Origin of the sequence: Pseudomonas sp. MYb541 (assembly GCF_037479595.1) — a bacterium.
Classification (GTDB): Bacteria; Pseudomonadota; Gammaproteobacteria; order Pseudomonadales; family Pseudomonadaceae; genus Aquipseudomonas; species Aquipseudomonas canadensis.
This window is the reverse complement of the sequence record NZ_JBBGYS010000019.1, coordinates 1-114,642: the sequence shown is the minus strand read 5'-3', so window position 1 is coordinate 114,642 and position 114,642 is coordinate 1. Positions and strand designations below refer to the sequence as shown.

Sequence of the window (114,642 nt, the reverse complement as noted above, 5' to 3'; positions counted from 1 at the left end):
CACAATCGCCAACACCCCGGCCGGTTGCTGGTTGTCGCCGGCGACCGGGCTGTAATACAGGTCCAGCCACACGGTTTCCGGCCTGCCATTGCGCAAAAGCACCAGGTCCTTGTTGTTGAACGACAGGGTGCCGCCGGCCAGGCAGGTATCCATCACATGGCGGTTGAACTCGGCGACTTCCGGCCAACCCAACTCTACCGGCGTGCCCAACAGGTACGGGTGGCGGCCACCGGCAAAGGCCGAGTAGCTGTCGTTGTAGATCATGTACCCCCATTGGCCCCACAGCATCACCATGGGCACCGGTGACGCCAGCATCATCTGCACAGTGCAGGTCAGGCTGGTGGACCATTGGTCGATAGGGCCCAGGTCGGTGGTCGCCCAATCGAAGTCGCGGATACGCTGGGCCATTTCTCCGGCCCAACCTTCACAGCCGTGGGGGTTGGATAAAAATTGCATCATTGAACTCTGCGCAAAGAAAGGACAGCCGCAAAATTTGGAGCGCACCAGGGCCGGATGGTTTCATCTTGTATAACTTAGGGGGTAATGGCCGCAGAAGCCACTGCCCCTAATGAAAATCCCGGCTGCGCACATGGATGCCTTCCAGCAATGGCGTCAGGTCGGTAAGGCGCCCGGCAATCAGGTGCCGCACTTCGCCCACCGCTTCCCAGCGACCGTCTACTTTCAACAACCGCGAGCCCACCAATGCCTGGCGTTGACGCTCAGCCAGGTCACGCCAGACCACCACATTGAGGTTGCCGAATTCATCTTCCAGGGTGACAAAGGTCACCCCACTGGCCGTGCCGGGACGTTGTCGACCAGTAACCAGCCCGGCGACGCTGACATTGCGCCCATGCTCCACCGCCATCAGCTCCTGGGAACTGCGACAGCGCCGCTTGCGCAGTTCCGCACGCAACAACGCCAACGGATGCGGGCCTAGGGTGGTGCCAACCGTGGCGTAGTCGGCGTGCAGGTCCTCACCCACGGTGGGCGTCGGCAATTCCACCACGGCTTCGTCCGGGCTCGGCAGGCCGGCAAACAGCCCGAGTTGCTTGTGTACGCCGGCCACTTCCCAACGCGCCTTGTGTCGGTTGCCAGCCAGGGCGCGCAAGGCGCCGGCATCCGCCAGCAGTGCCTGGGCGCGTGCATCCAGCCCGGCACGCTCGTCCAGGTCGGCAATATCGCTGAACGCCCGGCGCTGGCGTGCGCTTTCGATACGCCGCGCATCCTCTTCGCGAAACCCCGCGATCATGCGCAAACCCATGCGAATCGCCGGCTGTTCGCCGTCAATCGGCTCCAGGCTGCAATCCCAGTCGCTGGCCTGCACGTCCACCGGGCGGATCTGCAAGCGATGGCGCCGCGCGTCCTGCAGGATCTGGTCCGGGCTGTAGAAACCCATGGGCCAGCTGTTGATCAGCGCACAGGCAAACGCCGCCGGCTCATGGCACTTGAGCCAGCAGCTGGCGTAGGTCAGCAAGGCGAAACTGGCCGCGTGGGACTCGGGGAAACCGTAGCTGCCAAAACCCTTGATCTGCTCGAAAATCTGCGCGGCAAAGGCCTCGCTGTAGCCGTTTTTCAGCATGCCGGTGCGCAGGCGCGCCTGGTGCGGTTCCAGGCCACCGTGGCGTTTCCAGGCGGCCATGGAGCGGCGCAACTGGTCAGCCTCGCCGGGGCCATAATCGGCGGCGACCATGGCGATCTGCATCACCTGTTCCTGGAACAGCGGAATGCCCAGGGTGCGCTCCAGCACCACTTTCAGTTCGGGTGACGGATACGTGGTTGCCTCCTCCTTGTTCCGCCGTCGCAAGTACGGGTGCACCATGCCACCCTGGATCGGCCCCGGCCGCACGATAGCGACCTCGATCACCAAGTCATAGAACGTTTGCGGCTTGAGCCTGGGCAGCATCGACATCTGCGCCCGCGACTCGATCTGGAACACGCCGATGGTGTCGGCCTTGCTGATCATCGCGTAGGTGGCCGGGTCTTCCTTGGGTACCGACGCCAGGCTCATGTCACGGTTGCGATGGCGGCGCAGCAGGTCGAAACAGCGGCGGATCGCGCTGAGCATGCCCAAGGCCAGGATGTCCACCTTAAGCAGGCCGACGGCGTCGAGGTCGTCTTTGTCCCACTGGATGATGGTGCGCTCGGCCATGGCGGCATTTTCCACCGGCACCAGGGTGTCCAGCGGGTATTCGGAAATCACGAAGCCACCAGGGTGCTGGGACAGGTGCCGGGGGAAGCCGATCAATTGCTGGGTGAGCGTGAGCACGCGGCGCAGGATCGGGCTGTCGGGGTCGAAGCCACCTTCGCGCAGGCGCTCCAGCGGAGGCGCGTCGTCACTCCAGCGCCCGCAGCAGTCGGCCAGGGCATTGATCTGATCCGGCGGCAACCCCAGGGCCTTGGCCACATCGCGCACCGCGCCGGACGCGTGGTAACTGCTGACCACTGCCGTCAACGCCGCGCGGGTACGGCCGTAGCGCTGGAACACGTATTGCAGCACTTCTTCGCGGCGTTCGTGCTCGAAGTCCACGTCGATATCCGGCGGCTCATTGCGCTCCCTGGAAAGAAAACGCTCGAACAGCATGCTGGTCAGGCTCGGGTCGATCTCGGTGATGCCCAAGGCAAAACACACTGCCGAGTTGGCCGCCGAGCCGCGCCCCTGGCACAGGATCGAGCGGCTGCGGGCGAACTGCACAATGTCGTGCACCGTGAGGAAGTAGCTTTCGTAACCCAACTCGCTGATCAACTCCAGCTCGCTGTTGATCTGCTGCAAGGTCTTGGCGTCGACACCCTGCGGCCAACGTTTGGCGATGCCTTCTTCGGTCACGGCGCGCAGCCAGGATTCGGCGTCGTGACCTTCAGGCACCAGTTCGCGTGGGTAGTGATAGCGCAATTGGCTGAGGTCGAAGGTGCAGCGGCGGGCAATGGCCTGGGTTTCGTCGAGCAACGACGCGGGGTACAGCGCGCTTAACGCCTCCAGGCTGCGCAGGTGCCGCTCGCCATTGGGGTGCAGCCGCGTGCCGGCTTCGGCCACCGGGACGTGATGGCGGATGGCGGTCATGGTGTCTTGCAGGGCGCGGCGGCCACGCGCATGCATGTGCACATCGCCGCAGGCCACAGCTGGGATATGCAGGCTGGCGGCCAATTGCAGGCGTTGTTCCAGATGGCGAGCATCGTCCTGGCCGCAGTGCAGGTGCACCGCCAGCCACAGGCGTTGCGCGAAGATTCGGCACAGCCATTGGACGTCGGCCTGGGTGTCGCTGTCTTCGGCCACCCACAGCGCCAGCAGGCCGGGCAGCGGTTGCTCGAAGTCCTCGCGCAGCAGGCGATAGCGGCCTTTTTCGGCACGCCGCCGGGCCAGGGTGATCAAGCGGCACAGGTGCTGGTAGCCGCTGAGGTCTTCCACCAGCAGCACCAGTTTCGGGCCGTTGTCGATACGCATCTCGCTGCCAATGATCAGCGGCAGCTCCACCGCCTTCGCCGCCTGCCAGGCGCGCACAATACCCGACAAGGTGCATTCGTCGGTGATCGCCAGGGCGCTGTAGCCTTGGCGCTTGGCGCGTTCGAACAGTTCCAGCGCACTGGAGGCGCCGCGCTGGAAGCTGAAGTTGGACAGGCAGTGCAGCTCGGCGTAGCTCATGCAAACCAGCCCTGCAGCCACAGGCCATCGCCCTGCCCCACGGTGCGAAAGGCCCAGCCTTGCTGGCCGGCGCGGGTCTGGATCAGGTAGTAGTCGCGACGAACATCGGCACCGTCCCACCAGCCGGACTCGATGCGTTCCGGCCCCACGAGGATCTGCACGCCCTGCTCGCCCAGCAAGGTCGGTTCGTTCAGCAGCCAGCCGGGGCGCTGCACTGTGTTCAAGGTTGGGCACGGGGTTTTATCCGCTGCCGCTTGCCAGGCGCATTCGGGGCGGTGGTCGGCGTGAAAGCGCAAGCCCTGCACCGCCTCATCGCCCAAGCGGGCACGCAGGCGTTCGCGCAGTTGCTCCCACGGCAGGGTTTGTTGCGGGCGGTCGTCGAACAGGTCCTGGCGCTGGGGCACAAACACCGGCAGGTCCTGGGCCACCAGGCGAAAGCCGCGTACCGGTGAGGTAACTTGCACCTGCTCCAGACGGCCACGGGCCAATTCAAACAGCATCGCCGATTCGCGTTCGGCACTGAGCAGGCCGACCTTGATCACGCTGTCGGGCGCCTGGGCGTGTTCAAGATGCAGGTCGAAACGCTGCACGCCACTGTCGCGGCCACACAGGAACGCGGACAGATCGCCAGTCAAACGCCTTAACGGAAACAGCAGCGCCTGATGGGATTGCACGTCGAAATTCAGCTCGATACGCACATCGAACCGGTCCGGCGGCTGATAGAACGCCAAGGCCAGCGGCCGCTGCCCAGCCAGTGCATCCAGATGCTTGAGCAGGCCGGCCTCAAAGCGCCGTGCCAGGGTATGCCGAGGCAGCGCCTGCACTTGGGCCAATGTGCGCAGGCCCATGCGCGACAAAGCCGTGGCGGCCTGCGGGTCGAGGCCGGCGCGGTCGATGGGCAGCGGCGCCAGGGCCTGCATCAAGCCGTCATCCTGCACCGCCAGGCCATCGTAGATATTTGCCAGCACTCGCGCCGCCGCCGGGTTGGGCGCAGCGACGATTCGGTGACGAAAACCCAGTTCGGTCAATTCCTTGCGCAAGCGCGCTTCGAAGCGCGACCAAGGTCCGAACAGCCCCAGACTCGACTCGATCTCGAACAACAAGGCACGCGGATAGTACAGGCTGACCTGGGAGCTGAACTGATAGGCCCAGGCAGCGAGGAACTGCTGGTAGCGTTCGATCTCGGCGGGATCATATTCGGCGCTGGCAAAGGTCTTGACCAGGGCATGCGCCGCCGTCAGGGATTGACCAGGACGCAAGCCCAGGGCACGGGCGGCATCATTGACGGTTTGCAGCAGACGGCGTTGCGGCGTGCCGGCCAGCAAGACCAGGGGTTGCTCCGGCTCGGGGTGCACACGCTGCACCCCGTCCAGCGCCAATTGCGGGAAGACAATACACACCCAACGCATGGCAACCTCAATGCCCCGCCAGTGCAATCGGCGCCGGATGGGCCAGGCCGCCCCGGCACTTGAGCACCCGCACCTGCGCAGGTTTGGCCTCCACGGCCAGGCGCAAGGCGGCCGGTGATGAATTGACCGCCTCACTCAAGGCACGCCAGGCAAAGGCCAGGGTCTGCCCGGTTTCCGCCGCCACTTGCAAGCGCCGCAGAGCGCGGTCATCAGCCTTGCGCGGCCAGCACAACACCGCACCGCAACTGCCGGAACGCAGGCATTGCTCCACCGCCCATAAGGCGTCGCGCTCCTCGGCCTGGATCACCGAAAGCAGGCGCAGATCCACCCCGGCGTTCTGCCAGGCATGGGGATACGGCGTGTAGGGCGGCGCCACCAACACAATGCGCTCGCCCGCCTTTGATAAACGGGCCAGGGTTGGCAGCACCAGTTGCAGTTCGCCCACCCCCTCCTTGGCCATGAGGATTTCACTCAAGGCCGCCTCCGGCCAGCCGCCCGTGGGCAATACCGCATCCAGCGCTGCCAGCCCGGTGGGATACACACTGGCTGGCGGCGCGGCGGGCCGGCCTTTCCAGACACGCCCGCCATTGAACAGCGTGTCCAGTGCAACCACGGCGCCCATCAGCCTTGCCTCACCAAGCCGCAGAACACCCCTTCGATCGCCAGGTCCTGATCGGGCCCGACCACAATAGGTTGATACGCGGGGTTGCGCGGCAGCAAACGCACACTGTCGCCATGGCGTTCGAAACGCTTGATAGTCACTTCACCGTCCAGGCGCGCCACCACAATCTGCCCGTTCAAGGCCTCGGCACTGCGGCGCACGCCCACCAGGTCGCCATCGAGAATACCGTCCTCGATCATCGAATCACCCTGCACGCGCAGCAGGTAATCCGGGGTTTTCGCGAAGGTCGATGGGTCGAGTTGCAGGCGGTTGTGCACTTCGGCATCGGCACCGATGGGCAAACCAGCAGCCACACGGCCTAGCACCGGTACATCCAGCCATTCCGGACGCTTCGGTTGATTGAGCAGGCGAATACCGCGCGCCTGGTTCGGGTTGACCTCGATAAACCCGGCTTCCGTCAGCGCCAGCACGTGCTTGCGCGCCACGCTGCGCGAGGCAAAGCCGAACGCCTCGGCGATCTCGGCGAGGCTGGGAGGCTGGCCTTGCTGCGCGATGCGGTCGCGGATAAAGGTCAGGATGGCGGTACGGCGGGGGGTTAGAGTCGTCATGGAGTACATTTGTACTCCTGTGGGAAATCTCTGACAATAGCCGCTAGTCGTGTGGGGGACGACAAGGTTTGTCGAAACATCCCACGTATCGGCCGGATTAGCTCTACTCCCCTCCCCTTAGAACCTCAGCAAAGTCCCTCGCCTGAATACACAGTGCGAGGGATTGCGGATGGATTTTCTTGTTGGAGCTGTTTCTTGAACCCGGCCATTGGCAGGCTGGCCCTGACCCCAATGCAGGTGAAAACGGTCGATGTCGAGGCTGTCTTTCGCGACTTCCGGGAATGCCTGAATACCTTTGACGACTGGGCATCGAGCTTTTGGAGCTTTTCGGCGTTGGATGTCGAGCAGGTCTTCAAGGTCGGGGACGAAGTGGCGCTGGTCGCGCCGATCAACCGCTCTCTTTACCCGAGCAGCACCGTCGCTACCTGCCAGGCCAACGGCACGTTGACCCTGGTGCACATGTTCCAGAGCACGCGATTCGTGCCCATCGGCAACACACCGGTGATGCTGCAACGCATCGACCCCAACGGCGGCCCACTCGGCGAGCCGATCCACAAGACCATCGGCCCGAGCGGCATTCTCGAAATCGACGAGTGTGAGCGCAACCAGCACTACCGGGTCAGCTTCTATCCCAATGTTTCCAAGGATCACGTCAAGGCGCTGTATGCGTCTTATCAGACAGTGATTGATGAACTGGAAATCCGTCTGCGCAACGAGTGGACCGGCACCTTCCAGGCGCTGTGGAAGGACTACACCGATGCGAGCCCGCTTGATCAACGCAGGATGCTGGAGGCGGCGTTTCTGCGCGGCATGGGCAAGGCGCTCTACAAACTCTGGGACAACCTCACCCAACTGTGCGACCTGCTGGCCGACCTCAAGCCCAACAGCGAAAAGCTCCTGCACTACCTGTCCCAAACCGAACTGGATGAACTGCTGAAACTGGGCAGCGAGTCCATCGCAAAAGGCTTGTTGGTGCTCAGCGATGAGCCGCTGCTGTTCATTTATGTGTCGGCAATTTGCAGCTGGATTCGGATGTTGCCGCCGCAGGAGATGAACGAGGTGATGGGTGAGATCACCGGAGAGATCCTGATCAACCTGGTGCTGATCTGGGCGACGGCGGGCATGGGCGTGGCGGTGCGCCTCGGCGCCCAGGTGATGGGGCATATCAAATCCGGTCGGGTGCGCAAATGGCTGGGGATGTTGGCTGAGCAACTGGCAGGGCCTCGGTTGGACGCGCATGTCGAAGCGGCCAAGCCCATGTTGTTGGGCAGCTCGGCGACGCCGATTCGGACGATTCCGGATGTGCCGTTGAAGGCTGGGGATCAGGTGGTTGCCAACGCGGTGCCGTTGGTGCGGGACAAGTCCCAGCGGACGGTGTTGGTGCGCCAGGAACATGTGGATGATGCGCCTGCTGTTGGGAAGAATCCGGCTGGGGATGCGGCGGCGTCTTCGGACAAGACGGCCACCAACGGCTGCCCGGTGTCGATGGTCACGGGTGAGGAACTGCTGACCCTGACCGATAGCACGTTGGATGGAATCTTGCCGTTTGAGTGGGCGCGGTTGTATCGCACCAGCGCGGTGGAAGTGGATTGCGGGTTGGGGTTTGGCTGGAGTCATTCGCTGGCGCATCGACTGGTGGTTGAGGGTGACACAGTCGTTTGGACCGATCATGAAAACCGGTCGACTACCCTGCCCCTGCCCACGGTTTCCCGGCCCGCGATCACCAATAGCCTGGCTGAAGCGGCGATCTACCTGGGGTCGCTGCCCGATGAGTTGGTGTTGGCTCAGTCGTCACGTTTCTACCACTTCCGCGACGGTGTGCTGACGGCGATCAGCGATGCGTATGACAACCGGCTGCGCATTTCCCGGAATTATCTGGGGCAGATTGAGCGGCTGGATAACGGCGTCGGGCGTTCGCTGTTTTTGCGCTATGCGTCGGGTCGCATTGTGGCGGTGGATTACCAGGTTGAGCGGGACGTGGATGACGGGCCGTTTGTTTGGGTGACGGAGCAGTGCCTTGTTTCCTACGCCTATGACGCGACGGGTCGGTTGGTTTCTGCGACCAATGCGGTAGGCGAAAGCGAGGTTTATCGGTACGACGAGCAACACGTCATTCTTGAGCGTGGCTTGGCCGGTGGCGCGAGTTTTTTCTGGGAGTGGGAAAGAGCTGGCAAGGCCGCGCGATGTGTCCGCCATTGGGCCAGTTTCTCGCAGATGGACACGCGGTATGCCTGGGACGATAACGGCCAGGTCACAGTGTTAAACGCCGATGGCAGCCAGGAAGTCTATGTGCATGACCAGCGGGCGCGGCTGGTGCAGCGGGTGGATCCTGACGGCGCTGAGCACTTCAAATCCTACGATGACAAGGGAAGGCTGACGGTTGAGCAGGATCCGTTGGGGGCGATCACGGCCTACCAGTACGACGAAGCTGGACGTTTGGTGGCGGTGTTTCTTGGGGATGATGAGCCAACATCCTACGAGCATGACAATGGATTCGTACGGGTTGTGAGGCGGGGTCAGGCGGTCTGGAAATATGAGCGTAATGAACAGGGCGATGTTACGCGTAAGACCGATCCTGACGGCCATTCGACTGACTACAGCTACAACAAACGCGGGCAACTGACCCAGGTTTGGTATCCAGATCACAGCTGTCATCGGCTGGTCTGGAATGAGCGTGGTCAGTTGCTTGAAGAGCAGTTGCCGAATGGCGGCGTTAAGCGCTATCGCTATGACGGCCTTGGACGGCAGGCTGCGCGCGAGGATGAACATGGCGTGCTGACCCAGTATCAATGGGACGCCGCAGGCCGCTTGCTTAAACTGACTCAGCCCGGCGGTGCCACACGGGAATACAGCTACAACGCTTACGGAAAAATCACCTCCGAGCGCGATGAGCTCGGCCACGTCACCCGCTACGAATACGCCGACGGCCTGCACCTGATCAGCCGTCGCATCAACGCTGATGGCACTCAGGTCAAATACCGTTACGACAACACTCGTTTGCTGCTGACCGAAATCGAAAACGAGGTAGGCGAAACCTACCGACTCCAGTATCACGCCAACGGCCTGATCCAGCAGGAAACCGGGTTTGACGGCCAGCGCACTGCTTACCTCTACGACCTCAACGGCAACCTGCAGGAAAAGACCGAGCATGGCGATGACGGTAGTCAGCTGGTTACCCACTACGAGCGCGATTATGGCGGACGGCTCGTAAGAAAAGCCCTGCCTGATGGCAACCGGGTCGATTACGCCTACGACCGTCAGGGCAATCTCCTAAGCGTCGAGGATGGCCACTGGGCGTTGGCCTACGAGTACGACAGCCAAAACCGTCTCACCGCCGAACACCAAGGCTGGGGCACGCTGCGCTATGGCTACGACGCCTGCGGCCAACTGCAAAACCTACGCCTGCCCGACAGCAATCGGGTGGCGTTCAACCACGGCAAAGGCGGCCACCTAGTCACCGTCGAACTGAACGGTGAAACCCTTACCTCCCACCTGTTCAAGGCCGGCCAGGAACACCAACGCCAACAAGGCCAACTGATCAGCCACTACCACTACGACGATCAACAACGCCTGCACGCCCACGCCGTCACCCAACAGCAACACACCCTCTACCAACGCCATTACGACTACGACAAATCCGGCAACCTAACCCGCCTGCTCGACACCCACAAAGGCGACCACCACTACCACTACGATCCGCTAAACCGCCTCACCCGGGCCAACCACTCGCAAGGCGAGCAAGAACGCTTCGGCCACGACCCCGCCGGCAACCTGCTCATGCAAAACCGCCCCGGCCCCGACATCGTGGCCGGCAACCGCATGATGATCCAAGGCGACAACCATTACGACTACGACGCCTTCGGCAACCTCATCCGCGAACGACGCGGCAAAGGCCATCAACTCGTCACCGAATACCGCTACGACTGCCAGCACCGCCTGATCGGCATCACCCAACCCAACGGCCAGACCGCCAGCTATCGCTACGACCCGTTTGGGCGGCGCATCAGCAAGACCGTTGATAGCACAACTACCGAGTTTTTCTGGCAAGGCGACAGACTCATCGCCGAACACCAGACGGATCGCCACCGCAGTTACCTCTACGAGCCCGACAGCTTCCGGCCATTGGCGCTGCTGGAAGGCTTTGGTCCAAAGGAAACCAAGGCCTACCACTACCAACTCGACCACCTCGGCACCCCGCAGGAACTCACCGATACCAACGGCGAAATCGTCTGGTCCGCGCACTACCGCGCCTACGGCGAAATCAGCCGTCTCGACATAGGAAAAGTGGACAATCCGCTTCGTTTCCAAGGCCAATACTTCGACCAAGAAAGTGGGCTGCACTACAACCGTCATCGCTACTACAATCCGGATGTCGGTCGCTACCTGACGCCTGATCCGGTGAAACTGGCAGGAGGCATCAACGCGTATCAGTACGCGCAGAATCCAATCGGATGGATAGATCCTCTAGGCCTAAACTGTAAGAACGCGAACTGTCCTGAAGGGCCCTATAGCGTAATAGTTCCGGGAGGAGGTTTAGATGCACATGAGAAGGCAGGAGGACATTTAATGGAAAAGCACATAGGTAGAAGCGACAAACAATTGTTGGACCGTTTGAAACAAGAACCACACATCCCAGCCGCCTCTACTTTCCATGACAGAGCCAGCGCAGAGCATGAAGTATCGACTGTACTGGATCAAAACAAAGCAAAAATCGATAAATTTTTAAAGGGAACAAAGAATCAAACCGTCATCACTCAAAAAACCAACTACCCCGTAGGCACGAGCTTTAAAAAGAACAGCACAACAGCGCTTCCGGGAAAGGAAATTCAACTGATAATCCGTAGAGATCATAAAATGCATACTGGCTACCGAATTCATACTGGATTTCCAAACCCATGAATCAAGACTATCCTGAGCTACAGCAATTTCTTGCGGGTTACTTCAATCAAGACTGGGTTGATGACCACAAAAAAGCGGACGACGTTATTAAATATTTTATCTCCGAATCATCTGAAGATACGCTATTAGAAGTGCAAGAAGAACTAGATAAGCTAATGCGAAGTGGAACGACAGAGCAAGAGCTCGAAAATTACTTATTCAGTGATATCGGTTGCTATTATTATTATCGCAGCGAATGGCCCGACGGAATCACTTGGCTGAGACATGTCGTATCAATACTGAAAAATGGAATCCTCCAAATGAAAAATGAAAAAAACTAAACGACGCTTAATAAAGCGAGACCCACTCCTGTGGCAAGCGAGCTTGCTCGCGTTGGGCCGCGCAGCGGCCCCAATCCAGGCAATGGTTTTTTTAGTTAATTCGGCACCGCCTGCTCACCACAATGATCGTATTCACCCGCTAATCAGCGAACTCACCACCCTTCTTTGAGCATCCGCAACTCCAAATGCTGCAACAGCATTATGGTCTTCCCATCCACAATCTCCCCGCTCTGCACCATCCCCAGCGCCTGTTCAAACCCCAGCTCCAGCACCTCGATATCCTCACCCTCCTCTTCCAGCCCACCACCGCTCCCCACCCGATCCCCCGGCTGATACTCACCCATGAAAAAGTGGATCCGCTCCGTCACCGACCCCGGGCTCATGAACGCCGCATAGATCTTCTCCACATGCCCCACGCGATACCCGGTTTCCTCTTCCGCTTCCAGGCGAATACGTTCTTCGGGACTGGCGTTGTCGAGTAAACCGGCCGCCGCCTCGATCAGGTAGCCGGGGTAGTCATTGACGAACGTCGGCATGCGAAATTGGCGGATCAGCAACACCGTGCGCTGCTCGCGGTTGTACAGCAGGATGGTCGCGCCATTGCCGCGGTCGTATACCTCGCGGGTCTGGGTTTGCCAGCTGCCGTCGCGGCGGCGCAGGTCGAAGCTGTATTTTTTCAGCAGGTACCAGTTTTCCGAGAGGGTCTCTTCGGCGGTGATGCGAACGGGGCTGTTGTCCATGCTCGGGTTTCTCAAGAAAAGGGTTGTGTTTGTTTGATGCTGTTCCAGGCAGCAGCGACTGCTTCGGCGCTACTCGCCTTGATCCGTGCGAGGTTGCGCGGGTAGTCCACCCCTGGGTTTTCGGTGAAGCGCGTGGCCGTGAATTGGCCGTTGCTGGCGCGCAGGATATAACCCGTGTCCTCGCACTGCGAGGAGGCGAGAAACAGCACGCCCGGCGTCACCCAGTCGGGCTTGAGTTCATCCGGTTCTTCGGTCACGCCCCACATGCGCGTCTTGGCGACCGGTGAGATTGCATTGACCTTGATCCCGGCCTCAGCACCTTCGTGGCTCAACGCGTTCATGATCCCCAGTTGCGCCATCTTGCCCGCGCTGTAGGCCACCAGGCCGGTCTGCTCATACTGTGCGTACATGGCGCGGTCGGAGGTGGTGAGGATGATGCGCGGCGCAGATGAGCGCAGCAGGTGTGGCCAGGCGTGCTTGCACAACCACAGCGGTGTGTAGAGATTGATGTCCATGGCGCGTTGCAGGAACGCGGCGTCAAGGTCGGCGATGGTCTGGTAACCGACCCAGCCGGCGTTGTGGATCAGGATGTCGAGTTGGCCGAAGGCCTCGATGGCGTAGGCGATCAGTTGCTCGCAGCCCGCGTTCGTGGACAGGTCACCGCCGTGGCCGACCACTTTCAAGCCTTCGGCCTGCAAGGCTTCTGCCGCGGCCTGGACCACCGAGGCATCACTGCCCGCGCCGGCATTGTCGGCACCGATATCGCTGATCACCACCCGTGCGCCGCCCTGGGCCAAAGCCCGTGCGTAACTGAGACCCAACCCGCGTGCACCGCCGGTGATGACTGCAGTTTTGCCTGTGAAATCCATGTGCTTGCTCTCCTGTTCGGGCCGCCCACCCTAACAACCTCGGCGCGCCTTGTTCAATGCTGTAATACTTTGCAAGCAATCCCCGTTGACGGCTGTCGAATTAATTCCTGCCTGGTTGGGCCATCTGGTAAAACCCCTGCTTCACCTTTTTCCTGGAACCTTCATGTCCTCTCGTTTTCTCTCGCGCCTGAGCCTGCGCTGGTTTCCCATGGTGTGCATGGCGTTGTTGATCGTTGGCCTGCCGGTGGGCTGCGCGGTGCTGCAACACAAGGAGCGCGAACTGGTGTTTCGCATCGAGCCGGGTACCGCCAGCTGGTACAGCGGCTTGCCCAAGGCGGTGCAAGAGTTCGAACTCAAGCCGGCCAGTTTCAAAGCCGGACAGAATATCCATGGCTGGTGGTACCCGGCGGACAAGAAAGACGCGCCCGCGGTCCTCTATCTGCACGGCGTGCGCTGGAACCTCACCGGGCAACTGTTTCGCATCGAGCAACTGCACGCCCTGGGTTATTCGGTACTGGCCATCGACTATCGCGGCTTCGGCCAGAGCCACGGCGAGCTGCCTTCGGAAACCACGGTTTACGAAGACGCGCGCGTCGCCTGGGAACGTTTCCAGGTGCTGCAACCGGACCCGAATAAACGCCTGATCTACGGACATTCCCTGGGGGGCGCGGTGGCCATCGACCTGGCTGCCGAGCTGGGCAAACAGACTCCACTGCCGGTGCGCGGGCTGGTGATCGAATCCACCTTCACGTCGCTGGCAGATGTGGCCACGGCCGTGGCGAATACCTCGTTGCCGGTGCGCTGGTTGCTGTCGCAGAAATTCGATTCCATCGACAAGATTGCCGACATCCATATGCCGCTGCTGGTGGTGCATGGCCTTGATGATCGCTACGTGCCGCCGCGTTTCAGCCAGCAATTGTTTGAAGCTGCCCAGGAGCCCAAGCGGCTGTTATTGGTGCCCGGTGCCAGCCATAACAACAGCATGAGCCTGGCCGGTCGCAGCTATGGCCAGGCGCTGGAAAAACTGATGCACGCGAAGATGCCGGACGAGGTTGCCACACACTCCACAGGTCGAAGCGCAGACTCGTAAAAGCGTATTTCGGCACTGGGTTCGCGCTTGCGTGTCAAGCGCAAACCCTGCCCATACTGGGCCAAAACAGAAGTTGATCAAATAATAACCTCTGCCGAAATCGCCAACCCTGCCGGGGCTTCGCAAAGTTATCCACAGAGATACCCACGGTTTTCGTGGACAACTCTTTTTATATTTTTACGTTTTTTTTGCTCAGTAAACGCTTTCAGGAAATGTACCGGGCAACAAAATCTCGCGATTCACATCGCGTATATCGTTATACCCACACAATGCCATCGACACGTCCAACTCACGAGCGATGATCTCAAGCGCCTTGGTCACACCCGCCTCGCCCATCGCACCCAAACCATACAAATGCGGGCGGCCGATCATGGTGCCTTGGGCGCCCAATGCCATCGCTTTGAGCACGTCCTGGCCGGAGCGAATACCACCGTCGAGCCATACCTCAATGCGCTCACCCACCGCTTCGACAATCGCCGGCAACTGGCTGATGCTCGAAGGCGCACCGTCCAGTTGACGACCACCGTGGTTGCTCACCACCAGTGCGTCGGCACCGGCGTTCGCTGCCAGGCGAGCGTCTTCTACATCAAGGATGCCCTTGATGATCAACTTGCCGCCCCAGCACTTCTTGATCCACTCCACATCGTCCCAGCTCAGGCGCGGATCGAACTGCTGGGCGGTCCAGGAAGACAGCGAACTCATGTCTGCCACGCCTTTCACGTGCCCGACGATGTTGCCGAAACCCCGGCGTTTAGTGCCGAGCATGCCCATCACCCAACGCGGCTTGGTGGCCATGTTGAGGATATTCGGCAAAGTCAGTTTCGGCGGCGCCGACAGGCCATTGATCAAATCCTTGTGACGCTGGCCAAGGATCTGCAGGTCGAGAGTCAGCACCAGCGCATCCACACCGGCAGCCTTGGCCCGCTCGATCAGTTGTTCGATAAAGCCGCGGTCGCGCATCACATAGAGTTGGAACCAGAACGGCTGGCCGACGTGCTCGGCGATGTCTTCCAGGGAGCAGATGCTCATGGTCGACAAGGTGTAGCGCAGGCCAAATGCGGCGGCGGCGCGCGCGGTCAGAATCTCGCCATCGGCGTGCTGCATACCGGCCAATCCGGTGGGTGCCAGTGCCACCGGCATGGCCATCTCCTGGCCGATCATCGTGGCGCGGATCGAGCGCTCATCAATGTTGCGCGCCACTCGCTGGCGGAACTTGATGCTGGCAAAATCACTTTCATTTGCCCGGTAAGTGCTCTCAGTCCAGGAGCCGGAGTCAGCGTAGTCGTAGAACATCCGTGGGACACGTTTTTGCGCGAGCTTGCGTAAATCTTCGATGGTTGTAATCAACGACATCTAGGTCACCTCTCCCTGAACTGAATGCTGAGAGTAACCGCCCATCGGCTGCGCAACCAGCCATTGCGTTTATATAGCCGCACGGCTAATCTCGCATAAACCCGCAAAAAAGCGCACAAACATGCACGGCACTCATCAAGACATCGACCTGCCCTCTTTGCGCAAACAGAAAATCCTGTTGCTGCTGGAGCGCGACGGCAAAGTCACCGCCTCGGAGCTGGTGGAACACTTTGCCGTGTCCCCGGACACCATCCGCCGCGACCTCGGCGAACTCGCGGCCGCCGGCCTGTTGCAACGCGTTCACGGTGGCGCCCTGCCCCGGCCCAAAGACACCGGCAAAGACTTCTTCACCCGTGTCGGCGAGACCAACGAAGCCAAGCGTCACCTTGCGCGGCTGGCCGCCGACCGTGTGGAAGATGGGCAGATCGTACTGTTCGATTCCGGCTCTACCACGCTGCAGATTGCCCAGTCATTGCCGCGCTCGATTCGCCTCACTGTGGTCACGACATCCCCCATGATCGCCATCGCCTTGGCCGACCATCCCGATGTGAAAGTGATCCTCACGGGCGGCCAGCTCAACCCGGCGACCCTGTCCACCAGCGGCCATGAAACCGTGCGCATGATCCAGGGCATCAAGGCCGATTTGCTGTTCACCGGCGTGTGCGCGCTGCATCCGCAAGTGGGCATCAGCTCGCTGCATTTTGATGAAGTGGCGGTCAAACAAGCTCTGCTCGACAGTGCCTCCCATGTGGTAGCGGTGACCATGGCGGACAAACTCGGTGCCGTGGAGCCTTTTGTGGTGGCACCGTGCAGCCGTATTCACACGTTGATTACCGAGTGGCATGTACCGAGTGTGGAGGCGTATGAGCAGCTAGGGTTGGAAGTGCTACGCGTGGAGGTCGAGTAGGGACAGCGCGTCGGGCGTGGCCAAACCGCTGGCGGTATTGTCGAAGATGCACCAGGTGGGAATGCCAGCAGCAACAGACGCGCTCAATAAACGCGCATACGCCTGAATGCGTTCAGGCCCATAACCACTGTGATAGATACGCGGTGCTCCGTGCAGGCGCCAATAGTGCACGCCCTGCCAACCGGCCGGAGCATTTCCCGACTCGATGACCGGCGGGTCGGCAGCCACTCGCCCGATCTGCAGATCCTGCAGCATCTCTTCAGCCGTTAACCAACTCGCGTGCCGTGGTTCCAGTACGACAGCGCCTGTAAAACGTCGGCGCAACGCCGTGAAGAATGCGTTGGCAACAACCGGTTCGTAATTCAACGAAGGCGGCAATTGCACCAGCAGGCAACCTAATTTTTCACCCAGTTGCAGGCATTGCCCGAGAAACGCATCCAGTGCGGCATCGCAGCCCTGCAAGCGCAATTCATGCGTGATGCGCTTGGGCACCTTGACCGAAAAACCAAAGCCCGACGGCACCGAATGCGCCCAACGCGCGTACGTCTTCGCCAGGTGCGGACGATAGAACGAACTGTTGATTTCCACCGCATTGAAACGCGAAGCATAACGCTCCAAATGCGTGCCCTCGTCGGCAAAGGCTGCCCAGTACTCACGCGGCAAACTCCAGCCGGCACAGCCCACAAACAGGGTTGCCGTCAAAACAGCACCTTGGCGGCATCGCGCATGAAAATCTCGATGGTCTTGGGCCCCACACCATCGAATTCCCCAAGGCGCTTTTCGAAGGACGCTCGGCTCTCGCTGGCCCTGCGCATATGCGTGATCTTTCCCGCGTACTCAGCATTCAACTTGGCGCTGAGGTCGAGCAAACGTTGCGCGGTGGTTTCGTCATAGCGCACATAATGCGCCCGCCCGAGCATGGCGACCAACTCACGCGATGTGCAGTGCTGCAGCTTGCGCGCCGTGTCGCGGCCCTGCTCTTCAACGATCACCTTGTAGGCCTGTGCGGCAATCGGTGCCTGGATGCGCTTGCCCATCAGGAAGCTGGCGATAAACCACTTGAAGAGGCCGTCATCATCGTCGGGTTTGAGTTCGATGCCCAACTCCAACGCGGTGATAGAACGGGCCATGTTTAATGGCCCAGCTTGCGCTCGGCCTTGGCGGCCTGCTCGTTGATGGCATTGGTCTGGCGCTCAGTGTCCTTGATCGAGGTGGGCGTCAGCACTTTATCGACGGTTTCGGTGTTGGGATTTGGGCGCTCCAGGGTCTGGCCTTTTGTGGCTTTATCAGTGCCCTGCTGAGCTTCTTCAGAGCTGATGGGGGCTGGGGTCTTATCGGCAGTCATGGTGTTTCTCCAATCAATGAATGCCCGCAGAAATATCGGGCACCTATGCAGCAGAAGCCTCCAGCCTTGGATAGTTCAAGGAAATTGACCGCGCCAACCATCCAAGAAATAAGCGCAAATTAATTTAAACCTTTGCCGCCCGGGCCGGATCAACTCTCCCATACCCCATCCTTCGCACCCCCATCAGGAGACACTCGATCATGAGTTCAAACCTTAACGGCAAGAAGATTCTGGTCATCACGTCCAACACCGGCATCGAGCGCGATGAACTGCTCAAGCCCCTGGAAACACTACGCGGCTATGGCGCGACAGTGACCCATGGTTCCAGCAAAGGCGGCACGACCCAGACCTTCGTCGGCGATACCGAGAAAGACAAGTCGGTGGAATCCGATGCGGCGCTGTCCGAGCTATCGGGCAGTGAGTTCGATGCACTGGTGATCCCCGGCGGCACTGTTAACGCAGATACCTTGCGCCAGGATGCAGCGGCGCTGACGTTAATCAATGAGTTCGTCAAAGCGGGTAAAACCGTGGCGGCAATCTGTCACGGGCCATGGGCCTTGATCGATGCCGGTGTGATCAAGGGCAAGACCCTGACCTCCTATAAAAGTGTACGTATCGACTTGGAAAACGCCGGCGCCGCAGGCTGGGTCGATGCCGAGGTCAAGGAATGCCAGGCCAATGGTTGGACGTTGATCACGTCGCGTACACCGGACGACTTGTCAGCGTTCAGCGAGGCAATCGCCAAAGCTGTAGCTGGCTGACTCTGAGCAGAACGAAAACAGGCGCCGCAATGGCGCCTGTTGTCTATTCAGGTCTGACTCAACTTTTACGCTGCTCGGGCATCTCGCGTTTTGGCCCGAACATCGCCCAGGCGATAAGCCCAAACAACGGCACAAAAATCAGAATGACCAGCCACAATCCTTTCGACTCCCAGCCCCCCGTGCTGCGCAGTACGATGTTGATGGCCCATAGTTCCAAGAGCAGCAGAATCACCGCCAACCCGATCCAGATGTATTGAATTTCCATGCTTCACCTCCTAGGTCGTATGCATTAGGTCAAGCGATGGCTGCGAGGGTTCATTAAAATTTGCGTCAACTGACCCGGGTTGTGGAATGCAACGTGTCACAGGCAACACCATGCAACCTGCACGACACGCTTCACCTTCAGCTTATCGTAGGCCATTGAATTACTTGATGAATTAAAAACAGCTCAAGTTGGTACAACTGATGCACCTGAATACGGGACGAGGCATGCATTTCGACATGCCCTGATTATTCCCGTGAGGTGTCACCCATGAATGCCATTGACCTGCTCAAAGCCGACCACGAACGCGTGAAGGCCCTGTTGACCCAATTGAGTGAATCCACCGAACGCGGCGTTAAAAAACGCACTGAGCTGTTGGCCAAGCTGGAAGCGGAAATAAGCCTGCACACCAAGCTCGAAGAGGAAATTCTTTACCCGGCGTTCAGGAAGGCCGGTGGCAAGGAGCAGGACATCATGTATCACGAAGCCAAAGAGGAGCACCGAACTGTCGATTCCTTGGTACTGCCGGATCTGAAGCAGACCGAACCTTCGACTACGGAGTTTTCCGGTCGCGTAAAAGTGGTCAAGGAGCTGCTGGAACACCACATCGAGGAAGAAGAAACCGAGATGTTCCCGCAGGCGAAAAAACTGCTGGGCAAAGCGTTGCTTGAAGAGTTGGGCGCTGAAATGGAAGCGATGAAAGCGGCGCATAAAAAATTGCAGTCGACCAAGCCAATGGCGGCCTGATCGAGGCATGACCCGAGCCTGGAGGAAACTCAGGCTCTTGATGCATCACGATAGGGGATTGCATCATGAAGACCAGATTGCCCCAAAGGATTTTACTTATAGTCGGCCTGTCAGCTCTGCTCGCCGGCCCCGCCTACGCCGCTTTTGGCGATAACCCCGAACCGGCTGCTAGCGCCTTGAGTGGCGACAGCGCTACCGGTTCAGCACTGCCGCCGGGAACCTACCCCAGCAGCCCCTCCGACAGCGACAAGAAAACCAAAGAAACTGCAAAGCAGCCGAGCAAGCCGGCTAAACCTGCCGACCGCCAGCCAAAAGAAACTCAGCAAAAACCTCGCTCAGGCAGTTGACGGCTCATCCGTTCCCGGCGGCGCGGGCGTCAGCCCCCAGTCGCCGTGTTCATACCAGTCATCACCGAGCATTTCCGCCGGGTGCATGGGGATCATGCTTGAGGGTCAGCACCGTGCCAAAGGAAGAGTCGAAAGGCTCGGCCAGTACCGGCAAGTAGCGCAGCTAGACCAGCCCAATCCGGCGCCGGGCAATGGATTCAACAGCCTCTCAAGGCACCGACAGCCACCCACTGAAACCGTCCGGCGCCTTTAACGGGCACCAGGCGAAATCCCAGGGCGGCGGCGGTAACGCCTGCTGTTCGGCCCCTGCAGACCGGGCGTCTTTCCAATCGACAACCCGTGACGACTGCCACGCCAGGGCCACACCCTGGGCCTGACTTTCATCCGTATTGACCCAACGCGCCGCAGCCGCAGCCATGAACGCCTCGATCGGCTCGTCGTCGATCTGCGACCGATACGGCGAGCCCAGCAGCCAACGGCAAACATTCAGGTGATAGGTCCAATCCAGCGGCGGCCGGTTGCGATAGGCCCAGGTCATGAAGCTGCGAAACAGGTTCAATCCTTCAGGCGGATCCAGCTTGAGCAGCGCCGGGCAGATATCGAACAGGGTGTGCCAATACGGCAACAACCGCGCATCCAGGTGCACGAAGCTGCGGGAATTACTCGGGTATTCAGGCGGCGCCGGTTCCGCGTGCAGGCGGCGGGACGCCTTGCTGACCAGGCGGCTGGCGCCTGCGGGCAACAGGTGGTTCATGAAACGCACTCACAGTCATGACGATGGAATGCCACCCGATCACGGGAGGCCCAAGGCATACGTCAGAAAGCGGGGGAAGCGCGAGGGTTGGCCGAAGGCCAGGAATAACGCGGTGGCGCCTTGTTGCGCCGTTCGTAAGCGGATCGAGGGGCTTGCCGCAGGCCCAACAGCCAGGCGAGCCCCACCAGAAACACCAGCGCAACCGTCAAGGCGTTGCAGACCGGGCAAGCAAAGTAGTTCGAGATGTTGCTGGAAGACGGGCTGCCCAACCCTTTGTCGGAAAGTGGTGCCGGCTTGCCGTCCACCGAACAGAACGCCCCGCCGATGCCATTCAGTTCCTGGCCCATCATCTGCCCATGCCCCAAACCGCAGACGAACAGGTTCATCAGCACGCAGAAGTACAGGGCCCAGGCAATCAGGGAACGGTCGGGGTGGCTCCATTTCATGGCGGCGACTCTACCACCAGAGCCGCCAAAGGATGAAGTGTCGCAGGCCCCTGTGGCAGAACGTCGCAGATTACGTGCACTTCCCAGGGTTGGTAGACTGGGCGCCCTCAAAGCCTGATGTATTGATCCAGAGCAATGCAGGCGTTTCACAGGATGCACGTTGATGAGTACCTTATTCACCCGCCGCAAAGTGCTGACCGGAATGGGCCTGCTGGGCCTGGGCAGCCTGCTGGGCGGCTGTGACTACAGCCCCAAGCTGAACTTCAAGTACGGCAAGGACCTGAGCGACAAGATCATGGGCCGTACCTTCAAGCTCAAGAACACCGACGGCGAAACCGTCACCTTGAGTTCGTTCCGTGGCCTGATGCCGGTGGTGTTCTTCGGTTTCACCCAATGCCCGGCCGTGTGCCCGACCACCCTGGCGCGCGCCGCGCAGGCCAAGAAGCTGATGGGCCGCGACGGCGAAATCATGCAGGTGGTGTTCATCACCCTGGACCCGGAACGCGACACCCCCGAGATTCTCGACAAGTACGTCAAAGCCTTCGATCCGAGCTTCGAGGCGCTGTACGGCACCCCGGAAGAAATCGCCGTGGCCGCCAAGGAATTCGGGATCTTTTATGAAAAGATCCCCGCCGGCGACACCTACACACTGTCCCACACCGCCACCAGCTTCGTGTTCGACACCCGTGGCAACCTGCGCCTGGGCCTGCAGGCATCCCTTACCGCTAAAGAGTGCGCAGAAGACCTGCTCACCGTCATGGAGGTCTGCTAATGACTGCCGTTCAACACCTCAAACGCACCCTCATCGGCCTGACCCTGCTGGGCCTTGCCGCCCACGCCAGCGCCCAGGTGCAAGTAACCGACGCCTGGGTACGCGCCACCGTGCCGGGCCAGCCGTCCAGCGGCGCGTTCATGACCGTCACCGCCGACAGCGACAGCCAACTGCTGAGCGTGGCCTCGCCGGTGGCCAAGGACGTGCAGATCCATGAAATGAGCATGAAGGACGACGTGATGCGCATGGGCCCGGTGAATTCGGTAGCCCTGCCCGCCGGCAAGGCCGTGTCCCTCGACCCTAACGGATACCACGTGATGCTGATGGGCCTGACCGGCCAGATCAAGGAAGGCGACCAGGTGCCGCTGACCCTGACAGTGCAGAACGCCAAGGGCGAGCAGCAGGCGATTGAAGTGAAGGCACCGGCCCGTGGCGTGGACGGGATGGATCACAGCAAGATGCATTGATGGGGACTGTGGCTGACGGGTTCGGAAGGTTTGTCAGTTCTGTTGTGGTGAGCGGGCTTACTGTGGTGAGCGGGCTTGCCCCGCGCTGGGGCGCGAAGCGGCCCCAACCAAGAGCACTCAATTCCCTCTGACAGAACGCAGTGGATGGTTTTAGGGCTGCTTCGCAGCCCAGCGCGGGGCAAGCCCGCTCACCACACCAAACGAGCGCTTTATCGGCTTGGCGCGGGCGTCGGGTGGGGTGTATCGCTACGGATCAGGCCACCTGCCCTTGGCTGCGTCATCAGGTGAAAACTCTCGCTGAGCAACTCGACCGTGGCGCGAATGCTGTCGGTCTGACGCGGTACCGCGAACAACCCATAATTGACGCTTAACGCCGGGCTGCCGTTGGGCCCCAGTGCGATCACGCGCATGGTGTCCGGGCGGATATTTTCGGCAGGCAACAACGCGACGCCCAAGCCGCTTTCCACGGCAGCCATGATCACGCCGATATTCGGGCTGGTGACGGTGACACGGAAATCGCGGCCGGCAGTCAATAACGCGTCGAACATCAGGCGCCGCCACGCGCAAGGTTCGGCGTACACGATGACATCCAACGCCAACGCCGGGTCGATCTCGTCATCGATCCCGCACACCCAATACAACGGCATATTCCAGGTATGCACGGGGTCGGCGGCAAATACCGAGCTCACGCCAATGGCAACGTCGAGCAAACCATCGTGCCAGCGTTCAGCAAGTGCATCGCCGTGGTCCACGGTGATGTCCATGTGCACGTGGGGGCTGGCACGGCGTAAGCGGCCCAGGGCGGCTGGCAATGCTGAGACGGCGACGTCTTCCGACAGGCCGACGCGCACCGTGCCCATTACCGTACGCTCCTTCAAGCGTGTCGCCACTGTTTCGCCCAACGCCAGGATGCGTGTGGCATAGCTGAGCAACAGTTCGCCCTCAGTGGTCGGCACCACGCCACGCCCGGTGCGACGCAACAGGCGTTGCCCGAGCAATTCTTCCAGCCGGCGAATCTGCGCGCTCAGCGCCGATTGCGCCCTGCCCGCCTGTTGCGCGGCGCCACTGAGGCTGCCGTGATGACACACCGCGACAAAGGTGCGCAGCAAATAAGGTTCGAACGCGTCGGATATCATGTTTGGCATAACTCTGAATCAACCGCTATCAGCCTACCTTGATACCCATCGTATGACTACGCTGTTCAGCCTGTTCAATCAGTGAGTAGAAACATCATGGATAACCTCCAGAACCCCCGCGTCGTATTGGCCGCTCGCCCCGAAGGTCGCCCGAAAACCAGCGATTTCCGCCTTGAGTACGCACCGATCCCCGAGCCGAACGATGGACAGGTGCTGCTGGAAAACCTTTACCTGTCTCTCGACCCTTACATGCGCTGGCGCATGAGTGCAGCCAAATCGTATGCCGAGCCGGTGGGCATCGGTGAGGTGATGGTCGGCGGCACCGTGGCGCGTATCAAGCACTCACGTCACGCCGATTGGCACGCAGGCGATATCGTATTGGCCTACGCCGGCTGGCAGCGCTTCGCGCTGTCTGACGGACAAGACCTGCGCCGCCTGGACCCAGGCGTCGCACCGCTGACCACCGCCCTCGGCGTGCTGGGCATGCCGGGCTTCACGGCCTACGCCGGCCTGCTCAATATCGGCAAACCCAAACCCGGCGACACCGTAGTCGTCGCAGCCGCCAGCGGTGCAGTTGGTTCAGTGGTCGGCCAGATCGCCCGCCTGCACGGTGCTCGTGCCGTGGGCATTGCCGGGGGAGCGGATAAGTGCGCATTCGTGAAAGACGAACTCGGCTTTGATGCGGTCATTGACCATCACGCAGCGGACTTTGCCGAACAGCTGGCCAAGGCGTGCCCCCATGGTATCGACGTGTACTTTGAGAACGTCGCCGGACCTGTCTGGGATGCCGTGCGACCGCTGCTCAATGATTTTGCGCGTATACCCGTGTGCGGGCTGATCGCTCATTACAACGATGGCGCCCTTCAAGAAGCAACGACGGACCGATTGCCTGCAACGATGCATGACATTCTCGCCAAGAGCCTGACCGTGCGTGGGTTTATCCAGACCGAGTTTGTCGATCAGCAGCAGGACAAATTCCTGCACGATGCCGCGCAGTGGATCGCCGAAGGCAAACTCAAATGGCGCGAGGACATTGTCGACGGACTGGCGCGGGCACCCGAAGCGTTCATCGGGCTGCTGGAAGGTCGCAATTTCGGCAAGTTGATCGTGCGCCTCAATCCACAATAAACAGCTTCGCCCCACTAGTCGTCGATGAGCGATGGCCTTCCATGTCATTGCCCACCTGGTAACTCATTCCGGCCGTCAGGGTGAACTGACGGCCGTCTTCCAATTCGGTGTGCAACTCGCCTTCAAGGCACAACAGAATGTGCCCTCTCCAGCACCAGTGATCCGCAAGGTAGCCGGGGGTATATTCGACCATGCGCACGCGGGTTGTGCCGAAGTGGCAGGTGCGCCATAACGCATTGCCGGTAATGCCTGGGTGAATGGCAGGTTCGACAGTAGACCAGTCGGTGGTGCCAAAAGGGACGGCAGTGAGTTCCATGGTGGGCTCGATGGTTATTTAGCGAGGCTTGAGGCTAATCATCTGGAGCAACGGGCGATAGGCACAGATCAAACGCTTTTCTGGGATACAGGTATCCTGCTCGCACCGCTCCCCTGGATTCGCTTATGCACATCGACCCCGCGTACATCCTTCACGAAACCGAACACTGGCTGCTCAACCACCACCTGGCCTCGGCGTTGCCCGGCTACCTGATGTTGGGCGCCAAGACACCGATCCATTCCCTGGCCGACATGCCGGAAGCAGCGCTGGCCGAGTTGGGTGGGCTGCTGGCGAAAACCCAGCGAGTGGTAGAAGCGCAGCTCAAGCCGAAATGGCTGTACATCAGCCGCTATGGACACATGCCGGGATTCCCGCTGCATTTTCATTTCATACCGGTGTACGACTGGGTGGAGGAAGCATTCTGGCGGGATGATCGGTATCGCTTGCTGCAGGATTTTGGCTCGCAGCCCCCGACGCAAACGTTGACCGATGGCGCGGAGTTAACGCTGTTTGTGTGGCGTGAGTTTGGCGAGAGCCTCACACCACCGGTAATCCACGGAGCCTCGGTGGCGCAGGTCATCGAACGCCTACAGGCACGTTTTGATGATTGAAACAGTTCCACTGTAGGCGCTGGCTTGCCAGCGAAAATCGTCAACGATGACACTGGTGTTCTGGATGAGTGCGGCGTCCGTGATTTTTTCGCCGGCAAGCCGGCTCCTACAGGGGCAGGGTGTCAGTTCGTAAGGTGTTTAGTCATCGGGATACAGGCCAACTGCAACCCTGATGGTGAGTGATAGACGGCCTGCTCATCTCCCGCATACCCGTGCGCGCGGTAGAAACCCACCGCATTCAGCGTCGAATCCAGCACCAAGGTGGGGATGCCCCGCTTATGCGCCTGGTCCTCTAGAAAATCCAGCATCGCCTTGCCATAGCCGCACCCGGTGTAATCCGGCAGGACGAACAGCGCGCCGACTTCATTGTTGTCCGGATCAAGCATTCCAGTGACGACCGCCTGACCGTCCACCCACCCCAGGTAAAACGGTTTATCCATCAGCGCGCTGTAACCATCTTCGGCCTTACCCCGCGTCCACAGCAGCATTTGCTCGCGCGTGTACGCGCCGATGCATTGACCGCGAATGGCCTGCAAGCGGATGTCGAACGCCACCTGGGCGTGTTCTGGGACAGCCCGTTTTATCTCCAGCATTTCACGCTCCTTCCATGAAATCATCGTGCCATTAGCACACTTGTGCTAATCGACCCCTCCCCCCTGCGGCGCTATATTCCCCGACACTTCCAGCGCTACTCCGGCACCGTGCATCTCTTGCGCGTGGGCGCGTTGTGCGCTGGAAAAACCATAACAACCCCAAGGAAGAAGCACCATGAAACTGCAATCCTCTGTTACCCGTCTTACCCTGTTGGGTGCCCTGATCATCGGCGTGGCCGGCTGCAGCAACATCAAGCCTACCGAAGACCACCTCAAGACGCTGTCGGAAACCAACCTGGGTGAGCCGGTCAAGCGTATCTCCAATGTGCGCAGCGACTCGATGACCACCTACTACGTCGCCAGCGCGGCATCCGGCGAGTACAACTGCTCGGTGCCCAGCGGTGCCAGCGGTGGTGCGTTCGCGGTGGCGAGCTTTGGGCTGATGAAGCCTGCCGCCTACTGCCAGCCCAAAGGTGCACGCGGCAACCCCCTTCAGGGCTTCACCCAGTAACCGCCTCCTGGCTCAGGTCCCGCAGAACACCGCGCAGTTCAGCGGGGCGCACAGGCTTGGAGAGAATGGCGATCTGACGGTCGTGCAACGCGGCCTGGATTTTCTCCACATCGTGCCCGGTGAGGATCAGCGCCGGGACCGCCCAACCACGTTGTTCGCGCAGGGCATCAATGCATTCGATACCGGTGGCGTGGTTACCCAGATCGTAGTCGGCGACGATGATGTCGCAATCACTGACCAGATCACGCCCCGAGGACGCCGCCTGCACCTCGCACCCCCAGCGCTCCAGCAGCGCCTGGGTGGCGAGCAACACGTTGTGGTCATCTTCCACCAGGCACACCTTCAACCCGGTGAGCAACCCGGCCTGGCGCGTGTCATCACGCGGAGCCGTTGCTCGCGGCGCGGTGGCCAGGGTGAGGCCATACAGGCTTACGGAAGTGCCATGACCCACTCGTGAACGCAGGCTCACTTGAACCCCCATCAACTGCCCCAAACGCTTGACGATGGACAGCCCGAGGCCCACGCCTTCGACGTCTTTGTCACGCAGGTGGCGTACCCGATAAAACTCCTCGAAGACCTTTGACAGATGCTCCTCGGCAATCCCTCGCCCCCGGTCATGAATCTCCACCGCCAAGCCGCCGTCGCGAATGCGCACGCCGATCAGCACCGGACGATGCGCGCCATATTTGAAACAATTGGACAGCACGTTCTGCACCATGGTCGCCAACAGCGCCGGGTCGACCAGCACCCAGTGCGCGCACGGCCGCAGGCGCAATTCCACCCCCGCCCAGCGCGCGGCCTCGGCGTTCTGGCGCACCAGGTCGGCAAGAAACTCGCCCAGGTGTACCGCCTGGTATTTAGGCAGCAGGCGGCCGTTGTCGAGGGTGTAGAGGTCGAGAATCGAGCGAAACAATTGCGACACGTTCAGCAGCGAACGGTCGATGTTATCCACCAGGCGCCGCTCTTCATCGCCCAGCCGGGCTTCGCGCAGGCACGCGGTGAACAGGCCGATGGAGTGGATGGGTTGGCGCAAATCATGGCTGGCCTGGGCGAGGAAACGGGATTTTTCCAGGTTGGCGGCGATGGCCTGCTCAGATGCCTTGCGCGTGCGCTCCAGCAGGATATGCGCGTACACCGGGATCACCGTGCTGGTGATCATCAGCATCAGCACCATGAAAGGTTGCGCCTGCCACACCGGCGTGAGGCGATACACGATCAGCAGCGCCAGCAACGCCAACGCCGTGGCAATCGCCAGGTATCGCGAGCCGTAGCGCATGCCATTGCCGAGGTTGACCCACACCATCACCGCATACAATGGCAAGGCCGCCTCGCCGCCGACCACCATACCGAACGAGGTGCCGGTGTAGTCGTGAAGCATGCCGAAGATCCGCCGCGCCGGATAATGCCCGGGCCAGCGCACAATCACCTGGCGCAAGACTATGGAGGCCAGCAGGAACAGGAAGATATACAGGATCACCGGCAGGTAGGTGTCCACCGACTGTCCGGGCAGGAAGCCCAGCGCGCCGATATACACAATGGCAATGCTGGCCACCACAATGCGCAGGTTGGCTTGATCGAGTTCGGAGTTGGTCTCAAGGCTCATGGGGTTACGTCCTTGTGCGGCAGTCATCAATTCCTTCACACACCCCAGGCAGGCCCAGGGCGCGGTGGTAAGGTAGCATGCAACTGCACAGCCTTGCCCCAGGAAGGAGCACTCCTATGACCGGTCGCATCATCATCGCCGACGATCACCCGATGTTTCGCGAGGCCATGTTGCGCACCGTACAGCGCATACTGCCGGACGCTTTGATGCAGGAAGCTGGCGACCTGGAAACGGTGCTCGCGCTGATCCGAGAAGGCGGCGAGGTCGATACCCTGATCCTCGACCTGCGCTTCCCCGGCCTGACCTGCATGAGCCAACTGGTCGACCTGCGCCAGCAACTGCGGCGCACCACGTTGATCGTGGTGTCGATGGTGGATGACCCGGCATTGATCGATCAGGTCATGGCCCTGGGCGCAGATGGCTTCATTGGCAAGAACATCGCCCCCGATGAGATCGGCCAGGCCCTGCTGGCCATCCGCGAAGGCGAAGTGCTGGTCAAGTTCGCCCCCTCCGGCCTGCTGCCGCTGGACACCCACACCCTCACCGCCCGCCAGCAGGACGTGCTGCGCCTGATCGCCCAAGGCAAGACCAACAAGGAAATCGCCAAGGCCCTGGATATCTCGCCGTTTACCGTGCGCATCCATGTGTCGTCGTTGTTGCGCACGCTGGATGTGCCGTCGCGGGCGGCGGCAGCGGTGAAGTATTCCGGGGAGTTTTAGTGGTAAGCGGGTTCACCAAAGACGCTGCTTGCCAGTCGCTTGGTCAGCCCTGCATCCGATATTTATGCTCACTTCCCAGCTTAATAATATTTTATTTATAACCCCCCTCCCCCTAGCCTTGAAGTCATGCCAACGCTGAATCCAACTGCATTACGCAAGGACAGAGACATGACTCAAGCAATAACAAAAACAGACACGCTGGTGGTAGGCGCCGGCCAAGCTGGCGTGGCCATGAGCGAGCATCTGAGCAAGCAAGGGGTGCCCCACTTGGTGCTGGAGCGCAGCCGTATCGCCGAGCGCTGGCGCACCGGGCGTTGGGATTCGCTGGTGGCCAATGGGCCGGCCTGGCATGACCGCTTTCCGGGGCTGGAATTCGACACGGTCGCTCCGGATGGGTTTGCGCCGAAAGAGCGTGTGGCGGATTACTTTGAAGCCTATGCCCGCAAGTTCAATGCGCCGATCCGTACCGGCGTGGATGTGCTGTCCGTGGTGCGTAATGTCGGCCGCCCAGGCTTTACCGTGCACACCAGCGAAGGCGTAATCGAGGCCAACCGTGTGGTCGCCGCCACTGGGCCGTTCCAAAAACCAGTGATTCCGGCCATCGCGCCGAAAGACACCGCGCTGCACCAGATCCACTCCGCTGACTACCGCAACCCCGCGCAACTGCCGGCCGGCGCGGTGCTGGTGGTGGGCGCGGGTTCCTCCGGCGTGCAGATCGCCGATGAATTGCAGCGCTCCGGACGCCAGGTGTACCTCTCGGTCGGCGCCCACGACCGCCCGCCCCGCGCCTATCGCAACCGCGACTTCTGCTGGTGGCTGGGGGTGCTGGGCGAGTGGGACCAGGCGGCCATGAAACCCGGCCGCGAGCACGTGACCATCGCGGTCAGCGGCGCACACGGCGGCAAGACCATCGACTTCCGTGAGCTGGCCCAGCAAGGCATGACCCTGGTCGGCCTCACGCAAGCCTTCAACGGCAGTGTCGCCAGCTTCCAGCCGAACCTGGTGGAAAACCTGGCACGCGGCGATGAAAACTACCTGGCCCTGTTGGACGCAGCCGACGCCTATATCGAGCGTAACGGCGTCGACCTGCCGCTGGAACCCGAAGCCCGTCGCGTATTCCCCGATGCCGACTGCATCAAGAGTCCGATCCTGGAACTGGACCTGACCAAGGCCGGTGTCACCTCGATCATCTGGGCCACCGGGTTTGCCGTGGACTACAGCTGGCTGAAGGTCGCCGCCTTCGACGAAGCCGGCAAGCCTCAGCACCAGCGTGGCGTGTCCAGCGAGGCCGGGATCTACTTCCTCGGCTTGCCATGGCAATCGCGTCGGGGTTCATCGTTTATCTGGGGCGTCTGGCATGACGCCAAATACGTGGCCGACCACATCGCCATCCAGCGTCAATACCTTGAATACCGCGAAGCCGCCCCGGTGGTTCGTCCCTCCCCTGTCAGCGCCTGACCCCTTTATTGCCGGAGTTTTTTTGATGCCTACTCACACTCGCATCCGCATGTTCAACACCAAGGAAACCTACCCTAACCAGAGCCTGGAAAACGACCTGTGCCAGGCCGTGCGTGCCGGCAATACCGTGTATGTGCGCGGCCAGGTGGGCACGGATTTCGAAGGTAACCTGATCGGCCTTGGCGACCCGCGCGCACAGGCTGAGCAAGCGATGAAAAACGTCAAGCAACTGCTGGAAGAGGCCGGTTCCGACCTGTCGCATATCGTCAAGACCACCACCTACCTGATCGACCCGCGCTACCGCGAACCGGTGTATCAGGAAGTCGGCAAATGGCTCAAGGGCGTGTTTCCGATCTCCACCGGGCTGGTGGTATCGGCGCTTGGCCAGCCGCAGTGGTTGATGGAAATCGATGTGATCGCCGTTATTCCAGAGTAAGGAGCCGCACATGACCTTTTCAATCGTCGGCCGTTGTGCCGAAACCGGCCAGTTGGGCATTGCCATCAGCTCATCGAGCATTGCCGTAGGTGCCCGTTGCCCGTGGCTGCGGCCCGGTGTGGGCGCGGTGTCGACCCAGAACATCACCCTCCCGGCCCTGGGCCCGGACGTGCTGGACCTGTTGGAGCAGGGCCTCGCCCCCGCCGATGCGATCGACAAGGCGCTGACGCGCAACGGTTACAGCCAGTACCGGCAACTGACGGCGATTGATCACCTGGGCCGCAGCGTGCATTTCAGCGGCAGCGAAACCCTCGGCACCCATAACGCCGCGTCGGGCGAACAATGTGTGGCGGCGGGCAACATGCTCGCCGACCGCACGGTGATCGAGGCGATGGTCACGGCCTTCGAGCAAGGTGAAGGCCAGTTGGCGGACCGGCTGCTAGCGGCGATGCATGCCGCCATCGCCGCCGGTGGCGAAGCCGGCCCGGTGCACTCCGCCGCGCTGGTGGTGGTGGGCGAACTGACCTGGCCGATCATCAACCTGCGCGTGGATTGGGCCGATGAACAACCGATCCTTGAATTGCAAAAGCTGTGGGATGCCTATCGCCCGCAAGTGCAGGACTACATCGACCGCGCCCTTGCCCCGGACCGCTCCCCTGGCTACGGCGTGGCCGGAGATGACCGATGAGCACCAGCCGCGAACTGCTGCAGGCGCTGGTGGGGTTTGACACCACCAGCCGCGAATCCAACCTGCAACTGATCGAGTTTGTACGCGATTACCTGGCCGGTTTCGGGGTATCCAGCGAGTTGGTCTACAACGAAGATCGCAGCAAGGCCAATTTGTTTGCCAGCGTGGGCCCGGTTGAGTTGCCGGGGATCGTGCTGTCGGGGCACACCGATGTGGTACCGGTGGATGGCCAGCCCTGGACCGTACCGCCGTTCGAGCTGACCGAACGCGACGGCAAGCTGTTCGGCCGCGGCACCGCCGACATGAAGGGTTATATCGCCTGCTTGTTGGCACTGGTGCCGGCGTTGGTCGCGGCGCCGTTGCGGATGCCGGTGCACATCGCACTGTCCTATGACGAAGAAGTCGGTTGCCTGGGCGTGCGTTCGTTACTCAAGGTGCTTGAAGAACGGCCAGTGAAACCCATGCTGTGCATCATCGGCGAACCGACCGAACTCAAGCCGGTGCTTGGCCACAAGGGCAAGTTGGCGATGCGCTGCGACGTGCACGGCGAGGCATGCCATTCGGCCTATGCACCTTATGGGGTGAATGCGATTGAGCATGCTGCCGAGCTGATTGGGGAGCTGGGACGGATTGGCCAGTGGCTGCGGGAGATCCAGGATGCGCGGTTTGATCCGCCGTTCAGCACGGTGCAAACCGGTGTGATCAGCGGTGGCAAGGCCCTGAATATCGTACCCGCGGATTGCCGGTTCGATTTTGAAGTGCGTGCGTTGCCGTCGCAGGACCCCGCCGAAGTGGCTGAAGAACTGAAGGCCTATGCCGAGCAGCAGGTGTTGCCGCGCATGCAGGCGGTGAGTGCGCAGAGTGCGATTCGCTTTACCGAGCTGTCGGCCTACCCAGGATTGGTCACCGATGAGCGCAGCCAGGCGGCGGAGTTGATCGCAGCGTTTTCCGGCTCGCGGGAGTTTGGAACGGTGGCGTTTGGCACTGAAGGTGGGTTGTTTGATGCGGTGGGCATTCCCACGGTGGTGTGCGGACCGGGGAGCATGGACCAGGGGCATAAGCCGGATGAGTTTGTCAGCCTGGAGCAACTGGCGGGGTGTGACGCGATGCTGGGGCGGATGCTGGACTCGATTCGCGCCTGAACACTTCATGCAAATCCCTGTGGCCTTGTTTTTGTGGTGAGCGGGCTTGCCCCGCGCGAGGCAAGCTCGCTCACTACAAAAGCTCGGTTCCTACGGCCGGAGCCCTAGGCGAGGAGGCGGACGAGTTCTTCGCGGCAGTAGTCGACAAAGAGCTGCACCGGCTTGGTCAACGGCGCGCGGCGCAACCATACCGCCGACAAGCCTGAGCCGGTCACCGTTTCTGCCAACGGCACACACACCACTTTCTGCCCATCATAGGTGTACTCGGTAAACGGCTTGGTCACCAGGATGGAAAACCCGAACCCCCGCCCCACCATCCCCCGCACCATCTCGATGGACGGCGAGCTGAACACGATATTCGGCGTCAGCCCGCGCTCTTCAAAGATGCTCACGAAGTAGGTGCGGCTCGGCAGCACATCCAGCAAGATCATCGGTTCCAGCACCAGGTCCGCCAGTGAAACCTTGGCCTGCTGCGCGAAACGATGATCCGCCGGCAACAGCGCATATGGCTGCTGCGGCGGCATCAATGGCGTGGTTTCGATGGTCGCGCCCAGGTCATGTTCGAACAGCATCGCCACGTCGATACTGCCTGCCGTCAACGCCTGCACCAGTTCCTGCTGCTCGCCATCACGAATGCGGATCTCCACCCCCGGCCAACGCGCCTTGAAGCCGGCGATCAAGCGGGGCAGGTACAACGGCGCCACGGTTTCAAAGCAGCCGATATCGATTTGCCCCGCCACCACGTCATTGTCCGCGAGGGCGTTCTGCTCGAACTCATGGGCTACGCGCAGCAACTCCAGGGCCTTGCGATAGAAGCGTGCGCCGCTGGGCGTCAGCGACACCCCCTGGGCGTGATGACGGATAAACAGCTGCACGCCAAAGCTGTCTTCCAACTGCTTGATCGCCGTGGACACCGACGGCTGCGCGATGTACAGCTTGCGCGAGGCCTCGGCGACGCTGCCGCATTCGGCCGTGGTGACGAAATATCTGAGTTGGCGCAGGTTGTACGCAGCCATCGGGACCTCCAGAAACGTGGGACTTCGCCCGCTAAACAGGTGTAGGCAACATACCGGAGCGCGGCAAAGCTGCGAGCTATATTTTTTAAGGTCTATAGCAACAAACTTACTAATTTACCTCCCCGTGTCCATTGCAGATCATCACTCCAACAACAAAGCGCCGCGCACGTGGCGCACAGCGAAGTACGTCAACGTACTCACCTTGCCTTGGAGTTCGTCATGGTCACCACTGCAACATCCTCCGCCCCGCTTATCGAAAAACACACGATTGGATACGTGCCCCCGGAAGATCGCCATGGAAAGGTAAGAGACCTGTTCACCCTGTGGTTCGGCGGCAATATTGCGCCGCTGCCGATCGTCACGGGTGCGCTGGGTGTGCAACTGTTCCACCTCAACCTCCTCTGGGGCATCGTCGCCATCCTCATCGGCCACCTGGTCGGCGGCGTGCTGATGGCGCTGCACTCAGCCCAGGGCCCGCAAATGGGCATCCCGCAAATGATCCAGAGCCGCGCCCAGTTCGGCTCCCTCGGCGCCTTGCTGGTGGTGGTGATCGCCGGCGTGATGTACATCGGTTTCTTCGCCTCCAACATCGTACTTGCGGGTAAATCCCTGCACGGCGTGGTCGACGCGGTGCCCGTGCCGGTGGGCATCGTCATCGGCGCCATTGGTTCCGGGATCATCGGCATCATCGGCTACCGCTTCATCCACGTGCTCAACCGCATCGGCACCTGGGTGCTGGGCGCCGGGATCGTGCTGGGCTTCGGCTACATATTTACCCATGTACAGACCACGGACTTCCTGACACGCGGCGAATTCAACATCGCAGGCGTGCTGGCGACCGTGTCCCTGGCGGCCCTGTGGCAAATCGCATTTGCCCCCTACGTGTCGGACTACTCGCGCTACCTGCCGGCCGACGTACCGGTAGCCTCCACTTTTTGGACCACCTACCTCGGCTCGGCCCTCGGTTCAAGCCTGTCCTTCATCTTCGGTGCCGTCGCCGTGCTGGCGACGCCGGTGGGCATGGACACCATGGACGCCGTCAAACTCGCCACTGGGGCGATTGGGCCCCTGATGCTGGTGCTGTTCCTCCTCAGCGTGATCAGCCATAACGCGCTCAACCTGTACGGTGCCGTACTGTCGATCATCACCCTGGTGCAGACCTTTGCCTACCGCTGGATTCCAACGGCCAAAAGCCGCGCGGTGATCTCGATCCTGGTGCTGGCAGCCTGTGCGATTGCCGCGGTGTTTGCCTCCAAGGACTTCATTGGCCACTTCGTCGACATGGTGCTGGTGCTACTGGTGGTACTGGTGCCGTGGACGGCGATCAACCTGATCGACTTCTATGCGATCCATAAGGGCAAGTACGACATTGCCTCGATCTTCCGCGTGGATGGCGGGATTTACGGGCGCTACAACCCACAGGCGCTGTTGGCGTATGCCGTGGGAATTGTGGTGCAGATTCCGTTCATGAACACACCGCTGTATGTCGGGCCGATTTCGGAACACATCAACGGGGCGGACTTGTCCTGGGTGGTGGGGTTGGTGGTGACATCGCCGTTGTATTTCTGGTTGGCGAGCCGGGACAGTGCGTATAAGCGCCGGATGGAGGGGGGGAAGTTGGTAGGGGAGATTTAATCCGGCTGTTTTGGATTGAGCTGTGAAGGAAACCCGCTTTGGCGGGTTTTCTGGTTGCGATGAGTGTGCATTGGCTCCTACCGGCGATAGCGTTTCAGTGCCAGCCACGTGATGTTTCTCTATGATAGAACCTTTCGCTTAGTGCCTCAGGAAAGACCATGCCCGCCCTCACCTTCCGCAATGCCCTCCCCGCCGATGCCGCCCGATGCTTTGAAATCGAAACAAGCGCCTACGAAGGTGACGAAGCCGCGACACTGGAAAAGATCGCCACGCGCATTGCGCAGTACCCGCAAGGCTTTTTGATCTTGGAGGCCGAGGGCCAAACCGTGGGTTTCATCAACTGCGGTTGCGCCTATGACGTGGTGATGTCGGACGAGGCGTTCAAGGAGTTGGTGGGCCATTCGGCCGAGGCGCCGAATGTGGTGATCATGTCGGTGGTGGTCGACCCGGCGCAGCAGGGCAAGGGCTATTCCAAGGCGTTGATGACCGAATTCGTGCAGCGCATGCGCGACATGGGCAAGCAGACGATCCACTTGATGTGCAAAGAACAACACGTGCCGTTGTACAAGCGCATGGGCTACCACTACACCACCCCCTCACCTTCCGACCATGGCGGAATGGCGTGGCATGAGATGATGATGGCGCTCTAGAGCACCGCAGGTGGGTTCCGATTGTGTGTCGAGACATCTAAGGCGTAGCGACAGCTCAAAAGATCAATGTATTTCAATCCGCAAAAAGCTGGGGCGCGGCTCCAATCTCTGACGCCAGACTTGAGACCACACACGATAAACAAGACATGGCCTACAGTCTCACAACCGACTGCGTGTACGGACCCGAGGCTGGTTTCAGCCCGTTACATCCCCGTGAAAACACCTCATTGAATGACTTGCCGGCGCTCGATAGCCTGCGATGCGCCCATCAGGGTATTTTTATTTTCATCACAGAGGTGTACTCATGTCTTCAATTGGTGGATTGAACCCTTTCGCTTCGATGTATCAGGCATTCGAAATCGGCAGGATCGATAGCGACAAACCCAGGCATAACCCCCTTGATCAGTCGGCGGGAGATGATGCCGAATACTTCGATCACAACACCCAAAGCTGGCAACCGACGCAGTCTGCCGGCAACGGGCACTATGCGCCCCTTGGTGATCCTTACCGCGAGCCTATAGATTTCGAGATCAAGGCTGATGGCGAGGGAGGCTGGCAGCGGGCGTAAGACCATTGGCGGCCCGAGGCAGTGCGCACCTGCCTGGGCCGTTCAACAAGCACCTGGTGAGATGCAACGATGACTGCACCTTCAATTGAGATCAGCGACCAACCCAACCCCGAAGCCGAGCGCATCCTCGGCAGCGGGCTGGCGGCATTTAACGAAAGCATCACCGGCTACAACGATCGCAGGCCACTGATGGTGCTGATCAAAGACACCGAAACGGATCAGATCCTCGGCGGCATCACCGGTAAAACCACGCTGGGCATGGCCTTTCTCGACCTCTTCCACCTGCCTGAACACCTGCGGGGTTCGGGCTTGGGCAGTCAATTGCTGCAAGCCTTCGAAGACGAAGCCCGGCGTCGGGGTTCTCGCAACGCGGTGCTCTATACCCTGAGCTTCCAGGCGCCAGGGTTCTACGAGAAGCACGGTTGGGTGAAATTCGGTGAAGTGCCCTGCGAGCCGGAGGGCAGCAGCCGGGTGTTTTTGTCTAAACTGCTGTGAGAACCGCTTACAACAGCGATAGCGGTGCGGATTGGTTTCCAGGAGTGAACTTGCTCACGAAAAACCAAGAGGCGACACGGGCAGCCTGACAGCACTGCGTCATCATTCACGTTCATCGCGAGCAAGCGCGCTCCTACAGTGAAGCTTCGTTCGTTTGGCGGAGCGGTTTTTGACCCTTATCTCTAGCCCGATAGCAAACCAATATCATTTGCGTGCAGCCCCATGCTTTGCTTTAATCGCGACCAATTCTTATTTACACGCTTTTTGAGCTGGACGGGCAGTGTGTCGACCTCTTTCACCCACCTCTACGGCACCCACCACAGCTGGCTGCTCGGCCTGCTGCGCCGACGCCTGAACGACCGCTGCGATGCCGCCGACCTGGCCCACGACACGTTTGTCCGGATTCTCAGCCGCCCACCCGCCGAAACCGACCCCGTACGCCAGCGCTCCTACCTGGCCACCATCGCCCGCGGGTTGTGCATCGACCATTGGCGCCGGCGCCAGCTCGAACGTGCGTGGCTGCAAACCCTGGCCGAACAACCTCAAGCGCTGCAACCGTCGCCGGAACAGCGGGCGATCATCGTCGAGACGCTGGTGGAGGTAGACGCCATGCTCGCGCGCCTGCCGAAGAAAGTCAGCGAAGCCTTCCTGCTCGCCCAACTGCATGGCCTGCCCTACAAGCAGATCGCCGAGCAGCTTGGCGTGGGCGAGCGCATGGTCAAGAAGTACATGGCCCAGGCCCTGTTGCATTGCGCGATCCTGGAAGCCGAGCTCGACGGGATGCTGGTGCTATGACGCCCCCCGGCAAACTCAGTCACGTCAGCCTGGAGCAGGCGGCACAGTGGTATGTGCGCCTGCAGGATCAGGGCAGCGCCCTGGAGCAACTGCGCTGGCAAGCTTGGGTCGCGCAAAACCCCGAACACCTGGCGGCCTGGCAGTATGTGCAGCGGGTAAGTCAGCGTTTTGCCCCGCTGCAGGAACAAGCCCAGAGTGCCAGCCGGGCCTTGCGCAGTTCGCGGCGTCAGACGCTCAAGACCCTGTTGGTGCTGTGCGGCGGCTCGGCGCTGGCCTGGGGAAGCTGGCGCAACACCGCCCTGCCGCGGCTGGTGGGTGGCTGGAGCGCGGACTATGCAACCACCAGCGGCGAGACACGCGATGCGCTGCTGGCCGATGGTAGCCATGTGTGGCTGAACGCATTGAGCGCGCTGGATGTGCGATTTGATACGAGGCAACGGTTGCTGCATCTGCGCTTTGGCGAGGTATTGATCGACACAGCCAAGGACGCCAGTCGGCCGTTCCTGGTCGACACTGAATACGGGCGTATGCAGGCGCTGGGTACCCGTTTCAGTGTGCTGCAAGGCGACGATCACACCCAGCTCAATGTCTTCGAAGGCCGCGTGCAGGTCACCACCCAAGACCGGCAGCTGCGCATCATCGAAACGGGCCAGCAAGCATCCTTCACCCGCGACGGCTTCAAGCCCATCACAACGGCCTCCCCGGCGCGGGAAGCGTGGAGCCGTGGCGTGCTGTTGGCGGACAACATGCCGCTTGGGCAGTTGATCGCCGAACTCAACCGTTATCGCCCAGGCCATCTGGGGTGCGACCCCGCGGTGGCGCAGTTGCCGGTGATGGGTTCCTTCCCGCTCAAAGACAGCGATCATGCCCTGCACCTGTTGCAGGCGGCGCTACCGATTCGGGTCGACCGGCCGTTACCGTGGTGGGTATCGGTCGGGCCGCAGTAAAAAATCTTCAACCGCCAGTTCCCTTTTTCAACACTCGTTCGGTTAACCCTGCAGACGCTTTGAATTCGCCGATCGATTTGATCCAAAGGGAAACATCCATGTCGCAACCTGCTCGCTTCGCGCTGCGCCCATTAGCGCTGGCCACTTCGCTGTTCTGCCTCGGCGCGCCGATGGTACACGCCGCCGACTCGCCTTCGACCCAGGAAGCCGCCCGCCCATACCGCATCGCCGCCGGGTCCCTAGTCAGTGTGTTGAACAGCTTCGCCGAGCAGTCAGGCATTTTCATCGCCGGCCACAACAGCCTCGCCGCGGACAAGACCAGTCCCGGCCTGAACGGCAACTACACCCCGGCGGCCGGCTTGCAGCGCCTGTTGCAGGGCAGCGGTTTGCAGGCCCTACCTCAGGGCAACAACGGCTACGTGCTGGAGCTGATCCCCGACAACACCGGCGCGCTGGAGCTGGGCGCTACCACGATTTCCGGCCAAGACCTGGGCGCCACCACCGAAGAAACCCATTCCTACACCACCGGCTCCATGGCCTCGGCCACTGGCCTGCCGCTGTCGATGCGTGAAACCCCGCAGTCGGTGACGGTGATCACCCGTCAGCAGATGGACGACCAGGGCACCAACAGCATCGCCGATACCCTGCGCCGCGCCCCCGGCGTCAGCGTGCAAAACTACGACAGCGAGCGCTGGGAGTTCTCCAGCCGTGGCCTGCCGATCACCAATTTCCAGTACGACGGCGTCAACTCTACCTACGACGGGGTGTATGACTACGGCACCACCAGCACCGACATGGCGGTGTACGACCACCTGGAAATCATCAAGGGTTCTGCCGGCCTGCTGAGCGGCTCCGGCGATCCTTCGGCCACGGTCAACCTGATTCGTAAAAAGCCCACGGCAGCGTTCAAAGCCTCGGTGACCCAGACCTTCGGTTCCTGGGACAATTACCGCACCGAAGGCGACATTTCCGGCCCGCTGACCGAGTCCGGTAACGTGCGCGGCCGTTTTGTCGGTGTGTACCAGGATCGCCAGTCGTACCTGGACCACTACCAGCACACCAAGGACATCGCCTACGGCATTCTCGAGGCCGACCTCACACCCGATACCCTGCTGACCTTCGGTATCGACCAGCAGGACACCCGCTCCCGCGGCGCCAGTTGGACCGGTTTCCCGATGTACTTCAGCGACGGCTCGCGCACGAATTTCTCGCGCTCATTCAACCCGGCCGCCGACTGGAGCCGTCGCGACTTCAACAACCAGACTATCTTCGCCTCGGTGCAACAGAAGCTGGCGAATGATTGGTCGCTCAAAGTCAGCCTCGACCGCAAGCGCAGCCAGCACGACACCCTGCTCGCCTCCGCCAGCGGCGGCAACCCAGACCCGGTCAGCGGCGAGAACATGTACATGTTCATGGGCAAATACAAGGGTGACCAAGTGCAGAACACCCTGGACGTGAACCTCAGCGGGCCGTTCAACTTGTTCGGCCGAGAACACGAGTTGATCATGGGCTTCATGACCACTCGCTCCAAACAGGATGTGCCGGTGTACGGTTCGGTGTACCCGCCCGTGGGCGGCAGCATCTTCGACTGGCACGGCGAATACGCCAAACCCGACATACCGCGCAGCGGCCAGAACGATATCGTGCAGCGCCAGACCGGCGCCTACCTGGCCACACGCCTGAAACCCACCGATGATCTATCGGTCATCCTCGGCACCCGCGTGAGCAATTTCAGCGGCACCGACAACACCGATTTCTACGACCCGACCAAACCCGACAACCGCACCAGCTATCACCAGAGCGGCGTGGTCACGCCGTATGCCGGGATCGTCTACGACCTCAACGACACCTGGTCGGTGTACACCAGCTACACCCAGATCTACCGCCCGCAGAACAGCAAGGACGCCGACCGCAAGCTGCTTGATCCCATCGAAGGCGACACCTACGAGGCGGGGATCAAGGCCGCGTTCTACGAGGGCCGCCTGAACGCCAGCTTTGCGGCGTTCCGCATCGAGCAGGACAATGTGGCCGAATACGTCTCAGGCTTCGAGACCGACTCGGTGTATCGCCCGATTGCCGGTGCGACTACCAAAGGTTTCGAGGCGGAACTGTCGGGTGAGGTGCTGGACGGTTGGAATGTCTCCGCCGGCTACACCTACCAGCACACCCGCGATGCCAACAACGGCTACGTGTACAGCTCGGTGCTGCAAACCACCACGCCACAGCAAGTGGTGCGCCTGTTCAGCACCTACCGCCTGCCCGGCGCGCTGGAGAACGTCACCGTGGGCGGCGGTGTGAACTGGCAAAGCGAGTTCTTTGGCAATGTATTCCAGCCCGATCCAAACGATACGGTCAACTTCGGCAATAACTCGCGCATCACCCAAGACAGCTACTACCTGGTTGACTTGATGGCACGCTACCGCTTCAACGAGCACTTGAGCACCACGCTGAATGTGAAGAACCTGTTCGATAAAAAGTACTACACCGGCCTGGGCAACTTCGGCACCGGTTTCTACGGCGAACCCCGCAGCCTGCAACTGGCGACCAAGTGGGATTTCTGAGATGACGACGGTGGAGGTCTGTGCAATGATCCCTTCACTTGCTCAAGGGAGGGACCCGCCGCCATGTCGCCGAACAGCCTCGCTCACCCCTCACGCTCGCCGCGCTTCTGGCGCGACGAGCGCCTGCCCTTCATCGAAGCGCGCACCATCGCCGATGGGCGCAAGGTGACCTATAGCCGTCACGCGCATGAGCATTTCTCCATCGGTGTAGTCACCACCGGACGCAGCTATTACCACTACGGCGCCGAAACGTTTGAGATCAGCGCCGGCACGGTGGTGTTGATGAACCCTGGCGACGTACACGCCTGCAACCCCATCGCCAATGAGCCGTGGTCCTACCAGATGCTGTACATCGACACGCCCTGGCTGACAGACTTGCAACACCAGTTGGGGTTCGGCACGGACCAGGGTTACCGCCCATTCAGCACACCCTACACCCGGGACACGGTGCTCTACGACGGCCTGTTGGAGTTGTACGGGATACTGGCGGATGAACAGGCCGAACACCTGCAAAAACAGAGCGCACTGGTGAGTTACTTCACTGAAGTTCAACAGCGCCTCAACCCCTCCGACACGCCGGTGCGTGAGGTCAACCACAAGCTGGAACGCGCCGCCGACTACATCCGCGAACACTGCACCGACGCCCTCAAACTGGAAGATATCTGTGTAGCAGCCGAGCTTTCACCGTCCTACCTGATCCGTGCGTTCAAGCAGTATTACGGCCTGACGCCCCATGCATTCCTGGTCAACCAGCGTATCCAGTTTGCCCGCGCGCAATTGCGCCAGGGTGAACTGATCGCCGACGTCGCGCTGGCCGCAGGCTTTGCCGACCAGGCGCACTTCCAGCGCACCTTCAAGCAGCATTTCGCTGCCACGCCGGGGCAGTACCGCGACCGACTCAAGCCATCAATAAATAACCCACACTGGCCACCAGCAACGCGGCCATTGAGCGGTTGAACACGCGAACGCCCTGAGGGTTGCCGAGGTAGCGGCGCAGGAATGTGCCGGCGTAGGCCCAGCACGCCACCGACAGGTAGCAGATAACCAGATAGAGCGCCGCAAACAGCCAGACCTGTGCGGCATCGCCATCCGCCACAAACAAGCCCATCCCCGCCACGCAGGCCAGCCACGCCTTGGGGTTGAGCCATTGCATGATCGCCCCATAGACCATCGACGGCGCCGTTGCGGCGCCCTCGGCATCCAGCCGGCCATCGTCCGCGGCCAGTTTCCAGGCCATGTACAGCAGGAAGGCCACCCCGCCCCACTGGATCAACTGGGTCAAAATCGGCCAGCGTACCAGCACCTCATGCAAGCCCAGCCCAATCAACACCAGCAACAGCGTGAAGCCGACGGCCGCACCGAACACATGCTTCTGGCTGGCGACAAAACCGAAGCGAGCCCCCGAACTCAGCGCCACCACATTCACCGGACCCGGCGTGATGGACGTGGCCAGGGCGAAGGCAGCCATGGAAATAATCAAGCTCATTGCAACTCCTTTTGTTCGAAACCGTGATGGTGTGGCCACGGTAAACGGCGAGTCAGATCGCGGTATTGAACAAAATGACCCTCGTCGGATTAGCCTCTCGACGAAAAAGCCCGCCTGCAGTTGGACTGGCAACCACGCTCGACCAGCAACACGCTGATCGATTGTGCCAATGGCCTGATCGCCCACAAGGTCGTTTAGATGCTTTTATTCCACTGATATAACTGCATTTTTTTCTTTCGAAAGGCCGGTTTTGATAGGCAAAAATGCGTATTTCCCGTGCAGGAGCCGGTGCTAGAGTTCAGCCCCTACTCATCGCAAAGAAGGAACCGCTATGTCACGTCGCCTGTTGGCTGCTGCCTGCCTGATGCTGTCTTTTTCTGCGGCTCAAGCCGCTGAACGCTGGGAAACCCTGCCGCCGACTCCCGCCGCCGTGACGGGCGCGAAAACCGGCTACGCTGCCGTCAACGGCATCAAGGTCTACTACACCCGCACCGGTCATGGCTCACCCGTGGTGCTGCTGCATGGCGGTTTGTCCAACTCCGATTACTGGGGCAACCAGGTCAAGGCGCTGGCGGCTAAGCACACGGTGATCAGTATCGACAGCCGTGGCCACGGGCGCAGTTCGCGGGATGACAAACCCTACGGTTATGACCTGATGGCCGACGATGTGGTGGCCGTACTCGACCACCTGAAGATCCCCCGCGCCGATATCGTCGGCTGGAGCGACGGCGCCATCATCGGCATCGACCTGGCCCTGCGTCACCCGGACCGTATCGGCAAAGTTTTCGCCTTCGCCGCCAACACCCAGACCTCGGGTGTGAAGGACGCCGTGGAAAAAAATCCGACCTTCGCCGCCTTTATCGAACGCGCTGGCAAGGAGTACGCCAAACTGTCGCCGACGCCTAAAGAGTACGACGCGTTTGTCGAGCAGATCAGCCATATGTGGGCCAGCCAGCCGAACTGGACCGACGCCCAACTGCAGAGCATCAAGACGCCGATTCTGATTGCCGACGGCGACCATGACGAAGCAATCAAGCGCGAACACACCGAGTACATGGCAACGACCATTCCAGGTGCTGGCCTGTTGATCCTGCCGAACACCAGCCACTTTGCGTTCCTGCAGGACCCGGCGTTGTTCAATGCGGCCGTACTGGGCTTCCTTGACAGCAAATAGACGCTGTACCCGCCGGCGCGCAGTGTTGATCACCGATCATGAACCTGGCGGTAAAGGCTTCGTTGTCCACGGACAGCCCGGTGTACCTCAACCGTTGATCAACGAAAAATGCGCGCCGACTCCGGCGCGCACGCCCTCCGCCACGGCCAGCGCTACGGATCCGGCGGCGAGGGACGCATCGCCACAGGCAAACACGCCAGGCGTGGATGTCTGGCGCATGTCATTGGTGTGCAGGTAAGCACCGGTGGGGCCGTCGTCAAGCTCACAGCCCAGTTGCGCGGCCAAAGGGCTGATTTGGGTGCGAGACATCGTAAAGATGCCGTCGAGGCTGAACACTCGGCCATCGTCCAACTCCAGGTCGGCTCGCTCGCCGAAGATGCGCCGTACCGCGCCGCTTTCCACGCTGACCCCACGCCGATCCAACTGCGCCTGTTGTTCGGCATCCGGGGTGAACACGCCCTGGGTGAACAACGTGGTGGTGCCCCAGTCCGGCAGCATCAGTGCGTGGTGCATGGCCAGGGGTGAAGTTGCCAACACACCGATGCGGCCTTTGTCCAGCTCGTAGCCGTGGCAGTAAGGGCAATGGAAAACGTGCTTGCCCCACCGCTGTTCGAGGCCTTCGATGGCGGGCAACGTGTCCACCACCCCAGTGGCCAGGATCAGGCGCTTGGCGTGAAAGGTACCGTTGCATTCGCTGCGAACGGCAAACCCTTGTGATTCTGCACTCGCCTCAATCACGCTGTCTTGCACCCAAGTGACCGTCGGGTACTGCATCAATTGGCTGCGGCCTTGAGCAACGATGGCCTCCGGAGCCTGGCCATCCTGGCCGAGGAAACCGTGAGACGTTGCCGCAAAACGGTTGCGCCGTTGCCCCGCATCAACCACCAGCACCTGGCGTCGGGCCCGTGCCAGTTGCAAGCCTGCTGACAGACCGGCATAGCTGCCGCCCACGATAATGACGTCGTATATCATGATGGTGATCCCTGCTTTACGCATTCGGTTGTCCGAATGCTTTCACGACACACCATATGTTACGTAAAAATACTGCGTCAAGACTCTCGCAACTTTTTAGGTTACGAACGATACTTTGGTCCGAATCACCCTGAGGTTTATTGATGAGAAATGACACCCGACTGTCGCGCATGCTCCACGTACTTATCCACATGGGTCGCCATGAAGAGCGCGCAACCTCGGAGACTATCGCGCAAATGCTCGGCACCAACCCGGTTGTGGTGCGGCGCACACTCGGGCTGCTCAAGGAAAAAGGGTATGTACGCTCGGAGAAAGGTCACCAGGGCGGCTGGAGCCTGGGTAAGCCCCTGAGTGAGATCACCTTGTTGGAGATTCACAACGCCCTGGGCACGCCGTCGATATTCGCCATCGGCCTGTCGACCGACCACCCGCAATGCCTGGTGGAACAGGCGGTGAACGCAGCGCTGACCGATGCCTTTGACCAGGCTCAGTCGTTGTTGCTGGCGCGGCTGGGGGATGTGACGCTGGAACAATTGGCGAATGACTTTGACCAGCGCTATCGCATCGCCATGGCGCGTTGACCGGCTACAACCCGCGATTGCGCAACCATTGCAGGAAACCCTTCTTGACGGGTACCACCGGCGCGTCCTGAGTCAAGGCCTGCGCAGCGTGCAGGCGGAAATCCAGCAAGGTTTTCATGGCCTCGCTGATGTCGTGCCGCGCATCCAGGCAGGGCTTCAAGTATTCCTTCTCGATGCGGTACAGGGTGCAGAAGGTTTTGGCCGAGAAATCCGCCAGCGCCGCCTGGTCTGACAGAATACCCGCCTCGCCAATCACCTCCGCCGGCCCCATGCGCCCGGCTTCGAACTTGTGTCCGCCCTTGGTCAGCATCACCGAGACCACCCCGGATTCGACGATAAACAAATGATCACTGACCTCCCCGGCCGGCAGGATCATCTCGCCGGCGCGATAGGTGTGCAGGGTCATGTTCTGGCTGAAGGTGTCTTTCTCTTCCTGGCGCAAGGTGGAGAAAATCGACGAACGCTCCAGCAATGCGCGCGCCGCAGACATTGCCGGCGGTGTGCTGCTTTCAGTGGCAGACAGCAGGCCGACGCCCGCCGCTTGCAGGTGACGGAAGGCCAAATCGTAAAGCTGGTTGCGCACTTCACGCTTAAGGGTCATGGCCGGTACAAAACCGCTGATTTCATACTCCACACCACCACTGGCCGAGGTCTTGAACGCCACACTCGGCGCCGGCTTGCCCAGCAGCGGCCGACACCCCTGCATCGCCCGCTCCAGCGCCTCGATCACCGTTTGCGGGCGCGCATGGGGGCTGACTTGCAGGCTGACCGAGAGGCCGAACATGTCCGCCGGGCGCGAGAAATTGATGATCTTGGCCTTGGCCGCCAGGGAGTTGGGGATCACCGCCAGGCTGCCCTGGGAGGTTTGCAGACGCGTGGCGCGCCAGTCAATATCGGTCACCCGGCCTTCGGTGCCGTCGATGGAGATCCAGTCATCGATCTGATACGGCTTGGTGGTGTTGAGCACGATCCCGGAGAACACATCGCTCAACGTGCTTTGCAGCGCCAGGCCGACAATGATCGCCACCGCGCCGGAAGTAGCGAGCACGCCCTTGACCGGCAGGTCGAGCACATAGGCCATGGCGGCGATGATCGCGATCAGGAAGATCACGGCGCCGACCACATCCTGCAGCAGGCGCCCGGTGTGCCCGACGCGCTGCATCATCACCGCACCGAGCAACACCGTCAGCGTGCGCGCCGCGAACAGCCACCAGCCGATCTGCAAGGCAGTGGCCGCCAGGTGCAATGCGGTGTTGTCCGCATAGGGTGCCATTTGCATGGGGTTCATGCCGTCGTTGAACAGCACGGCGCTGTACACGGCAAAGATCGCCAACCGCGCCGCGAGCTTCCAGTTGGCGAGGTTGACGGAAATAAGGCGCCACACTGCGATGTCGATAAAGATCAGCGCCAGGGCGCACAACATCGGGTGATCAGCGATAAATGAGGGCATCCAGGCGACTCCAGGGTGAATGCCGTGAAGATCGCATGAAATGCCGCTGCAGGGTATAGCGGGTGTGCTTACATCTGGCCGAAACGACCGGATTGAAAGTCCGCAAACGCCTGATGAATCTCCTGCTCGGTATTCATCACGAACGGGCCATGCCCGACGATAGGCTCGTCGATGGGTTCGCCACTGAGCAGCAACACCTTGGCGTCGTCGTTGGCCTCCAGTGTCAGTTGGCGACCATCACGCTCAAACAGCGCCAATTGCCCTTGGCGCGCGACTTCCGCGCCATTGACCAAGACCGTACCGCGCAGGATCACCAGGGCTGTATTACGCCCTTCGTGCAGGTCTAAACTGACGGGCTTGCTGGCGTTGAGGCGCAAGTCCCACACGTCGATAGGCGTAAAAGTGCGGGCCGGGCCTTGGGTGCCAGCAAACTCGCCGGCAATCAGGCGCAGTTGCCCGGCGTCGTTGGCCAACGGCAGTATCGGAATGTCGCCATCGACAATCGTCTGGTAACCGGCGTCGGCCATTTTGTCCTTGGCCGGCAGGTTGACCCACAGTTGCACCATTTCCAGCGCTCCGCCGCTACGGGCAAACGCTTCGGAATGGAACTCTTCGTGGAGAATGCCTTTGGCGGCAGTCATCCATTGCACGTCGCCGGGGCCGATGGTGCCACCGGCGCCGGTGGAATCGCGGTGTTCGACTTCGCCATCGTAGACGATGGTCACGGTCTCAAAGCCGCGATGAGGGTGTTGACCGACGCCGCGACGTTGTTCGGTCGGCGTGAAATCTGCCGGACCGGCGTGGTCCAGCAGCAGGAATGGGCTGATGTGCTTGCCCATGGTGTCGTAGGAAAACAGCGTGCGCACCGGGAAACCGTCGCCGACCCAATGGCCGCGAGGGCTGGTGTAGATGCCGATAAGCTTTTTCATGGTGTACCTCCAAAGTGCATACACCATAAGGCTGCTGGCCGTTGGGCACTAGCCGGCAAAAGCGGCCTGGATCGTCCTACGTATAGGACAATCCCTTGACCTGGCGCTGACGCAGCAGATGAAACGCGACAAAGGCCGTCAGCGCAAAACAGGCCTGGATGATGATCATCGGCGCGGCACTGCCATCGCGCAGTTGGCTCAGCAAGACGCCGCTGCAGGTGGCGCCGAACATCTGCGCAAACCCCATCAAGCCTGCCGCCAGACCGGCGCGGTGTGCGTTGGGCATGACGCCACCCGTCACCGACCCTGGCAGCACCAGGCCGCCGCCCAGGGTGACCAGCGCGATCGGAATATCCAGGCCGAGTACCGATAGGCCGAACAGCGCATAAATGACCAGCGCTGACACGCCGCCGATGGCCACCATTGTCACACCCATCGCCACAATCCGCTGGGGGCCCAGGCGCAGGATATTGCGTCGGGTGTAGGTGGAACCGACGATGAGCATCGACACGATCAGGCCGAAATTGATCCCGTACTCAAGAGTGCTGAAGCCCAGCAGGTTGATAAACACCGCCGAAGAACCGGCAATCACCGCAAACATCGCGCCATAGGTGCACGCCAAAGCCACGGCGAACGCACGGTATTGACGGCCCTTGAGCAGATCCAGGTATTGCCCGCCGAGGGTGCGCCAGTGGCCGGCCTTGGGATCGAGGTAGTGGTTGCTCTCGCGAAAGAACAGCAAGGCCAGCAGCAACACCACGCTGCCAATCACCAGCGCCAGGACGATCGGCGCGTGCCAGCCGAAGAGTTTGATCAACAGGCCACCGACCATGGGTGCCACCACAATGGCGTAGAGCATGCCGATCATGGTCAAGGCCAGTGCAGGCCCCGCCTCGGCCTTCCACACGTCCCGCACCACCGTGCGCGCCAGTACCAACGCGGCGCAGGCGCCCAGGCCTTGCAGCACGCGGGCGGCGATGAACTGGTGGATGTCGTGGACCAGCAGCATCGACAAGGTCGCCAGCACGTACAGCACCAGGCCGCCGATCAGCACCGGACGCCGGCCGATACGGTCCGACAGCGGGCCGAACAGCAATTGCCCGAGACCAAAGGCAGCGACAAATGCCGACAGCGCCATCAATGCCGAGCCGGCTGGCGCTGCCAATGCCTGCTCGATGGCGCCAAGGCCAGGGATGATCAATTGGGTCGAAACCTCACCCAGTGCCGTCAGGGCCACCAGTAAAAACAGTAGGCTTCGCGAGGGGACCGGGGCATTTGTCATGAGGTGTATCCGGGGGGCTGGATTAATTTATATTTCGACCATAATATGCGTAAAAAATTATGTCCATAATTTTTTGCCCAACGGTTATCCCCGGAGCCCGCCATGCACCCTCTTCCCTTGCGTCTTCTCACGCCCCTGGCCCTATTGATCGTCCTAAATGGTTGCAACAGCAAAGCCGACACCGCCGCCGAAGTCCCTCAACCGCGCCCGGTCCTCGCGGCCAAAGTCGAAGCCGCCGGCACCCAACAGAGCGCCTATACCGGCGTGGTCGCGGCACGTACCGAAAGCGACCTGGGTTTCCGGGTCAGCGGCAAAGTCATCGAACGCAAGGTCGATCCTGGCCAGCACGTGTCCCGTGGCGACACCCTGCTGGTGCTGGACATCGGCGACTTCGAACTGGCCCTGCGCTCGGCAAAGAACCGCGTCAACGCCGCCCAGGCACAACTGCGCCAGCGTCGTGACGACGAAAACCGCTACCAGCGCCTGGCCAATACCGGCGCCGTGTCGCGGCAGATCTTCGACCAGTCCGCGACCAACCTGCGCGTCGCCGAAGCCGAGCTGGCCTCGGCGCAATCCGACGCCAGCCAGATCGAAAACCGTCGCACCTACTCCGTGCTCAAAGCCGATGGCGACGGCATCATCACCGACGTGCGCGTGGATCGCGGCCAGGTGGTCGCCGAAGGGCAGATTGTGGCGCGCCTGGCCCATGACGGTGCCCGCGAAGCCATCGTCAACCTGCCGGAAAACCAGCGCGACCAGGCCTCACAGAAAGCCCTGGCCTTCCCCTTCGGCGCGCCTGACCAGGCGGTGACCGCCGCGTTGCGCGAACTCTCTGCCAGCGCCGACCCGACCACCCGCACCTACCGCGCCCGCTACGTGCTGCACGGCGCCGTCGCCCGCTTCGCCCTCGGTTCCACCATCACCGTGCGCCTGCAAGGCAACGGCCAGGCCGAGCAAACCCGCGTGCCCATCGGCGCACTGCAGGACGCGGGACAAGGCACCGGCGTGTGGCTGATCGGCGCAGATGACAAAGTCAGCTTTGCTCCCGTGAACGTCGCCAGCCTCGGCCAGGAAGACGCGCTGCTCAACAGTGGTGTTGCCCCCGGCCAGGTCATCGTTGCCCTCGGCGCACACCTGCTGCACAGCGGTGACACCGTGCGCCTGCTGCCGGCGCAAGTACTGGCCCTCAACCGCAAACAGGACAACTGAGCATGCGCGGTATCAACCTTTCCGAACTGGCGGTCAAACATCGCGCGGTCACCCTGTTCCTGATCATCGCGATCCTCGCCGCCGGGATCTTCTCCTTCGGCAAACTGGGACGCGCGGAAGACCCCTCCTTCACCGTCAAAGTGATGACCATCACCGCCGCCTGGCCCGGCGCCACTGCCCAGGAAATGCAGGAACAGGTGGCCGACCGCCTGGAAAAACGCTTGCAGGAACTGGACTACTACGACCGCGTCGAGACCATCGCCCAACCCGGTTTCGTGTCGATGCGCATGACCTACAAGGAATCCACGCGCCCCAGCGAAATCCAGGACCTGTTCTACCAGACCCGTAAAAAGCTCAGTGATGAAGCCGCGAAGCTGCCCCAGGGTGTGATCGGGCCATTCTTCAACGATGAATATTCCGATGTGTATTTCGCGCTATACGCTCTGGAAGCCGAACACCTGCCTCATCGGCAACAGGTGCAGATGGCCGAAGACCTGCGCCAGGGTTTGCTCAACCTGCCGGGGGTAAAGAAGGTCAATATTCTCGGCGAGCAGGCGCAGCGGGTGTTTGTGGAGTTTTCCTACGAGCGCCTGGCAACCCTGGGCATCAAGCCGGATCAGATTTTTGCTGCATTGGCCGCACAAAACGCCGTGGCGCCGTCGGGTTTCGTCGAGACCGCCGGGGCCCGCGCTTACATCCGCATCGACGGTGCGTTCGATAGCCTGTCGCTGATCGAAAACGTGCCGCTGGAAGTCAATGGCCGCGTGTTGCGCATCGCCGATGTAGCCACCGTCAGCCGAGGCTATGAAGACCCGCCCAGCTACCGCATTCGTCACCAGGGCGACCCCGCGTTGATGCTGGGCGTGATCATGGAGAAACACTGGAACGGCCTGGAACTGGACAAGAGCCTCAAGGCCCAGGAAGCCAGGATCCAGGCCGATTTGCCGCTGGGCGTGAACTTCGCCAAGGTCTCCGACCAGGCGAAGAACATCAGCTTGGCAGTGAATGAGTTCATGCTGAAATTCTTCGTCGCCCTCGCGGTGGTGATGGTGATCAGCCTGTTGGCCCTGGGTTTCCGTGTGGGCCTGGTGGTGGCAGCAGCGGTGCCGCTGACCTTGTCGGTGGTGTTTGTGATCATGCTGCTGACCGGGCGTGAATTCGACCGCATCACCCTCGGCGCGCTGATCATTTCCCTGGGTTTGCTGGTGGATGACGCGATCATCGCCATCGAGATGATGGTAGTGAAGCTCGAGGAAGGTTTCGACCGTATTCACGCCGCCACCTTTGCCTGGAGTTCCACGGCGGCGCCGATGCTGACCGGCACGCTGGTCACCATCATCGGCTTTCTGCCGGTGGGGTTTGCCCGCTCCGGTGCCGGGGAATATGCCGGCAACATCTTCTGGATCGTTGGCTTTGCGCTGATCTCGTCCTGGCTGGTGGCCGTGGTGTTCACGCCGTATCTGGGCGTGAAACTGCTGCCGCAGATCAAGCCGGTGCCTGGCGGCCATGACGCAATCTATGCCGGGCGTTACTACCAGAAGCTGCGGGCATTGGTCGAAGCGTGTGTTCGCGGGCGTTGGCTGGTCACCGGCCTGGTGGTGGCGGCGTTTGTGCTGTGCGTGCTGGGCATGGGCGTGGTGAAGAAGCAGTTCTTCCCCAATTCCGACCGTTCCGAGCTGATTCTTGAGGTGTACATGCCGCCCGGCAGCGCCTTCAAAAGCACCGAAGCGGTGGCCGCGCAGTTGGAAAAAGCCCTGCTGCAAGAACCGCAAACCACAATCGTCGACACCTATGTGGGCGGCGGCGCACCGCGTTTCTTCCTGTCGCTGAATCCCGAACTGCCGGACCCGGCGTTTGCCAAGCTGATCGTGCAGACCCCGGACTCCCACGCTCGCGACGCCTTGAAACTGCGCATGCGTGAACGCATTGCCGCCGGTGAGTTTCCTGCGGCGCGGGTGCGCGTGACGCAGTTGCTGTTCGGTCCGCCCGTGCCGTTCCCCGTGGTGTTCCGTGTGTCCGGCCCTGACGTGGACGTGCTGCGCGGGGTCTCCGAAGACGTGCGCAAAGTCGTCGCCGCCAACAAGCTGACCAAGGACGCCTTCCTCGATTGGGGCGAGCGCACCAGCGGCTATCGCCTGGTATTGGATCAAGACCGCCTGCGTTTGCTGGGTTTCACCCCCAATGAGGTCAAGTCCCAGCTCAATGCCTTGCTCAGCGGCAATCCGATCACCGAAGTGCGTGAAGGCAACCGCACCGTCTCCGTCGTCGCCCGTGCCCAGGGCAGCCAACGTGAAGACCTCGGCAACCTCAACAACATGACCCTGACCAACAGCGCCGGCACCTCAGTGCCATTGGCCCAGGTCGGGCATTTCCAGGCGGTGATGGAAGAACCGATCCTCAAGCGCCGCAACCGCGCGACCACCGTGGAAGTGCGCGCCGACATCATCGACGGCGTGCAACCGCCCGACGTGGAAATGGCCGTGTACAAAGACCTGCAACCGCTGATCGCCAAGCTGCCCGCCGGTTACCAGATCGACATCGGCGGCCCGGTGGAAGAAAGCGCCAAGGCCAACGTCGCCCTGGCCGCGCTGTTCCCGATCATGATCCTGCTGACACTTACGGTGATCATGTTCCAGGTACGCTCATTCGGCGTGATGTTCATGGTCTTCGCCACGGCGCCGCTGGGTTTGATCGGCGCGGTGCCGACCTTGCTGCTGTTCAACCAGCCGTTCGGCTTCAACGCGATCCTGGGCTTGATCGGAATTGGTGGGATCCTGATGCGCAACACGCTGATCTTTACCGACCAGATCCGCCAGAACCAGGAGCACGGCATGGCGATTCGAGAGGCCATCGTCGAAGCCACGGTGCGGCGTGCAAGGCCGGTGATCCTCACGGCACTGGCGGCGGCGCTGGCGTTTATTCCGCTGACGTTGTCGGTGTTCTGGTCGTCCCTCGCCTATGTGCTGATTGGCGGGGTGTTGGTGGGGACGGTGTTGACGCTGCTGTTCTTGCCGGCGTTGTGCAGTCTGGTGCTGGGGCGAACGCGCACAAAAACTGCTGAAACCTCCCACGTAACAGCGAGATAAGCTCTACAGATATCACCTGAAAACCTCTGCAAAGTCCTTCGCCTGATCACACAGTGCGAAGGATTGCAGATGGATTTTCTATTGAGTGCGTTGGCTTTCTGGGCATCAGCCGCAGGGAGTCGGCGCCGGAGTCCCCTGTGGTGAGCGAGCTTGCTCGCGCAGCGGCCCCAATCCAGGCGATGGGGATTTCAGGCAAATCGGCATCGACTGTTCTAGGTCTGCTACGCAGCCCAGCGCAGGGCAAGCCTGCTCACCACACCTGCTCACAACAACAGGATGTCAATCACCGGAAAATCACCGCTTCGACAACTCCATAATCATCCGACTCAGCAAATAAACCCGCGGCACCACACTCTCCACCTCCGCATACTCCTCCGGCGTATGAATATTCCCGCCAACAATCCCGAACCCATCCAACGTCGGCGTCCCAACCCCAGCCGACAGACTCGCATCCGCCGCCCCGCCGCTGCCTTCAATGGTCAGCGTCTTACCCAACTCCGCATAAATCCCCTGGGCAATCGCGACCAGTTTGTCCGACTCCGGCGTTTGCGGCATCGGTGGCAACCCACGCTGCAGGCTGGTCTTCACTTCGGTCTCCGGGATGAGCTTGTTCGCCGAGACCCGCGCAAGGTCTTTCTCGATGCGATCAAACTCTTCCGGCAATGCCGCACGTACGTCGGCCTTCGCAGTGGCCTGGTCAGGAATGACGTTGGTACGGTCCCCCGCCTTGATCACCGTAAAGTTGATGGTGGTTTTCTTCTCCTCATCCCCTAGCTTGCCCAGTTGCAGGATCTGGTGCGCGGCCTCCATGGCGGCATTACGGCCAAGTTCCGGGGCGACGCCGGCATGCGCGGCTTTGCCTTTGACTTCGACCACGGCGGTGGCGCTGCCTTTGCGCCACACCACGAGGCCGTCGGCGGGGCGGCCGGGTTCGAGGTTGAGGGTGACGTCGTGGCCCTTGGCGGTTTTGCGGATGAGGTCGGAGGCGGCGTCGGAGCCGGTTTCCTCGCTGGCGTCGAGCAGGAAGGTGATCTGCGCGTAGTCCTTGAAGCCCTGGTCCTTGAGGACTTTGAGCGCATAGATGCCGGCGACGATGCCGCCCTTGTCATCCATCACGCCGGGACCGTAGGCGCGGCCGTCCTTGATGTGGAACGGGCGTTCGGCGGCCGAGCCTTCCTTGAACACTGTGTCCATGTGGGCCATCAGCAGGATCTTGGCTTTGCCGGTGCCCTTGAGGGTGGCGACCACGTGGCTGTTGTTGGCCGCTTTGTCCGGCACCAACTCAATGGAGAAACCCAGCTGTTTCAGCTCATCCACGGCAATGTCGCGCACTTGGGTCAGGCCCGGTTCATAGCCTGAGCCCGAGTCGATATTCACCAGGCGCTCCAGCAGTTTCAGGGCCTCGGCCTTGTACTGTTCGGATTGCGCCTGGATCTGTTTATGGGGTTCGGCGCTGTAGGCCGGCAGGGCGAAGGACAGGGCCAGGGTGGCGGCCAGGAGGGTACGGGGGAAGGTGAAGAGCATGAACCGATCCTTGTTTTTGTTGAAAGGTGCCGCCACACCCTACTCCACTAGATCGATCGCAACCAACTCCCCTGTACCGAGCTGACACGGTTGCGCCCGCTGCTCTTGGCCTCGTACAACGCCTGGTCGGCATCGTTCAGCCACTGGGTGGAGTCGGCATGGCTCGGTTGATACGGCGCCAGGCCGATGCTCAAGCTGGCGCGCAAGGTCGGGTCCTGGGCGTAGGCCAGGGCGTTGAAGCGGTCACGCAGGGCATCCATCACTTCAGTGGCGCGGTTGAGCGGCATGTCGGGCAGGATCACACAGAACTCGTCGCCACCGTAACGCCCGGCCAGGTCGGTGGCACGCAGGTTCTGGCGCAGCACTTTGCTGAGCTGGCGCAGGACGATATCGCCGGTGACATGGCCGTAGGTGTCGTTGATGGTCTTGAAGTGGTCGATGTCGATCAACGCGATGGCGGCGCCGGCAGGACCTCGGCGGCAGCGCTGGAATTCGATTTCCAGATAGTCCTTCCAGGCGCCATGGTTGAGCAGGCCGGACAGGCTGTCGGTGCGGCTCAGGGCCAGCAGTTCGCGCTTGTGCCGCGCCATTGTCACCGCCTGGCGATAACAGATCCAGCCCAACGCCAGCGGATACAGCATCAGGATTGGCAGGCAAGCATAGAGTTGCCCCTGAGAGGTGACGGCGATGAATGCGGGTGCAAAGATCAGTAACGCGGTGCCGATACCCAGCGCCTGCGCCACCCACCCTGCCAGCATGAAGCGCGGACCGCCGATGGCCACGTTGTTCATCGTCATCATCGACAAGGTAGTCACGCTGGGCAGCGGATTGAAGTGCATGGCACCCACCCAGAACCCACCGCAAAAGGAATCGAACAACAGGTTGCGCCGCTCGCTGCGCAGAGCGTTGGTGCTGCGCAGCGTCAACTGAAAAGCCAGATGCGGCCAGGCAAAGGCGTTGATCACCATCCAGGCCCACACCCACCCAGCGGGGTCCAGGGGATACATCCCGAACACCACACAGACAAAACCGAGCGTCAGCCCAAGGGTACGGGATTTGTACAGCCGTGAAGCGAGCGGAAGTCCGGTGCCTTCTGCAGCTGACATGGTGAGGTGAGATCCTGGAGGAATGCCTGGAGTCTAACAGGGCAACGGCAGATCGCCACTACCGCTCATAAGCTCACTCCTCAGTGGGCAAAACCCCGCGCCAGCATCAGTGCTACGCCCAACAGCAACAGGGCCGTGATCCGCTGCAACACCACCCGGCGCTTGGGGTTTTCCAACACATGCTTGATGCGCTGGCCGAAGTAGCAATACAGGCAGCCGCTAGCGAATTGCAGCAACAGGAATGTCAGCCCGAGGATGGCAATGTCCATCGTCGAACTGTGCTCTCCTGTCCCGGCGAACTGCGGGAATACCGCGCTGAACATGATGAGGGTCTTGGGGTTGGAAAAACCGGTCAGCAAGCCCTTGCCGAACAGGTTGCGCGCCGCTTCCACATGGCCGATCCGTTCGATCACCACGCCGCTACTGGTCCACTGTTTGTAGGCGAGGTGCAGGATGTACGCCACGCCGACCACCTGAATCACTTGGGTGATCACCGGATAGCCTTTGATCAATTCGGAAAAGCCCACGGCAAAGATCAGGATCGAAATCAGGTACGACACACTGGCGCCGATTTGTGCCGGGATCGAACGGCGCAGCCCGTCACGCACGCCCAGGCTCAACAGCAGCAGGGTCATGGGGCCGGGGCTGAACGTCATGGTGGCGCAAAACAGCAGGAAATACAGGAACGAGGAAAGGGTTAACGCACTTGTCATGGCCGGGGACCTTGAGGATAGAGCCCGCAGTCTAGGCAGCTGGCATTGCGCAAGGCAGGTAAAGTAATGCCTAATCCGCCCTGACTTTACCGGTAAAATCACCAGCAAAGATAAGGAAATCACGTGTTCGTATCGGCCATTGCCTTTGTAGAAGGCACCCCCAAGGTGCAACAGATCGTCGAGGCGTTCAGCCAGGCCATCGAAAACGGCGAATGGGCGCCCGGCAGCAAGTTGCCGTCGGTACGCGAACTGACCGAGACCCTGGGCGTGAGCAAGTTCACCCTCAATGAGGCCCTCGACCGCCTGCGCGGCCGCAACCTGCTCACCTCCAGCCAGGGCCGTGGTTACTTCGTGGCGATGGAGACCGTGCGTCCGCCCGCCGCGAACTGGGTGGACCTGCTGCCTCAAGACCTGCTCAGCGTATTGCGCCGCCCCTTGGCCGCGGCCAACGGCGACTTGCGCCCTGGCGGCGGCCACCTGCCGGAATCCTGGCTGGACAGCGAAGCGCTGCGCCAGACCTTGCGCAGCGTGGTGCGGGCGCCGTCACTGCGCATCGCCAGCCTGGGCACACCGGCCGGGTTGCTGCCGTTGCGCCAGGCCCTGCAACAGAAGCTGCATGGCGAGGGCCTGTCGGTGTCCGTGGAACAGATCATCACCACCCCCAACACCGTGCAAGGCCTGGACATGCTGATGCGCCTGCTGGCACGTCCCGGCGACACGGTCCTGCTCGATGCACCCTGTTATTTCAACTTCCACGCCAACCTGGCCCTGCACGGGGTCAAGGTGGTGACGATCCCACGGCGCCCCGACGGTTTTGACTTCACAGCCCTCGAACACCTGCTGGCCGAGCATCGCCCCCGCCTGTACCTGACCACCAGCGTGTTGCACAACCCCACCGGCCACTCCTTCAGCCCCGGCCAAGCGTTCCGCCTGCTGCAACTGACCCAGCAGTACCACTGCCATATCGTCGAGGACGACCTCTACGGCGACCTGCACCCCAACCCGCCACCACGCCTGGCCGCCCTCGCCGGCCTGGACCAGGTCACCTACCTGTCGGGCTTTTCCAAAATCCTCAGCGCCAACGCCCGCGTCAGCTTCGTGGTGGCCGCGCCGCAACTGGCGGCCAACCTCACCAACATGAAGCTGATGAGCGGCGGCGTGACGTCCGAACTGTTCGAGCAAGTCGTGTACCGCATGCTCAGCGAAGGCAGCTACGCCAAGCACCGCAAGCGCATGGTGCAGCGCTTGATGGAAGCCGGTGGACGCGTGGAGCAATGGCTCAAGCGTTGCGGCTGTGAACTGCCGATGGGTTACGAAGGTGGGATGTTTATCTGGGCGCGCCTGCCGCCTGGGGTCAACGGCGAACTGTTGGCCCAGGCGGCGTTAAAACAGGGCATGGTGCTGGCGCCCGGCGCGCTGTTTGGCTATGACCCGGCGCAACGTGATTCGATGCGTTTCAACGTGGCCCACAGTGATGAGGCAAAGGTCCAGCGGTTGTTCGAAACGCTGCTGGGCAAGGCTTCGCACGCCCTTTGACTGATGAACATAGCCTGTCGCACCCGCCATTTTGCATCGTCGTGTATCTCCTTATCGCCAGATACACTGGAATACAAAGGGTACAAGGCAAGGGCGTCGCCAATGGCTAGACTGCGCCCCAATGAGTATTTAACGAGGAAGGCAGCATGGATCATGTCGATCACATCCTGATCGTCGATGACGACCGGGAGATCCGCGAACTGGTAGGCAACTACCTGAAGAAAAACGGCATGCGCACCACCGTGGTCGCCGACGGCCGCCAGATGCGCAGCTTCCTCGACACCACTCCCGTGGACCTGATCGTGCTGGACATCATGATGCCCGGTGACGACGGCCTGCAGCTGTGCCGCGAACTGCGGGTGGGCAAGCACAAGGCCACTCCGGTACTGATGCTCACCGCGCGCAACGATGAAACCGACCGCATCATCGGCCTGGAAATGGGCGCCGACGACTACCTGGTCAAACCCTTCGCCGCCCGTGAATTGCTGGCACGGATCAACGCCGTGTTGCGCCGCACACGGATGCTACCGCCGAACCTGGTGGTCAGCGAAACCGGACGGCTGATCCGCTTCGGCCGCTGGCGCCTGGACACCACCGCACGCCACCTGCTTGACGAGGACGACACCCTGGTGGCCTTGAGCGGTGCCGAATATCGCTTGCTGCGGGTGTTCCTCGACCACCCCCAACGCGTGCTCAACCGCGACCAGTTGCTCAACCTGACCCAAGGCCGCGATGCCGACCTGTTCGACCGCTCCATCGACCTGCTGGTGAGCCGCCTGCGTCAACGCCTGCTGGATGATGCCCGCGAACCGGCCTACATCAAGACCGTGCGCAGCGAGGGTTACGTGTTCTCGCTGCCGGTGGAAATCCTCGGGGCCAAGCAATGAGTCCAAGGTTTCGCTGGCCGCGCACCCTGGCGTCGCAACTGTCGCTGATCTTCCTGATCAGCCTGCTGTGTGCCCATGGCTTGTCCTTCAGTGCGCAGTTCTACGAGCGCTACATCAGTGCGCGCACTGCCATGCTGGGCAACCTGGAAAACGATGTGTCCACCTCGGTGGCGATCCTCGACCGACTGCCGGTCAACGAACGGGCCAGCTGGTTGCCGCGTCTCGACCGGCAGAACTACCGCTACCTGCTGAACGCCGGCGTGACCGGCGAACCGATGAGCAGCGATGATGTGCCCATGGCCGCCACCTCCATCGCAGACGCGCTGGGCGAACACTACGCGCTGACCTTCCGCGACATTCCCGGCATGCAGAAGCACTTCCAGGCGCACCTGACCCTGGCCGATGGTAGCCCGATCACGATCGACGTACGCCCCGCCGCCCTGCCCGTCGCCTACTGGCTTCCGGTGGTGCTGGTGTTACAACTGGCACTGTTGCTAGGCTGCACCTGGATCGCCGTGCGCCTGGCCATCCGCCCACTGACCCGCCTGGCTCGCGCCGTGGAAACCCTCGACCCCAACGCCCACCCCACGCCGTTGGACGAAAAAGGCCCCACCGAAGTCGCCCACGCCGCGGCCGCGTTCAACGAGATGCAAAAACGCATCGCCGAGTACCTCAAGGAACGCATGCAGATCCTGGCGGCGATTTCCCATGACCTGCAAACCCCGATCACCCGCATGAAACTGCGCGCCGAGCTCATGGAGGACTGCGCCGAACGCGACAAGCTCTGGAGCGACCTGGGCGAAATGGAACACCTGGTGCGCGAAGGCGTGGCCTATGCGCGCAGCATCCACGGCGCGACCGAAACCAGCCACCGGATCAACCTCGACGCCTTCCTCGACAGCCTGGTGTTCGACTACCAGGATATGCACAAACAGGTCAGCCTCACGGGTAAAAGCGCCGTCGTGTTCGACACGCGCCCCCATGCCTTGCGCCGGGTGCTGGTGAATCTGGTGGACAACGCTTTGAAGTTTGCAGGCAGTGCCGAATTGGAAGTGGGCTCGACGGCGGACGGGGAATTGTCGATCAAGGTATTGGATCGTGGCCCGGGGATTGCCGAAGACGAACTGGTTCAGGTGATGCAGCCATTCTACCGCGTCGAAAGTTCACGCAATCGCGGAACCGGCGGCACCGGACTGGGGTTGGCGATTGCACAACAACTGGCCGTAGCGATAGGCGGCTCGCTGACCTTGAGCAATCGGCCGCAAGGTGGGCTGTGTGCCGAGATACGCTTGGGGCTTTAAGCCAAGGAGACCGGTGTTGCCGACGCATGCGGACGGTGCACAGATGCAAATTATTGATATATAGCCAAACTCATGATTAAACATTTTAATAATTAGGTTAGAACCAATCGGCATTTTACAGCCCCGGTCCCGCCACCTACTTTGGAGGCGAATAACCGACCCCCTGCCCGGTGGAGGTGTCACTCACGCACGACACAAGGACAGACCATGAGCATTGAATTCATCGGCTACATTGGCGGCCATCACGCTTCCGAAATCCATCCGCGCAGCGGCCCTACCCTGCAACCCGACTACGTAGAGACCGTGGCCCGCGCCCACGAAGACGCCGGCTTCGACCGCGCACTGGTGGCCTTCCACTCCAACAGCCCGGACAGCACACTGATCGCCTCCCACGCCGCCAGCGTGACCCAAAAACTTCAATTCTTAATCGCCCACCGTCCCGGTTTCGCCCAGCCCACCTTGGCTGCGCGCCAGTTCGCCACCCTGGATGTGTTCAACGGTGGGCGCACGGCCGTGCATATCATCACCGGCGGCGACGACCGCGAACTGCGTGCCGACGGCAGCCACATCGGCAAGGACGAACGCTACGCCCGCACCGACGAATACCTGAGCGTGGTGCGCCAGGAATGGACCAGCGAACAGCCTTTTGACTTCAAGGGCACCTACTATCAGGTCGAAGGCGCGCACTCCACAGTGAAGTCGCCGCAACAGCCGCATATCCCGCTGTATTTCGGTGGTTCGTCCAAAGCCGCGATCGAAGTGGCCGGCAAACACGCCGATGTGTATGCGCTGTGGGGCGAAACCTACGAACAAGTGCGCGAGATCGTGACCCAGGTGCGTGCCGAAGCAGCCAAGCATGGACGCACCATTCGCTTCAGCCTGTCGCTGCGGCCGATCCTTGCCGAGACCGAAGCACTGGCGTGGGCACGGGCCGAGCGCATCTTGCAGCAGGCGACCGAGCTGGCAGAGAAAAATGGTTTTGTGCGGCGCGAACCGCCGAATGAAGGCTCGCGCCGGTTGCTCGCAGCGGCGGCGCAGGGGTCGCGCCTGGATAAGCGCTTGTGGACGGGGATTGCGGGGTTGCTCGGTGCACAGGGTAACTCCACGTCGCTGGTAGGCACCGCTGAGCAAGTCGCAGAGGCGTTGGTGGATTACTACGATCTGGGGATCACCACGTTCCTGATCCGTGGGTTTGATCCGTTGAATGATGCCATCGACTATGGCAAGCGCCTGATTCCCCTCACTCGCCAACTGATCGCTGAGCGCGAGCAGGCCCAGCAAGTGGCTTGATCCCCAGGGGAGTTGGTTAGCCAACTCCCCCACTGAAGATTCAGTTCTTGTAGTCGGTATCACTGCGCTCCAACTGCCGGATCAACGCATTCCAATGCCGCGCCACACCTGGGCCTTCCCCACTGGCAAACACCTTCGCCTGCTGCTCGACCTTCTCCACTACGTCTGTCGGTGGGAAGATCAACTCCGCATTTCCCGCCGCCTGCGCCGCGACCTGGATATTGCACGCACGCTCCAACTGCTGCAGTTGCTGGAACGCATGCTCGACACTGACGCCTGCGGTCAACAACCCATGGTTACGCAGAATCATCACGCTCTTGTCTCCCAGGTCCGCGACCAGGCGCTCACGCTCGTCCAGGTCCAGGGCGACGCCTTCATACCCGTGGTACGCCACCCGCCCGGAGAAACCAATGGAATGCTGGGAGATCGGCAGCAGGCCGTCTTTTTGCGCTGACACTGCAATTCCGTCGCGGGTGTGGGTGTGCAGCACTGCTTGCAGGTCGTGGCGTGCACCGTGGATGGCGCTGTGGATCACATAGCCGGCGTAGTTGATGCCCAGGCCGGTAGGGTCGTCGACGATGGTGCCATCGAGGTCGACCTTGACCAGGTTGGACGCGCTGATTTCATCGAACAACAACCCAAAGGCATTGATCAGGAAATGCTCGTCCGGGCCCGGTACACGGGCGGAGAAGTGGGTGTAGATGTGGTCGGTCCACTTGTACAAGGCCGCCAGGCGATAGGCGGCGGCCAGTTTGACGCGCACTTCCCATTCTTCCGGAGTGACGCGCTGGCGAACATTAGTGGAAACGCTGGAAATCGAGGTGACGCTGCTCATGGCAAAACTTCCTGGATGGCCTTAAGGACTTCCAGGCAAGCCTAGGGGATGCAAAAAAATAATAAAAAGCACATTTTAATCTAAGCTAATTATTATTTTTTTTTCATATCAAGCCGCATCCTTGATCTTGTGCAACGAGGCCGCGACCCACTTGCCAAACGCATCCACCGGCCCCTGCAGGTTACCCAAGAAGTGCGGATAGATCAGCCACAGGTCCATCACCGGCTTGAAATCCTTGAGCGGCACCACCGCCAGATGCTCACGATGGGCGCTGCGCTCCAGCAACGGGCGTGGCACCAGGCCCAAGCCCAGGCCGTCCGCCACCAAGCCCAATTGCAGCTCAGTGCCAAAAGTCTCCAGGTTCACCCGCAATGCCAGCCCCTGATCGGACAAGGTCCGCTGCAAGCCTGCGCGGAAACCGCAACCGTCCGGGTTGAGAATCCAGCCGTTCTGGTACACATCCGCCAGCTTGCAGGGCTTCTTCGGCAGTTGGGCCTTGGCACACACCACCACCAGTTCCATCTTGCCGATGGACTCGCCGATGATGTTGTCCGGGAAGATCTTGCCCGCCGGGAACAACGCCGCAGCCGCATCCAACTCGCCGCGCTCGATCTTGCCGACCAATTGGCTGCCCCAGCCCGTGGCGACCTGGGCGCGCAGGTCCGGGTATTCGGTACGCAGGTGCTTGAGCGCATCCAGCAGCACCACATCGCCAATGGTCTGCGGCACACCCAGGCGCAGCACGCCGGTGGGTGGTGCGTCGGTGGCCACCAGCTCACGCAGGGCATCCATCTCGCGCAGGATCAGCCGGCACTGCTCGTAGACGCGGGTACCGATCAGCGTAGGCTTGAGGGGTTTGGTATTACGGTCGAACAGCTCCACGCCCAGCGCCTGCTCGAAGTTCTGCACACGGCGGGTAATGGCCGGCTGGGTCAGTTGCAACGACTCAGCGGCATGGCTAATGGACTGGCAACGAATCACTTCGACAAAGGCATCGATATCGTCAATTTTCATTTGGGCCGCACATAGAGAACAGTCATTAAAATGTGTGCGAAGCATAGTTGCAGGAAAGCTATCTGGATAGTCCGCGCTGTGATCGATAACGTCTAACGCTATTCAGACCGGTTCTAAATTACCTTCAGCTATAAGCTAATCATTAAAAAATAGCATATTAACTATAAACATTATGCTTAGATAAACCCATCACCACCGACCACACCATGGAATTGTCATGACCCAGGCCAAGCACCCCGAAAGACTCAGAGCCTTCATCGGCGCCCTGGCGGAATTGATCGACGGCAATCCACGCGAAGGCGACCTGTTGCACCGGGGCGGCAAACTGCTGGCGCAACTGGTCAGCCATGATGACTGGCTCCCCGATGCGTTCGCCCAGCCCGATCCCGAGCGTTATCAGCAATTCTTGCTGCACGCCGACTCGCGCCAGCGCTTCAGCATCGTCAGTTTTGTGTGGGGGCCGGGCCAAAGCACGCCGATTCATGACCATCGGGTGTGGGGCCTGATCGGCATGCTGCGCGGTGCCGAATTTTCCCAAGGCTTCGAGCGCGCGCCGGATGGCCGCCTGGTGGCTGAAGGCAAACCGATCCAGTTGGTGCCGGGCCAGGTTGAAGCCGTGTCGCCCAAGGTCGGTGACATCCACCAAGTCAGCAATGCCCACAGCGACCAGGTGTCCATCAGCATCCATGTGTACGGCGCCAACATCGGTGCGGTGCGCCGGGCGGTGTACCAGCCCGACGGCAGCGAGAAACTGTTTATCTCCGGTTATTCCAACGCCTTCCTCCCGAATATCTGGGATTTGTCCAAAGAAAAGAGCCCTGCCCTATGACCACCGCATCCACCCGCAGCTTTGCCCAGCTTCGCCAGGCCCTGTTGGACCATCAAGAAGTCGCCCTGATCGACGTGCGCGAAGAGGCGCCGTTTGCCGAATCCCACCCGCTGTTCGCCGCGAACATACCGCTGTCCAAACTGGAACTGGAGGTGTATTCACGCATTCCACGGCGTGACACCCAGGTCACCGTCTACGACAACGGCGAAGGCCTGGCGGCCCGTGCTGTCGAGCGTCTGATCGCCTTGGGCTACACACAGGTCAGCCTGCTTGAAGGCGGGTTGGACGGTTGGCGCAAGGCCGGTGGCGAGCTGTTCATCGACGTGAACGTGCCGAGCAAGGCGTTTGGTGAACTGGTAGAAAGCGAGCGGCACACACCGTCACTGGCCGCTGAAGAAGTACAGGCCCTGCTCGACAGCCAGGCCGATGTGGTGGTGCTCGACGCGCGGCGTTTCGACGAATACCAGACCATGAGTATTCCAACCGGCATCAGCGTGCCCGGTGCCGAGCTGGTGTTGCGCGCCCGCGAGCTGGCGCCGGACCCGGCCACCCGCATCATCGTCAACTGCGCCGGGCGCACCCGCAGCATTATCGGCACCCAGTCGCTGATCAATGCCGGCGTGGCCAACCCGGTGTCGGCGCTACGCAACGGCACCATTGGCTGGACCCTGGCCGGGCAGAAACTTGCCCACGGCCAGTCGCGCCGTTTTGCGCCGACCTCGGAAGAGCATCGCCAGGTCGCCGCCGCCGATGCCCGGCGGGTTGCCGACAAGGCCCGCGTGGGCCGCGCCACCCTGGCCGATCTGCACGCCTGGCAGCAGGAACCGACGCGTACCACCTACCTGTTCGATGTGCGCACGCCGGAAGAATTCGAAGCGGGGCATCTGCCGGGCGCGCGCTCCACGCCAGGCGGTCAGTTGGTGCAGGAAACCGACCACGTCGCCAGTGTGCGTGGCGCGCGACTGGTACTCGCGGATGACGACGGCGTGCGCGCCAACATGTCCGCCTCCTGGCTGGCCCAGCTGGGTTGGGAAGTTTACGTACTGGATAACCTGCAACCCACGCACTTCAGCGAGAAAGGCGCCTGGATCGCGCCGGTGCCGACGCCCGCCCAAGCCGAGCTGATCAGTCCGCACACCCTCGCCGACTGGCTCAGCCATGGCGACACCGTGGTGCTGGACTTCACCGCCAGCGCCAACTACGTGAAACGTCACATCCCCGGTGCCTGGTGGGCGCTGCGTGCACAGCTACCCCAGGCCCTGGCCAAAGTGCCTGCCGCTCAACGCTACGTGCTGACCTGCGGCAGCAGCCAATTGGCGCGCCTGGCGGTGGCGGAAGTCGAAGCCATCACCGGCAAGCAGGTGTTCCTGTTACAGGACGGCACCGCCGGCTGGATCAACGCGCAACTGCCGCTGGAAGAAGGTGAAACTCACTTGGCCTCACCGCGCATCGACCGCTACCGCCGCCCGTACGAAGGCACCGACAACCCCAAGGAAGCCATGCAGGCCTATCTGGACTGGGAATTCGGCCTGGTCGACCAACTGGCGCGCGACGGCACCCATGGTTTCTATGTGATCTGACGGTATGCCCTTGCCGGGCCTTCACAACAGCCGACCCCTTCTCCAGGCGGAGGCGACTGCAACCTAACCCTTAGCCTGGAGCCTCTCTTATGCGTCTGACCCTGCCCCTCCTGCTGATCGCTCTACTATCGGGCATCACCTACGCCGACGACCTGCAACCCTTGCGGGTCGCCAATCAGAAATCCACCATCAAGGCGCTGCTGGAAGCCTCCGGCGAATCGAAAAACGTGCCCTACGAAATCCGCTGGTCGGAGTTCCCTTCGGCCTCGCCCCTGGGTGAAGCCTTGAACGCCGGGGCCGTGGACATCGGCGCCCTCGGTGACGCGCCCTACGTGTTCGCCCTGGGGGCCGGTGCGTCGCTCAAGGTGGTCAGCATCATTCACTCCGAAGGGCGTAACACCACCGCCCTGGTGGTGCCCAAGGATTCACCGATCAAGACTGTCGCCGACCTCAAGGGTAAGAAGATTGTCACCGGGCGTGGCTCCATCGGCCATTACCTGGCGATCAAGGCCCTGGCCACCGCCGGGCTGACCTCCCAGGACGTGCAGTTCATTTTCCTGCTGCCGAGCGAGTCGCGCCTGGTGCTGGACAACGGCACCGCCGACGCCTGGGCCACTTGGGACCCGTACACCACCGTGGTCACCTCGCAAAGCCAGGCCCGCGTGCTGATCAGCGGCAACAAGCTGCTAAGCAATCACCTGTACCTCGCCGCCACCAGCCAGGCCATCGCCGACAAGCGCCCGCAACTGGATGACTTTGTCGCCCGTCTCGACCGCGCCTATGCCTGGGCCAACGTGCACCCCAATGAATACGCGGCCGCCCAGGCCAAGATCACCGGCCTGCCGCTGGCAGTGCATGTGGAAGTCGCCAAGGACACCCACCTGACACCGGTCGCCATCGACGACGCGGTCATCAGCGGCCTGCAAGCGACCGCCGACACCTACCAGAAAGAAGGCCTGCTGCTCACGCATATCGACGTGTCACAGGGCTTCGACAAGAGCTTCAACGCCAAGCGTGCCCCCCTTTCCCAAGCCTCGCGCTAATAGGAGCAGAACATGAGCAAACCACGTCAATTCAAACCACGCCATTTAAAATTGGGTGCAATGGTCCACGGCGTCGGTCACGGCTGGGGCGAATGGCGACACCCGAACGCCCAACCCAACGCCAGCACCAGCTTTGGCTTCTACAAACAGCAGACTGAACTGGCCGAAGCCGCCAAGTTCGACTTCGTGTTCATCGCCGACAGCCTGCATATCCACGCCAAATCCAGCCCGCATTACCTCAACCGTTTCGAGCCGCTGACCATCCTCTCGGCGCTCGCGGCAATCACCACGAACATCGGCCTGGTGGCGACCGTGACCGTCAGCTACACCGAGCCCTACCAGGTGGCGCGCCAGTTCTCGTCCCTGGACCATATCAGCGGCGGCCGCGCCGGCTGGAACGTGGTCACCTCCTGGTTGAGCGGCACCGCCGACAACTTCGGCAAGGCCGAGCATCCGCCCCATGCCGTGCGCTACCGCATCGCCAAGGAACACGTGAACGCGGTCAGGGGCCTATGGGATTCCTGGGAAGACGACGCCTTTGCCTACAACAAGCAATCCGGCGAATTTTTCACCCCGAGCAAGCTGCATGCGCTGAACCACAAGGGCGAGTTCTTCTCGGTGAAAGGCCCACTGAACATCGCGCGTTCGCGTCAGGGCCAGCCAGTGATTTTCCAGGCGGGCACCTCCGAAGATGGACGCAACTTCGCCGCAGAAAACTCCGACGCGATCTTTGTGCATGTGGACAGCATCGAGGAAGGCCTGGCCTATTCCCAAGACCTGAAGCGCCGCGCCAAAGGGTTTGGCCGCGACGCCGACAGCCTGTCGATTTTGCCGGGTATCCGCCCGATTGTTGGCCGCGATGAGGCCGAAGTGGAAAGCCGCTATCAGCAGGCCGTGGACCTGGTCACCGTGGAAGATGCAATCGTCGCCCTCGGCCGCCCATTCAACGACCACGATTTTAGTCAATACCCGCTGGACGCACCCTTCCCCGAACTCGGTGACCTGGGTTCCAACAGCCAGAAAGGCGGTTCCGACCGCATCAAGCAATTGGCCAAGGACGAAGGCCTGACATTGCGTGAAGTGGCCCTGCGCTTTTCGCGGCCAAAACGTGATTTTGTCGGCACCCCGGAGCAAGTCGCTGACGCGATCCAGACCTGGTTCGAAACCGGCGCCAGCGATGGTTTCATCATCAATTCGGTACTGCCGGACGGCTTGCAGTATTTCACCGAACTGGTGGTGCCGGTGCTGCAGCAACGCGGCCTGTTCCGCACCGAATACAGCGGCCAGACCCTGCGCGACAACCTGGGCCTGGATGTGCCGGCCAACCGCTACAGCGTCGCCGCCGAGGTTGAAGCGCAGCAGCAGGCGCTGGCATGAGCCAATCCTCGCACCCTTCCCTACGCTCCGTGGAAGTCGCCCATTTCGACGCCCTGCTCGAACGCCTCACCACCGAGCTGGCCAGCACCGCACATGTCTATGACGAGAGCGGCGCCTTCCCCCATGCCAACTTCCAGTTGCTGCACCAACATGGCCTGGTCGCCCTCACCGTGCCCAAGGCCCTGGGCGGCGGCGGCGCGAGCCTGCCCCAGGCTCGCAAGGCGATCAGTGCGATCGCCAAGGGCGAGCCGTCCACCGCGCTGATCCTGGTGATGCAGTACCTGCAACACACGCGCCTGCAAGACAGCAAAACCTGGCCGCCACACCTGCGCGCACAAGTGGCGGAAGACGCCGTGCGCAACGGCGCCTTGATCAACGCCCTGCGCGTCGAACCCGACCTTGGCACCCCGGCCCGTGGCGGGCTGCCGGCGACCACCGCCGTACGCACCGCGGAGGGCTGGCGCATCAGCGGCCGCAAGATCTACTCCACCGGCAGCCACGGCCTGAGCTGGTTCAGCGTGTGGGGCCGCAGTGACGATGCCGACCCACTGGTAGGCGCCTGGCTGGTGCCCAAGGACAGTCCCGGCGTGACCATCATCGACACCTGGGACCACCTGGGCATGCGTGCTACCTGCAGCCATGAAGTGGTGCTCGACAACGTGCTGGTGCCGCTGGACCACGCCGTCAGCGTAAGCCCCTGGAGCGCCCCGTCGCCGGAGCTGGATGGCGAAGGTTTCCTGTGGATGTCGGTGCTGTTGTCGTCGGTATACGACGCCGTGGCCCAGGCTGCGCGGGACTGGCTGGTGAACTGGTTGGAAGAACGCGCGCCGTCCAACCTCGGCGCTGCGCTGTCGACCTTACCGCGCTTTCAGGAAACCGTCGGCCATATCGACACCCTACTGTTCGCCAACCGCAGCCTGCTTGATGCTGCCGCCGAAGGCCACACCCCGGCCGCCCATGCGGCGCAGTTGAAGTACCTGGTGACCCACAACGCGATCCGCGCCGTGGAGCTGGCCATCGAAGCCTCGGGCAACCCCGGCCTGTCGCGCCATAGCCCGTTGCAACGGCATTACCGCGACGTGCTGTGCAGCCGCGTGCATACCCCGCAGAACGACGCCGTATTGCAAGGCGTCGGCAAAGCCGTCTTCGCCCAACGCCAGAAGGAACGCACATGAGTCAGGTGATTGTCGCCAGCCAGCTGGACGAAGATTTCAATGAAGTGATTCGCGAGCGCTTGGCAAAGATCCATCCCGACGCCCAGGTGATCGACGTCCCCGTTGGCGTACCGAGCGACCTGCCGCCCCAGGCGAATATCCTGCTGCTGCGCCCGATCAACGTGCGCGGCTACACCGCGCCGGACACGCCGCCACCGGGTTGGCCTTACGGCGCGCAATGGGTGCATCTGGTGTCGTCGGGCATCGATTTCTACCCGCAATGGCTGTTCAACGGCCCGCCGGTGACCACCTCCCGTGGCAGTGCCGCTGACAACCTGGCCGAGTTTGCCTTGGCCGCGATCTTTGCCGCCGCCAAGCATTTGCCGGACATCTGGGTAAAGGATTCGCAGTGGAATTTCACCGCGTTGCGCCCGCTGAAGGGCACCACATTGGGCATCCTGGGGTTTGGTGCGATAGGCGAACGCCTCGCGCAAAAAGCCCTGGCCCTGGGGATCAAGGTCGTAGCGTTGCGCCAAAGCCAGGCGCCGTTCAGCGCGGGCGTGGACGCCGCCAAGGACATCCACGACCTGTTCGCCCGCGCCGATCACCTGGTGGTGGCGGCACCGCTGACCGAGTCCACGCGGCAGCTCATCAACCGTGACGTGCTGGGTAGCGCCAAGCCGGGGCTGCACCTGATCAATATTGCGCGGGGTGGGTTGCTGGATCAGGAGGCGCTGCTGGAAGCGCTGGACAATGGGCGGATAGGCCTGGCATCGCTGGATGTGACCGAGCCGGAGCCGTTGCCGGACGGGCATCCGCTGTATACCCATCCGCGTGTGCGGCTATCTCCGCATACCTCGGCCATTTCGACCAACAGCAAGGAAGAAATTGCCGATACGTTTTTGGCGAATCTGGCGCGGTATGTAGCCAATGTCGAACTCTACAACCGCGCCAATTGATCGCCGTCTACTTGATGCGGTAATGGAAAGTATTGCGCACAGCCGGCACCGGCACGGGTTTTCCATCGACGATCCTCGGCTGGTAGCGGAAGGTATTCGCCGCCGCCAGTGAAGGCCGCATGAACAGTGGATGGCAGCCGTCCAGCACCTTGGGGTTTTCTACACGCCCTTGGGTGTTGACGGTGTACTCCACTGAACAATCGCCTTCGATGTTTTTGTCCAGGGCACGCTCCGGATAGTCCGGCGCCTCTTTGCTCAAGGGTTGGTACTGACGGCTGTCGAAGGCCGGCGCGGCGGCCGGTGCTGCAGGGTGCGCACGTTCAGCGGCGAGGCGCTCCTGGGCCAGACGCTGCTGCTCCAGCTCGCGGTTGCGCTGTTCAGTGACCAGGCGCTCCTGTTGCTGCTCCAGCTTCTTTTCCTCGACCCGCTTGCGCGCCAATGCGGCTTTTTCCAGTTTTTGTGCCTGGATCTGTGGATCGATCACCGGTTTCGCCGGCACGGGAGCGACCACAGGCTCCGGCGCAGGCGCTGCGACGGCCACCGGCTCAGGCACGGGAGCGGGCGTCGGCGGCACCATCACCAACTGGGTATGCATCACCCTCGGCGTTTCCACCTGCGGCTTATCTGTCGACCCACCCAGCATCAACACCGCCAGCACGCCTACATGCAGCGCCACCGCGAGGCTGGCCGCCACGCTGTTTCTCCAGAACCCGGAAGGCTCCCCAGGCCCCACTGCGAGCATCGGACTGTGCATGATCATTGCCGTCATTGCGGGGCCTCGGTCACCAACCCCAGATTGCTGACACCGCCCTTCTGCAACACCGCCATGGCTGCCACGACCCGGCCGTAGCCAGCGCTGTCGTCGGCGCGGATATACACCTGGGTATCGCTGCGCGCCGCCACCACCTGCATGACCTTGACGCCCATTTCATCCAGGGTCACGGCGCTGTCGGTCTGGTGCGTGGTATCGAGTTCGCCGCCCAGGTTCCAGTAGTAGCCGCCGTCAGCCTTCACCGACAGCGTGAGGATCTGCTGGCGCGTGTCGGTGGCCAGTGCCTCGGCGGCGACTTTGGGCAGCTCGATTTTTACGCCTTGGGTCAGCATCGGCGCGGTGACCATGAAGATCACCAGCAGCACCAGCATCACGTCGATGTAGGGCACCACGTTCATCTCGGCCTTGGGCCCGTGCTTGCGTTGCGGCCTGGTCAACATCGGTTTGCTCCTTGTTCAGGCGGCCACGGCCAGGTTGATCGGCGTACCGCGCAAGGTGCGGTGCAGGCGCACTTGCAGTTCGTTGCCGAAGGCGTAGTAGCGGGTCAATAGTGTCTGGCCACGTGCCGCGAAGCGGTTATAGGCGATCACCGCCGGGATCGCCGCGAACAAGCCGATGGCAGTGGCGATCAGTGCCTCGGCAATGCCCGGCGCTACCGTCGACAACGTCGCCTGCTGCACCTGGGACAAACCGATAAAGGAATTCATGATGCCCCACACGGTGCCGAACAAGCCGATATAGGGGCTGACCGAACCCACGGTCGCCAGGAACTGCAGGCCCTTTTCCAGCTCGATTTCCTGCTCGGTGATCGCCACCTGCAAGGCGCGCTCGACACCTTCCAGCACGGCCGGATCGTGGCCCAGCAGGTGCTGGTATTCCTGCACTCCCGCGATAAAGATCGGCGCAATGCCGCCCTCGCCCGCTTGCACGGTTTCGCGGTGCAGCGGCTGCAAGTCCGCAGCGCTACGAAAGCGCAGTACAAAACCCTTCAACTGGCGCTCCAGGCGGCGCAACACACTGGCGCGCTGGATGATCAGGTACCAGCTGAGCAAGGACGCCAGCAGCAGCGTGACCATCACGGCCTTGACCAACAGGCTGGCGTCACTGATCAAACCCCAGATCGTCATATGTTCCATCGTCGCGTGCATGGCTAAGCTCCTATTCGATTAAAAAGTGATGACCGGGTGATGACGCCTACGGCAATTTCAATGCGCGGGTCACCTCGGCCCACGGCACGAACTTGAAGTTCTGGGTCTGCTCGGGCATGCGCTTGCGGCCGTCCTGCACCACCAACATGCCCTTGCTCCAGGGCCCGCCGAGGTTCATGGCAGTCACTTCCAGACCGTCGGTTTCCGAAGCGCCATCGATCCCTGCTGCCGCGTTCAGGCCGACACGAAAGGCGCCGTGGGTGGCGAACGGCGGCTCGGCATCCAACACCAGGTAGCTGTCATTGCCCTGGCTGGAGATCACCAGGTAGTCGCGTTCCTTGCTCTGGTATAACGCCAAGCCCTCGACATCCGCATGCAACTGCGGACCGACCTTGATCACGCTGGTGAGCGTGGCGGGTTGGTCGGCGCGGGCATCCACCGCCCAGACGCCGACATCTTCTTCACCGATGAACAAGCGCTGACGCTGGTCATCGGCCACGCAGCCCTCGGGTTGGCTGTCGACTTTGAACTGGCGCACCAGTTCGCCCTGCACCCGGCCGTCCGGCGCACTCAGGCGGTATTGCAGGAAGGTGCCGTCCTTGCCATTGGCGATCGCGTAGATCTCGCCGCTGGCGGGCTGGAACAGGCAAATGCCGTAGATTTCCTTGAGCGGCGTCGGCACTTCACCCGCTTCACGCAACTCGCCGCTCTGGCGGTCGATGCTGAACAGGCTCAGGCTGTTGTGATCGCGATTGCTCGCCACGGCGAGGTCGACTGTTTGCGCGCCGAGCTTGAAGTTGGCGCGCACGTCAACGTTATTCAGGCGACCGACCGCCAGCTCCTGCAGCAGCTTGCCGTCGAGGTCATAGGCCAGCAGGCCTTGCTTTTTGTTGGTGCCGAGCACGCGGCTTTTGGCGGGTTGTTCGGGGTGAATCCAGATAGCCGGGTCATCCGCCGCATCCCCCTGGCGACCGACCGGGTCGGTCTGGCGCAGGGCGGCGACTTCCGGCACTACCGGCTCCGCGGCCACAGGCGTTGCCTTCCAGTCGAGTTTGCCCTGGTAGAGCCTGCCGGTGTCGTCATCCCGCACCAGCACGTGCTGGCCGCTGACGCTCAGTTGCTCCGGTTCTTTCAAGCCCGGCAGCGTCAGGCTGCCCTGTTCAACCCAGCGCTCGCCGGTTTGCTGAAACAGATGCAGTTGGGCCGCCTTAGGATCCAGCGTCACCACCCCGCCCGGCACCAGCGCCATGGCGCCAGCCTCGCGTTTGGGGTTGTCGAACAGCGCCAGCGGGGTGCGTTTCACATCCGCCTCAGGGTGTGCCGGGTAGGCCCACCAGCCGACGTTTTCTTCATTGACCAGCAACTGTTGGGTCGCGTCATCCACCTGGCAGAACTGTGCCGACGGCGGCAGCGGCAAACCGCGCACGCGCTGAGGGTTGCTTAACAGCGTTGAACCATTGCCCACCAGCCATTGCTCGCCCTTGCCCTCTTCGCCCACCAGGAACACAAACAGGTTTGATGCCCCATCGCGATACAGGCACAGGCCGTTCACCGGGTAGTCGCGGGTGGGCACGTACAGGGGCTGGCCAAAGGTCTTGGTGGACGCATCGAGGCTGATCAGCAGCGCCTGTTGGCGGTCGTTGTCGAGGCTGGCCACGAGCGTCTGGGCACCGGCAGCACGGGTGTCGAGGCTGCTGAAGCTGCCTTTGAAGCTGGCCAGTTCCGCGCCTTTGCTGTCGAGCAGTTGCAGGCCGTCGCGGGTGCTGGCGGCCAGGCGCTGGGTGCCTCCAGGTAGGAAGGCCACCGCTTCGGCATTCAGGTTTGGCGCCCAAGGGACCAGCGCCAGGTCGGCGGCCATGGCTTGACCACAGGTTGCTAGAGCGATCAGCAAATACAACTTGGAAATTCTCATGAACAAACAAATCCTTTGAAAACACTGGAGATCTACTGTGGGAGCGGGCATGCCTGCGACGGCATCGACGGGGTCTGCCTGAAACAACGAGGTGTCTGCATCGCAGGCAAGCCAGCTCCCACATTCAAATCGGGGTTGGTGCTTAGAAATGGGTGAAGGTCAGGCCCAGCTTGTAGGTGGGGCCGTACTCTTCGTACTGGCCGTTGTAGCTGCGGTGGCCGGTGTAGACGAAGTACGACTCATCGGTGAGGTTCTGGGCCTCGAAGCTGACTTGCAGGTTCTTGGTCAGCGAATAGCGCGCGCTGAAATCGACGAAGGTCTGCGCGTCGACGTGCAGGTCGTGGGCTTTGTCGTTGATCGAGGCCAGCTCAAAGAGGTAGGCTGATTTGTAGTTGGCCGACAGGCGCAGGCTGAGCTTGTCGTTCTCCCAACCGAGCATCAGGTTGCCGACGGTGTCCGACTGATTGGGCAGGCTGATGTTGCGCTTGCGATTCGCGCCGCTGGCGCTGTCGAAGCCTTCGATGTCAGCACTGGAACGGCTGAATGTGGTGTTGGCACCGACCAGCAGGCCATTCCACGGTGCCGGCAGCCAATCGAATTTCTGTGAGTAGGCCAGTTCCAGGCCGTAGAGCTTGGCGCTGTCGCCGTTGGCGTAGGTATGCGCCTCGGAAAAGTTGGTCCAGGCCCCGGTGCCCGCCAGGTCGGTGTTGTAGACGAAGTTCTTGATGTCCTTGTAGAACACAAATGCGGAGACCGTACCGGCACGGCCCATGAAATGCTCGATGCCCAGGTCCAGGTTGCTCGACTCCAGGGGTTTGAGGTCCGGGTTGCCGAAGGTGGCTTCGTCATCGTCGATCACGAACCCTGGCGCCAATTGGCCAAAGGTCGGACGCACCACGGATTTGGTCCAGGCCGCGCGCACCTGGGTGTTCTTGTCGATCTGGTAGCGCGCATGCAGGCCGGGCAGCCAATGATGGTAGCGGCGCTTGGTCTCGGTGGGTGTGAACACCCCGTCCGTGGCGCCGGTACCCTTGGCTTCGAATTCGGTGCCCTCGTAGCGCAGGCCGGCGATAAAGCGCCAGTCGTCGATGTCGATGGTGTTCATCAGGTAACCGGCGTTGATGTCTTCACGGATGGTGAAGTCGTTGACCCGGGATTCGGTCTCGTCATAAAAGTCCGCGGCGTTGAGGCCTCCGATCAACTGCTTGATGCTGCTGGGGCTGATGCCCGGCCCGTAGTTGCCCAGGCGGTAGTCGACGTTGCCTTTCTGGAACTGGCTGAGGTTGAGCTGGTCGTCGGTAAAGCCGAGGGTGTCGAAGTCTTTGTAGACCCAGGCCTCCAGGTCGTTGTCCTTGTTGCGACGGCTGACTTTGCCGCCGAACTTCACCTGGGAGGCATAGCCGCTCAGGTCATAGTCACGGGCCAGGTCCAGGCGCAGGTTTTTCTCGGTGTCCTGGGTGTTCTGTTTTTCCCAGTCGACCTTGTCGAGGGTGAAGTTGCGCGCGTCGTAGAAGCCGCTGCCAATGATCGGACGTGGCTTGTCCTTGTCGTAGAAGCCGCTGTTGGCAAAGTCGCCGCCGTCGAATGTGGCACCGGCGATGTGCGCCGGGCTGTCTTCGCTGGATTGGCTGTAGCCGGCCTGGCCGCTCAGGGTCCACAGGCCGAGCATGCGCTCGCCGCCGAATACGTAGGACTGGATTTCCTGGGTTTCTTCGCGGTTCTTCAGCTTGCGTTTGGCCTCGGCATCGCCCAGCTCGCCGGGCGCTTGGGGGTCGGCAAATTCGAGGCTGGTGGAGTTGCGGGTCTCGGTGTCTTTGTAGCGGCTGTAGAGGGTGCGCAGGTAGTAGCTGCTGAGGTCATCGGGCTTGTAGTCGAAGTTCAGGCCGCCACCGGCACGTTCTCGGCTGATGTCGTAGTCACGTTGCTCGAATTCATTGAGCTTGGCGCCGTTGGTGAAGTCCCAGGCGCCGCCTGTCTCGACGTTGTCCGAGCCGAAGTCACGCTTCTGCCAGCTGAGTGCAGCGGCCACGCCGAAATTGTCGATGCCGTCGCCGAGGCTGAAACGGTTACTGGCGGCACCGGAGAATTTCGGGCTGGTCTGGTGGGTGTTTTTGTCGTAGCTGGCCTCGGTGCTGCCGGTGTAGAACAGCCCCTTATGGTCGAAGGCCGACAGGCTCTGCACATCAACGGTGCCGCCGAGGGAGTTGGCGTCCATGTCCGGCGTGAGGGTCTTGATCACCGACAGCGACTGCACCAGCTCCGAAGGCAGTACATCGAGGGCCACGGCGCGGCGTGCGCTTTCCGGGGCCGGCACCAGGGTGCCGTTGATGGTCACGCTGTTGAGGTCCGGGCCAAGGCCACGCACGCTGACAAAGCGCCCTTCGCCCTGGTCGCGCTCCACACTGATGCCTGGCAGGCGCTGCGCCGCCTCAGCGACGTTTTCATCCGGCAACTGGGCCACGCCGTCGGCATGCACCACGCTCTTGATGCTGTCGGCGCTGCGTTGCTCCTTGAGCGCCTGATCAATGGCTGCCGCCTGGCCGACCACCTCGACGTGCTCGGTGTTGGCCACTTCGGCCGCCGAAAGCCGCTCGCTGGCCATCGCCAGGGCCAAGGCAGTAAGCGTGAAGCCGACGAGCCCGGTGCGCTTGTACATGCAATCCTCCCCAAGAATCCGTTGGCGCCAGGCAAGAGGCCCGGCAACTGGGAGGGCACGCTAGGGGTGGGGGATGACGGTTCTGTGACAGGGGTCGCCTGAAAACCCCGTAAACCGGGGTTTTGAGCGGTTTTAAGCGAACAAATGAGCTGAATTGACCTCGGCTTAAAGTGTGGGAGCTGGCTTGTCGGGCCGCCGCATCGCTGCGATAGCGGTCTGTCTGTTAAAGCTCGATTGCCTGACCCAGCGCTATCGCAGGCAAGCCAGCTCCCACATTTGTTCTGTGTTTGGCCGGGGATCGGGTGTATGCCATGAGCTGATTCGACCCCTCCCCACCGTCACGCAACCGTCACATCCATCTGCTGTGCTGGCGCCCATCGCTTTTTTGCCCAAGGACTCGCGGCCATGTTTTCCGTGCTCAAACCCCACCGCTGGAAACTCTCCCTGTTGCTGATCGCCGCCAACCTCGGGCTGATCCTGCACCTGGCCTGTGGCGAGTTGAAGAGCGTCAGCGAATGGGTGTGGCTGGACATCTTCGGCGAAGGCGGCTCCGCGCTGTTGGCGCTGGTCTGGCTGGGCCTGGTGCTGAAAAGCCGCCCCGCCGGGCGCGTCACCAACTACCTGGCGCTAGGGCTGTCGTGCATTTTCTTCTCCTGGTGGATCGACAGCCTCGATGAGTTCATCCGCCTGCCCGACAGCATTACCTGGGATCACTGGCTGGAGTCCGGGCCGATGCCGGTGGGCATGATCCTGCTGACCATCGGCATCTACCACTGGCACCGCGAGCAACTGGCGATCAGCGCGCAGATGGAAAAGCGCGAGCGGCTGTTCCGCGAGCATCGGCTGTTCGACAAACTCACGCCGCTGGCCGGTGCCGACTACCTCAAGCGCCAGTTGGCCGACAGCCTGCAAGACAGCCACGCGCAGCAACAACCGCTGTCGCTGCTGGCCCTGGACCTGGACAACTTCGCCGCCATCAACCAAGCCTACGGGCATGCCGAAGGCGATGCGGTGTTGCAGGCGCTCAGCCATTTGTTGTTGCTCAACCTGCGCCGTCAGGACCTGCTGTGCCGCCTGGCCGGTGACCGGTTTGTGGTGCTGCTGCCCAATACTGGCGAGCGCCAGGCCAAGGAGCTGGCGCTAGAGTTGCAGCAGGCCGTGCGCGGCCTGGCCCACAAGACCCGGCTGCACGGTGAGCGCCTGCAACTGGCGGCGACCACCGCCGTGGTCATGGCCCTGAACGAGCCACCCCACGACTTGCTCAAGCGCCTCAACCTGGCCCTGGCCAGGGCCAAGCAACCCCTGGCGAAAAGTGCCTGAAATGGCCGTTAAAACCAGCTGGTACGAGGCCGACAGCCGCTTCATCCCCGGGCACTATCAACCGGCCACGTTGATCGACCTGGCCCTGTCCCGGGACATCGACAGCCACCGCCTGCTGCGCGGCACCGGCTTGTTCCACGAAGACATCCTGGCCGGCACGGCGCGGCTAAGCCCGCAGCAGTTCCTGGGTTTGATCGGCAACAGCCGCAAACTGCTCGACGCAGACGACAGCAGTTTTCTGTTTGGCCAACGCCTGTTGCCCGGTTATTACGGCGCCGCCAGTCATGCGTTGGGCCATGCACAGAACCTGCACCAGGCCCTGGATATCCTGATCCAGCAACAGGTGTTGCTCAGCCCGCTGGTCACCCTGCAACTGGAGCTGGATGAGCACCACGCCTATCTGTATTGGCTGGACAGTTGCGGCGCCGGCGAGCACTGGCGCTTCTTGCTTGAAGCCAGCATGACCTCACTGGTTGCCATGAGCCAATGGCTCAGCGGCGAACGCCTGCCGTGGACCGCCAGCTTTAGCCATGCCGAGCCGCGCTATGTCGAGCAATACTGGGTGCACCTGGGGGAAGACACGCGTTTCGAGCGGCCGCTGGACATGCTGAGCATCCCGCGCGAACACCTCACCCGCGCCTGGCCGGGCGCCTCGGCCACCGCCGGCCAGGTAGCGCGCCAACAAGCCCGCGAGCAGATCGAACAGCTGGGTTTCACCGGCAGTTTTCTGGATTGTCTCTACGACTACCTGCGCGAGCAGGTGCGCCAGCCGCCAAGCCTGGAACACGCCGCGCAGGCCTTCGCCATGAGCCCGGCGACCCTCAAGCGCAAGCTGCACAAACACGACACCGGCTTTCAGCAACAGGTCGACCGTGTGCGCAAGCAAGTGGCGCTGCACCTGTATCAGGTCAAGGGCTACAGCAATGACGAAGTGGCGGCGTACCTGAACTTCAACGACGCAGCGAACTTTCGCCGTTCATTCAAGCGCTGGACCGGCAGCACGCCCAACCTGATCCGCCAACTGTTCAACAGCCGCTAGCCAGGCGTTCGCGCAGGAACTCCACCAGCGCCTGGACCGGCCGCGAGCTTTGCCGGTGTTGCGGGTACACCGCCGACAGGGTCAACGCCTCGGGAGCGAACTCGTCCAAGAGAGTAACCAGGCGGCCGTCCTTCAACGCATCGCCGACGATAAAGGTCGGCAGGTAGGTCACACCCAAGCCGGCGACGGCGGTGTCGCGCAGCAAATCGCCGTTGTTCACGCGCATACGCCCGCTCACGTTCAGCGCCTGTAGCTTGCCTTTGAAACGCCATTGCACCTGGCGGCCATGGCCGTAGGGCAGGCAGTCGTGGTCAGCAAGGTCTTCGGGTTTTTGCGGTGTGCCGCGCAGGGCCAGGTAGTCGGGGCTGGCGCAGTACACCCGGGGGATGCTGGCGATACGGCGCGCAATCAAGGTGGAATCCTCCAGGGTGCCGATGCGCAGCACCAGATCGTAGCCTTCGCCGATCAGGTCCACAGGGCGGTCGCTCAAGTCAACCTCCACCGACACCTGGGGATAGCGCTGCAGGAACAGCGGCAACAGGCAGCCCAGGTGCGCCATGGCAAACGACAACGGCGCGCTGAGGCGGATGGTGCCGCGCGGTTCGCTGTTCTGCCCGGCGATGCCCTGCTCCACTTGCTCGACTTCACCGAGCAGGCGCAAGGCGGATTCGTAGTAACTCTGGCCGAGTGGCGTGACATCCAGACGGCGCGTGGAACGGTTGAGCAGGCGCACGCCGAGGCGGTCTTCCAGCTGGATCAGGCGGCGGCTGACGAACTGCTTGGACAGGCCCAGTTGCTCGGCGGCGGCGGTGAAACTGCCGGATTCCATGACCTGGCAGAACAGACGCATGTCTTCGAAGGGGTTCATTGTCGCTTCTCGGTGGACATTTGCGGTTTTTATAACGGGTATGTCGCCACACCACAAATCAAATGTGGGAGCTGGCTTGCCTGCGATGGCGGTGTGTCAGCCAACATTGCTGTCAACTGACACACCGCCATCGCGGGCAAGCCCGGCTCCCACAGGGTTCAGCGGTGTTCCGTGGCGAAGCTTACTTGGCGGTGAACGCCGAGTAGCTGTTCATCAGGTTGCGGTAGTTGGGAATGCGCGGCGACAGCAGGTTGGCCAGGCCTTCCATGTCGTTGCGCCAGTCCACTTGCAGCTCGCAGGCCACGGAGAACCAGTTCACCAATTGGGCACCGGCTGCTGTCATGCGCGCCCAGGCGGCCTGTTGCACAGTTTCGTTGAAGGTGCCGGAGGCGTCGGTGACCACGAACACTTCGAAGCCTTCATCGAGGGCGCACAGGGTCGGGAACGCAACGCACACATCCGTCACCACGCCGGCAATGATGATCTGCTTGCGGCCGGTGGCCTTGACCGCCTTGACGAAATCCTCGTTGTCCCAGGCGTTGATCTGGCCAGGACGCGGGATGTATGGCGCGTCCGGGAACAGCTCTTTCAGCTCGGGCACCAGTGGGCCGTTAGGGCCGCTTTCAAAACTGGTGGTGAGGATGGTCGGCAGCTTGAAGAACTTCGCTACGTCAGCCAGGGCCAGCACGTTGTTCTTGAATTCGTTCGGGGAGAAGTCCTGGACCAGTGAGATCAGGCCGGTCTGGTGATCGACCAACAGGACAACGGCGTCATCTTTGTTCAAACGTTTGTAAGTCATGGGTTAACTCCTTCGGGGGTTTGATCAGAAAGCAAAACACGAGCAGCCAAACGCACCCCAGAATCCCTGGAAGTCGCTGACCGGCACGCTGGAAAGCCGCGCCTTTTCATGGCTGTGGGAATGCACGCCACACGGGCCTCTGCACTGGTGAACCTGAGCCTGCAACGGCGAACTCGGCCGCCAGTGACCCGGCACCTTGACCACCGGCGACCAGTCCGGCAGCACCGGCACGCGGGGCGGTGCGAAATCTTCGAAGTCACCGGCGCCGTAGACCACCTTGCCGCCGACCACGGTGAGCACCGATTCGATCCACTTGATGGCTTCTTCATCGACACTGAAGAAGTCCGCCGACAGCGCCGCGACGTCCGCCAGTTGGCCAACCTTGATCTGGCCCTTCTTGCCTTGCTCGGACGAGAACCAGGCGCTGCCGTGGGTGAACAGTTCCAGCGCCGTCAGGCGCGGCAGGCCTTCGGCGTGCAGCTCCAGGCCGCCAACGGTGCGACCGCTGACCATCCAGTACAGCGAGGTCCAAGGGTTGTAGCTCGACACCCGCGTAGCGTCAGTGCCCGCGCCGACCGGCACGCCTTCGGCGAGCATGCGCTTGATCGGTGGCGTGGCTTCGGCCGCCTTGGCGCCGTAACGCTCAACGAAGTACTCGCCCTGGAACGCCATGCGGTCCTGGATCGCGATACCACCACCGAGCGCCCGCACCCGCTCGATGTTTTTCGGCGTGATGGTTTCAGCGTGGTCGAAAAACCACGGCAGGCCGTTGAACGGAATGTCGCGATTGACCTTTTCGAACACGTCGAGCATGCGCGAGATGGATTCGTCATAGGTCGCGTGTAAACGGAACGGCCAGCGTTGCTCCACCAAGTGACGCACCACCGGTTCCAGCTCCTGCTCCATGGTCAACGGCAGGTCCGGGCGCGGCTCAAGGAAGTCTTCGAAGTCGGCCGCCGAAAACACCAGCATCTCGCCGGCGCCGTTGTGGCGCAGGTAGTCATCGCCCTGATGCAGGGTGACGCTGCCAGTCCAGTTCTTGAAATCGCTGAGTTCTTCCTTGGGCTTCTGGGTGAACAGGTTGTAGGCGATGCGCACCGTCAACTGTTCGTCCTTGGCCAACTGCTCGATCACCGCGTAGTCATCGGGGTAGTTCTGGAAACCACCGCCGGCATCGATGGCGCTGGTAAGGCCTAGGCGATTGAGTTCACGCATGAACTGGCGGGTCGAGTTGACCTGGTATTCCAGCGGCAGTTTCGGGCCCTTGGCCAGGGTCGAATACAAGATCATCGCGTTGGGTCGCGCTACCAGCATACCGGTGGGGTTGCCGTTGCTGTCACGCACGATCTCGCCGCCCGGCGGGTTCGGCGTGTCCTTGGTGTAGCCGGCCACACGCAGGGCGGCGCGGTTGAGTAAGGCGCGGTCGTACAGGTGCAGCACAAATACAGGCGTATCCGGTGCGGCCTGGTTGAGTTCTTCCAGGGTCGGCATGCGTTTTTCGGCGAACTGGAATTCGTTCCAGCCGCCGACCACGCGGACCCATTGCGGCGTCGGTGTGCGGTCGGCCTGGTCCTTGAGCATGCGCAAGGCATCGGCCAGTGACGGCACGCCTTCCCAGCGCAGTTCCAGGTTGTAGTTCAGACCGCCACGGATCAGGTGCAAGTGCGAGTCGTTGAGGCCGGGGATCACGGTGCGGCCCATGAGGTCGATGACCTGGGTACCGCTCCCGCGCAGGGCCATGGCTTCACCGTCGGTGCCCACGGCGACGAAGCGCCCCTGGTGGATGGCGACGGCCGTGGCGCGGGGGTTTTCACGGTCCACGGTGTGGAACTGGCCATTGAACAGAATCAGGTCGGCGTTCATAGGGTTTCCTTTACGGAGGCTTCGAGCCAGGGAGCGAACAGGCGGGTGGCCGCCGGCATCAGCAGGTAGACCACCAGCAGGACGATGGTCAGGGTTACCAGGAAAGTGGCGACCACGTAGTTGGAGAGGAACGGATGCAGACGCAGCACCGGGCCCCAGATGATCGGCACCAGCAGGGTCAGCGGCAGGATCACGAACAGCGTGACTACTGCCTGCTTCCAGCGCGGTGGCTTGGCGGCGTTTGGGGTTTCGGGGTTGAACCAGAATTCGTTGACCGCGCCGATTTCGGTGTTGTCGCCGTCGGCGAGCATGGGGGTGGCTTCGGCGATCAGGGTTTTGCGCTCGGGGGAGTCGAGCCAGGTTTCCAGGTCGTCGGTGGAGCGGTAGCGCAATACGCAGGTGAACAGGGCCAGGCTGCCTTGCTTGCCGCGCACCACGTCGACACCGAGGTGGCCTGGGCGTGCGCCGGCGATGCGTACGATGCGGCGTAGCCAGGCTTCGTAGTCGGTTTCTCGGCCTGGTTTGATCAGGTGTTTGACCACCAGGGTGACGACTTCGTCGGGGGTTGGTTTTGTTGCTGGGTCCATGGCGTGGTCCTCTGCCTTGATGTTTCAGCGATGAGGGAGTTTGCGGGGGTTGGGGTGGGGAAAATTGGATGTACGTGCTGTTTGGGTTGGGTTGGGTACATATCCGTTATTTGGGTAACGGCCACCTATGGTTCCGCCCTTACGGCGGCTCACTTTTGAAAAGCCGGAATGCCGGCCCAGTCAAAAGTAAGCAAAACGCTCTTGCCCCAACACTCGGTACCTCGCCTAGGCTCGGTATGCCCGTAATCCGACAGTGATTTGGGGGGCGCCTAAGATCAAGATCACGATCAAAAGCAAAGCGCGGCGGCCTAGTAGCCGACCGAATCGTTGAAGCCTGCGCATTTCCCTGTGGGAGCCGGGCTTGCCCGCGATGGTCGTCAACGATGATGCAAAAAAACGGGATACACACCAACGTATCTACGATGCGAAGCGAGTCGCTCTTGATCTTGATTTTGATCTGAGGCGCCCCGTCAAACACGCTGGCCGAACGCAGGCTTGAATCCGTGGGTAACCCGGCAGGACGCCGGGTTAGCCGCGCTGGGCCAAGGATGGCCCATCGCGGCGGCCCACGGATTCAAGCCTTCGTTCGGGCACACCGAGCCTAGGCGAGGTGCCGAGTGTTGGGGCAAGAGCGCTTTGGTTACTTTCGACTGGGCCGGCATTCCGGCTTTTCGAAAGTGACCCGCCGTAAGGGCGGAACCAATACCAGCCATCACCCAAATAACGGATATTCACTCCAAAAAACCCTCACAAATTCTCATACCGATTCATATCCAACACCCCCTCCTCAACCGGCGTAGTCTCTCGAATGTACTCCGACAAATCATGGAAATACTGCCAAAACAGCGGATGACTACGCCGCACACCCCAACGATCCACAACCTTCTCAAACCGCTTGGCATCCTTGGCCCGCTCCATTTCAGCCACAAACTCCGGCACTTCCTGCGCCGGAATATTGAACATAAAGTTCGGATAGCTGCTCAACACACCCGGATAGATGGTCACTGTGTCCAGGCCCGGCTGATAGCGATAAGCCTCACCCAACAGAAACGCCACATTACTGTGAGCACGATTGCGCAACATGCTGTAGACCACACGCTTACCGCTGGCAGTCTCAACCCGCAGCATCGTCGCTTCAGGCAATAGATCGATAACCTTGAGCCCGGCGGCCGGGCGTGAGGTCAGGCGGCTCAGCGCTTGCTCGGCATCCTGCAACGCCGGGTCGATACCATCACGGGAGCAATAGGCGCCAGTGCAGCGGTTGATCGGGTCCGGGCTGACATTCAAATCGCCATAACGCGTGAGCAACTGGTTGGCAAAGTCGCGCTTCGGATCGTTTTCGCTCAGATGCAAGCCGGTGGGCTTGTCGTCATCAATCGCCTCATAGTCCAACCACAACTTGAGCTTGCCACTGTTCTGATACCAGTCATCGAGGAAGTCTTCGCGGGAGTCTGCGGGCATCAGGCGCAGGAAGTTCTGCTCGGCGCCGTTGCGGATCAGGTCGAAGTACAAGCGGGTCTGGGCTTGGTGCGACACATTGCCGAACACATCAAAATTCACCGCCAACTGATAATAGGTGCGCTCCAGCAACGGATAGTCAAACAGCCACATCGTCTGCGGCACTTCACCAATCAAGCCCTTGGTCACCGAGGCACTGTCGAAGTGGCGGAAAATGCTCAGCAAGGCGTTGTCATTCCCGGCCCACAGCGACGACCAGCTTGGCGCGAGAACGTCCGCATAGTTGTCACGGCGCAGCGCTTCGTATTGATTACGCTTGTCACGGTAAGCGAGCCACAGGATCAGCACACTGCCTACGTCATCGTTCTGCCCCGGCATGGCCAGCAACGGCGTGGCCTGGCCGCGATAACGCGCATCGGTGATGTAGAGGTCATGGTCCGGGTCCTGGAACAGGGTCCAGAAATTGTCGCGGATCACGTCCGTGGCGATCTGCCCACGGCACACGGGCCCACGAATAAAGGTGCGTACGAAGTACTCGGCGTTGTCCAGCATGAACTGGTAACGCGCCTTGGCTGGAATCGCCTCGAAGGTTTCGAAGGGGTTGGCACGACGGCCCGGTCCGTAGCCAGGCAAGGCGTTGACCTGCCAGTTGCCGGCGTAGAACAGCGCTTTGATGCGAGCCATTTTCTCGGCGCTGAGCGGGTACGTGATGTGGGTTTTATGCACGATCACGCCCTGCACCGGCCACAGGCGGTAGTAAACCTGGGTGCCTGGGTCATCGTTCGGGCGGCGAGTTGCGATCAGGTCAATCGGCTGCCCGCTCGGCGTACGCGAGCGCACCCACTGGAAGAAATGCCCCGGCTCGCCGTTTTCGAAGTAGATATGGGCGAGGAACAAATGCTCGAACAACCAGCGCGCTACCAGGCTTTCCCTGGCCCCGGGCTGGTTGAGCAGGTTTTCCCACTGCTGTACCTGCAGCGCTTCCTTGGCGCTGGGCGCCAAGCCTTGTTCATCGATAGGCGCGCCGGACGCGAGCCAGCGTTGCAATGTCTGGTACTGCTGGTCCGTCAGGCCGGTGACCGCCAGCGGCATGCCTTCCTTGGGATGGGCACCCGCGTAGGCATTGAACTCGCCGGGCATGGCGCACATGTTCTCGCGGTTCAGGCCCAGTACGATGTCTTCGGGCAGCTTGGCGTTGGGTTGCAGCGGTGCGTTATGACCCAACTCCAGCATGCGCGCCATCAGCGCAGCCTGGCTGCCCTGTGCATCCAATACTGAGTAAAAGCCCTTCTGCTGCCAGGCCTGCTTGCCGAAAGCGTCATAGAACAGCCGAGTGGTCGGCGTTGCCTGGCTGCGCTCGCCATCGTAGACCGGTACTTTGCTCGCACCGCGCGCCACGCCTTCGGCGCTGCCCAGGTTCAGTTGGCAGGCGGAGTCATAGCAGGCATGGCAAGCCACGCATTTCTCGGTGAAGATCGGTTGAATGTCGCGGGTGTACGAAATCGCCGGGGCGGGTCCGTCGGCCTGCGCAATGCAGGCGACCAGTGCCAGGACGGCACTGGTGATGAGGCGAAGTGACATGTATCCGGTCCCGATTCAATACGTACGCTGAAAATTTGCCGGTGATTCTACCGGGCCACGCCCCCACCCAACATGAACGATATTCATGCAAAAACTGCGCATGCTCTAAATCGGCACAGGTTTGTTATGATTCACGCCCTCCGAAATGCCTGACCAGAGTAGTCCCATGTCCGATCGTAGCGTTCGTCTGCAAGCCCTTCATCAAGCCCTCAAGGAACGTATCCTGATCCTCGACGGCGGTATGGGCACGATGATCCAGAGCTACAAGCTTGAGGAAAATGACTACCGTGGCAAACGCTTCGCCGATTGGCCAAGCGACGTCAAGGGTAACAACGACCTGCTGGTGCTCACCCGGCCCGACGTGATCGGTGGCATCGAAAAAGCCTACCTGGATGCTGGCGCCGACATCCTCGAAACCAACACCTTCAACGCCACGCGCATCTCCATGGCCGACTACGGCATGGAAGAACTGGCCTATGAACTAAACGTAGAGGGCGCACGCCTGGCGCGCAAGATTGCCGACGCCAAGACCGCCGAAAACCCGGCCAAGCCGCGTTTCGTCGCCGGCGTGCTCGGCCCGACCAGCCGCACCTGCTCGCTGTCACCCGACGTGAACAACCCCGGCTACCGCAACGTGACCTTCGATGAACTGGTGGAAAACTACACCGAGGCCACCCAAGGCCTGATCGAAGGCGGCGCCGACCTGATCCTGATCGAGACCATCTTCGACACCCTCAACGCCAAGGCCGCGATCTTTGCCGTGCAAGGTGTGTTCGAAGCGTTGAACATCGAACTGCCGATCATGATCTCCGGCACCATCACCGACGCCTCCGGCCGTACGCTGTCGGGCCAGACCACCGAAGCGTTCTGGAACTCCGTGGCCCACGCCAAGCCGATTTCCGTGGGCCTCAACTGCGCCCTGGGCGCCAGCGAGCTGCGTCCGTACCTGGAAGAGTTGTCGAACAAGGCCAACACCCACGTTTCTGCGCACCCGAACGCCGGCCTGCCCAACGAATTCGGTGAATACGATGAGTTGCCATCACAAACCGCCAAGGTTATCGAAGAGTTTGCCCAGAGCGGCTTCCTCAACATTGTCGGCGGTTGCTGCGGTACCACGCCGGGCCACATCGAGGCTATCGCCAAGGCCGTGGCCGGTTACGCACCGCGCCAGATCCCGGATATCCCGAAGGCTTGCCGCCTGTCGGGCCTGGAACCCTTCACCATCGATCGCAGCTCGTTGTTCGTCAACGTCGGTGAGCGCACCAACATCACCGGCTCGGCCAAGTTCGCCCGCCTGATCCGCGAGGACAACTACACCGAAGCGCTGGAAGTCGCCTTGCAGCAGGTGGAAGCCGGCGCCCAGGTGATCGACATCAATATGGACGAGGGCATGCTCGATTCGAAGAAGGCCATGGTGACCTTCCTCAATCTGATTGCCGGCGAGCCGGACATCTCCCGCGTGCCGATCATGATCGACTCCTCCAAGTGGGACGTGATCGAAGCTGGCCTCAAATGCATCCAGGGCAAGGGCATCGTCAACTCCATCAGCATGAAGGAAGGTGTGGAGCAGTTCATCCACCACGCCAAGCTGTGCAAGCGTTACGGCGCCGCCGTGGTGGTGATGGCCTTCGACGAAGCCGGCCAGGCCGACACCGAAGCGCGCAAGAAAGAGATCTGCAAACGCTCCTACGACATCCTGGTCAATGAAGTCGGCTTCCCACCGGAAGACATCATCTTCGACCCGAACATCTTTGCGGTCGCGACCGGTATCGAAGAGCACAACAACTACGCCGTCGACTTCATCAACGCCTGTGCCTACATCCGCGACGAACTGCCGTACGCGCTGACCTCCGGCGGCGTGTCCAACGTGTCGTTCTCGTTCCGTGGCAACAACCCGGTGCGTGAGGCGATCCACTCGGTGTTCCTGCTGTATGCGATCCGCAACGGCCTGACCATGGGCATCGTCAACGCCGGCCAGTTGGAGATCTACGACCAGATCCCGGCCGAGTTGCGCGACGCCGTTGAAGACGTGGTACTCAACCGCACGCCGGACGGCACAGACGCCCTCCTCGCCATCGCTGACAAGTACAAGGGCGACGGCAGCGTAAAAGAGGCCGAGACCGAGGAGTGGCGTGGCTGGCCGGTGAACAAGCGCCTGGAACACGCTCTGGTCAAGGGCATCACCACGCATATTGTTGAAGATACCGAAGAATCGCGGCTGTCGTTTGCACGCCCGATCGAAGTGATCGAAGGCCCGCTGATGTCCGGCATGAACATCGTCGGCGACCTGTTTGGCGCGGGCAAAATGTTCCTGCCCCAGGTGGTGAAATCCGCCCGCGTCATGAAGCAAGCCGTGGCCCACTTGATACCGTTCATCGAGCTGGAAAAAGGCGACAAGCCGGAAGCCAAGGGCAAGATCCTGATGGCGACGGTGAAAGGCGACGTGCACGACATCGGCAAGAACATCGTCGGCGTGGTGCTGGGTTGCAACGGCTATGACATTGTCGACCTCGGCGTGATGGTGCCGGCGGAGAAGATCCTGCAGGTGGCCAAGGAGCAGAAGTGCGACATCATCGGGCTGTCCGGCCTGATCACGCCCTCCCTGGATGAGATGGTGCACGTGGCTCGCGAGATGCAGCGCCAGGACTTCCACCTGCCGCTGATGATCGGTGGTGCTACCACGTCCAAGGCGCATACGGCGGTGAAGATCGAGCCCAAGTACAGCAACGATGCCGTGGTGTATGTCACCGACGCCTCGCGTGCAGTCGGCGTGGCGACTCAGTTGCTGTCCAAGGAGCTGAAAGCCGGCTTCGTGGAGCGTACCCGCGAGGAATACGTGGAAGTGCGCGAGCGCACCGCAAACCGCAGCGCCCGCACCGAACGCCTGAGCTACCCGGCGGCCATCGCCAAAAAGCCGCAGTTCGACTGGAGCACCTACACGCCGGTAGCGCCGACCTTTACCGGCGCCAAGGTCCTGGACAATATTGACCTCAACGTACTGGCCGAGTACATCGACTGGACGCCGTTCTTCATTTCCTGGGACCTGGCGGGCAAATTCCCACGCATTCTGACTGATGAAGTCGTCGGTGAAGCGGCGACTTCGCTGTACGCCGACGCCCAGGAAATGCTCAAGAAGCTGATCGACGAAAAACTCATCAGCGCCCGTGCGGTGTTCGGTTTCTGGCCGACCAACCAGGTGCAGGACGATGACCTGGAAGTCTACGGCGAAGACGGCCAGCCGATCGCCAAACTGCACCACTTGCGCCAGCAGATCATCAAGACCGACGGCAAGCCGAACTTCTCCCTGGCCGACTTCGTGGCGCCCAAGGACAGCGGCGTGACCGACTACATCGGCGGTTTCATCACCACCGCCGGCATCGGCGCCGAAGAGGTCGCCAAGGCCTACCAGGACGCGGGCGACGACTACAACTCGATCATGGTCAAGGCCCTTGCCGACCGCCTGGCCGAAGCCTGCGCCGAATGGCTGCACCAGCAAGTGCGTAAAGACTACTGGGGTTACGCCAAGGACGAGCAACTGGACAACGAAGCGCTGATCAAGGAGCAGTACAGCGGCATCCGCCCTGCCCCCGGCTACCCGGCATGCCCGGATCACACCGAGAAAGGCACCTTGTTCCAACTGCTCGACCCCGAGGCACGCGAGATGGAAGCGGGTCGCAGCGGCGTGTTCCTCACCGAACACTACGCGATGTTCCCGGCGGCAGCGGTCAGCGGCTGGTACTTCGCCCACCCGCAGGCGCAGTATTTCGCCGTGGGCAAGGTCGACAAGGACCAGGTGGCGAGCTACACCGCGCGCAAAGGCCAGGACCTGAGCGTGACCGAGCGCTGGTTGGCGCCGAACCTGGGTTACGACAACTAAGCCTCGCTGGATTGTCTATGCTGTCCCTCACACACTTGATGTCGAGGGACCCATGGACGATCAAAAGCCACCGACCTTCTGGCAGATGCTCCACAGCGTCATGGCCGCCGCGTTTGGCGTGCAAAGCGGCAAGAACCGCGCGCGGGATTTCACCCACGGCAAGCCCAGCCACTTTGTGATCCTGGGGGTTTTGTTTACGGCGGTGTTCGCGCTGACGCTGTTTGGCATCGTGCAACTGGTGTTGCACCTGGCTGGGGTGTAAACCCAACCTGACTGTAGGAGCTGGCTTGCCAGCGATAGCATCACTGCGGTGTGGCTGACAACCGAGGTGAGGCAATCGCTGGCAAGCCAGCGCCTACAGGGGTCCGTATCTATGACTACTGGTGGCTGACCCAGAACACGGCAGTCCCAACCACCAGGATTATCAAGAACAGAATGGCCCAGGCGTCCACGGTACTGTCGGGTTTACGGGCTTTTGTCGAATTGCTCATCGCATCGCCTCTTGTCGGTTTTATCGGTGATAACGTTCAGACACGATCACAGTAAAGTCGACGATTGCCCGCATGACAAATGTGGGTATCGCGATAACCGTTCTCATTAGTCATTTTGGTTATTTGCATATACTCAAACATCACTTTTGCGCATAAACGCAAACTGGTATCGTGCGCCGGCTCCGTTGGGAGTGCGCGGCCGTGCGCGCAGATTTGCCGAGAACAGGACCTATATGTACGTATACGACGAATACGATCAGCGCATCATCGAGGACCGCGTCAAGCAGTTCCGTGATCAGACCCGACGCTACCTAGCAGGTGAACTGAGCGAAGAAGAGTTCCGCCCTCTGCGCCTGCAAAATGGCCTTTATGTTCAGCGCTTTGCGCCGATGCTGCGGGTGGCCGTGCCCTATGGCCAACTGACGTCGCGCCAGACGCGCATGATGGCCAAGATTGCCCGCGACTTCGACAAAGGCTATGCCCACATCAGTACCCGCCAGAACGTACAGTTCAACTGGCCGGCGCTGGAAGATGTGCCGGACATCCTGGCTGAACTGGCCACCGTGCAGATGCACGCCATTCAGACCAGCGGTAACTGCCTGCGCAACGTGACCACCGACCAATTCGCCGGTGTTGCCGCCGACGAACTGATCGACCCACGCCCCTGGTGCGAAATCGTCCGTCAGTGGACCACCTTCCACCCCGAATTCGCCTACCTGCCGCGCAAGTTCAAGATCGCCATCAATGGCTCGACCTCGGACCGTGCGGCCATCGAAGTGCACGATATCGGCCTGGAGCCGGTGCACAACGAAGCCGGCGAACTGGGCTTCCGCGTATTGGTCGGTGGCGGCCTCGGCCGTACTCCGGTCGTCGGCGCCTTTATCAACGAGTTCCTGCCGTGGCAGGACCTGTTGAGCTACCTCGACGCGATCCTGCGGGTTTACAACCGCTATGGCCGTCGTGATAACAAGTACAAGGCCCGGATCAAGATCCTGGTCAAGGCGCTGACCCCTGAGGTGTTCGCCCAGAAAGTCGACGCCGAGATGGAACACCTGCGCGGCGGCCAGACCACCCTGACCGAAGCCGAAGTGCACCGCGTCGCCAAACACTTCGTCGACCCTGAGTACAAGGCCCTGAGCAATCAGGACGCCGAGCTCGCAGCACTTGACCAAGAGCATCCAGGCTTCGCCCGCTGGCGTGGCCGCAACACCCTGGCGCACAAAAAGCCGGGCTACGTGGCCGTAACCTTGTCGCTGAAGCCTACCGGGGTTGCACCGGGCGATATCACCGACAAGCAACTGGACGCCGTTGCCGACCTGGCCGAGCGCTACAGCTTTGGTCAACTGCGCACCTCCCACGAGCAGAACATCATCCTCGCGGACGTTGAGCAGAGCCAGTTGTTCACCCTGTGGGGCGAGCTGCGCGAAGGCGGTTTCGCCACGCCGAACATCGGCCTGCTGACCGATATCATCTGCTGCCCGGGCGGCGATTTCTGCTCCCTGGCCAACGCCAAGTCGATCCCGATCGCCGAATCGATCCAGCGTCGTTTCGACGACCTGGATTACCTGTTCGACATCGGCGAGCTGGACTTGAACATCTCCGGTTGCATGAACGCCTGTGGTCACCACCACGTCGGCCACATCGGCATCCTGGGCGTGGACAAGAAAGGCGAAGAATTCTACCAAGTGTCCCTGGGTGGCAGCGCCAGCCGCGATGCGAGCCTGGGCAAGATCCTCGGCCCATCCTTCGCCCAGGAAGCCATGCCTGAGGTGATCGGCAAGCTGATCGACGTCTACATCGAACAGCGCACCGAAGATGAGCGTTTCATCGACACCTACCAGCGCATCGGCATCGACCTGTTCAAGGAGCGCGTCTATGCAGCGAATCATTAAGAACAACGAAGTCCTCGATGAAACCTGGCACCTGCTGCCCAAGGACGCGAGCTTCGACGGCATCTCCAACTGCGACGACCTGATCGTGCCGTTGGCCCTGTGGCGCGAACACGGCCACGCCCTCAAGGCCCGCGACGGCGGCCTGGGCGTGTGGCTGGATGCCGATGAAGAAGCCGAAGAGATCGGTGACGACGTGGAACACTTCCAGGTCATCGCCCTGAACTTCCCGGCCTTCACCGACGGCCGCAACTACTCCAACGCACGCCTGCTACGTGACCGTTACGGTTACAAAGGCGAGCTGCGCGCGATTGGCGATGTGCTGCGCGACCAGTTGTTCTACCTGCGCCGCTGCGGGTTCGATGCCTTCGCCCTGCGCGCCGACAAAGACCCGTACGAAGCGCTGGAAAGCCTCAAGGACTTCTCGGTGACGTACCAGGCAGCCACGGATGAACCGCTGCCGCTGTTCCGTCGTCGCTGAGTATTGGCGTATGAAAAAGCCCTGGCATGCCAGGGCTTTTTTACGCATTGAGTTTGACCGACGCCAGCACCTGCTTTTGCCCCATGCTGCAGGGCACACCTTCCGGCTGCGCCCGCACCGCTTCGATCACCCCCAGCAATTGCGCCTTGCTGTGGGCCAACTGCGCTTGCATCTCTTCGATCTGCGCGACTTTGCGCTCCAATGCCTCGATCAACTCTTCGCGCTTGTGCTCGCCCGGCGCCGGCATCAGTGCCTTGAGTTCCTGCAAGGTAAACCCCGCCTGTTGCGCGCTCTGGATCAGTTGCAGGGTTTGCAGCGCCTCCGGCGCGTAACGCCGATAACCATTGGCCTGGCGCCCCACCTGGCTGATAAGCCCCTCGGCCTCATAAAAGCGGATCCGCGAAGCCGCTAACCCACTCTGCTTTGCCAGCTCACCAATATTCATCACCGCCCCTGCTTGACATTAAAGTTAACTTTAAGCTTAGCCTGAGGCCTCCCCCGCTCAGGAGTCAACCCATGTCACCCTTTGAAGCCCTGCAATTGCCCAATGGTCAAGTCCTCTCCAACCGCATCGCCAAGGCCGCGATGGAAGAAAATATGGCCGATGGCAATCAGGCCCCGTCGCGCGAATTGAAGCAGTTGTACAAGGCTTGGGCGCAGGGCGAGCCCGGCTTGTTGATCACCGGCAACGTAATGGTCGACCGCCGCGCCATGACCGGCCCCGGTGGCGTGACCCTTGAAGACGAGCAGTACCTGGCGAGCTTTCGCGAGTGGGCCGACGTGGCGCGCGACAACGGCGTGCACTTCTGGGTACAACTCAGCCACCCAGGTCGCCAGACGCCGGCCAACCTGCGCCAGCAAGCCATTGCACCGTCCGCCGTGGCGCTCGACCTGGGCGGTTTCTCGAAGATGTTTGCCACACCCAAGGCCATGACCGAAGACGAAATCCAGGACGTGATCCAGCGCTTCGCCACCAGCGCACGCCTGGCCGAGCAAGCCGGGTTTACCGGTGTGCAGATCCACGGTGCCCATGGCTACTTGCTCAGCCAGTTCCTATCCCCGCTGAGCAATCAGCGCACCGACCGCTGGGGCGGTTCCCTGGAGAACCGCGCGCGGCTGTTGCTGGAAGTGATTCGTGCAGTGCGCGCTAACGTCAGCCCGTCGTTTTGTGTTGCCGTCAAACTAAACTCTGCCGACTTCCAACGGGGCGGCTTTGCAGAAGCCGACGCACGCGTCGTGGTCGAAATGCTCAACCCGTTGCCCATCGACCTGCTGGAGTTATCCGGTGGCAGTTACGAAGCGCCGGCCATGCAAGGCGAAGCACGTGACGGTCGCACCCTGGCACGTGAGGCGTACTTCCTGGAGTTCGCCAGCCAACTGGCGACCATCGCCAAGATGCCGGTGATGGTCACCGGCGGCATTCGCCGCCTGCCCATCGTGCAACAGGTGCTGGACAGCGGCGTCGCCATGGCCGGGATCGCCACGGCCCTGACGCTGGAGCCGCAACTGATCCAGCGCTGGCGCGAAGGCCGCGACCCCAATCCGCAACTCAAGCCCATCGACTGGAAGCGCAAACCCCTGGCGTCCCTCGCCATCCTCGCCGTGGTGCGCTACCAGATGCGCCGCCTCAGCCGCGGCCATTTGCCCAAAGCCAATGTTGCGCCGTGCATGGCGTTGGTGCGCGACCAATGGTTTCTGGCGCGGCGTACCCGGCAGTACCGGGCAGCCATGACGCAATCTTCACATTAAAGGATGAACATCCGCCGTGATCGAACTGTCCCCTATTGATCAGCAGTTTTTAACCTCACTGACGATTGGAGTTCTTCATGGCGAAAATCAACCTGGCCCAGCAATTGGCGACCACCCTTGAACAGGCGGGCATCAAGCGCATCTGGGGCCTGACCGGCGACAGCCTGAACGGCCTCACCGACGCCCTGCGCACCATGGACAGCATCGAATGGATGCATGTGCGCCACGAGGAAGTGGCTGCCTTTGCCGCCGGCGCCGAAGCGGCGGCCACCGGAGAACTGACCGTATGCGCTGGCAGTTGCGGGCCGGGCAACCTGCACTTGATCAATGGCCTGTTCGACTGTCATCGCAACCATGTGCCGGTGCTGGCAATTGCCGCGCAGATCCCGTCGTCGGAGATCGGCCTGAACTACTTTCAGGAAACCCATCCGCAGGAACTGTTCAAGGAATGCAGCCACTTTATCGAACTGGTGACTAACCCCGAGCAGATGCCCCATGTGCTGCACCGCGCCATGCGTTCGGCGATCCTCAATCGGGGCGTCGCGGTGGTGGTGATTCCGGGCGATGTGTCGCTGCTGGAAGTGGAAGACAAGCTAAAGCCTTGGCCAGCCTTGCATGCGCCACGCACGCTGCCGGCGGAACAGGACCTGCAACGCCTCACCGAGATCCTGGAAAGCAGCCAGAAAACCACCCTGCTGTGCGGCAGCGGCTGTGCCGGCGCCCATGATCAAGTGGTGGCCCTGGCCGACGCCCTCGGCGCTCCCGTGGTGCATGCACTGCGCGGTAAAGAGCATGTGGAATGGGACAACCCGTTCGACGTAGGCATGACCGGCCTGATCGGTTTCAGCTCCGGCTACCATGCCATGCTCGACTGCGACACCTTGATCATGCTCGGCACCGACTTCCCCTATCGCCAGTTCTACCCCACTGACGCCAAGATCATTCAGGTCGACCGCAATCCGCAGGCCCTCGGCCGCCGCGCCACACTGGGCCTGGGTATTGCCGCGGATGTCAGCGAAACCATCGGCGCCCTGCTGCCGCGCCTGACGCGCAAGACCGATCGCAGCTTTCTCGAAACCTCCCTGAAGCACTACGAGAAAGCCCGCCAAGGGCTGGACGACCTCGCTCAACCCTCGAAAGCCAATCGACCGATTCACCCGCAATACGTCGCACGCCTGCTCAGTGAATTGGCGGATGACGATGCGATCTTCACCGCCGATGTCGGCTCGCCCACCGTGTGGGCTGCGCGCTATTTGAAGATGAATGGCAAGCGCCGGCTGATCGGTTCGTTCAACCACGGCTCGATGGCCAATGCCATGCCCCAAGCTATTGGTGCCCAGGCAGCCTTTCCGGATCGGCAGGTGATCTCGATGTCGGGTGACGGTGGTTTCGCCATGCTGATGGGGGATTTCATCTCCTTGGCGCAGTTGAAACTGCCGGTGAAAGTCATCGTGTTCGATAACTCTTCCTTGGGGTTCGTTGCCATGGAAATGAAAGCTGCGGGCTATCTGGATGCCGGTACCGAGCTGAAAAACCCGGATTTCGCCGCCATGTCCAACGCCATGGGCATCCTCGGCATTCGCGTGGAGCAGTCCGAAGACCTGGAACCGGCCCTGCGCCGCGCCCTCGCCCATGACGGCCCGGTGCTGGTGGACGTGGTCACCGCGACCCAGGAGTTGGTGATGCCGCCGACCATCAAGCTGGAACAGGCCAAGGGTTTCAGCCTGTATATGCTCAAGGCGGTGATGAGCGGCCGTGGCGATGAAGTGATCGAACTGGCGCGTACCAACTGGTTGCGCTGAACCCAATGTGGGAGCGGGCTTGCTCGCGAATGCAAGCTGTCAGTTGATAAATACATCGACTGACGCTCCGCTTTCGCGAGCAAGCCCGCTCCCACAATTTGATCTCGTTGCAAATCAAGCGTGCTGTTTTTCGACCCATTTACCGTAGGCATCGATAAACGCCTGCAGGAACGGCTTGGTCTTTTCCGACACCTTGCCCGCCTCGTCAAACACACTGCCCGCGCCACCCAGATAAGCTTCTGGCTGCTGCATACACCACACATCAAGGAACACCAGGGACTGGCGCAGATGATGGTTGGCGCCAAACCCACCAATCGCACCCGGCGACACACTGATGATCGCGCCCGGCTTGCCACTCCAGGCGCTCTGGCCGTATGGCCGCGAACCGACGTCGATGGCGTTCTTCAGCGGGGCGGGCACGGAGCGGTTGTATTCCGGGGTCACGAACAACACCGCGTCGGATGAGCTCACTTGTTTGCGGAAAGTACTGTAGGCTGCCGGCGGTGTGGCCCCGTCAATGTCTTCGTTGTAGAGCGGCAAATCGCCAATTTCCACAATGTTCAACTTCAGGTTGGCAGGGGCCAGTTCGGCCAGTGCCAGTGCGACCTTGCGGTTGATCGAGTCTTTTCTCAAGCTGCCGACCACGACGGCGACGGTGTAGACCTTGCTCATTGGGGTTTCCCGACGTCTGACTAAAGGAGCTTGTAGTTATAGAGTCTTCGCGGCGTGTTCACCAGAAGGTTTTGATATTCCTGCGGGCGTTTGCCTGGCACTGCGACACGTAGGAAGCATCTGAAAATATCAGCGAATAGTATTTTTATTCCGTAAGTAAACTACCCCGCTCCATGACGGTCTACAGAACCGCAAATCGAGTGTTTATCTCCAGAGGTTCTAAACAGATGGCAGCAGTATTAGTCGGACAGTTTCATGCCAGAGACGCAGAAGGACGCGTGTATTCGGTGCATGAGTTCCAGGAATCCAACCCGGCGCAAGGCGACCTGGCTGGCTCGGCACCTACCACCACCTACAAGCTGGCCATTGGCGACCGTGTAGAGAAACTGGAAGGCGACGAATTCAAATTGATCCAATCGGGCACCATTCTTGTGCGCGAATCGCAAACCACCCTCGCTTCATAAGATCTCGCCCTATCCACCTGCTCAGTCCTGGCCATTGACGGCATTGACTGGGCTGGGGTGATCACGGACGACGGATCTCCGTGACCTCAATGCCCTGCTCTCCCTGCACCTTCTTCAGCGTCACCATCAGCCGCCCCCTCTCGCCGTCAACGGCATACAGCGAACGCTGGTAGCCTGCGGAGTTGTAGCCGGGATGCGCGACCACCTGCCTGACCAACTCCATGCCCAGCACCGAGCCCACCTGCTCCACTACCTGCTCCTGGGAACGGATAAAGGCTTCAAGTGCCAGGTTTTCCGGCGGAGTTTCGCTTTGAGTGTCGAAGAGATAAGCAGCCACACAGCCGACGGTCACCAGGACCAGCAGTTGCTTGACCGTTACCCCGAGGCATATCGAGGGTAAAGGCATATGAGACCAGACCTGTTTTTGTTGTTAATGCCGGTAGCCGGCTGTGGTCGTTGATGATCAGCGCAGCCATTCTATTGAATACCCGGCCCGCTGCACATAGACTCCGGCGATGCGTTTACGTCATATCGAAGTGATTCAGGCCATCTTGCAGACCGGACACCCAGGCTTGGCCGCCGAGTGGTTGCAACTTTCCGTGGGCGAAGTGGAAGCGGCGCTCAAGGACGCCGAGCAGCAGCTTGGCTTCATGCTGTTCGCCAGTGTGCGTGGACGTTTCCAGGCCACCCGGGAAACCCTGGAACTGCAAGCCGAAATCGCCCACGTCTATGAAGCGCTGGAGCCGGTGCAACGTCTGGCCAGCCGTTTGAAACACCATCATGCCCCCACTCTGCGCGCCCTCTGCACGCCGCCCTTGGCCAGTCAACTGCTACCGCAAAGCATTGCAGCGTTGCGCCGACGCTTTCAGGACACACCGTGTAACCTGTCGAGCCAACCGACCCGAGAGATTGTCAGGAGCCTGCTGCTGCACGAAGCCGATGTGGGTTTGAGCCTGCATGACCCGGAACACCCGCAAATCCACAGCACGGTACTGGCCCAAGGCAAACTGCAGTTGCTCGCCCCCCATGGCTGGCTCAAGCCCAAACAGAAATACATCGCGCTACAGGACCTGGCCGGGCAATCGATGATCGGCCTGGAAGGCCAGGACCCGCTCAGCCGCCTGCTGGATGCCAAGCTGCAGGCCCTGCGCCCGCTGCCGGTGGTACAGACGCGCGTACAGACCTACCAAATGATGCGCAGCATGGTGGAAGCCGGAGAAGGCCTGGCGGTGGTTGACCCCTTCACCGCCTTTGGCGCACGGGAGGCGGGGCTGGATGCGTGCCCCGTGTCGCCGCCGATCATGGTCAGCCTATACGCGCTGACCCTCAAGGACGGCACGTCCTCGCCGGCGCTGAATGCGCTGCTGGAGATCGTGACGCAGAAGGCCGAGGGCCTGCTGGCGGGTTAAGTCTTGTCGACTTCGCTTTTGAACAGCCGATACCAGAATATCGCCACTTCGTGGGTCTGCGGGTCGATGCCGCGATAGCGCAGGTGGTCGACCCCACCCATCACGTAACCGCAACGCTCGTACAAACGGCAGGCGCCGAGGTTGTTGTTCTGGGTTTCCAGCATCATGCCCGGCAGATTCTTTTTGCGACTCCAGAACTGCGCCACATCCAGCAACGCCTTCGCCACCCCGTGACGCCGCGCAGGCAAGGCCACCGCCAGCTCATCGACATGGGCAAAACCGTTCCAGTTGGTGCTGACCACAATATGCCCCACCGGGCGATCATCCAGGTAGGCCATGAAGATCGCGCTGTCGGGCGCATCGCGGAAACTGGCGAACTCTTCGGGGTCGATGCCATAGCACTTGCGGTACGGCAAGATGCGTTCCACGGGCCATTGATCGACCCGCTTGCCCATCTGCGGCTCACCGTAGGCGCTGACCTCAAAGCTGAAATCACTGCCCCACACGTAGGCATCAAAGCCTTCGTCGGCAACCCTTACACTGAGCCCCGGATACTTCGGGTTCATTACAGCTTGCATAACCATCCTTAACCCTTGATGCAATCGACGGTGTAACAACGACCACTGCCGTCATCTTCGTGTTGCAACCCATGAACATCGGCGACAAAACCGGGGAAACTGCTATCGAACGTCCGGGCAAACGCCAGGTAATCGATGATCGAGCGCGTCGACTCGGTAAAGCGCTCGCCCGGCATGATCAATGGGATGCCAGGCGGATAAGGCACCAGCATTACCGCTGCGACGCGGCCTTGCAAGGCGTCAATGGAGACTGCCTCCACTTCGCCCCTCACCAACTGGTCATAGGCGTCCGCCGGTTTCATCGCGATTTCCGGCAAGACGGTGTACATGCGCTTGAGGTGTTTGGCCGTGGCATTGCTGCGGTAACAGCCGTGCAATTGGTTGCACAGGTCGCGCAAACCCAGCCCTTGGTAACGCGCCGGCCCTTGTGCAAACACCGAAGGCAGGCAACTGGCCAGGCTGACATTGGCGTCGTAACTGCGCTTGAATTCCAACAGCTCGGTGAGCAAGGTACTCCATTTGCCCTTGGTGATGCCCATGGAGAACAACACAAGGAAAGAATACAGCCCGGTTTTTTCCACCACCAGGCCACGCTCCCAGAGGAATTTGCTGACGACCGCTGCGGGAATTCCGCAATCGCTGAGGGCACCGCCGGCATTGAGGCCGGGCATCACCAGCGTGACTTTGATCGGGTCCAGCAACACATAGTCTTCGGCCACGTCGCCGAAGCCATGCCAATCATCCTCAGGGTGCAACAGCCAATCTGCGGTGACGACGCGGTCGATTCCCGCTACTGATGGCGGCTGCCAGATCGAAAACCACCAATCCTCTTCAGCAATGTGCTGGCGCAGGTTGGCCAGGGCACGGCGGAAACTCAACGCCTCATCGAACATTTCCTGCAACAGCGAACGCCCGGCCGGGCCTTCCATCATCGCCGACGCCACATCCAGCGAGGCAATGATGCTGTATTGCGGCGATGTGGAGATATGCATCATGAAGGCTTCGTTGAAACGGTCACGGTCCAGCTGGCGTGCGCCGCCGTCCTGCACATGGATCATCGAGGCCTGGCTAAAGGCCGCCAGCAGCTTGTGGGTCGAGTGGGTGGTGAATACCAGCGGGCTGTCTGGCGTACGCGAAGTACCCATCCCGTAGCGCCCGGAGAAGAACTCATGAAACGCGGCATAGGCGTACCAAGCCTCGTCAAAATGCAACACCTCGACGCTGTTGCCCAGTTGCTGCTTGATCAGCTCGGCGTTGTAGCACAGGCCGTCATAGGTGGAGTTGGTCACCACGGCCAGTTTCACTTTCGGCGGGCGGCCACGGGTGAGCGGGCTGGCGTCGATCTTGGCGCGGATGGATTCGGGGCTGAATTCGCTCAAGGGAATCGGGCCGATAATCCCCAGTTCGTTGCGTTCGGGGCACAGGTACAGCGGGATGGCGCCGGTCATGATGATCGAGTGCAGCACCGACTTGTGGCAATTGCGGTCCACCAGCACCAGGTCATCACGCCCGACCATGGAGTGCCAGACGATCTTGTTCGCGGTGGAGGTGCCGTTGATCACGAAGAAGGTGTGGTCAGCGCCGAAGTTGCGCGCAGCGCGGGCCTCGGCTTCGGCCAACGGGCCGGTGTGGTCCAGCAACGAGCCGAGTTCAGGCACTGATACCGACAGGTCCGAGCGCAGGGTGTTTTCCCCGAAGAACTGATGAAACGCCTGCCCCACCGGGCTCTTGCGGTAGGCCACGCCACCGCCATGGCCGGGGGTGTGCCAGGAGTAGTTGGAGTCAGCAGTGTGCTGCACCAGTGCCTTGAAGAATGGCGGCAACAGGCCATCCAGGTAAGTGCGCGCCGCACGCGCGACTTGCCGCGCGAGAAACGGCACGGTGTCTTCGAACAGATAGAGAATGCCGCGCAGTTGGTTGAGTTCACTCATGGCGTCAGCCGGTGCGTTCTCCAGGGTGACTTGCTCGCCCAACGCAAAGATCGGCAAATTGGGCGCCCGCAGCCGCGCCAGGCGGATCAGCTCGACCATATTTTGCAGCAGGTGGGTATTTTCACCAGCCCCTTCGGCGGCGATCAGCATGCACGCAAGGCCATGATGGGTAGAAGCCACCAGTCGCCCTTCGGCGTAATCCACTGCGGAAAAAATACTGAAACCTTCTTGTTCCAGCTCCCGGGCGATGCCTCGGACCCGGTCACCGGCAACGGTGTCGGCCTTGATGTCGCGGTGCACGATAAGGACAGGGAACTTCAGGTCTTTGTACATGAGTGCTTGCAGTCCTGAGGGCTATGCACTCAAGGGTAGAAGCTGGGGGGCGATGACGCGAATGAAGATTTCGAAAGCACAGTGAATCACTGTAGGAGCCGGCTTGCCGGCGATGAGGCCGTTGAATCTTGCGATGGGTTCAAGGGCGCCATCGCCGGCAAGCAGGCTCCTACAAGGTTTGCATTATTGCTGGGTCAGGGTCGACCACAACGCCGGCGCGCCGGCCGACTTGGCAATCGCTTCCAGCCGCGCCGCATGCTCGGCCAGATCCTGCTCACTCGCCCGGATAATCGTGCTTGGCTTGCGATCAGCCGGCAACCGGCGGATTTCCGAAGGACGGTTGCCCGAGCCTTCCGCCGAACCGCTGCCATCGGAGGCGTTACCGGCCAGAGACAGGCTGGTCTGCCCACCGGTCATGGTCAGGTAGACGTCGGCAAGAATCTCGGAGTCAAGCAAGGCGCCGTGAAGCTCACGACCGGAGTTGTCGACGCCATAACGTTTGCACAAGGCATCGAGGCTGTTGCGCTGGCCGGGGTGACGCTCACGGGCCATCATCAAGGTGTCGAGGATCGAGCAGTGCTGGGAAATATCCGCGCGATCGGTCTGCCCCATCAGGGCAAATTCGTTGTTGATGAAGCCGACGTCGAACGCCGCGTTATGGATGATCAGTTGCGCGCCGTTAATGAATTCGAAGAACTCGTCGGCAACTTCAGCGAAACGCGGCTTGCCCTTGAGGAATTCGTCGGTGATGCCGTGGACGCCAATCGCGCCCTCGTCACTGTCGCGGTCCGGTTGCAGGTAGACGTGGAAGTGACGCCCGGTGAGGCGGCGACCCATCAATTCGACACAGCCGATTTCAATGATCCGGTGGCCGTCGGTCACCGGCATGCCGGTGGTTTCGGTATCGAGTACAACAGATCGGATGGCCATCAGGGTTCAGCTCTCAACGGTGTAGTGTGATTCAAGGGTCGCGATATTAACACGTGAGTCGGCATCAGCTCTGCTTGTAGCCGCGCACTTCGTCCACGCCACGGTTGGCCAACTGGTCGGCGCGCTCGTTGCCAGGGTGGCCGATGTGACCGCGCACCCACTTCCAGGTGATGTCATGGCGATTGCATTGCTCATCGAGCAGTTGCCACAGGTCGGCATTCTTCACCGGTTCCTTGGCCGCCGTCTTCCAGCCGCGCTTCTTCCAATTGACCATCCACTCGTTGATGCCCTTCATCACGTATTGCGAGTCGGTCACCAACAGCACGTTGCAACGGCGCTTGAGTTCTTCCAGGCCGCGAATGGCGCCCATCAGCTCCATGCGGTTATTGGTGGTATTGGGTTCGCCGCCCCACAACTCTTTCTCCACGCCCTTGCACACCAGCAACGCGCCCCAGCCGCCAGGGCCGGGGTTGCCCTTGCAGGCGCCATCGGTGAAGAGTTCTACGCTATCGGTCATCGGTTGCTCGGTATTCATTCAAAAAGAGGGTCATGCGTCGCTTTGCTTGCGGTTGACCTTGGCCATTGGCATCGGCACCAGCTTGCCCATCGGCTCGCGGCGCACCTGTTGCACTGGCCGCAACCCAACCACGATCTTGCGCGCCACTAGCAGATAGAAGCCGCCACCCGACAATTGCCAGGCACCTGCGCGGCGCTCCCAGCCGGCCAGACGGGCTTGCCACTTGGTCGACGCAAGCGGCGGACGATAGCACCCGAAGCGACGTTTCTCCAGCGCGAAGCCCAGCAGGTTCAGCCAGTCCCCCACCCGTTGCGGCGAGATGCAACGCGCCTGGCGCAAGGCGTCGTGGGCGAACACATGGCGCAAGCCCCAACTGCTCCAGGGGTTGATCCCGACAATCAGCAAATGGCCACCCGGACGGACGCTGCTCGCCGCTTCGCGCAGCAAGCCGTGGGGCGACAGGCAGAAATCCAGGCCATGCTGCAACACCACCACATCGGCGGCGTGTTCGCTCAACGGCCAGGCCTGTTCCTCGCAGACAATCTCCACCCCCGGCAACGGTGCACCCAGGCGCACATTACGCTGCACCTGGGGCGCACACGGCGGCGTTTCGGCCGAAGGGCCGTAATGCACCAGGTAGCCGCCAAAGAACCGGCCCAACTCGTCTTCGAGCATGCGTCGTTCTTCGTCCAGCAGAAATTTCCCGATCGGACCGGACAGCCATTCACGGGCTGCGCTGATCAGGGCCAGCCACTCAGGATCGGCCTGGGCGAACGCTTTATCAGTCATTGCATTCTCCAACTCGCCTAGACGTTCTAAGATGCACCAATGTGTTCAGCTTGGCGAATCGAAGAATGATACAGATCAGTGCCCTGCCCGCCTTCACCGATAACTACATCTGGTTGTTACAAGACCCGAGCACCCTGCGCTGCGCCGTGGTCGACCCCGGCGATGCCGCGCCGGTGCTGGCCTGGCTCAAGCTAAACCCTGAGTGGGTCCTGAGCGACATCCTGATCACTCACCACCACCACGACCATGTCGGCGGCGTCGAACAACTCAAACGGGTGACTGACGCCAAGGTCTACGGCCCGGCCAACGAAAAGATCCCGGCGCGGGACGTAGCCTTGAACGAAAACGACCGCATCAGCGTGCTCGGCTGGGACTTCGACATTTATACCGTGCCCGGCCACACCCTGGGCCATATCGCCTTTTATCACCAGGGCGTGCTGTTCTGTGGCGACACCCTGTTCGCCGCCGGCTGCGGGCGCCTGTTCGAAGGCACGCCGGAACAGATGCACACCTCACTTGAGCGCTTGGCCGCACTGCCCGCCGACACCTTGGTGTACTGCACCCACGAATACACACAAAGCAACCTCAAGTTTGCCCAGGCCGTCGAACCGGATAACGCCGATATCGCCGAACGGGTGGAAAACGTCCGCCAATTGCGCGAACGTGGCGAGATCACGCTGCCTTCCAACCTAGCCCTGGAAAAGCGCACCAACCCTTTTCTGCGCACCTCTGAAACATCCGTTAAACAAAAAGCAGACGAACGGAATGGCCGCGACAACCGCTCTGGGGCCGAGGTGTTTGCTAGCTTGAGGGCTTGGAAAGATAAGTTCTAACGGGATGCAATCTGATACGTAATTTCTGAATGGTTGACCGGAACCAAACGGGTTTCTAGAATCGCCCGACATTTTTGCCCGGAACTTACTTCCAGCCAATGTCGTCATCTATTCGTAAATCCAACCATTCAGACGCATTGACCCGCCTGGCTCAAGCTGTGGCGGTGGCTGTGTCCGCTACGCTGGCGGGCTGCCAATCAAGCAATTTCACCGCACAATCCACCGTGCAACCCAAGCCAAACCTCAGCGCCAAGATCAAACAGAAACCCGTCATCTGGCTTTCGGAAAAGCCGGCTCCCGAAGTGCCCCAGGATGTTTGGGAACGTATGCGACGGGGCTTTCAATTGCAGGATGGTGTAGGCGTCAACCCACGTATCGAGCAACAGCGACTGTGGTTCGCTAGCAACCCTTCCTTCCTTGAGAACGCCGGCGAACGCGGCAGCCTCTACATTCATTACATCGTCGAACGCCTTGAAGAACGCAACATGCCCCTGGAGCTGGCGCTGCTGCCAGTGATTGAAAGCGCCTACAACCCAATGGCCTATTCGCGCAGCGATGCAGTCGGCTTGTGGCAGTTCATCCCCTCCACCGGGCGCTACTTCAACCTGCGCCAGACCCGCGCCTATGATGGCCGTCGCGACATCACCGCCTCCACCACCGCCGCCCTTGACTACCTGACCCGTCTGCACGACATGTTCAACGGTGACTGGCTGCTCGCCCTTGCCGCCTACAACGCAGGCGAAGGCACGGTGAGCCGGGCGATCGAGCGCAACGAAAAGCTCGGCCTGCCGACCGACTACTGGAACCTGCCCCTGCCCCAGGAAACCAAGGACTACGTGCCCAAGTTCCTGGCGCTGTCCCAAGTGGTGATGGCGCCCGAGGCCTATGGCGTCAACCTGAACCCGATTGCCAACACGCCGTATTTCGAAGTGGTTGAAGTCAAGCAAAGCATGGACCTGTCACGGGTTGCCGCACTGGCCGAGATCGACGAAGACGAACTGTTCCAGCTCAACCCCGCGCTGAAGCAGCGCACCACCCTGGATGGCCCGCAGCATCTGCTGGTGCCGAGTTCCAAGGCGCAACTGCTCACCAGCACCCTTTCGACGATGAAGCCTGAAGAATTGCTGGCGATGCGTCCGAAAAAGCAGGTTTTCGACGAAGTTGAGACCGCGCGGGTTGCCGGGCGTACCCGCAGCTACAAGGTACGCAGTGGCGACAACCTGACGCTGATCGCCAAGGCCAACAAGGTCGATGTGCATGACCTGCAGCGCTGGAACAAGCTCAACGGCCAAGCCCTCAAGGTCGGACAGACCCTGGTGATGCAGGACACACGAAAAGTCGTGGCCAGCAGCAAGAAGCCGGTGCAGTACAAGGTCAAGAAGGGTGATTCGCTGTACATCGTCGCCAAGCGCTTCAACGTTGAGATGCAACATCTCAAGCGTTGGAACCCGCGTACTGGCCAGGCGCTGAAGCCCGGGCAGATGCTGGTGGTTTCCGGGCCACGCTGAGGTTTCTGGAACACTGAGGAACCCATGTGGGAGGGGGCTTGCCCCCGATAGCGGTAGGCCAGCCAATGAATCTGTTGGCTGATGCATTGCTATCGGGGGCAAGCCCCCTCCCACATTGGTTCTGCGTCAATCCAACGGCCTTTTTCCAACCGGAACAAGCTGTTACTGTACCGATCATAAAGCGCAAGCCGCCTGGATCGGATCCCTGACTTGAAGCGTCCCCTCCTTCTACTAATAAGTCTGGCCTTGAGCTTTGGTGCGAATGCGGCGATTACCGAGAGTCACGGTTATACGCAGTTCGGCAGTCTCAAGTACCCGGCCAAATTCACCCACTTCGATTGGGTAAACCCTGCAGCGCCGAAAGGCGGGACATTGCGGGTCATGGCCTTTGGCACCTTCGATACGCTCAACCCCTATACATTCAAGGGCTCCAGCCCGGTTTCCACGCCTAATTTCCTGCAATACGGCGTCAACGAGCTGAACGAGCCGTTGATGGTGGGAACCGGCCTGTACGCGCCCTCCGGCGATGAGCCCACCTCCAGTTATGGGCTGATCGCCCAGTCGGTGGAGTACAGCGAGGACCGCAGTTGGGTGGTGTTCAACCTGCGCCCGGAAGCGCGCTTCCACGATGGCAAGCCGATTACCGCCTACGACGTGGCGTTTTCCTATCGCACCCTGCTGACCGAAGGCCACCCGCAGTACCGCACCAACCTGCAGGAAGTGGCGCGAGTGGATATCCTCAACCGGCACCGCATCCGCTTTGTGTTCAAGCGCGCCGGCAACCCGTTGTTGATCCTGCGCCTGGGCGAATTGCCGGTATTGCCCCAGCACTATTGGAAAAACCGCGATTTCAAGGCCACCACCTTCGAACCGCCTTTGGGCAGCGGGCCGTACCGCATCAGCAAGGTCACGCCTGGCCGGCAATTGGTGTTCGAACGGGTCAAGGACTATTGGGGCAAGGACCTGCCGGTCAACCAGGGTTTCTATAACTACGACAAGGTCGAGGTGGAGTTCTATCGCGACAGCGACGTGGCCTTCGAAGCCTTCAAGGCCGGCGAATTCGATATCTATATCGAGCATCAGGCCAAAAACTGGGCAAATGGCTACAACTTCCCGGCGGTGAACCGGGGAGACGTGATCAAGGCGCAGATTGCTCACCAGATCCCGACCCAGAGCCAGGGTTTGTTCATGAACAGCCGGCGGCCGACCTTCAGCCAAACCAAGGTGCGCGAAGCCCTGGGCCTGATGTTCGACTTCGAATGGACCAACCGCACCCTGTTCAGCAGCGCCTACAAACGCACCTTGAGCTATTACCCCAACAGCGAATTCTCTGCCACCGGCGTGCCCACCGGCCATGAATGGCTGATGCTCTCGCCCTACCGCGAGCAATTGCCGGCCAACCTGTTTACCCAGCCGTTCAGCCTGCCACAGACCGACGGGCGCGGTATCCCCCGCGAAACCATGCGCCGCGCCCTGGCCTTGCTCGGGGACGCCGGCTGGAAACTCTCCGGCCAACGCCTGCTCAACAAGGACGGGCAACCGCTGCGCTTCGAGATCCTGCTGGTCAACCCGAACCTGGAGCGCATCCTGCAGCCCTATGTCGAGAACCTGATCAGCGTCGGTATCGACGCGCGCCTGCGCACCGTCGACCGCGCCCAGTACAAGCAGCGCCTGGATCAATTCGACTTTGACATGATCCTGATCACCCTCAACCAGACCTTGAGCCCGGGCCTTGAGCAGTGGCAGTACTTCCACTCCAGCCAGGCCGCGATCAAGGGCAGCAAGAACTATGCAGGCATTGCCAACCCGATTGTCGATCACCTGCTGGAACAACTGCTGGCCGCCAAGACCCGCGAGGAGCAACTGGCCGCCGGCCGTGCCCTGGACCGGGTGCTGCTGTGGCAGCACTACAGTATTCCCAACTGGTACCTCAACTATCATCGCTTGGCGTACCGCAACCGGTTCGCCTTTGTCACCACGCCGCCCTATAGCCTGGGCCTGAGCGCGTGGTGGCTGAAAGCTTCGGAGAAAGCCCAATGATGTATTTGCGTACTGCACTGCTCGGCGGCCTGCTGCTGTGCACCGCGGCCCAAGCCGCCCCGCAACATGCGTTGACGCTCTACAACGAACCACCGAAATACCCCGCCGACTTCAAGCACTTCGACTACGTCAACCCGGATGCGCCCAAGGGCGGCACCTTCCGCGAGTCGGCCATGGGCGGCTTCGACAGCCTCAACCCCTACATCAGCAAAGGCGTGCCGGCCGATAACCTCGGTTTGATCTACGACACCCTGGCCATGCAAAGCCTGGACGAGCCCATCACCGAATACGGCCTGGTCGCCGGCAAGATCGAAAAAGCCCCGGACAACAGTTGGGTGCGCTTCTACCTGCGCCCGGAAGCCCGCTTCCATGACGGCCACCCGATCCGCGCCGAAGACGTGGTGTTCACCTTCCAGGAACTGATCAAGGAAGGCTCGCCGATCTACCGCACCTACTACGCCGACGTCGACGAAGTGATCGCCGAAGACCCGCTGAAGGTGCTGTTCAAGTTCAAGCGCACCAACAACCGCGAATTACCGCTGATCCTCGGACAACTGCCGGTATTGCCCAAGCACTGGTGGGCGACCCGCGAGTTTGCCAAGGGCAACCTCGAAGTCCCGCTGGGCAGCGGGCCGTACAAGGTCGCCGAGGTCAAGGCCGGGCGCATGATCCGCTACGAGCGGGTCAAGGATTACTGGGCGAAGGACCTGCCGGTCGCCAAGGGTTTCTACAACTTCGACAACCGCATCACAGACTACTACCGCGACAGCACTGTCTCGCTGGAAGCCCTCAAGGCCGGGCAGTTCGATTACTGGCTGGAATTCAGCGCCAAGAACTGGGCCAACGCCTACAACATCCCGGCGGTGGCCCAGGGTCGCCTGATCAAGGAAGAAATCCCCAACGGCAACCCCACCGGCATGCAGGGCTTCGTGTTCAATATGCGCAAGCCGATGTTCCAGGACGTACGTGTGCGCAAGGCCATCAGCCTGTTGCTGGATTTCGAGTGGAGCAACAAGCAACTGTTTAACGGTGCCTATACCCGCACCCGCAGCTACTTTGAAAACTCGGAGATGGCCGCCACCGGCCTGCCCGGCCCGGATGAACTGGCGATCCTCGAACCGCTGCGCGACAGAATCCCGCCCGAGGTCTTCACCCAGGCCTTCGAACCGTCCAAGACCGACGGCAGCGGCATGATCCGCACCCAGCAGCGCGAGGCCTACCAACTGCTGCAAGAAGCCGGCTGGCGCATCGTCGATGACAAGATGGTCGACACCACCGGCAAACCGGTGAAAATCGAGTTCCTGCTGGCGCAGACAGAGTTCGAGCGCATCCTGCTGCCGTTCAAGCGCAACCTGGCCGACCTGGGCATCGACCTGGCGATCCGTCGGGTCGACGTGTCGCAGTTCATCAATCGCATTCGCTCGCGGGACTTCGACATGCTGGTGGGCAGCTTCCCGCAGTCCACTTCGCCGGGTAATGAGCAGCGCGAGTTCTGGAAGTCCTCCAGCGCCGACAAACCCGGCAGCCGCAACTACATGGGCCTCAAGGACCCGGCCATCGACCAACTGGTGGAAGAGCTGATCGACGCCGACTCGCGCAAAAGCCTGGTGGCGCATGCCAAAGCCCTGGACCGCGTGTTGCAGTTCGGCTACTACGTGATCCCGAACTGGCACATCAAGACGTTCCGCGTGGCGTATTGGGATCACTTGGGCCACCCCAAAGTCCCGCCGCGCTACGACGTCGGCACCGCCACCTGGTGGTCCAAGCCTGACGTAAAACCCGCCGTCACCTCAGACCCAGACACCAGCGCCGATCCGGCGAGCGGAGGCGATTAAATGCTGGCCTATATTTTTCGCCGCCTGTTGCTGATCATCCCCACGTTGTTCGGGATCCTACTGATCAACTTCGTCATCATCCAGGCCGCTCCCGGTGGTCCGGTGGAGCAAATGATCGCCAAGCTTGAAGGCTTCGAGGGCGCCACCAGCCGCATTGCCGGTGGCGGTTCCGAAGTGTCGGTGGCCGGCTCCAGCAGCTACCGCGGCGCCCAGGGCCTGGACCCGGCGCTGATCAAGGAAATCGAGAAGATGTACGGCTTCGACAAATCGGCGCCGGAACGCTTGTGGATCATGGTCAAAAACTACGCCCAGCTGGACTTTGGCGACAGCTTCTTCCGTGACGCCAAGGTCATCGACTTGATCAAGGAGAAGATGCCGGTGTCCATTTCCCTCGGGTTATGGAGCACGCTGATCATGTACCTGGTGTCGATCCCACTGGGGATCGCCAAAGCCACGCGGCACGGCAGCCATTTTGATGTGTGGACCAGTTCGGCGATCATCGTCGGCTATGCGATCCCGGCGTTCCTGTTTGCAATCCTGCTGATCGTGGTGTTTGCCGGTGGCAGTTACCTGGACTGGTTCCCCTTGCGCGGGCTCACGTCGAACAACTTCGACGAACTGAGCTGGGGCGGCAAGATCCTCGATTACTTCTGGCACCTGGCGCTGCCCATCACGGCCCTGGTGATCGGCAACTTCGCCACCATGACCCTGCTGACCAAGAACAGCTTTCTCGACGAGATCAACAAGCAGTACGTGGTCACCGCCAAAGCCAAGGGCCTGACCAACCACCGCGTGCTGTACGGCCATGTGTTTCGCAACGCGATGTTGCTGGTGATCGCCGGTTTCCCTTCGGCGTTCATCGGGATCTTCTTCACCGGTTCCTTGTTGGTGGAGGTGATCTTCTCCCTCGACGGCCTGGGCCTGATGAGTTTTGAAGCGGCGATCAACCGCGACTACCCGGTGGTGTTCGGCACGCTGTTTATCTTCACCCTGCTGGGGCTGATCGTGAAACTGATCGGCGACCTCACCTACACCCTGGTCGATCCGCGCATCGACTTTGCCAGCCGGGAGCATTGAGATGAATCTATCCCCCCTCAATCGCCGCCGGTTCGAACGGTTCAAGGCCAACAAACGTGGCTGGTGGTCGCTGTGGCTGTTTCTGATCCTGTTCGTGCTGAGCCTGGGCGCCGAGCTGATCGCCAATGACAAACCGCTGGCCGTGCACTACGACGGCGGCTGGTACTTCCCGGCGCTCAAGCGCTACCCGGAGACCACCTTTGGCGGTGAATTCCCGCTGGAGGCCAACTACAAGAGCCCGTATATCCAGGAGCTGCTCAAGGCCAAGGATGCCTGGACGTTGTGGGCGCCTATTCCGTTCAGCTACCAGAGCATCAACTACGACCTGAAAGTGCCGGCGCCCGCGCCGCCTTCCAGCGTCAACCTGCTGGGCACCGACGACCAAGGCCGCGACGTACTGGCGCGGGTCATCTACGGCTTCCGTGTGTCGGTGCTGTTTGCCCTGACGCTGACAGTGCTCAGCTCGATCATCGGCGTGATCGCCGGGGCCCTGCAGGGCTTCTACGGCGGCTGGGTGGATTTGGCCGGGCAGCGCTTCCTGGAGATCTGGTCCGGCTTGCCGGTGCTGTACCTGCTGATCATCCTCGCCAGTTTCGTGCAACCCAACTTCTGGTGGCTGCTCGGCATCATGCTGCTGTTTTCGTGGATGAGCCTGGTGGACGTAGTGCGCGCCGAGTTCCTGCGCGGGCGCAACCTGGAATACGTGCGCGCCGCCAGGGCCTTGGGCATGCAGAATGGCGCGATCATGTTCCGGCATATCCTGCCCAACGCGATGGTGTCGACCATGACCTTCATGCCGTTCATTCTCACCGGCGCCATCGGCACCCTCACCGCCCTGGACTTCCTCGGCTTCGGCTTGCCGGCCGGTTCACCGTCGCTGGGTGAACTGGTGGCCCAAGGTAAATCCAACCTGCAAGCGCCGTGGCTGGGCATGAGTGCCTTTGCCGTGCTGGCGATCATGTTGAGTCTGCTGGTGTTTATCGGCGAATCCGCTCGCGATGCCTTCGACCCGAGGAAATGAGATGAATCAGGACAATCTGATCGAAATCCGCGACCTCTCCGTCGAGTTCGTCACGGGCGACCATCACCACCGCGTGGTGAACAATGTCAGCTTCGACATCAAACGTGGTGAGACCATCGCCCTGGTGGGTGAAAGCGGCTCAGGCAAATCGGTGACCGCCCACTCGATTCTGCGCCTGCTGCCCTACCCACTGGCGCGGCACCCCTCCGGCACCATCAACTATGCCGGGCAGGACCTGCTCACGCTGAAAGAAAAAACCATCCGCCACATTCGCGGCAACCGCATTGCGATGATCTTCCAGGAGCCGATGACCTCGTTGAATCCGCTGCATTCCATCGAGAAGCAGATCAACGAAGTACTCGGCCTGCACAAGGGGTTGCAAGGCAAGGTCGCCACCCAGCGGACCCTGGAGTTGCTGGACCTGGTGGGCATTCCCGAACCGCACAAACGCCTCAAGGCCCTGCCCCATGAGCTGTCCGGTGGCCAGCGCCAACGGGTGATGATCGCCATGGCCCTGGCGAATGAGCCGGAGTTGCTGATCGCCGATGAGCCGACCACAGCCCTCGATGTGACCGTGCAGTTGAAGATCCTCGAATTACTCAAGGAATTGCAGGCGCGGCTGGGCATGGCCCTGCTGCTGATCAGCCATGACTTGAACCTGGTGCGGCGCATCGCCCACCGCGTGTGCGTGATGCAAAAGGGTTGCATCGTCGAGCAGGCCGACTGTGAAACGCTGTTCCAATCGCCCCAGCATCCGTATACCCAGGAACTGCTGGCGGCGGAGCCCAGCGGCGGACCGGCCGGCAACGAAGTCGGCCCTCCGTTGCTGGAAGTCGATGACCTGAAAGTGTGGTTCCCGATCAAGAAGGGCTTTTTGCGCAACACCGTCGATTACGTCAAGGCGGTGGACGGCATCAACTTCAGCCTGCCCCAGGGGCAAACCCTGGGAATCGTTGGCGAAAGCGGCTCGGGCAAATCGACCCTGGGCCTGGCGATTCTGCGGTTGATCGCAAGCAAGGGCGGCATTCGTTTTGAAGGGCAGCAGTTGGATAAGCTCAGCCAGCAACAGGTGCGTCCGTTGCGTCGGGAGATGCAGGTGGTGTTCCAGGACCCGTTTGGCAGCTTGAGCCCGCGGATGTGTGTCAGTGAGATCGTTGGCGAGGGGTTGCGTATCCATAAGATGGGGACGCCGTTGGAGCAGGAAGCGGCGATTATTGCGGCGCTCAAGGAAGTCGGGTTGGATCCGGACTCGCGGCATCGGTACCCCCATGAGTTCTCGGGTGGGCAGCGTCAGCGCATTGCCATTGCCCGGGCGTTGGTGCTCAAGCCGCGCCTGATTTTGCTGGATGAACCGACATCGGCGCTGGATCGCACGGTGCAGCGGCAGGTGGTGGAGTTGTTGCGCAGTTTGCAGGCCAAGTACAACTTGACCTATCTGTTTATCAGCCATGATTTGGCGGTGGTCAAGGCGTTGAGCCATCAGTTGATGGTGGTGAAGCATGGCCAGGTGGTGGAACAGGGGGATGCGGCGGGGATTTTTGCCGCGCCGCAGCATGGGTATACGCGGCAGTTGTTGGAGGCGGCGTTTTTGGTGCCTGGGGTTTAGGTTTGACTGGGTGAATATCCGTTGGTTGGGTGATGGCTACTATTGGTTCCGCCCTTACGGCGGGTCACTTTCGAAAAGCGCGAAAGTAACCAAAGCGCTCCTGCCCCAACACTCGGCACCTCGCCTA

Annotated in this window: 103 protein-coding genes (1 of these 103 only partly in view); 56 read left to right on the top strand and 47 right to left on the bottom strand. The window is 61.2% G+C overall.

Annotation, left to right across the window (positions count from 1 at the left end; genetic code table 11):
• From WH299_RS14060 to lexA, 5 genes are all read right to left on the bottom strand, one after another.
• Positions 1-456, bottom strand: partial view of an ATP-binding protein gene (locus WH299_RS14060; RefSeq protein ID WP_123477073.1) — the 5' end (the start) only. It extends 1,257 nt beyond the left edge of the window; only the first 456 of its 1,713 coding nucleotides appear in the window; its start codon is at positions 454-456; the stop codon falls past the left edge of the window.
• 109 nt (positions 457-565) lie between these two features.
• Positions 566-3,658: an error-prone DNA polymerase gene (locus WH299_RS14055; protein WP_339550552.1), complete on the bottom strand. Its 3,093-nt coding sequence runs from the start codon at positions 3,656-3,658 to the stop codon at positions 566-568.
• The gene (locus WH299_RS14050) at positions 3,634-5,046 is read right to left on the bottom strand and encodes a Y-family DNA polymerase (RefSeq protein ID WP_339550550.1); all 1,413 of its coding nucleotides are present in this window, start codon (positions 5,044-5,046) and stop codon (positions 3,634-3,636) included. Before WH299_RS14050 ends, WH299_RS14055 begins: the two co-directional genes overlap by 25 nt.
• Positions 5,047-5,053: 7 nt before the next feature.
• Entirely contained in the window at positions 5,054-5,668 is a 615-nt protein-coding gene (gene imuA, locus WH299_RS14045) for a translesion DNA synthesis-associated protein ImuA (protein ID WP_016980372.1), read from the bottom strand.
• The gene (gene lexA, locus WH299_RS14040; RefSeq protein ID WP_028616585.1) at positions 5,668-6,285 is read right to left on the bottom strand and encodes a transcriptional repressor LexA; all 618 of its coding nucleotides are present in this window, start codon (positions 6,283-6,285) and stop codon (positions 5,668-5,670) included. Before lexA ends, imuA begins: the two co-directional genes overlap by 1 nt.
• Before the next feature lie 222 nt (positions 6,286-6,507).
• Here lexA and WH299_RS14035 point away from each other — a divergent pair, with 222 nt between their 5' ends.
• Positions 6,508-11,175 carry an RHS repeat-associated core domain-containing protein gene (locus WH299_RS14035; RefSeq protein ID WP_339550556.1) on the top strand — a complete coding sequence of 1,556 codons (4,668 nt, stop codon included), beginning with the start codon at positions 6,508-6,510 and terminating at the stop codon, positions 11,173-11,175.
• A complete protein-coding gene (locus tag WH299_RS14030) occupies positions 11,172-11,495 on the top strand; it encodes a contact-dependent growth inhibition system immunity protein (RefSeq protein ID WP_028616587.1) in 324 nt (107 codons plus the stop codon). Before WH299_RS14035 ends, WH299_RS14030 begins: the two co-directional genes overlap by 4 nt.
• A 152-nt stretch (positions 11,496-11,647) precedes the next feature.
• Here the strand turns inward: WH299_RS14030 and WH299_RS14025 are convergent, their stop codons facing one another.
• Together WH299_RS14025 and WH299_RS14020 are read right to left on the bottom strand one after the other, a co-directional pair.
• Positions 11,648-12,235, bottom strand: a complete 588-nt coding sequence (locus WH299_RS14025; RefSeq protein WP_068934236.1) for an NUDIX domain-containing protein — start codon at positions 12,233-12,235, stop codon at positions 11,648-11,650.
• An 11-nt stretch (positions 12,236-12,246) separates the two neighbouring features.
• On the bottom strand, positions 12,247-13,104 hold the full coding sequence (locus WH299_RS14020; RefSeq protein ID WP_339550549.1) for an SDR family NAD(P)-dependent oxidoreductase: 858 nt from the start codon (positions 13,102-13,104) through the stop codon (positions 12,247-12,249).
• A gap of 163 nt (positions 13,105-13,267) precedes the next feature.
• Here WH299_RS14020 and WH299_RS14015 point away from each other — a divergent pair, with 163 nt between their 5' ends.
• On the top strand, positions 13,268-14,194 hold the full coding sequence (locus WH299_RS14015; RefSeq protein WP_339550547.1) for an alpha/beta hydrolase: 927 nt from the start codon (positions 13,268-13,270) through the stop codon (positions 14,192-14,194).
• 192 nt (positions 14,195-14,386) lie between these two features.
• Here the strand turns inward: WH299_RS14015 and WH299_RS14010 are convergent, their stop codons facing one another.
• On the bottom strand, positions 14,387-15,547 hold the full coding sequence (locus WH299_RS14010) for an alpha-hydroxy acid oxidase (protein WP_339550546.1): 1,161 nt from the start codon (positions 15,545-15,547) through the stop codon (positions 14,387-14,389).
• Positions 15,548-15,668: 121 nt separating this feature from the next.
• Here WH299_RS14010 and WH299_RS14005 point away from each other — a divergent pair, with 121 nt between their 5' ends.
• Positions 15,669-16,454 (top strand): DeoR/GlpR family DNA-binding transcription regulator, encoded by a 786-nt coding sequence (locus WH299_RS14005; protein WP_339550545.1) that lies wholly within the window; start codon positions 15,669-15,671, stop codon positions 16,452-16,454.
• Here WH299_RS14005 and WH299_RS14000 read toward each other — a convergent pair.
• Genes WH299_RS14000 through WH299_RS13990 form a run of 3 tightly spaced genes read right to left on the bottom strand, consistent with a single transcriptional unit; the run spans position 16,434 to position 17,799 of the window.
• The gene (locus tag WH299_RS14000; RefSeq protein ID WP_339550544.1) at positions 16,434-17,156 is read right to left on the bottom strand and encodes a DUF72 domain-containing protein; all 723 of its coding nucleotides are present in this window, start codon (positions 17,154-17,156) and stop codon (positions 16,434-16,436) included. The two genes, WH299_RS14005 and WH299_RS14000, sit on opposite strands and share 21 nt — an antisense overlap.
• Positions 17,153-17,584 carry a hypothetical protein gene (locus tag WH299_RS13995; RefSeq protein WP_028616594.1) on the bottom strand — a complete coding sequence of 144 codons (432 nt, stop codon included), beginning with the start codon at positions 17,582-17,584 and terminating at the stop codon, positions 17,153-17,155. Before WH299_RS13995 ends, WH299_RS14000 begins: the two co-directional genes overlap by 4 nt.
• 2 nt (positions 17,585-17,586) lie before the next feature.
• The gene (locus WH299_RS13990; protein WP_028616595.1) at positions 17,587-17,799 is read right to left on the bottom strand and encodes a hypothetical protein; all 213 of its coding nucleotides are present in this window, start codon (positions 17,797-17,799) and stop codon (positions 17,587-17,589) included.
• A 200-nt stretch (positions 17,800-17,999) separates the two neighbouring features.
• Here WH299_RS13990 and WH299_RS13985 point away from each other — a divergent pair, with 200 nt between their 5' ends.
• On the top strand, positions 18,000-18,560 hold the full coding sequence (locus WH299_RS13985; protein ID WP_339499795.1) for a type 1 glutamine amidotransferase domain-containing protein: 561 nt from the start codon (positions 18,000-18,002) through the stop codon (positions 18,558-18,560).
• Between the two features lie 58 nt (positions 18,561-18,618).
• Here WH299_RS13985 and WH299_RS13980 read toward each other — a convergent pair whose 3' ends face one another.
• Entirely contained in the window at positions 18,619-18,825 is a 207-nt protein-coding gene (locus tag WH299_RS13980) for a PLDc N-terminal domain-containing protein (RefSeq protein ID WP_028616597.1), read from the bottom strand.
• Between the two features lie 267 nt (positions 18,826-19,092).
• On the opposite strand from WH299_RS13980, the gene WH299_RS13975 reads away from it, so the two are divergent.
• Positions 19,093-19,569, top strand: coding sequence for a hemerythrin domain-containing protein (locus tag WH299_RS13975; RefSeq protein ID WP_028616598.1), 477 nt, complete (start codon positions 19,093-19,095; stop codon positions 19,567-19,569).
• A gap of 65 nt (positions 19,570-19,634) precedes the next feature.
• Complete coding sequence (locus tag WH299_RS13970; protein ID WP_339550543.1) at positions 19,635-19,916, top strand: hypothetical protein; 282 nt, start codon at positions 19,635-19,637, stop codon at positions 19,914-19,916.
• A 208-nt stretch (positions 19,917-20,124) separates the two neighbouring features.
• On the opposite strand, the gene WH299_RS13965 is transcribed toward WH299_RS13970, so the two are convergent.
• Together WH299_RS13965 and WH299_RS13960 are read right to left on the bottom strand one after the other, a co-directional pair.
• A complete protein-coding gene (locus WH299_RS13965; RefSeq protein ID WP_122728769.1) occupies positions 20,125-20,670 on the bottom strand; it encodes a putative natural product biosynthesis protein in 546 nt (181 codons plus the stop codon).
• Positions 20,671-20,732: 62 nt separating this feature from the next.
• Positions 20,733-21,116, bottom strand: a complete 384-nt coding sequence (locus WH299_RS13960) for a DUF2946 domain-containing protein (RefSeq protein ID WP_339550542.1) — start codon at positions 21,114-21,116, stop codon at positions 20,733-20,735.
• Positions 21,117-21,279: 163 nt separating this feature from the next.
• Here WH299_RS13960 and WH299_RS13955 point away from each other — a divergent pair, with 163 nt between their 5' ends.
• On the top strand, positions 21,280-21,888 hold the full coding sequence (locus WH299_RS13955; RefSeq protein ID WP_016976099.1) for an SCO family protein: 609 nt from the start codon (positions 21,280-21,282) through the stop codon (positions 21,886-21,888).
• Positions 21,888-22,355 (top strand): copper chaperone PCu(A)C, encoded by a 468-nt coding sequence (locus tag WH299_RS13950; RefSeq protein WP_122684642.1) that lies wholly within the window; start codon positions 21,888-21,890, stop codon positions 22,353-22,355. Before WH299_RS13955 ends, WH299_RS13950 begins: the two co-directional genes overlap by 1 nt.
• A gap of 209 nt (positions 22,356-22,564) precedes the next feature.
• On the opposite strand, the gene WH299_RS13945 is transcribed toward WH299_RS13950, so the two are convergent.
• Complete coding sequence (locus WH299_RS13945) at positions 22,565-23,500, bottom strand: LysR family transcriptional regulator (protein WP_305381358.1); 936 nt, start codon at positions 23,498-23,500, stop codon at positions 22,565-22,567.
• A gap of 87 nt (positions 23,501-23,587) precedes the next feature.
• Between WH299_RS13945 and WH299_RS13940 the strand changes: the two genes are divergently transcribed.
• Positions 23,588-24,619 carry an NADP-dependent oxidoreductase gene (locus WH299_RS13940; RefSeq protein ID WP_122728777.1) on the top strand — a complete coding sequence of 344 codons (1,032 nt, stop codon included), beginning with the start codon at positions 23,588-23,590 and terminating at the stop codon, positions 24,617-24,619.
• Here the strand turns inward: WH299_RS13940 and WH299_RS13935 are convergent.
• Complete coding sequence (locus WH299_RS13935) at positions 24,606-24,935, bottom strand: DHCW motif cupin fold protein (protein WP_068934251.1); 330 nt, start codon at positions 24,933-24,935, stop codon at positions 24,606-24,608. The genes WH299_RS13940 and WH299_RS13935 overlap by 14 nt on opposite strands.
• A 125-nt stretch (positions 24,936-25,060) precedes the next feature.
• On the opposite strand from WH299_RS13935, the gene WH299_RS13930 reads away from it, so the two are divergent.
• Positions 25,061-25,546, top strand: a complete 486-nt coding sequence (locus tag WH299_RS13930; protein WP_068934253.1) for an HIT family protein — start codon at positions 25,061-25,063, stop codon at positions 25,544-25,546.
• 122 nt (positions 25,547-25,668) lie between these two features.
• Here WH299_RS13930 and WH299_RS13925 read toward each other — a convergent pair whose 3' ends face one another.
• Positions 25,669-26,139: a GNAT family N-acetyltransferase gene (locus WH299_RS13925; protein WP_339550541.1), complete on the bottom strand. Its 471-nt coding sequence runs from the start codon at positions 26,137-26,139 to the stop codon at positions 25,669-25,671.
• 175 nt (positions 26,140-26,314) lie between these two features.
• Between WH299_RS13925 and WH299_RS13920 the strand changes: the two genes are divergently transcribed.
• Positions 26,315-26,650 carry a hypothetical protein gene (locus WH299_RS13920; RefSeq protein ID WP_028616607.1) on the top strand — a complete coding sequence of 112 codons (336 nt, stop codon included), beginning with the start codon at positions 26,315-26,317 and terminating at the stop codon, positions 26,648-26,650.
• Here WH299_RS13920 and WH299_RS13915 read toward each other — a convergent pair.
• Entirely contained in the window at positions 26,640-28,253 is a 1,614-nt protein-coding gene (locus tag WH299_RS13915; RefSeq protein WP_068934255.1) for an ATP-binding response regulator, read from the bottom strand. The two genes, WH299_RS13920 and WH299_RS13915, sit on opposite strands and share 11 nt — an antisense overlap.
• A 116-nt stretch (positions 28,254-28,369) precedes the next feature.
• On the opposite strand from WH299_RS13915, the gene WH299_RS13910 reads away from it, so the two are divergent.
• The 5 genes from WH299_RS13910 (at position 28,370) to argE (ending at position 32,696) form a co-directional block, all read left to right on the top strand.
• Positions 28,370-28,972: a LuxR C-terminal-related transcriptional regulator gene (locus WH299_RS13910; RefSeq protein WP_028616609.1), complete on the top strand. Its 603-nt coding sequence runs from the start codon at positions 28,370-28,372 to the stop codon at positions 28,970-28,972.
• Between the two features lie 126 nt (positions 28,973-29,098).
• The gene (locus WH299_RS13905) at positions 29,099-30,430 is read left to right on the top strand and encodes a flavin-containing monooxygenase (RefSeq protein WP_445262709.1); all 1,332 of its coding nucleotides are present in this window, start codon (positions 29,099-29,101) and stop codon (positions 30,428-30,430) included.
• Positions 30,431-30,455: 25 nt separating this feature from the next.
• The gene (locus WH299_RS13900) at positions 30,456-30,866 is read left to right on the top strand and encodes a RidA family protein (protein ID WP_339550538.1); all 411 of its coding nucleotides are present in this window, start codon (positions 30,456-30,458) and stop codon (positions 30,864-30,866) included.
• A gap of 10 nt (positions 30,867-30,876) precedes the next feature.
• Complete coding sequence (locus WH299_RS13895) at positions 30,877-31,554, top strand: DUF1028 domain-containing protein (protein ID WP_339550537.1); 678 nt, start codon at positions 30,877-30,879, stop codon at positions 31,552-31,554.
• Positions 31,551-32,696, top strand: a complete 1,146-nt coding sequence (argE, locus tag WH299_RS13890; protein ID WP_339550535.1) for an acetylornithine deacetylase — start codon at positions 31,551-31,553, stop codon at positions 32,694-32,696. The genes WH299_RS13895 and argE overlap by 4 nt, the downstream gene beginning before the upstream one ends.
• A 104-nt stretch (positions 32,697-32,800) precedes the next feature.
• On the opposite strand, the gene WH299_RS13885 is transcribed toward argE, so the two are convergent.
• Entirely contained in the window at positions 32,801-33,712 is a 912-nt protein-coding gene (locus tag WH299_RS13885) for a LysR substrate-binding domain-containing protein (protein WP_339550534.1), read from the bottom strand.
• 219 nt (positions 33,713-33,931) lie between these two features.
• Between WH299_RS13885 and WH299_RS13880 the strand changes: the two genes are divergently transcribed.
• The 8 genes from WH299_RS13880 (at position 33,932) to WH299_RS13845 (ending at position 42,320) form a co-directional block, all read left to right on the top strand.
• A complete protein-coding gene (locus WH299_RS13880) occupies positions 33,932-35,347 on the top strand; it encodes a purine-cytosine permease family protein (RefSeq protein ID WP_122728796.1) in 1,416 nt (471 codons plus the stop codon).
• A gap of 158 nt (positions 35,348-35,505) precedes the next feature.
• Positions 35,506-35,997 (top strand): GNAT family N-acetyltransferase, encoded by a 492-nt coding sequence (locus WH299_RS13875; RefSeq protein WP_122728798.1) that lies wholly within the window; start codon positions 35,506-35,508, stop codon positions 35,995-35,997.
• A 304-nt stretch (positions 35,998-36,301) separates the two neighbouring features.
• Entirely contained in the window at positions 36,302-36,565 is a 264-nt protein-coding gene (locus tag WH299_RS13870; protein WP_339550533.1) for a hypothetical protein, read from the top strand.
• 69 nt (positions 36,566-36,634) lie between these two features.
• Positions 36,635-37,060, top strand: coding sequence for a GNAT family N-acetyltransferase (locus WH299_RS13865; RefSeq protein WP_123478577.1), 426 nt, complete (start codon positions 36,635-36,637; stop codon positions 37,058-37,060).
• A 282-nt stretch (positions 37,061-37,342) separates the two neighbouring features.
• Complete coding sequence (locus WH299_RS13860) at positions 37,343-37,855, top strand: sigma-70 family RNA polymerase sigma factor (protein WP_095015825.1); 513 nt, start codon at positions 37,343-37,345, stop codon at positions 37,853-37,855.
• Positions 37,852-38,802 carry a FecR family protein gene (locus WH299_RS13855; protein WP_339550531.1) on the top strand — a complete coding sequence of 317 codons (951 nt, stop codon included), beginning with the start codon at positions 37,852-37,854 and terminating at the stop codon, positions 38,800-38,802. Before WH299_RS13860 ends, WH299_RS13855 begins: the two co-directional genes overlap by 4 nt.
• Before the next feature lie 98 nt (positions 38,803-38,900).
• On the top strand, positions 38,901-41,363 hold the full coding sequence (locus tag WH299_RS13850; protein ID WP_339550529.1) for a TonB-dependent siderophore receptor: 2,463 nt from the start codon (positions 38,901-38,903) through the stop codon (positions 41,361-41,363).
• Positions 41,364-41,426: 63 nt separating this feature from the next.
• Positions 41,427-42,320, top strand: coding sequence for an AraC family transcriptional regulator (locus WH299_RS13845; RefSeq protein WP_122728809.1), 894 nt, complete (start codon positions 41,427-41,429; stop codon positions 42,318-42,320).
• On the opposite strand, the gene WH299_RS13840 is transcribed toward WH299_RS13845, so the two are convergent.
• Positions 42,262-42,849, bottom strand: coding sequence for a LysE family translocator (locus tag WH299_RS13840; protein ID WP_028616617.1), 588 nt, complete (start codon positions 42,847-42,849; stop codon positions 42,262-42,264). The two genes, WH299_RS13845 and WH299_RS13840, sit on opposite strands and share 59 nt — an antisense overlap.
• A gap of 331 nt (positions 42,850-43,180) precedes the next feature.
• Here WH299_RS13840 and WH299_RS13835 point away from each other — a divergent pair, with 331 nt between their 5' ends.
• Positions 43,181-44,023 carry an alpha/beta fold hydrolase gene (locus WH299_RS13835; RefSeq protein ID WP_339550527.1) on the top strand — a complete coding sequence of 281 codons (843 nt, stop codon included), beginning with the start codon at positions 43,181-43,183 and terminating at the stop codon, positions 44,021-44,023.
• An 87-nt stretch (positions 44,024-44,110) separates the two neighbouring features.
• On the opposite strand, the gene WH299_RS13830 is transcribed toward WH299_RS13835, so the two are convergent.
• Positions 44,111-44,995 carry an NAD(P)/FAD-dependent oxidoreductase gene (locus WH299_RS13830; protein ID WP_339550526.1) on the bottom strand — a complete coding sequence of 295 codons (885 nt, stop codon included), beginning with the start codon at positions 44,993-44,995 and terminating at the stop codon, positions 44,111-44,113.
• 143 nt (positions 44,996-45,138) lie between these two features.
• On the opposite strand from WH299_RS13830, the gene WH299_RS13825 reads away from it, so the two are divergent.
• Entirely contained in the window at positions 45,139-45,576 is a 438-nt protein-coding gene (locus tag WH299_RS13825) for an Rrf2 family transcriptional regulator (protein ID WP_068934276.1), read from the top strand.
• Positions 45,577-45,580: 4 nt separating this feature from the next.
• Here the strand turns inward: WH299_RS13825 and WH299_RS13820 are convergent, their stop codons facing one another.
• The 3 genes from WH299_RS13820 to WH299_RS13810 all read right to left on the bottom strand — a co-directional run bounded on the left by WH299_RS13820 (position 45,581) and on the right by WH299_RS13810 (position 49,237).
• The gene (locus WH299_RS13820; RefSeq protein WP_339550525.1) at positions 45,581-47,026 is read right to left on the bottom strand and encodes a mechanosensitive ion channel family protein; all 1,446 of its coding nucleotides are present in this window, start codon (positions 47,024-47,026) and stop codon (positions 45,581-45,583) included.
• Positions 47,027-47,094: 68 nt separating this feature from the next.
• Positions 47,095-47,955: a pirin family protein gene (locus tag WH299_RS13815; RefSeq protein ID WP_339550524.1), complete on the bottom strand. Its 861-nt coding sequence runs from the start codon at positions 47,953-47,955 to the stop codon at positions 47,095-47,097.
• Between the two features lie 76 nt (positions 47,956-48,031).
• Entirely contained in the window at positions 48,032-49,237 is a 1,206-nt protein-coding gene (locus WH299_RS13810) for a multidrug effflux MFS transporter (protein ID WP_028616624.1), read from the bottom strand.
• A 102-nt stretch (positions 49,238-49,339) separates the two neighbouring features.
• Between WH299_RS13810 and WH299_RS13805 the strand changes: the two genes are divergently transcribed.
• Both WH299_RS13805 and WH299_RS13800 read left to right on the top strand, forming a co-directional pair.
• The gene (locus WH299_RS13805; protein WP_339550523.1) at positions 49,340-50,446 is read left to right on the top strand and encodes an efflux RND transporter periplasmic adaptor subunit; all 1,107 of its coding nucleotides are present in this window, start codon (positions 49,340-49,342) and stop codon (positions 50,444-50,446) included.
• A 2-nt stretch (positions 50,447-50,448) separates the two neighbouring features.
• Entirely contained in the window at positions 50,449-53,532 is a 3,084-nt protein-coding gene (locus tag WH299_RS13800) for an efflux RND transporter permease subunit (RefSeq protein WP_339550522.1), read from the top strand.
• A gap of 294 nt (positions 53,533-53,826) precedes the next feature.
• Here WH299_RS13800 and WH299_RS13795 read toward each other — a convergent pair whose 3' ends face one another.
• The 3 genes from WH299_RS13795 to WH299_RS13785 form a co-directional block, all read right to left on the bottom strand.
• Complete coding sequence (locus tag WH299_RS13795; RefSeq protein ID WP_028616627.1) at positions 53,827-55,056, bottom strand: M20/M25/M40 family metallo-hydrolase; 1,230 nt, start codon at positions 55,054-55,056, stop codon at positions 53,827-53,829.
• Between the two features lie 47 nt (positions 55,057-55,103).
• On the bottom strand, positions 55,104-56,162 hold the full coding sequence (locus WH299_RS13790; RefSeq protein ID WP_339550520.1) for a diguanylate cyclase: 1,059 nt from the start codon (positions 56,160-56,162) through the stop codon (positions 55,104-55,106).
• Positions 56,163-56,242: 80 nt separating this feature from the next.
• On the bottom strand, positions 56,243-56,875 hold the full coding sequence (locus WH299_RS13785; protein ID WP_122728832.1) for a LysE family translocator: 633 nt from the start codon (positions 56,873-56,875) through the stop codon (positions 56,243-56,245).
• A 123-nt stretch (positions 56,876-56,998) separates the two neighbouring features.
• Between WH299_RS13785 and WH299_RS13780 the strand changes: the two genes are divergently transcribed.
• The 4 genes from WH299_RS13780 to WH299_RS13765 all read left to right on the top strand — a co-directional run bounded on the left by WH299_RS13780 (position 56,999) and on the right by WH299_RS13765 (position 61,889).
• Positions 56,999-58,411 (top strand): aminotransferase-like domain-containing protein, encoded by a 1,413-nt coding sequence (locus tag WH299_RS13780; protein ID WP_122728834.1) that lies wholly within the window; start codon positions 56,999-57,001, stop codon positions 58,409-58,411.
• Positions 58,412-58,557: 146 nt separating this feature from the next.
• Positions 58,558-59,298, top strand: coding sequence for a response regulator (locus WH299_RS13775; RefSeq protein ID WP_122728836.1), 741 nt, complete (start codon positions 58,558-58,560; stop codon positions 59,296-59,298).
• Entirely contained in the window at positions 59,295-60,599 is a 1,305-nt protein-coding gene (locus tag WH299_RS13770) for an ATP-binding protein (RefSeq protein WP_122728838.1), read from the top strand. Before WH299_RS13775 ends, WH299_RS13770 begins: the two co-directional genes overlap by 4 nt.
• A 207-nt stretch (positions 60,600-60,806) precedes the next feature.
• A complete protein-coding gene (locus WH299_RS13765) occupies positions 60,807-61,889 on the top strand; it encodes an LLM class flavin-dependent oxidoreductase (protein ID WP_028616633.1) in 1,083 nt (360 codons plus the stop codon).
• Between the two features lie 40 nt (positions 61,890-61,929).
• Here WH299_RS13765 and WH299_RS13760 read toward each other — a convergent pair whose 3' ends face one another.
• Complete coding sequence (locus WH299_RS13760; protein WP_339550519.1) at positions 61,930-62,724, bottom strand: class II aldolase/adducin family protein; 795 nt, start codon at positions 62,722-62,724, stop codon at positions 61,930-61,932.
• 108 nt (positions 62,725-62,832) lie between these two features.
• Positions 62,833-63,738, bottom strand: coding sequence for a LysR family transcriptional regulator (locus WH299_RS13755; protein ID WP_323625496.1), 906 nt, complete (start codon positions 63,736-63,738; stop codon positions 62,833-62,835).
• A gap of 217 nt (positions 63,739-63,955) precedes the next feature.
• On the opposite strand from WH299_RS13755, the gene WH299_RS13750 reads away from it, so the two are divergent.
• From WH299_RS13750 to WH299_RS13725, 6 genes are all read left to right on the top strand, one after another.
• On the top strand, positions 63,956-64,567 hold the full coding sequence (locus WH299_RS13750) for a cysteine dioxygenase family protein (protein ID WP_033897171.1): 612 nt from the start codon (positions 63,956-63,958) through the stop codon (positions 64,565-64,567).
• Entirely contained in the window at positions 64,564-66,147 is a 1,584-nt protein-coding gene (locus WH299_RS13745; protein WP_323625497.1) for a rhodanese-related sulfurtransferase, read from the top strand. Before WH299_RS13750 ends, WH299_RS13745 begins: the two co-directional genes overlap by 4 nt.
• 89 nt (positions 66,148-66,236) lie before the next feature.
• A complete protein-coding gene (locus WH299_RS13740) occupies positions 66,237-67,190 on the top strand; it encodes an ABC transporter substrate-binding protein (RefSeq protein WP_028616637.1) in 954 nt (317 codons plus the stop codon).
• Positions 67,191-67,202: 12 nt separating this feature from the next.
• Positions 67,203-68,567 carry an LLM class flavin-dependent oxidoreductase gene (locus WH299_RS13735; RefSeq protein WP_339550518.1) on the top strand — a complete coding sequence of 455 codons (1,365 nt, stop codon included), beginning with the start codon at positions 67,203-67,205 and terminating at the stop codon, positions 68,565-68,567.
• Entirely contained in the window at positions 68,564-69,742 is a 1,179-nt protein-coding gene (locus tag WH299_RS13730; RefSeq protein ID WP_122728848.1) for an acyl-CoA dehydrogenase family protein, read from the top strand. The genes WH299_RS13735 and WH299_RS13730 overlap by 4 nt, the downstream gene beginning before the upstream one ends.
• The gene (locus WH299_RS13725; protein WP_122728849.1) at positions 69,739-70,680 is read left to right on the top strand and encodes an NAD(P)-dependent oxidoreductase; all 942 of its coding nucleotides are present in this window, start codon (positions 69,739-69,741) and stop codon (positions 70,678-70,680) included. Before WH299_RS13730 ends, WH299_RS13725 begins: the two co-directional genes overlap by 4 nt.
• A 7-nt stretch (positions 70,681-70,687) precedes the next feature.
• Here WH299_RS13725 and WH299_RS13720 read toward each other — a convergent pair whose 3' ends face one another.
• The 5 genes from WH299_RS13720 to WH299_RS13700 form a co-directional block, all read right to left on the bottom strand.
• Positions 70,688-71,449, bottom strand: coding sequence for an energy transducer TonB (locus WH299_RS13720; RefSeq protein ID WP_339550517.1), 762 nt, complete (start codon positions 71,447-71,449; stop codon positions 70,688-70,690).
• On the bottom strand, positions 71,446-71,892 hold the full coding sequence (gene tolR / locus WH299_RS13715; RefSeq protein WP_028616642.1) for a protein TolR: 447 nt from the start codon (positions 71,890-71,892) through the stop codon (positions 71,446-71,448). Before tolR ends, WH299_RS13720 begins: the two co-directional genes overlap by 4 nt.
• A gap of 15 nt (positions 71,893-71,907) precedes the next feature.
• Positions 71,908-72,600, bottom strand: coding sequence for a protein TolQ (gene tolQ, locus WH299_RS13710; protein ID WP_339550516.1), 693 nt, complete (start codon positions 72,598-72,600; stop codon positions 71,908-71,910).
• 46 nt (positions 72,601-72,646) lie between these two features.
• The gene (locus tag WH299_RS13705) at positions 72,647-74,512 is read right to left on the bottom strand and encodes a phytase (RefSeq protein ID WP_339550515.1); all 1,866 of its coding nucleotides are present in this window, start codon (positions 74,510-74,512) and stop codon (positions 72,647-72,649) included.
• Positions 74,513-74,654: 142 nt separating this feature from the next.
• On the bottom strand, positions 74,655-77,168 hold the full coding sequence (locus WH299_RS13700) for a TonB-dependent receptor (RefSeq protein ID WP_339550513.1): 2,514 nt from the start codon (positions 77,166-77,168) through the stop codon (positions 74,655-74,657).
• A gap of 405 nt (positions 77,169-77,573) precedes the next feature.
• Here WH299_RS13700 and WH299_RS13695 point away from each other — a divergent pair, with 405 nt between their 5' ends.
• Together WH299_RS13695 and WH299_RS13690 are read left to right on the top strand one after the other, a co-directional pair.
• Positions 77,574-78,488 (top strand): GGDEF domain-containing protein, encoded by a 915-nt coding sequence (locus WH299_RS13695; RefSeq protein ID WP_028616646.1) that lies wholly within the window; start codon positions 77,574-77,576, stop codon positions 78,486-78,488.
• Between the two features lies 1 nt (position 78,489).
• Positions 78,490-79,527, top strand: coding sequence for an AraC family transcriptional regulator (locus WH299_RS13690; RefSeq protein WP_123478554.1), 1,038 nt, complete (start codon positions 78,490-78,492; stop codon positions 79,525-79,527).
• Here the strand turns inward: WH299_RS13690 and WH299_RS13685 are convergent.
• The 5 genes from WH299_RS13685 to WH299_RS13665 all read right to left on the bottom strand — a co-directional run bounded on the left by WH299_RS13685 (position 79,514) and on the right by WH299_RS13665 (position 86,683).
• Positions 79,514-80,395 (bottom strand): LysR family transcriptional regulator, encoded by an 882-nt coding sequence (locus WH299_RS13685; protein ID WP_122728861.1) that lies wholly within the window; start codon positions 80,393-80,395, stop codon positions 79,514-79,516. The two genes, WH299_RS13690 and WH299_RS13685, sit on opposite strands and share 14 nt — an antisense overlap.
• 181 nt (positions 80,396-80,576) lie before the next feature.
• Positions 80,577-81,194 (bottom strand): isochorismate family cysteine hydrolase YcaC, encoded by a 618-nt coding sequence (gene ycaC / locus WH299_RS13680; protein ID WP_122728863.1) that lies wholly within the window; start codon positions 81,192-81,194, stop codon positions 80,577-80,579.
• Between the two features lie 24 nt (positions 81,195-81,218).
• Complete coding sequence (locus WH299_RS13675) at positions 81,219-83,057, bottom strand: amidohydrolase (protein ID WP_339550510.1); 1,839 nt, start codon at positions 83,055-83,057, stop codon at positions 81,219-81,221.
• Positions 83,054-83,644, bottom strand: coding sequence for an antibiotic biosynthesis monooxygenase (locus WH299_RS13670; protein WP_126571592.1), 591 nt, complete (start codon positions 83,642-83,644; stop codon positions 83,054-83,056). Before WH299_RS13670 ends, WH299_RS13675 begins: the two co-directional genes overlap by 4 nt.
• A gap of 747 nt (positions 83,645-84,391) precedes the next feature.
• Entirely contained in the window at positions 84,392-86,683 is a 2,292-nt protein-coding gene (locus tag WH299_RS13665) for a fatty acid cis/trans isomerase (RefSeq protein WP_339550508.1), read from the bottom strand.
• Positions 86,684-86,849: 166 nt separating this feature from the next.
• On the opposite strand from WH299_RS13665, the gene metH reads away from it, so the two are divergent.
• The 4 genes from metH to WH299_RS13645 all read left to right on the top strand — a co-directional run bounded on the left by metH (position 86,850) and on the right by WH299_RS13645 (position 93,421).
• Positions 86,850-90,560: a methionine synthase gene (gene metH / locus WH299_RS13660; RefSeq protein WP_339550507.1), complete on the top strand. Its 3,711-nt coding sequence runs from the start codon at positions 86,850-86,852 to the stop codon at positions 90,558-90,560.
• 52 nt (positions 90,561-90,612) lie between these two features.
• Entirely contained in the window at positions 90,613-90,822 is a 210-nt protein-coding gene (locus WH299_RS13655; RefSeq protein ID WP_028616391.1) for a DUF2970 domain-containing protein, read from the top strand.
• A 462-nt stretch (positions 90,823-91,284) separates the two neighbouring features.
• Entirely contained in the window at positions 91,285-92,943 is a 1,659-nt protein-coding gene (locus tag WH299_RS13650; RefSeq protein WP_016979706.1) for a nitrite/sulfite reductase, read from the top strand.
• Positions 92,927-93,421 (top strand): DUF934 domain-containing protein, encoded by a 495-nt coding sequence (locus WH299_RS13645; protein ID WP_048727764.1) that lies wholly within the window; start codon positions 92,927-92,929, stop codon positions 93,419-93,421. The genes WH299_RS13650 and WH299_RS13645 overlap by 17 nt, the downstream gene beginning before the upstream one ends.
• A 40-nt stretch (positions 93,422-93,461) precedes the next feature.
• Here the strand turns inward: WH299_RS13645 and WH299_RS13640 are convergent, their stop codons facing one another.
• A complete protein-coding gene (locus WH299_RS13640) occupies positions 93,462-93,866 on the bottom strand; it encodes a MerR family transcriptional regulator (RefSeq protein ID WP_122726781.1) in 405 nt (134 codons plus the stop codon).
• A gap of 71 nt (positions 93,867-93,937) precedes the next feature.
• Here WH299_RS13640 and WH299_RS13635 point away from each other — a divergent pair, with 71 nt between their 5' ends.
• On the top strand, positions 93,938-95,170 hold the full coding sequence (locus WH299_RS13635) for an NADH:flavin oxidoreductase/NADH oxidase family protein (RefSeq protein WP_339550505.1): 1,233 nt from the start codon (positions 93,938-93,940) through the stop codon (positions 95,168-95,170).
• Positions 95,171-95,247: 77 nt separating this feature from the next.
• Positions 95,248-96,972, top strand: a complete 1,725-nt coding sequence (gene poxB, locus WH299_RS13630; protein WP_339550503.1) for a ubiquinone-dependent pyruvate dehydrogenase — start codon at positions 95,248-95,250, stop codon at positions 96,970-96,972.
• 114 nt (positions 96,973-97,086) lie between these two features.
• Here the strand turns inward: poxB and WH299_RS13625 are convergent, their stop codons facing one another.
• A complete protein-coding gene (locus WH299_RS13625) occupies positions 97,087-97,644 on the bottom strand; it encodes an NADPH-dependent FMN reductase (protein ID WP_339550501.1) in 558 nt (185 codons plus the stop codon).
• Between the two features lie 227 nt (positions 97,645-97,871).
• Between WH299_RS13625 and WH299_RS13620 the strand changes: the two genes are divergently transcribed.
• Positions 97,872-98,108, top strand: a complete 237-nt coding sequence (locus WH299_RS13620) for a hypothetical protein (RefSeq protein WP_016979714.1) — start codon at positions 97,872-97,874, stop codon at positions 98,106-98,108.
• A gap of 61 nt (positions 98,109-98,169) precedes the next feature.
• Here WH299_RS13620 and WH299_RS13615 read toward each other — a convergent pair whose 3' ends face one another.
• Positions 98,170-98,514 carry a hypothetical protein gene (locus WH299_RS13615; protein WP_016979715.1) on the bottom strand — a complete coding sequence of 115 codons (345 nt, stop codon included), beginning with the start codon at positions 98,512-98,514 and terminating at the stop codon, positions 98,170-98,172.
• A 109-nt stretch (positions 98,515-98,623) separates the two neighbouring features.
• Here WH299_RS13615 and WH299_RS13610 point away from each other — a divergent pair, with 109 nt between their 5' ends.
• On the top strand, positions 98,624-99,517 hold the full coding sequence (locus WH299_RS13610) for a LysR substrate-binding domain-containing protein (protein WP_339550499.1): 894 nt from the start codon (positions 98,624-98,626) through the stop codon (positions 99,515-99,517).
• Here WH299_RS13610 and WH299_RS13605 read toward each other — a convergent pair.
• The 5 genes from WH299_RS13605 to WH299_RS13585 form a co-directional block, all read right to left on the bottom strand.
• Positions 99,514-100,095 (bottom strand): GNAT family N-acetyltransferase, encoded by a 582-nt coding sequence (locus WH299_RS13605; protein WP_339550497.1) that lies wholly within the window; start codon positions 100,093-100,095, stop codon positions 99,514-99,516. The two genes, WH299_RS13610 and WH299_RS13605, sit on opposite strands and share 4 nt — an antisense overlap.
• 8 nt (positions 100,096-100,103) lie before the next feature.
• On the bottom strand, positions 100,104-102,359 hold the full coding sequence (locus tag WH299_RS13600) for an Orn/Lys/Arg decarboxylase N-terminal domain-containing protein (RefSeq protein ID WP_122726769.1): 2,256 nt from the start codon (positions 102,357-102,359) through the stop codon (positions 100,104-100,106).
• Positions 102,360-102,542: 183 nt separating this feature from the next.
• On the bottom strand, positions 102,543-103,283 hold the full coding sequence (gene dnaQ / locus WH299_RS13595) for a DNA polymerase III subunit epsilon (RefSeq protein WP_164393733.1): 741 nt from the start codon (positions 103,281-103,283) through the stop codon (positions 102,543-102,545).
• A 70-nt stretch (positions 103,284-103,353) separates the two neighbouring features.
• Positions 103,354-103,806, bottom strand: a complete 453-nt coding sequence (gene rnhA / locus WH299_RS13590; RefSeq protein ID WP_010210917.1) for a ribonuclease HI — start codon at positions 103,804-103,806, stop codon at positions 103,354-103,356.
• Between the two features lie 30 nt (positions 103,807-103,836).
• Positions 103,837-104,595, bottom strand: coding sequence for a methyltransferase domain-containing protein (locus WH299_RS13585; protein ID WP_122726765.1), 759 nt, complete (start codon positions 104,593-104,595; stop codon positions 103,837-103,839).
• Positions 104,596-104,660: 65 nt separating this feature from the next.
• Between WH299_RS13585 and gloB the strand changes: the two genes are divergently transcribed.
• The 7 genes from gloB (at position 104,661) to WH299_RS13550 (ending at position 114,515) form a co-directional block, all read left to right on the top strand.
• Positions 104,661-105,428 carry a hydroxyacylglutathione hydrolase gene (gene gloB / locus WH299_RS13580; protein ID WP_339550495.1) on the top strand — a complete coding sequence of 256 codons (768 nt, stop codon included), beginning with the start codon at positions 104,661-104,663 and terminating at the stop codon, positions 105,426-105,428.
• 98 nt (positions 105,429-105,526) lie between these two features.
• On the top strand, positions 105,527-106,936 hold the full coding sequence (locus tag WH299_RS13575) for a transglycosylase SLT domain-containing protein (RefSeq protein WP_339550494.1): 1,410 nt from the start codon (positions 105,527-105,529) through the stop codon (positions 106,934-106,936).
• A 210-nt stretch (positions 106,937-107,146) separates the two neighbouring features.
• Positions 107,147-108,976, top strand: a complete 1,830-nt coding sequence (locus WH299_RS13570; protein WP_068938046.1) for an extracellular solute-binding protein — start codon at positions 107,147-107,149, stop codon at positions 108,974-108,976.
• On the top strand, positions 108,973-110,811 hold the full coding sequence (locus tag WH299_RS13565) for an extracellular solute-binding protein (protein ID WP_339550492.1): 1,839 nt from the start codon (positions 108,973-108,975) through the stop codon (positions 110,809-110,811). The genes WH299_RS13570 and WH299_RS13565 overlap by 4 nt, the downstream gene beginning before the upstream one ends.
• Positions 110,812-111,888 (top strand): microcin C ABC transporter permease YejB, encoded by a 1,077-nt coding sequence (locus WH299_RS13560; protein WP_016979726.1) that lies wholly within the window; start codon positions 110,812-110,814, stop codon positions 111,886-111,888.
• Position 111,889: 1 nt separating this feature from the next.
• Positions 111,890-112,909, top strand: coding sequence for an ABC transporter permease (locus WH299_RS13555; RefSeq protein ID WP_012723835.1), 1,020 nt, complete (start codon positions 111,890-111,892; stop codon positions 112,907-112,909).
• Position 112,910: 1 nt separating this feature from the next.
• The gene (locus tag WH299_RS13550) at positions 112,911-114,515 is read left to right on the top strand and encodes an ABC transporter ATP-binding protein (RefSeq protein ID WP_122726758.1); all 1,605 of its coding nucleotides are present in this window, start codon (positions 112,911-112,913) and stop codon (positions 114,513-114,515) included.
• Positions 114,516-114,642: the final 127 nt, after the last annotated feature.

Bases quoted from the DNA above. Each gene is read 5' to 3' on its own strand.
- WH299_RS13885 (WP_339550534.1), bottom strand. From the start codon at position 33,712: ATGGCTGCGTACAACCTGCGCCAACTCAGATATTTCGTCACCACGGCC.
- WH299_RS13905 (WP_445262709.1), top strand. From the start codon at position 29,099: ATGCCAACGCTGAATCCAACTGCATTACGCAAGGACAGAGACATGACT.
- WH299_RS14005 (WP_339550545.1), top strand. From the start codon at position 15,669: ATGCACGGCACTCATCAAGACATCGACCTGCCCTCTTTGCGCAAACAG.
- ycaC (WP_122728863.1), bottom strand. From the start codon at position 81,194: ATGACTTACAAACGTTTGAACAAAGATGACGCCGTTGTCCTGTTGGTC.
- imuA (WP_016980372.1), bottom strand. From the start codon at position 5,668: ATGGGCGCCGTGGTTGCACTGGACACGCTGTTCAATGGCGGGCGTGTC.
- WH299_RS13600 (WP_122726769.1), bottom strand. From the start codon at position 102,359: ATGTACAAAGACCTGAAGTTCCCTGTCCTTATCGTGCACCGCGACATC.
- WH299_RS13635 (WP_339550505.1), top strand. From the start codon at position 93,938: ATGTCACCCTTTGAAGCCCTGCAATTGCCCAATGGTCAAGTCCTCTCC.
- tolR (WP_028616642.1), bottom strand. From the start codon at position 71,892: ATGTTGACCAGGCCGCAACGCAAGCACGGGCCCAAGGCCGAGATGAAC.
- WH299_RS13925 (WP_339550541.1), bottom strand. From the start codon at position 26,139: ATGCTGGAGATAAAACGGGCTGTCCCAGAACACGCCCAGGTGGCGTTC.
- WH299_RS13845 (WP_122728809.1), top strand. From the start codon at position 41,427: ATGTCGCCGAACAGCCTCGCTCACCCCTCACGCTCGCCGCGCTTCTGG.
- WH299_RS13725 (WP_122728849.1), top strand. From the start codon at position 69,739: ATGAGTCAGGTGATTGTCGCCAGCCAGCTGGACGAAGATTTCAATGAA.
- WH299_RS13705 (WP_339550515.1), bottom strand. From the start codon at position 74,512: ATGAGAATTTCCAAGTTGTATTTGCTGATCGCTCTAGCAACCTGTGGT.
- WH299_RS13575 (WP_339550494.1), top strand. From the start codon at position 105,527: ATGTCGTCATCTATTCGTAAATCCAACCATTCAGACGCATTGACCCGC.
- WH299_RS13685 (WP_122728861.1), bottom strand. From the start codon at position 80,395: ATGAACCCCTTCGAAGACATGCGTCTGTTCTGCCAGGTCATGGAATCC.
- WH299_RS13990 (WP_028616595.1), bottom strand. From the start codon at position 17,799: ATGACTGCCGATAAGACCCCAGCCCCCATCAGCTCTGAAGAAGCTCAG.
- WH299_RS13745 (WP_323625497.1), top strand. From the start codon at position 64,564: ATGACCACCGCATCCACCCGCAGCTTTGCCCAGCTTCGCCAGGCCCTG.
- metH (WP_339550507.1), top strand. From the start codon at position 86,850: ATGTCCGATCGTAGCGTTCGTCTGCAAGCCCTTCATCAAGCCCTCAAG.
- WH299_RS13850 (WP_339550529.1), top strand. From the start codon at position 38,901: ATGTCGCAACCTGCTCGCTTCGCGCTGCGCCCATTAGCGCTGGCCACT.
- WH299_RS13615 (WP_016979715.1), bottom strand. From the start codon at position 98,514: ATGCCTTTACCCTCGATATGCCTCGGGGTAACGGTCAAGCAACTGCTG.
- WH299_RS13790 (WP_339550520.1), bottom strand. From the start codon at position 56,162: ATGTCAGCTGCAGAAGGCACCGGACTTCCGCTCGCTTCACGGCTGTAC.
- WH299_RS13910 (WP_028616609.1), top strand. From the start codon at position 28,370: ATGACCGGTCGCATCATCATCGCCGACGATCACCCGATGTTTCGCGAG.
- WH299_RS13965 (WP_122728769.1), bottom strand. From the start codon at position 20,670: ATGAACCACCTGTTGCCCGCAGGCGCCAGCCGCCTGGTCAGCAAGGCG.
- WH299_RS13655 (WP_028616391.1), top strand. From the start codon at position 90,613: ATGGACGATCAAAAGCCACCGACCTTCTGGCAGATGCTCCACAGCGTC.
- WH299_RS13975 (WP_028616598.1), top strand. From the start codon at position 19,093: ATGAATGCCATTGACCTGCTCAAAGCCGACCACGAACGCGTGAAGGCC.
- WH299_RS13555 (WP_012723835.1), top strand. From the start codon at position 111,890: ATGAATCTATCCCCCCTCAATCGCCGCCGGTTCGAACGGTTCAAGGCC.
- WH299_RS14020 (WP_339550549.1), bottom strand. From the start codon at position 13,104: ATGGATTTCACAGGCAAAACTGCAGTCATCACCGGCGGTGCACGCGGG.
- WH299_RS13695 (WP_028616646.1), top strand. From the start codon at position 77,574: ATGTTTTCCGTGCTCAAACCCCACCGCTGGAAACTCTCCCTGTTGCTG.
- WH299_RS13915 (WP_068934255.1), bottom strand. From the start codon at position 28,253: ATGAGCCTTGAGACCAACTCCGAACTCGATCAAGCCAACCTGCGCATT.
- WH299_RS13770 (WP_122728838.1), top strand. From the start codon at position 59,295: ATGAGTCCAAGGTTTCGCTGGCCGCGCACCCTGGCGTCGCAACTGTCG.
- WH299_RS13920 (WP_028616607.1), top strand. From the start codon at position 26,315: ATGAAACTGCAATCCTCTGTTACCCGTCTTACCCTGTTGGGTGCCCTG.
- WH299_RS13865 (WP_123478577.1), top strand. From the start codon at position 36,635: ATGACTGCACCTTCAATTGAGATCAGCGACCAACCCAACCCCGAAGCC.
- WH299_RS13690 (WP_123478554.1), top strand. From the start codon at position 78,490: ATGGCCGTTAAAACCAGCTGGTACGAGGCCGACAGCCGCTTCATCCCC.
- WH299_RS13610 (WP_339550499.1), top strand. From the start codon at position 98,624: ATGCGTTTACGTCATATCGAAGTGATTCAGGCCATCTTGCAGACCGGA.
- WH299_RS13650 (WP_016979706.1), top strand. From the start codon at position 91,285: ATGTACGTATACGACGAATACGATCAGCGCATCATCGAGGACCGCGTC.
- WH299_RS13775 (WP_122728836.1), top strand. From the start codon at position 58,558: ATGGATCATGTCGATCACATCCTGATCGTCGATGACGACCGGGAGATC.
- WH299_RS13645 (WP_048727764.1), top strand. From the start codon at position 92,927: ATGCAGCGAATCATTAAGAACAACGAAGTCCTCGATGAAACCTGGCAC.
- WH299_RS13750 (WP_033897171.1), top strand. From the start codon at position 63,956: ATGACCCAGGCCAAGCACCCCGAAAGACTCAGAGCCTTCATCGGCGCC.
- WH299_RS13730 (WP_122728848.1), top strand. From the start codon at position 68,564: ATGAGCCAATCCTCGCACCCTTCCCTACGCTCCGTGGAAGTCGCCCAT.
- WH299_RS13760 (WP_339550519.1), bottom strand. From the start codon at position 62,724: ATGAGCAGCGTCACCTCGATTTCCAGCGTTTCCACTAATGTTCGCCAG.
- WH299_RS13875 (WP_122728798.1), top strand. From the start codon at position 35,506: ATGCCCGCCCTCACCTTCCGCAATGCCCTCCCCGCCGATGCCGCCCGA.
- argE (WP_339550535.1), top strand. From the start codon at position 31,551: ATGAGCACCAGCCGCGAACTGCTGCAGGCGCTGGTGGGGTTTGACACC.
- WH299_RS13825 (WP_068934276.1), top strand. From the start codon at position 45,139: ATGAGAAATGACACCCGACTGTCGCGCATGCTCCACGTACTTATCCAC.
- WH299_RS14030 (WP_028616587.1), top strand. From the start codon at position 11,172: ATGAATCAAGACTATCCTGAGCTACAGCAATTTCTTGCGGGTTACTTC.
- WH299_RS13955 (WP_016976099.1), top strand. From the start codon at position 21,280: ATGAGTACCTTATTCACCCGCCGCAAAGTGCTGACCGGAATGGGCCTG.
- WH299_RS13675 (WP_339550510.1), bottom strand. From the start codon at position 83,057: ATGAACGCCGACCTGATTCTGTTCAATGGCCAGTTCCACACCGTGGAC.
- gloB (WP_339550495.1), top strand. From the start codon at position 104,661: ATGATACAGATCAGTGCCCTGCCCGCCTTCACCGATAACTACATCTGG.
- WH299_RS14035 (WP_339550556.1), top strand. From the start codon at position 6,508: ATGCAGGTGAAAACGGTCGATGTCGAGGCTGTCTTTCGCGACTTCCGG.
- WH299_RS13810 (WP_028616624.1), bottom strand. From the start codon at position 49,237: ATGACAAATGCCCCGGTCCCCTCGCGAAGCCTACTGTTTTTACTGGTG.
- WH299_RS13795 (WP_028616627.1), bottom strand. From the start codon at position 55,056: ATGCTCTTCACCTTCCCCCGTACCCTCCTGGCCGCCACCCTGGCCCTG.
- WH299_RS13735 (WP_339550518.1), top strand. From the start codon at position 67,203: ATGAGCAAACCACGTCAATTCAAACCACGCCATTTAAAATTGGGTGCA.
- WH299_RS13805 (WP_339550523.1), top strand. From the start codon at position 49,340: ATGCACCCTCTTCCCTTGCGTCTTCTCACGCCCCTGGCCCTATTGATC.
- WH299_RS13980 (WP_028616597.1), bottom strand. From the start codon at position 18,825: ATGGAAATTCAATACATCTGGATCGGGTTGGCGGTGATTCTGCTGCTC.
- WH299_RS13940 (WP_122728777.1), top strand. From the start codon at position 23,588: ATGGATAACCTCCAGAACCCCCGCGTCGTATTGGCCGCTCGCCCCGAA.
- WH299_RS13950 (WP_122684642.1), top strand. From the start codon at position 21,888: ATGACTGCCGTTCAACACCTCAAACGCACCCTCATCGGCCTGACCCTG.
- WH299_RS13785 (WP_122728832.1), bottom strand. From the start codon at position 56,875: ATGACAAGTGCGTTAACCCTTTCCTCGTTCCTGTATTTCCTGCTGTTT.
- poxB (WP_339550503.1), top strand. From the start codon at position 95,248: ATGGCGAAAATCAACCTGGCCCAGCAATTGGCGACCACCCTTGAACAG.
- WH299_RS13880 (WP_122728796.1), top strand. From the start codon at position 33,932: ATGGTCACCACTGCAACATCCTCCGCCCCGCTTATCGAAAAACACACG.
- WH299_RS13765 (WP_028616633.1), top strand. From the start codon at position 60,807: ATGAGCATTGAATTCATCGGCTACATTGGCGGCCATCACGCTTCCGAA.
- WH299_RS13900 (WP_339550538.1), top strand. From the start codon at position 30,456: ATGCCTACTCACACTCGCATCCGCATGTTCAACACCAAGGAAACCTAC.
- WH299_RS13985 (WP_339499795.1), top strand. From the start codon at position 18,000: ATGAGTTCAAACCTTAACGGCAAGAAGATTCTGGTCATCACGTCCAAC.
- WH299_RS13820 (WP_339550525.1), bottom strand. From the start codon at position 47,026: ATGCCCTCATTTATCGCTGATCACCCGATGTTGTGCGCCCTGGCGCTG.
- WH299_RS13670 (WP_126571592.1), bottom strand. From the start codon at position 83,644: ATGGACCCAGCAACAAAACCAACCCCCGACGAAGTCGTCACCCTGGTG.
- WH299_RS13755 (WP_323625496.1), bottom strand. From the start codon at position 63,738: ATGAAAATTGACGATATCGATGCCTTTGTCGAAGTGATTCGTTGCCAG.
- WH299_RS13840 (WP_028616617.1), bottom strand. From the start codon at position 42,849: ATGAGCTTGATTATTTCCATGGCTGCCTTCGCCCTGGCCACGTCCATC.
- WH299_RS13665 (WP_339550508.1), bottom strand. From the start codon at position 86,683: ATGTCACTTCGCCTCATCACCAGTGCCGTCCTGGCACTGGTCGCCTGC.
- WH299_RS13585 (WP_122726765.1), bottom strand. From the start codon at position 104,595: ATGACTGATAAAGCGTTCGCCCAGGCCGATCCTGAGTGGCTGGCCCTG.
- lexA (WP_028616585.1), bottom strand. From the start codon at position 6,285: ATGTACTCCATGACGACTCTAACCCCCCGCCGTACCGCCATCCTGACC.
- WH299_RS14025 (WP_068934236.1), bottom strand. From the start codon at position 12,235: ATGGACAACAGCCCCGTTCGCATCACCGCCGAAGAGACCCTCTCGGAA.
- WH299_RS13945 (WP_305381358.1), bottom strand. From the start codon at position 23,500: ATGCCAAACATGATATCCGACGCGTTCGAACCTTATTTGCTGCGCACC.
- WH299_RS13835 (WP_339550527.1), top strand. From the start codon at position 43,181: ATGTCACGTCGCCTGTTGGCTGCTGCCTGCCTGATGCTGTCTTTTTCT.
- WH299_RS13800 (WP_339550522.1), top strand. From the start codon at position 50,449: ATGCGCGGTATCAACCTTTCCGAACTGGCGGTCAAACATCGCGCGGTC.
- WH299_RS13625 (WP_339550501.1), bottom strand. From the start codon at position 97,644: ATGAGCAAGGTCTACACCGTCGCCGTCGTGGTCGGCAGCTTGAGAAAA.
- WH299_RS14010 (WP_339550546.1), bottom strand. From the start codon at position 15,547: ATGTCGTTGATTACAACCATCGAAGATTTACGCAAGCTCGCGCAAAAA.
- WH299_RS13565 (WP_339550492.1), top strand. From the start codon at position 108,973: ATGATGTATTTGCGTACTGCACTGCTCGGCGGCCTGCTGCTGTGCACC.
- WH299_RS13620 (WP_016979714.1), top strand. From the start codon at position 97,872: ATGGCAGCAGTATTAGTCGGACAGTTTCATGCCAGAGACGCAGAAGGA.
- WH299_RS13870 (WP_339550533.1), top strand. From the start codon at position 36,302: ATGTCTTCAATTGGTGGATTGAACCCTTTCGCTTCGATGTATCAGGCA.
- WH299_RS13815 (WP_339550524.1), bottom strand. From the start codon at position 47,955: ATGAAAAAGCTTATCGGCATCTACACCAGCCCTCGCGGCCATTGGGTC.
- WH299_RS13605 (WP_339550497.1), bottom strand. From the start codon at position 100,095: ATGCAAGCTGTAATGAACCCGAAGTATCCGGGGCTCAGTGTAAGGGTT.
- WH299_RS13995 (WP_028616594.1), bottom strand. From the start codon at position 17,584: ATGGCCCGTTCTATCACCGCGTTGGAGTTGGGCATCGAACTCAAACCC.
- WH299_RS13930 (WP_068934253.1), top strand. From the start codon at position 25,061: ATGCACATCGACCCCGCGTACATCCTTCACGAAACCGAACACTGGCTG.
- WH299_RS14050 (WP_339550550.1), bottom strand. From the start codon at position 5,046: ATGCGTTGGGTGTGTATTGTCTTCCCGCAATTGGCGCTGGACGGGGTG.
- WH299_RS13640 (WP_122726781.1), bottom strand. From the start codon at position 93,866: ATGAATATTGGTGAGCTGGCAAAGCAGAGTGGGTTAGCGGCTTCGCGG.
- WH299_RS13560 (WP_016979726.1), top strand. From the start codon at position 110,812: ATGCTGGCCTATATTTTTCGCCGCCTGTTGCTGATCATCCCCACGTTG.
- WH299_RS13700 (WP_339550513.1), bottom strand. From the start codon at position 77,168: ATGTACAAGCGCACCGGGCTCGTCGGCTTCACGCTTACTGCCTTGGCC.
- WH299_RS13855 (WP_339550531.1), top strand. From the start codon at position 37,852: ATGACGCCCCCCGGCAAACTCAGTCACGTCAGCCTGGAGCAGGCGGCA.
- WH299_RS14015 (WP_339550547.1), top strand. From the start codon at position 13,268: ATGTCCTCTCGTTTTCTCTCGCGCCTGAGCCTGCGCTGGTTTCCCATG.
- rnhA (WP_010210917.1), bottom strand. From the start codon at position 103,806: ATGACCGATAGCGTAGAACTCTTCACCGATGGCGCCTGCAAGGGCAAC.
- WH299_RS13550 (WP_122726758.1), top strand. From the start codon at position 112,911: ATGAATCAGGACAATCTGATCGAAATCCGCGACCTCTCCGTCGAGTTC.
- WH299_RS13935 (WP_068934251.1), bottom strand. From the start codon at position 24,935: ATGGAACTCACTGCCGTCCCTTTTGGCACCACCGACTGGTCTACTGTC.
- WH299_RS13740 (WP_028616637.1), top strand. From the start codon at position 66,237: ATGCGTCTGACCCTGCCCCTCCTGCTGATCGCTCTACTATCGGGCATC.
- WH299_RS13830 (WP_339550526.1), bottom strand. From the start codon at position 44,995: ATGATATACGACGTCATTATCGTGGGCGGCAGCTATGCCGGTCTGTCA.
- tolQ (WP_339550516.1), bottom strand. From the start codon at position 72,600: ATGCACGCGACGATGGAACATATGACGATCTGGGGTTTGATCAGTGAC.
- WH299_RS13895 (WP_339550537.1), top strand. From the start codon at position 30,877: ATGACCTTTTCAATCGTCGGCCGTTGTGCCGAAACCGGCCAGTTGGGC.
- WH299_RS13970 (WP_339550543.1), top strand. From the start codon at position 19,635: ATGAAGACCAGATTGCCCCAAAGGATTTTACTTATAGTCGGCCTGTCA.
- WH299_RS13960 (WP_339550542.1), bottom strand. From the start codon at position 21,116: ATGAAATGGAGCCACCCCGACCGTTCCCTGATTGCCTGGGCCCTGTAC.
- WH299_RS13720 (WP_339550517.1), bottom strand. From the start codon at position 71,449: ATGACGGCAATGATCATGCACAGTCCGATGCTCGCAGTGGGGCCTGGG.